Annotated in this window: 109 protein-coding genes, 5 tRNA genes and 3 pseudogenes (1 of these 117 only partly in view); 72 read left to right on the top strand and 45 right to left on the bottom strand. The window is 61.1% G+C overall.

The annotated features are described in order from the left end of the window. The first annotated feature begins 6 nt into the window (after positions 1-6). The 4 genes from ACPFMA_RS07480 (at position 7) to ACPFMA_RS07495 (ending at position 5,237) form a co-directional block, all read left to right on the top strand. Entirely contained in the window at positions 7-1,056 is a 1,050-nt protein-coding gene (locus ACPFMA_RS07480; RefSeq protein WP_064304947.1) for an NAD-dependent epimerase/dehydratase family protein, read from the top strand. 53 nt (positions 1,057-1,109) lie between these two features. Beyond that, positions 1,110-2,285, top strand: coding sequence for a hypothetical protein (locus ACPFMA_RS07485; RefSeq protein WP_064304946.1), 1,176 nt, complete (start codon positions 1,110-1,112; stop codon positions 2,283-2,285). 93 nt (positions 2,286-2,378) lie between these two features. Then, entirely contained in the window at positions 2,379-3,584 is a 1,206-nt protein-coding gene (locus ACPFMA_RS07490; RefSeq protein ID WP_425929916.1) for a hypothetical protein, read from the top strand. Positions 3,585-3,926: 342 nt separating this feature from the next. After that, complete coding sequence (locus ACPFMA_RS07495) at positions 3,927-5,237, top strand: Wzz/FepE/Etk N-terminal domain-containing protein (protein ID WP_425929917.1); 1,311 nt, start codon at positions 3,927-3,929, stop codon at positions 5,235-5,237. Positions 5,238-5,461: 224 nt separating this feature from the next. On the opposite strand, the gene ACPFMA_RS07500 is transcribed toward ACPFMA_RS07495, so the two are convergent. Then, on the bottom strand, positions 5,462-5,593 hold the full coding sequence (locus ACPFMA_RS07500; RefSeq protein ID WP_276204520.1) for a hypothetical protein: 132 nt from the start codon (positions 5,591-5,593) through the stop codon (positions 5,462-5,464). A gap of 487 nt (positions 5,594-6,080) precedes the next feature. On the opposite strand from ACPFMA_RS07500, the gene asnB reads away from it, so the two are divergent. From asnB to ACPFMA_RS07545, 9 genes are all read left to right on the top strand, one after another. After that, positions 6,081-8,051 carry an asparagine synthase (glutamine-hydrolyzing) gene (gene asnB / locus ACPFMA_RS07505; protein ID WP_064304943.1) on the top strand — a complete coding sequence of 657 codons (1,971 nt, stop codon included), beginning with the start codon at positions 6,081-6,083 and terminating at the stop codon, positions 8,049-8,051. After that, positions 8,048-9,175 carry a glycosyltransferase family 4 protein gene (locus tag ACPFMA_RS07510; protein ID WP_425929918.1) on the top strand — a complete coding sequence of 376 codons (1,128 nt, stop codon included), beginning with the start codon at positions 8,048-8,050 and terminating at the stop codon, positions 9,173-9,175. Before asnB ends, ACPFMA_RS07510 begins: the two co-directional genes overlap by 4 nt. Before the next feature lie 16 nt (positions 9,176-9,191). Continuing rightward, positions 9,192-10,418: a glycosyltransferase family 4 protein gene (locus ACPFMA_RS07515; protein WP_425929919.1), complete on the top strand. Its 1,227-nt coding sequence runs from the start codon at positions 9,192-9,194 to the stop codon at positions 10,416-10,418. Between the two features lie 2 nt (positions 10,419-10,420). Further along, positions 10,421-11,278: a dTDP-4-dehydrorhamnose reductase family protein gene (locus ACPFMA_RS07520; protein ID WP_064304941.1), complete on the top strand. Its 858-nt coding sequence runs from the start codon at positions 10,421-10,423 to the stop codon at positions 11,276-11,278. Positions 11,279-11,369: 91 nt separating this feature from the next. Beyond that, on the top strand, positions 11,370-12,380 hold the full coding sequence (locus ACPFMA_RS07525) for a polysaccharide biosynthesis protein (RefSeq protein ID WP_064304940.1): 1,011 nt from the start codon (positions 11,370-11,372) through the stop codon (positions 12,378-12,380). Then, a complete protein-coding gene (gene wecB / locus ACPFMA_RS07530; protein WP_064304939.1) occupies positions 12,373-13,500 on the top strand; it encodes a non-hydrolyzing UDP-N-acetylglucosamine 2-epimerase in 1,128 nt (375 codons plus the stop codon). The genes ACPFMA_RS07525 and wecB overlap by 8 nt, the downstream gene beginning before the upstream one ends. Positions 13,501-13,609: 109 nt before the next feature. Further along, complete coding sequence (locus ACPFMA_RS07535; RefSeq protein WP_064304938.1) at positions 13,610-14,623, top strand: MraY family glycosyltransferase; 1,014 nt, start codon at positions 13,610-13,612, stop codon at positions 14,621-14,623. 94 nt (positions 14,624-14,717) lie between these two features. Beyond that, entirely contained in the window at positions 14,718-16,691 is a 1,974-nt protein-coding gene (locus tag ACPFMA_RS07540; protein WP_064305036.1) for a polysaccharide biosynthesis protein, read from the top strand. Positions 16,692-16,770: 79 nt separating this feature from the next. Then, a complete protein-coding gene (locus tag ACPFMA_RS07545) occupies positions 16,771-17,727 on the top strand; it encodes an NAD-dependent epimerase/dehydratase family protein (protein WP_064304937.1) in 957 nt (318 codons plus the stop codon). A gap of 93 nt (positions 17,728-17,820) precedes the next feature. On the opposite strand, the gene rffA is transcribed toward ACPFMA_RS07545, so the two are convergent. The 7 genes from rffA to ACPFMA_RS07580 all read right to left on the bottom strand — a co-directional run bounded on the left by rffA (position 17,821) and on the right by ACPFMA_RS07580 (position 23,854). Further along, positions 17,821-18,957, bottom strand: coding sequence for a dTDP-4-amino-4,6-dideoxygalactose transaminase (gene rffA, locus ACPFMA_RS07550; protein WP_064304936.1), 1,137 nt, complete (start codon positions 18,955-18,957; stop codon positions 17,821-17,823). Positions 18,958-19,021: 64 nt separating this feature from the next. Continuing rightward, the gene (locus tag ACPFMA_RS07555; RefSeq protein WP_081263298.1) at positions 19,022-19,906 is read right to left on the bottom strand and encodes a class I SAM-dependent methyltransferase; all 885 of its coding nucleotides are present in this window, start codon (positions 19,904-19,906) and stop codon (positions 19,022-19,024) included. Then, entirely contained in the window at positions 19,899-20,267 is a 369-nt protein-coding gene (locus tag ACPFMA_RS07560; RefSeq protein WP_425929920.1) for a hypothetical protein, read from the bottom strand. Before ACPFMA_RS07560 ends, ACPFMA_RS07555 begins: the two co-directional genes overlap by 8 nt. A 25-nt stretch (positions 20,268-20,292) precedes the next feature. Continuing rightward, positions 20,293-20,979 (bottom strand): phosphoribosylglycinamide formyltransferase, encoded by a 687-nt coding sequence (gene purN, locus ACPFMA_RS07565; RefSeq protein ID WP_425929921.1) that lies wholly within the window; start codon positions 20,977-20,979, stop codon positions 20,293-20,295. Beyond that, on the bottom strand, positions 20,976-21,905 hold the full coding sequence (locus tag ACPFMA_RS07570; protein ID WP_064304933.1) for a glycosyltransferase family 2 protein: 930 nt from the start codon (positions 21,903-21,905) through the stop codon (positions 20,976-20,978). The genes purN and ACPFMA_RS07570 overlap by 4 nt, the downstream gene beginning before the upstream one ends. Further along, a complete protein-coding gene (locus tag ACPFMA_RS07575; protein ID WP_425929922.1) occupies positions 21,902-22,597 on the bottom strand; it encodes a WbqC family protein in 696 nt (231 codons plus the stop codon). Before ACPFMA_RS07575 ends, ACPFMA_RS07570 begins: the two co-directional genes overlap by 4 nt. A 3-nt stretch (positions 22,598-22,600) precedes the next feature. Next, positions 22,601-23,854: a hypothetical protein gene (locus ACPFMA_RS07580; protein WP_064304931.1), complete on the bottom strand. Its 1,254-nt coding sequence runs from the start codon at positions 23,852-23,854 to the stop codon at positions 22,601-22,603. Between the two features lie 322 nt (positions 23,855-24,176). On the opposite strand from ACPFMA_RS07580, the gene ACPFMA_RS07585 reads away from it, so the two are divergent. Continuing rightward, positions 24,177-24,494: a ComEA family DNA-binding protein gene (locus ACPFMA_RS07585; protein WP_064304930.1), complete on the top strand. Its 318-nt coding sequence runs from the start codon at positions 24,177-24,179 to the stop codon at positions 24,492-24,494. Between the two features lie 58 nt (positions 24,495-24,552). On the opposite strand, the gene ACPFMA_RS07590 is transcribed toward ACPFMA_RS07585, so the two are convergent. Further along, the gene (locus ACPFMA_RS07590) at positions 24,553-24,720 is read right to left on the bottom strand and encodes a DUF2897 family protein (RefSeq protein ID WP_064490544.1); all 168 of its coding nucleotides are present in this window, start codon (positions 24,718-24,720) and stop codon (positions 24,553-24,555) included. Positions 24,721-24,895: 175 nt separating this feature from the next. Here ACPFMA_RS07590 and pyrF point away from each other — a divergent pair, with 175 nt between their 5' ends. Further along, the gene (pyrF, locus tag ACPFMA_RS07595; protein ID WP_420057382.1) at positions 24,896-25,597 is read left to right on the top strand and encodes an orotidine-5'-phosphate decarboxylase; all 702 of its coding nucleotides are present in this window, start codon (positions 24,896-24,898) and stop codon (positions 25,595-25,597) included. A gap of 35 nt (positions 25,598-25,632) precedes the next feature. Here pyrF and ACPFMA_RS07600 read toward each other — a convergent pair whose 3' ends face one another. Further along, positions 25,633-26,637 (bottom strand): NADP-dependent oxidoreductase, encoded by a 1,005-nt coding sequence (locus ACPFMA_RS07600; RefSeq protein WP_425929923.1) that lies wholly within the window; start codon positions 26,635-26,637, stop codon positions 25,633-25,635. A 226-nt stretch (positions 26,638-26,863) separates the two neighbouring features. Here ACPFMA_RS07600 and ACPFMA_RS07605 point away from each other — a divergent pair, with 226 nt between their 5' ends. Continuing rightward, a complete protein-coding gene (locus ACPFMA_RS07605; protein WP_420057386.1) occupies positions 26,864-27,625 on the top strand; it encodes an SDR family oxidoreductase in 762 nt (253 codons plus the stop codon). Here the strand turns inward: ACPFMA_RS07605 and ACPFMA_RS07610 are convergent. Next, the gene (locus ACPFMA_RS07610; RefSeq protein WP_425929924.1) at positions 27,618-28,778 is read right to left on the bottom strand and encodes an MFS transporter; all 1,161 of its coding nucleotides are present in this window, start codon (positions 28,776-28,778) and stop codon (positions 27,618-27,620) included. The two genes, ACPFMA_RS07605 and ACPFMA_RS07610, sit on opposite strands and share 8 nt — an antisense overlap. A gap of 114 nt (positions 28,779-28,892) precedes the next feature. Between ACPFMA_RS07610 and ACPFMA_RS07615 the strand changes: the two genes are divergently transcribed. The 3 genes and pseudogenes from ACPFMA_RS07615 (at position 28,893) to ACPFMA_RS07625 (ending at position 32,383) form a co-directional block, all read left to right on the top strand. Next, a complete protein-coding gene (locus ACPFMA_RS07615) occupies positions 28,893-30,287 on the top strand; it encodes a PLP-dependent aminotransferase family protein (protein ID WP_425929925.1) in 1,395 nt (464 codons plus the stop codon). 1,010 nt (positions 30,288-31,297) lie between these two features. After that, positions 31,298-31,465: pseudogene (locus tag ACPFMA_RS07620) on the top strand (methyl-accepting chemotaxis protein); the annotation flags it as partial. 213 nt (positions 31,466-31,678) lie between these two features. After that, positions 31,679-32,383, top strand: coding sequence for a methyl-accepting chemotaxis protein (locus ACPFMA_RS07625; RefSeq protein WP_420057537.1), 705 nt, complete (start codon positions 31,679-31,681; stop codon positions 32,381-32,383). A 15-nt stretch (positions 32,384-32,398) separates the two neighbouring features. Here the strand turns inward: ACPFMA_RS07625 and ACPFMA_RS07630 are convergent, their stop codons facing one another. Continuing rightward, positions 32,399-33,592 carry a benzoate/H(+) symporter BenE family transporter gene (locus tag ACPFMA_RS07630; protein ID WP_009394133.1) on the bottom strand — a complete coding sequence of 398 codons (1,194 nt, stop codon included), beginning with the start codon at positions 33,590-33,592 and terminating at the stop codon, positions 32,399-32,401. Between the two features lie 133 nt (positions 33,593-33,725). Between ACPFMA_RS07630 and ACPFMA_RS07635 the strand changes: the two genes are divergently transcribed. Then, a complete protein-coding gene (locus ACPFMA_RS07635) occupies positions 33,726-34,328 on the top strand; it encodes a glutathione S-transferase family protein (RefSeq protein WP_279898046.1) in 603 nt (200 codons plus the stop codon). 94 nt (positions 34,329-34,422) lie between these two features. Here the strand turns inward: ACPFMA_RS07635 and ACPFMA_RS07640 are convergent, their stop codons facing one another. From ACPFMA_RS07640 to ACPFMA_RS07660, 5 genes are all read right to left on the bottom strand, one after another. After that, positions 34,423-34,794: a glutathione S-transferase N-terminal domain-containing protein gene (locus tag ACPFMA_RS07640; RefSeq protein WP_420057394.1), complete on the bottom strand. Its 372-nt coding sequence runs from the start codon at positions 34,792-34,794 to the stop codon at positions 34,423-34,425. Between the two features lie 58 nt (positions 34,795-34,852). Continuing rightward, entirely contained in the window at positions 34,853-35,398 is a 546-nt protein-coding gene (gene folE / locus ACPFMA_RS07645; RefSeq protein ID WP_009394136.1) for a GTP cyclohydrolase I FolE, read from the bottom strand. Positions 35,399-35,467: 69 nt separating this feature from the next. After that, on the bottom strand, positions 35,468-36,025 hold the full coding sequence (locus ACPFMA_RS07650; RefSeq protein WP_009394137.1) for a Smr/MutS family protein: 558 nt from the start codon (positions 36,023-36,025) through the stop codon (positions 35,468-35,470). A gap of 37 nt (positions 36,026-36,062) precedes the next feature. Then, positions 36,063-36,383 (bottom strand): hypothetical protein, encoded by a 321-nt coding sequence (locus ACPFMA_RS07655; RefSeq protein WP_009394138.1) that lies wholly within the window; start codon positions 36,381-36,383, stop codon positions 36,063-36,065. A 69-nt stretch (positions 36,384-36,452) separates the two neighbouring features. Next, positions 36,453-37,043, bottom strand: a complete 591-nt coding sequence (locus tag ACPFMA_RS07660) for a cysteine hydrolase family protein (protein ID WP_064304920.1) — start codon at positions 37,041-37,043, stop codon at positions 36,453-36,455. A gap of 187 nt (positions 37,044-37,230) precedes the next feature. Between ACPFMA_RS07660 and prmB the strand changes: the two genes are divergently transcribed. Next, positions 37,231-38,139 (top strand): 50S ribosomal protein L3 N(5)-glutamine methyltransferase, encoded by a 909-nt coding sequence (gene prmB / locus ACPFMA_RS07665; protein WP_009394145.1) that lies wholly within the window; start codon positions 37,231-37,233, stop codon positions 38,137-38,139. A gap of 114 nt (positions 38,140-38,253) precedes the next feature. Here prmB and ACPFMA_RS07670 read toward each other — a convergent pair whose 3' ends face one another. Both ACPFMA_RS07670 and ACPFMA_RS07675 read right to left on the bottom strand, forming a co-directional pair. Continuing rightward, positions 38,254-39,051, bottom strand: a complete 798-nt coding sequence (locus ACPFMA_RS07670; RefSeq protein ID WP_425929926.1) for a hypothetical protein — start codon at positions 39,049-39,051, stop codon at positions 38,254-38,256. Between the two features lie 97 nt (positions 39,052-39,148). After that, positions 39,149-40,108 carry an alpha/beta hydrolase gene (locus tag ACPFMA_RS07675; protein ID WP_425930580.1) on the bottom strand — a complete coding sequence of 320 codons (960 nt, stop codon included), beginning with the start codon at positions 40,106-40,108 and terminating at the stop codon, positions 39,149-39,151. A gap of 131 nt (positions 40,109-40,239) precedes the next feature. On the opposite strand from ACPFMA_RS07675, the gene aroC reads away from it, so the two are divergent. The 3 genes from aroC to ACPFMA_RS07690 are packed head-to-tail and all read left to right on the top strand — an operon-like array spanning position 40,240 to position 43,101. After that, complete coding sequence (aroC, locus tag ACPFMA_RS07680) at positions 40,240-41,331, top strand: chorismate synthase (RefSeq protein ID WP_420057464.1); 1,092 nt, start codon at positions 40,240-40,242, stop codon at positions 41,329-41,331. 37 nt (positions 41,332-41,368) lie between these two features. Then, a complete protein-coding gene (locus ACPFMA_RS07685) occupies positions 41,369-42,514 on the top strand; it encodes an MFS transporter (RefSeq protein ID WP_420057466.1) in 1,146 nt (381 codons plus the stop codon). Positions 42,515-42,552: 38 nt separating this feature from the next. Beyond that, entirely contained in the window at positions 42,553-43,101 is a 549-nt protein-coding gene (locus ACPFMA_RS07690; RefSeq protein ID WP_425929927.1) for an acireductone dioxygenase, read from the top strand. 111 nt (positions 43,102-43,212) lie between these two features. Here ACPFMA_RS07690 and ACPFMA_RS07695 read toward each other — a convergent pair whose 3' ends face one another. Then, complete coding sequence (locus tag ACPFMA_RS07695; RefSeq protein ID WP_009394156.1) at positions 43,213-43,485, bottom strand: DUF3509 domain-containing protein; 273 nt, start codon at positions 43,483-43,485, stop codon at positions 43,213-43,215. 260 nt (positions 43,486-43,745) lie between these two features. Between ACPFMA_RS07695 and ACPFMA_RS07700 the strand changes: the two genes are divergently transcribed. Together ACPFMA_RS07700 and ACPFMA_RS07705 are read left to right on the top strand one after the other, a co-directional pair. Then, positions 43,746-44,267, top strand: coding sequence for an ankyrin repeat domain-containing protein (locus tag ACPFMA_RS07700; protein WP_064304915.1), 522 nt, complete (start codon positions 43,746-43,748; stop codon positions 44,265-44,267). A 51-nt stretch (positions 44,268-44,318) separates the two neighbouring features. Beyond that, positions 44,319-44,849 (top strand): hypothetical protein, encoded by a 531-nt coding sequence (locus ACPFMA_RS07705; protein WP_425929928.1) that lies wholly within the window; start codon positions 44,319-44,321, stop codon positions 44,847-44,849. Positions 44,850-44,859: 10 nt separating this feature from the next. On the opposite strand, the gene ACPFMA_RS07710 is transcribed toward ACPFMA_RS07705, so the two are convergent. Further along, the gene (locus ACPFMA_RS07710; RefSeq protein ID WP_420057470.1) at positions 44,860-45,795 is read right to left on the bottom strand and encodes a ZIP family metal transporter; all 936 of its coding nucleotides are present in this window, start codon (positions 45,793-45,795) and stop codon (positions 44,860-44,862) included. 124 nt (positions 45,796-45,919) lie between these two features. Here ACPFMA_RS07710 and ACPFMA_RS07715 point away from each other — a divergent pair, with 124 nt between their 5' ends. The 7 genes from ACPFMA_RS07715 to ACPFMA_RS07745 all read left to right on the top strand — a co-directional run bounded on the left by ACPFMA_RS07715 (position 45,920) and on the right by ACPFMA_RS07745 (position 52,651). Beyond that, positions 45,920-46,111, top strand: coding sequence for a PLDc N-terminal domain-containing protein (locus ACPFMA_RS07715; RefSeq protein WP_009394166.1), 192 nt, complete (start codon positions 45,920-45,922; stop codon positions 46,109-46,111). Positions 46,112-46,355: 244 nt separating this feature from the next. Further along, on the top strand, positions 46,356-48,416 hold the full coding sequence (locus ACPFMA_RS07720; protein ID WP_064304912.1) for an LTA synthase family protein: 2,061 nt from the start codon (positions 46,356-46,358) through the stop codon (positions 48,414-48,416). 146 nt (positions 48,417-48,562) lie between these two features. After that, positions 48,563-48,799, top strand: a complete 237-nt coding sequence (locus ACPFMA_RS07725; RefSeq protein ID WP_009394169.1) for a hypothetical protein — start codon at positions 48,563-48,565, stop codon at positions 48,797-48,799. A 169-nt stretch (positions 48,800-48,968) separates the two neighbouring features. After that, positions 48,969-49,298 carry a ribonuclease E inhibitor RraB gene (locus ACPFMA_RS07730; protein WP_009394170.1) on the top strand — a complete coding sequence of 110 codons (330 nt, stop codon included), beginning with the start codon at positions 48,969-48,971 and terminating at the stop codon, positions 49,296-49,298. A 204-nt stretch (positions 49,299-49,502) separates the two neighbouring features. Continuing rightward, positions 49,503-50,912, top strand: coding sequence for a circularly permuted type 2 ATP-grasp protein (locus tag ACPFMA_RS07735; protein WP_064304911.1), 1,410 nt, complete (start codon positions 49,503-49,505; stop codon positions 50,910-50,912). 3 nt (positions 50,913-50,915) lie between these two features. Further along, positions 50,916-51,866, top strand: coding sequence for an alpha-E domain-containing protein (locus ACPFMA_RS07740; protein ID WP_009394173.1), 951 nt, complete (start codon positions 50,916-50,918; stop codon positions 51,864-51,866). After that, the gene (locus tag ACPFMA_RS07745; RefSeq protein ID WP_064304910.1) at positions 51,863-52,651 is read left to right on the top strand and encodes a transglutaminase family protein; all 789 of its coding nucleotides are present in this window, start codon (positions 51,863-51,865) and stop codon (positions 52,649-52,651) included. The genes ACPFMA_RS07740 and ACPFMA_RS07745 overlap by 4 nt, the downstream gene beginning before the upstream one ends. A gap of 3 nt (positions 52,652-52,654) precedes the next feature. Here the strand turns inward: ACPFMA_RS07745 and ACPFMA_RS07750 are convergent, their stop codons facing one another. Beyond that, the gene (locus ACPFMA_RS07750) at positions 52,655-53,449 is read right to left on the bottom strand and encodes a c-type cytochrome (RefSeq protein WP_420057478.1); all 795 of its coding nucleotides are present in this window, start codon (positions 53,447-53,449) and stop codon (positions 52,655-52,657) included. 520 nt (positions 53,450-53,969) lie between these two features. Here ACPFMA_RS07750 and ACPFMA_RS07755 point away from each other — a divergent pair. Next, on the top strand, positions 53,970-54,698 hold the full coding sequence (locus ACPFMA_RS07755) for an amidotransferase (protein ID WP_425929929.1): 729 nt from the start codon (positions 53,970-53,972) through the stop codon (positions 54,696-54,698). Here ACPFMA_RS07755 and ACPFMA_RS07760 read toward each other — a convergent pair. From ACPFMA_RS07760 to ACPFMA_RS07770, 3 genes are all read right to left on the bottom strand, one after another. After that, positions 54,676-55,647, bottom strand: coding sequence for a magnesium and cobalt transport protein CorA (locus ACPFMA_RS07760; RefSeq protein WP_064304908.1), 972 nt, complete (start codon positions 55,645-55,647; stop codon positions 54,676-54,678). The two genes, ACPFMA_RS07755 and ACPFMA_RS07760, sit on opposite strands and share 23 nt — an antisense overlap. A gap of 66 nt (positions 55,648-55,713) precedes the next feature. Beyond that, on the bottom strand, positions 55,714-56,433 hold the full coding sequence (locus ACPFMA_RS07765) for a lysophospholipid acyltransferase family protein (RefSeq protein WP_425929930.1): 720 nt from the start codon (positions 56,431-56,433) through the stop codon (positions 55,714-55,716). Positions 56,434-56,548: 115 nt separating this feature from the next. After that, on the bottom strand, positions 56,549-57,238 hold the full coding sequence (locus tag ACPFMA_RS07770; RefSeq protein WP_064304906.1) for a crotonase/enoyl-CoA hydratase family protein: 690 nt from the start codon (positions 57,236-57,238) through the stop codon (positions 56,549-56,551). A 300-nt stretch (positions 57,239-57,538) separates the two neighbouring features. Here ACPFMA_RS07770 and ACPFMA_RS07775 point away from each other — a divergent pair. Then, a tRNA-Ser gene (locus ACPFMA_RS07775) sits at positions 57,539-57,628 on the top strand. Positions 57,629-57,782: 154 nt separating this feature from the next. On the opposite strand, the gene ACPFMA_RS07780 is transcribed toward ACPFMA_RS07775, so the two are convergent. The 3 genes from ACPFMA_RS07780 to ACPFMA_RS07790 form a co-directional block, all read right to left on the bottom strand. Next, positions 57,783-59,936 carry a TonB-dependent siderophore receptor gene (locus tag ACPFMA_RS07780; protein ID WP_425929931.1) on the bottom strand — a complete coding sequence of 718 codons (2,154 nt, stop codon included), beginning with the start codon at positions 59,934-59,936 and terminating at the stop codon, positions 57,783-57,785. Positions 59,937-60,156: 220 nt separating this feature from the next. Then, positions 60,157-60,543, bottom strand: coding sequence for a hypothetical protein (locus ACPFMA_RS07785; RefSeq protein WP_420057482.1), 387 nt, complete (start codon positions 60,541-60,543; stop codon positions 60,157-60,159). A 98-nt stretch (positions 60,544-60,641) separates the two neighbouring features. Next, on the bottom strand, positions 60,642-61,829 hold the full coding sequence (locus tag ACPFMA_RS07790) for an MFS transporter (protein ID WP_425929932.1): 1,188 nt from the start codon (positions 61,827-61,829) through the stop codon (positions 60,642-60,644). Between the two features lie 96 nt (positions 61,830-61,925). Between ACPFMA_RS07790 and ACPFMA_RS07795 the strand changes: the two genes are divergently transcribed. Beyond that, entirely contained in the window at positions 61,926-62,804 is an 879-nt protein-coding gene (locus tag ACPFMA_RS07795; RefSeq protein WP_279898065.1) for a LysR family transcriptional regulator, read from the top strand. Between the two features lie 3 nt (positions 62,805-62,807). Here the strand turns inward: ACPFMA_RS07795 and ACPFMA_RS07800 are convergent, their stop codons facing one another. Next, positions 62,808-63,557 (bottom strand): 3-oxoacyl-ACP reductase family protein, encoded by a 750-nt coding sequence (locus ACPFMA_RS07800; RefSeq protein WP_009406587.1) that lies wholly within the window; start codon positions 63,555-63,557, stop codon positions 62,808-62,810. A 124-nt stretch (positions 63,558-63,681) separates the two neighbouring features. Here ACPFMA_RS07800 and ACPFMA_RS07805 point away from each other — a divergent pair, with 124 nt between their 5' ends. Next, the gene (locus ACPFMA_RS07805; RefSeq protein WP_064304901.1) at positions 63,682-64,608 is read left to right on the top strand and encodes a LysR family transcriptional regulator; all 927 of its coding nucleotides are present in this window, start codon (positions 63,682-63,684) and stop codon (positions 64,606-64,608) included. Positions 64,609-64,637: 29 nt separating this feature from the next. Here ACPFMA_RS07805 and ACPFMA_RS07810 read toward each other — a convergent pair whose 3' ends face one another. Next, complete coding sequence (locus tag ACPFMA_RS07810) at positions 64,638-65,144, bottom strand: GreA/GreB family elongation factor (RefSeq protein ID WP_064304900.1); 507 nt, start codon at positions 65,142-65,144, stop codon at positions 64,638-64,640. Then, entirely contained in the window at positions 65,122-65,556 is a 435-nt protein-coding gene (locus ACPFMA_RS07815) for a hypothetical protein (RefSeq protein WP_064305033.1), read from the bottom strand. The genes ACPFMA_RS07810 and ACPFMA_RS07815 overlap by 23 nt, the downstream gene beginning before the upstream one ends. A 112-nt stretch (positions 65,557-65,668) precedes the next feature. Between ACPFMA_RS07815 and earP the strand changes: the two genes are divergently transcribed. Together earP and efp are read left to right on the top strand one after the other, a co-directional pair. Next, positions 65,669-66,787 (top strand): elongation factor P maturation arginine rhamnosyltransferase EarP, encoded by a 1,119-nt coding sequence (gene earP, locus ACPFMA_RS07820; protein WP_064304899.1) that lies wholly within the window; start codon positions 65,669-65,671, stop codon positions 66,785-66,787. A gap of 48 nt (positions 66,788-66,835) precedes the next feature. After that, positions 66,836-67,405: an elongation factor P gene (efp, locus tag ACPFMA_RS07825; protein WP_009406582.1), complete on the top strand. Its 570-nt coding sequence runs from the start codon at positions 66,836-66,838 to the stop codon at positions 67,403-67,405. 59 nt (positions 67,406-67,464) lie between these two features. On the opposite strand, the gene ACPFMA_RS07830 is transcribed toward efp, so the two are convergent. The 3 genes from ACPFMA_RS07830 to ACPFMA_RS07840 form a co-directional block, all read right to left on the bottom strand. After that, entirely contained in the window at positions 67,465-67,884 is a 420-nt protein-coding gene (locus ACPFMA_RS07830) for an organic hydroperoxide resistance protein (RefSeq protein ID WP_009406581.1), read from the bottom strand. A gap of 168 nt (positions 67,885-68,052) precedes the next feature. Then, positions 68,053-68,514, bottom strand: coding sequence for a MarR family winged helix-turn-helix transcriptional regulator (locus ACPFMA_RS07835; RefSeq protein WP_037062174.1), 462 nt, complete (start codon positions 68,512-68,514; stop codon positions 68,053-68,055). 47 nt (positions 68,515-68,561) lie between these two features. Continuing rightward, a complete protein-coding gene (locus ACPFMA_RS07840; protein ID WP_064304898.1) occupies positions 68,562-69,524 on the bottom strand; it encodes a LysR family transcriptional regulator in 963 nt (320 codons plus the stop codon). 111 nt (positions 69,525-69,635) lie between these two features. Here ACPFMA_RS07840 and ACPFMA_RS07845 point away from each other — a divergent pair, with 111 nt between their 5' ends. Then, complete coding sequence (locus tag ACPFMA_RS07845) at positions 69,636-70,385, top strand: sulfite exporter TauE/SafE family protein (protein ID WP_425929933.1); 750 nt, start codon at positions 69,636-69,638, stop codon at positions 70,383-70,385. Between the two features lie 112 nt (positions 70,386-70,497). Here ACPFMA_RS07845 and ACPFMA_RS07850 read toward each other — a convergent pair whose 3' ends face one another. Then, positions 70,498-71,844 (bottom strand): class II 3-deoxy-7-phosphoheptulonate synthase, encoded by a 1,347-nt coding sequence (locus tag ACPFMA_RS07850; RefSeq protein WP_064304896.1) that lies wholly within the window; start codon positions 71,842-71,844, stop codon positions 70,498-70,500. A gap of 136 nt (positions 71,845-71,980) precedes the next feature. Here ACPFMA_RS07850 and ACPFMA_RS07855 point away from each other — a divergent pair, with 136 nt between their 5' ends. Both ACPFMA_RS07855 and ACPFMA_RS07860 read left to right on the top strand, forming a co-directional pair. Beyond that, entirely contained in the window at positions 71,981-72,733 is a 753-nt protein-coding gene (locus tag ACPFMA_RS07855) for a spermidine synthase (protein ID WP_425929934.1), read from the top strand. A 310-nt stretch (positions 72,734-73,043) separates the two neighbouring features. Beyond that, a pseudogene (locus tag ACPFMA_RS07860) lies at positions 73,044-74,745 on the top strand (DEAD/DEAH box helicase). 126 nt (positions 74,746-74,871) lie between these two features. Here the strand turns inward: ACPFMA_RS07860 and ACPFMA_RS07865 are convergent. Continuing rightward, a complete protein-coding gene (locus ACPFMA_RS07865) occupies positions 74,872-75,639 on the bottom strand; it encodes a DODA-type extradiol aromatic ring-opening family dioxygenase (protein ID WP_425929935.1) in 768 nt (255 codons plus the stop codon). Between the two features lie 103 nt (positions 75,640-75,742). Between ACPFMA_RS07865 and ACPFMA_RS07870 the strand changes: the two genes are divergently transcribed. Then, on the top strand, positions 75,743-76,396 hold the full coding sequence (locus ACPFMA_RS07870; RefSeq protein ID WP_425929936.1) for a thiopurine S-methyltransferase: 654 nt from the start codon (positions 75,743-75,745) through the stop codon (positions 76,394-76,396). A gap of 145 nt (positions 76,397-76,541) precedes the next feature. Here the strand turns inward: ACPFMA_RS07870 and htpX are convergent, their stop codons facing one another. Both htpX and ACPFMA_RS07880 read right to left on the bottom strand, forming a co-directional pair. Next, entirely contained in the window at positions 76,542-77,429 is an 888-nt protein-coding gene (htpX, locus tag ACPFMA_RS07875; RefSeq protein WP_009398340.1) for a protease HtpX, read from the bottom strand. A 213-nt stretch (positions 77,430-77,642) separates the two neighbouring features. Then, positions 77,643-78,854 (bottom strand): pyridoxal phosphate-dependent aminotransferase, encoded by a 1,212-nt coding sequence (locus tag ACPFMA_RS07880; RefSeq protein ID WP_009398342.1) that lies wholly within the window; start codon positions 78,852-78,854, stop codon positions 77,643-77,645. Between the two features lie 201 nt (positions 78,855-79,055). Between ACPFMA_RS07880 and msrB the strand changes: the two genes are divergently transcribed. Then, a complete protein-coding gene (msrB, locus tag ACPFMA_RS07885; RefSeq protein ID WP_064304892.1) occupies positions 79,056-79,448 on the top strand; it encodes a peptide-methionine (R)-S-oxide reductase MsrB in 393 nt (130 codons plus the stop codon). A 28-nt stretch (positions 79,449-79,476) separates the two neighbouring features. Beyond that, complete coding sequence (locus ACPFMA_RS07890; protein ID WP_009398344.1) at positions 79,477-79,956, top strand: glutathione peroxidase; 480 nt, start codon at positions 79,477-79,479, stop codon at positions 79,954-79,956. Here ACPFMA_RS07890 and ACPFMA_RS07895 read toward each other — a convergent pair. Further along, positions 79,949-82,267 carry a response regulator gene (locus ACPFMA_RS07895; RefSeq protein ID WP_425929937.1) on the bottom strand — a complete coding sequence of 773 codons (2,319 nt, stop codon included), beginning with the start codon at positions 82,265-82,267 and terminating at the stop codon, positions 79,949-79,951. The genes ACPFMA_RS07890 and ACPFMA_RS07895 overlap by 8 nt on opposite strands. Positions 82,268-82,390: 123 nt before the next feature. Here ACPFMA_RS07895 and ACPFMA_RS07900 point away from each other — a divergent pair, with 123 nt between their 5' ends. Together ACPFMA_RS07900 and ACPFMA_RS07905 are read left to right on the top strand one after the other, a co-directional pair. Continuing rightward, positions 82,391-83,281, top strand: coding sequence for an ATP-binding protein (locus ACPFMA_RS07900; protein WP_009398346.1), 891 nt, complete (start codon positions 82,391-82,393; stop codon positions 83,279-83,281). Further along, positions 83,278-83,760: a GAF domain-containing protein gene (locus tag ACPFMA_RS07905; RefSeq protein WP_420057492.1), complete on the top strand. Its 483-nt coding sequence runs from the start codon at positions 83,278-83,280 to the stop codon at positions 83,758-83,760. Before ACPFMA_RS07900 ends, ACPFMA_RS07905 begins: the two co-directional genes overlap by 4 nt. A gap of 163 nt (positions 83,761-83,923) precedes the next feature. On the opposite strand, the gene ACPFMA_RS07910 is transcribed toward ACPFMA_RS07905, so the two are convergent. After that, positions 83,924-84,691, bottom strand: a complete 768-nt coding sequence (locus ACPFMA_RS07910; protein WP_037059958.1) for a hypothetical protein — start codon at positions 84,689-84,691, stop codon at positions 83,924-83,926. Positions 84,692-85,022: 331 nt separating this feature from the next. On the opposite strand from ACPFMA_RS07910, the gene ACPFMA_RS07915 reads away from it, so the two are divergent. From ACPFMA_RS07915 to ACPFMA_RS07930, 4 genes are all read left to right on the top strand, one after another. Next, positions 85,023-85,098 (top strand) — tRNA-Glu (locus tag ACPFMA_RS07915). Between the two features lie 2 nt (positions 85,099-85,100). Continuing rightward, positions 85,101-85,176: transfer RNA gene (locus ACPFMA_RS07920), tRNA-Gly, on the top strand. A gap of 107 nt (positions 85,177-85,283) precedes the next feature. Further along, positions 85,284-85,359 (top strand) — tRNA-Glu (locus ACPFMA_RS07925). 4 nt (positions 85,360-85,363) lie between these two features. Then, positions 85,364-85,439, top strand: a tRNA-Gly gene (locus ACPFMA_RS07930). Between the two features lie 151 nt (positions 85,440-85,590). On the opposite strand, the gene ACPFMA_RS07935 is transcribed toward ACPFMA_RS07930, so the two are convergent. Beyond that, on the bottom strand, positions 85,591-86,001 hold the full coding sequence (locus ACPFMA_RS07935) for a PA2817 family protein (protein ID WP_009398349.1): 411 nt from the start codon (positions 85,999-86,001) through the stop codon (positions 85,591-85,593). Between the two features lie 76 nt (positions 86,002-86,077). Next, complete coding sequence (locus tag ACPFMA_RS07940) at positions 86,078-88,525, bottom strand: acyl-CoA dehydrogenase (RefSeq protein WP_425929938.1); 2,448 nt, start codon at positions 88,523-88,525, stop codon at positions 86,078-86,080. A gap of 176 nt (positions 88,526-88,701) precedes the next feature. Here ACPFMA_RS07940 and ACPFMA_RS07945 point away from each other — a divergent pair, with 176 nt between their 5' ends. The 3 genes from ACPFMA_RS07945 (at position 88,702) to ACPFMA_RS07955 (ending at position 91,178) form a co-directional block, all read left to right on the top strand. Continuing rightward, on the top strand, positions 88,702-89,325 hold the full coding sequence (locus ACPFMA_RS07945) for a glutathione S-transferase family protein (protein WP_064304888.1): 624 nt from the start codon (positions 88,702-88,704) through the stop codon (positions 89,323-89,325). 144 nt (positions 89,326-89,469) lie between these two features. Beyond that, a complete protein-coding gene (locus tag ACPFMA_RS07950) occupies positions 89,470-90,402 on the top strand; it encodes an ABC transporter ATP-binding protein (protein WP_009394829.1) in 933 nt (310 codons plus the stop codon). Further along, positions 90,399-91,178, top strand: a complete 780-nt coding sequence (locus ACPFMA_RS07955; protein WP_279900109.1) for an ABC transporter permease — start codon at positions 90,399-90,401, stop codon at positions 91,176-91,178. Before ACPFMA_RS07950 ends, ACPFMA_RS07955 begins: the two co-directional genes overlap by 4 nt. On the opposite strand, the gene ACPFMA_RS07960 is transcribed toward ACPFMA_RS07955, so the two are convergent. Continuing rightward, positions 91,146-91,685 (bottom strand): DUF2062 domain-containing protein, encoded by a 540-nt coding sequence (locus ACPFMA_RS07960; RefSeq protein WP_037062198.1) that lies wholly within the window; start codon positions 91,683-91,685, stop codon positions 91,146-91,148. The genes ACPFMA_RS07955 and ACPFMA_RS07960 overlap by 33 nt on opposite strands. Before the next feature lie 141 nt (positions 91,686-91,826). Between ACPFMA_RS07960 and ACPFMA_RS07965 the strand changes: the two are divergent. The 8 genes and pseudogenes from ACPFMA_RS07965 (at position 91,827) to murB (ending at position 98,642) form a co-directional block, all read left to right on the top strand. After that, positions 91,827-94,040 (top strand): annotated as a pseudogene (locus ACPFMA_RS07965) (DNA internalization-related competence protein ComEC/Rec2). Positions 94,041-94,104: 64 nt separating this feature from the next. Continuing rightward, positions 94,105-94,740 carry a MotA/TolQ/ExbB proton channel family protein gene (locus ACPFMA_RS07970; RefSeq protein ID WP_009406890.1) on the top strand — a complete coding sequence of 212 codons (636 nt, stop codon included), beginning with the start codon at positions 94,105-94,107 and terminating at the stop codon, positions 94,738-94,740. Next, positions 94,737-95,168: an ExbD/TolR family protein gene (locus ACPFMA_RS07975; RefSeq protein ID WP_009406888.1), complete on the top strand. Its 432-nt coding sequence runs from the start codon at positions 94,737-94,739 to the stop codon at positions 95,166-95,168. The genes ACPFMA_RS07970 and ACPFMA_RS07975 overlap by 4 nt, the downstream gene beginning before the upstream one ends. Further along, on the top strand, positions 95,168-96,178 hold the full coding sequence (gene lpxK, locus ACPFMA_RS07980) for a tetraacyldisaccharide 4'-kinase (protein WP_064304885.1): 1,011 nt from the start codon (positions 95,168-95,170) through the stop codon (positions 96,176-96,178). Before ACPFMA_RS07975 ends, lpxK begins: the two co-directional genes overlap by 1 nt. A 37-nt stretch (positions 96,179-96,215) precedes the next feature. After that, positions 96,216-96,401, top strand: coding sequence for a Trm112 family protein (locus ACPFMA_RS07985; protein ID WP_003247142.1), 186 nt, complete (start codon positions 96,216-96,218; stop codon positions 96,399-96,401). Next, a complete protein-coding gene (gene kdsB, locus ACPFMA_RS07990) occupies positions 96,398-97,162 on the top strand; it encodes a 3-deoxy-manno-octulosonate cytidylyltransferase (protein WP_064304884.1) in 765 nt (254 codons plus the stop codon). The genes ACPFMA_RS07985 and kdsB overlap by 4 nt, the downstream gene beginning before the upstream one ends. Continuing rightward, complete coding sequence (locus ACPFMA_RS07995) at positions 97,162-97,626, top strand: low molecular weight protein-tyrosine-phosphatase (RefSeq protein ID WP_064304883.1); 465 nt, start codon at positions 97,162-97,164, stop codon at positions 97,624-97,626. Before kdsB ends, ACPFMA_RS07995 begins: the two co-directional genes overlap by 1 nt. Continuing rightward, entirely contained in the window at positions 97,623-98,642 is a 1,020-nt protein-coding gene (gene murB, locus ACPFMA_RS08000) for a UDP-N-acetylmuramate dehydrogenase (RefSeq protein WP_425929939.1), read from the top strand. Before ACPFMA_RS07995 ends, murB begins: the two co-directional genes overlap by 4 nt. Before the next feature lie 169 nt (positions 98,643-98,811). Here the strand turns inward: murB and rne are convergent, their stop codons facing one another. Further along, on the bottom strand, positions 98,812-101,997 hold the full coding sequence (gene rne / locus ACPFMA_RS08005; RefSeq protein WP_425929940.1) for a ribonuclease E: 3,186 nt from the start codon (positions 101,995-101,997) through the stop codon (positions 98,812-98,814). 731 nt (positions 101,998-102,728) lie between these two features. Between rne and rluC the strand changes: the two genes are divergently transcribed. From rluC to ACPFMA_RS08020, 3 genes are read left to right on the top strand one after another with little or no spacing between them, the layout of a single operon-like run. Beyond that, complete coding sequence (gene rluC / locus ACPFMA_RS08010; RefSeq protein ID WP_420057501.1) at positions 102,729-103,685, top strand: 23S rRNA pseudouridine(955/2504/2580) synthase RluC; 957 nt, start codon at positions 102,729-102,731, stop codon at positions 103,683-103,685. After that, positions 103,675-104,352: an HAD family hydrolase gene (locus ACPFMA_RS08015; RefSeq protein WP_420057502.1), complete on the top strand. Its 678-nt coding sequence runs from the start codon at positions 103,675-103,677 to the stop codon at positions 104,350-104,352. The genes rluC and ACPFMA_RS08015 overlap by 11 nt, the downstream gene beginning before the upstream one ends. 7 nt (positions 104,353-104,359) lie before the next feature. Next, complete coding sequence (locus tag ACPFMA_RS08020) at positions 104,360-105,343, top strand: S49 family peptidase (RefSeq protein ID WP_420057504.1); 984 nt, start codon at positions 104,360-104,362, stop codon at positions 105,341-105,343. Between the two features lie 276 nt (positions 105,344-105,619). Here the strand turns inward: ACPFMA_RS08020 and ACPFMA_RS08025 are convergent, their stop codons facing one another. After that, positions 105,620-106,198, bottom strand: a complete 579-nt coding sequence (locus ACPFMA_RS08025) for a Maf family protein (protein ID WP_420057505.1) — start codon at positions 106,196-106,198, stop codon at positions 105,620-105,622. Between the two features lie 96 nt (positions 106,199-106,294). On the opposite strand from ACPFMA_RS08025, the gene ACPFMA_RS08030 reads away from it, so the two are divergent. From ACPFMA_RS08030 to fabF, 7 genes are all read left to right on the top strand, one after another. Continuing rightward, complete coding sequence (locus tag ACPFMA_RS08030; RefSeq protein ID WP_064304877.1) at positions 106,295-106,822, top strand: YceD family protein; 528 nt, start codon at positions 106,295-106,297, stop codon at positions 106,820-106,822. A gap of 13 nt (positions 106,823-106,835) precedes the next feature. After that, positions 106,836-107,018, top strand: coding sequence for a 50S ribosomal protein L32 (gene rpmF, locus ACPFMA_RS08035; RefSeq protein WP_009406838.1), 183 nt, complete (start codon positions 106,836-106,838; stop codon positions 107,016-107,018). Between the two features lie 3 nt (positions 107,019-107,021). Continuing rightward, positions 107,022-108,032 carry a phosphate acyltransferase PlsX gene (plsX, locus tag ACPFMA_RS08040; protein WP_081263296.1) on the top strand — a complete coding sequence of 337 codons (1,011 nt, stop codon included), beginning with the start codon at positions 107,022-107,024 and terminating at the stop codon, positions 108,030-108,032. Positions 108,033-108,159: 127 nt separating this feature from the next. Beyond that, positions 108,160-109,098, top strand: coding sequence for an ACP S-malonyltransferase (gene fabD, locus ACPFMA_RS08045; RefSeq protein ID WP_420057507.1), 939 nt, complete (start codon positions 108,160-108,162; stop codon positions 109,096-109,098). 14 nt (positions 109,099-109,112) lie between these two features. Beyond that, positions 109,113-109,853 (top strand): 3-oxoacyl-ACP reductase FabG, encoded by a 741-nt coding sequence (gene fabG / locus ACPFMA_RS08050; RefSeq protein ID WP_009406831.1) that lies wholly within the window; start codon positions 109,113-109,115, stop codon positions 109,851-109,853. Positions 109,854-110,048: 195 nt separating this feature from the next. Further along, complete coding sequence (gene acpP, locus ACPFMA_RS08055) at positions 110,049-110,285, top strand: acyl carrier protein (RefSeq protein ID WP_009406829.1); 237 nt, start codon at positions 110,049-110,051, stop codon at positions 110,283-110,285. A gap of 106 nt (positions 110,286-110,391) precedes the next feature. Further along, a protein-coding gene (fabF, locus tag ACPFMA_RS08060) for a beta-ketoacyl-ACP synthase II (protein ID WP_009406827.1) crosses the window boundary here: on the top strand, positions 110,392-110,438 show its 5' portion. 1,198 nt of this gene lie beyond the right edge of the window; 47 of the gene's 1,245 nt are visible here — the first part of the coding sequence; it begins with the start codon at positions 110,392-110,394; its stop codon lies beyond the right edge, outside the window.

The raw sequence follows: 110,438 nt of genomic DNA on the forward strand, positions 1-110,438 counted from the left end.
AACGCCATGAGTCGCTTCGAAGAAGTAAAAGCTGAAATGAAAAAAGATTCCAAGGTCTGGTTGATCACTGGTGTTGCCGGATTTATCGGGTCCAATCTGTTGGAGACTTTGCTCCAACTGGATCAGCGAGTGGTAGGTCTTGATAACTTTTCAACCGGCCACCATTACAATCTGGATGAGGTGCAGGCTGCCGTCACTCCAGAGCAATGGGCCCGTTTCGTACTGATTGAAGGCGATATTCGAAATATCGATGATTGCCGGAAGGCTATGAGTTTTTCCGCGCAAGAATCTGTTTCTGTCGATTATGTTCTGCATCAAGCGGCTCTGGGATCGGTCCCGCGTTCTATCAATGATCCGATTACTACGAACGGCACCAATATCGACGGCTTCCTGAATATGCTGGTCGCAGCGAAGGACGCCAAGGTCAAGAGTTTCACCTACGCCGCCTCCAGTTCCACCTATGGTGATCATCCCGCGCTGCCAAAGGTAGAGGGGGTCATAGGGAAGCCTCTTTCGCCCTATGCGGTCACCAAGTATGTTAACGAGCTATATGCTGAAGTGTTCTCCAGTACATATGGCCTGCATAGCATTGGGCTTCGCTACTTCAACGTATTTGGAAAGCGCCAGGATCCTAATGGTGCATATGCTGCTGTGATCCCAAAATGGACCGCCGCCATGATTAACGGCGAGGAAGTCTTTGTTAATGGAGACGGTGAGACGAGTCGGGATTTCTGTTTTGTAGAAAACGCTGTGCAGGCCAACATTCTCGCTGCATGTGCCAGTGCTGAGGCAAAGAATAATGTCTACAACGTAGCTGTTGGTGATCGTACCACGCTTAATCAGCTGTTCTCCGGCATCAACGATGCCTTGTCGAGTGCGGGCGTAAGCTCTGATTCAAGTATCGTTTACCGAGACTTCCGTGCAGGTGATGTAAGGCACTCGCAGGCCGATATTGGCAAAGCCAGAAGCCTGCTAGGTTATGATCCTGTATTTAATGTCGAAGCCGGACTGCTGAAGTCGGTAGATTGGTATATCTCTTTCTTTGCGAGAAGTTGATTCCTGTGGCTAGGGGTATCTGCGCAATTACAGTTCTTTTAAACAAGCTGTGCATGTTTTTGTTGCTTTTCAGTTTGGCTCATGTTTTGGGTATAGAGCTGTATGGCGAGTTTTCGTACAGCTACGCCATCATAACTGGTATAGCGACCGTAGTCGGTGAAGCCTTCAGTGTTGCTTTTAGTCGTTATGTGGTCTTCAGTGAGGGCAAGGCTGACTATAGGACTTTCCTAGGCTTGATGATATGGGGTGGAGCCGCGGTGGGAGCGCTTTGTGTCATCGTGCTCAGTCTATTCTCTGCTCCGGCTTCATCTTATGAGCGCAACGCTGACTACCTACTGTTTGCAGCTTTCATACTCGGTTTTGCCTGTGTATGTAATCTGACCATTACAGGGCTTATGTATACGGTCGAAGCGTCCGTGAAGTGGGCGCTGGTCTTGGCAGCTCATGGTCTGACGGGCCTGTTGGTAGTGATCGCCGTGGCAAGCTTTTCAAAGCGTGTGGAGTTTTCGCTCCTGGCGCTGGGCTTGTGCACGTTGATTGCCCCTGCTATCGGTTTCCAGATCATGAAGGCCAATGCTGCGGGTGGTGTCCGGGGCCTTCAGAGGGTCATCTTTTCTTTTCGGGAAATGAGCTCGACGTTGTCCCGCTCAGGGGTACCTGCTGTTGCAGGGAGCATGCTTCTCGGGGCCCCTGTCCATATCATCTGTCTGATGATTTTTGCCAACGCCAGCTCCAGCGCGTCTGAGGTTGGTTATTTCAACCTGTTTTTCCTGTTCTACATTCTGGTGACTGTGCTCCCAAGTGCTCTTGCCTCTTATGTCGTCGTCCGGCTCGCAGGGCTTGATGGGCGTGCGAGCAGGCTGTATTTGCTGTTGGGTGCTGCCGCCTCCATCTTGTTGCCCTTGCTGATGTTTTTTGCCCGCGATCTGTGGTTGTGTTATCTCGGCGACGGGCTCTGTGAGAAGAAAGAACTTCTCGGCTTCGCTCTGTCTGCGGGCGGGCTCGGTTTGATGACTACGATCATGACCCAGGTAATGCACAGCAAGCGTATGACATGGATCGTATTATCGGCCAGCGTTGTATATGCCGTCATTTATCTGCTGTCGACGATGTTCGCAAGTACTGGAGGGAGCATGTTGGCCGTCAGTCTTTTCAGGTGCTTTGTGTATGCTCTCATCGCTCAAATGCTGGTTCTCATTGTGTTGGGACTGCGTGGGTTGCTGCGGTGAGTGACTGGGAATCGGTGAACCGGATGCTTGGGGAGGGGGCGAATATCAAGCTCGCCTGCTGGTTGGGCTCCAAGACTTTGTTGGATTAGGCTTATGATCATATTGCTGGTTTTGATGTGTTTGTTGATTTTGGTCTCGCAGTGCATTATGTGCCTGCTGTCCAAAAAATATTTGATAGCACTGTATACCGTCTGTTATTCGGTGCCTTTTCTCGGTCTCATAAGCTGCTTGTGGAGTGATACGGTCACGTTGTGGCCAATAGGTGGATATGATTTCTCCGTAGATGATGCTTTTGTGCTGAGGCTTACGTTGGTATGGAGCCTCGGCGTTGCCGGTGGATTGTTGGCCTTCCTCCTTTCGCTACTGACACCCGTGAGGAGTCTGGGAGCACGGCGAAGCAGTTTTTTTTCACCTGCGGACTTCAAGGCGGCAGGCGTACTGTTCTTTGTGGCCTGTGTCGTGCTTATTGGCTATCGGTTCGTTAATATAGATTCGATGCTCGAGGCGTTTACAGGGACTGAGTCGGTGATGGTATTTTCCATCATTGCTGTGGTCGCCTTGGCCTTGGTCTATCCGTCCCGGCTAGTAACAGTGGCATCTGTGCTGCTGGTGCTGTCCTACTGCGTTGCAAATGCAATGACAGGCGATAGGGACTTTGTGGTGCTATTCGTCGCTTGCATGCTCGGGCTTATGTACCGCTATAGCAGTTTGATCAAGCTGAAAACGCTGTTCTTCGTCAGCCTTTTTATGCTGCTGCTGTTGTCGAGTGGTGTGGTGATTTCCATGGTCCGGATGGATGTTGTGCTGACATCAGACAATATCGCTCAGTTTTTCCTGTTCAACTCTTGGAATGCGGTGATTTTGCCTCTTGTTGAACAGTTGACGCATTTCTGGGATGGGGAGCATCTGCGATATGGCCAAACTTACATAGATATGTTCCTTTCGTTGGCTCCATCTCCGGTCTACTCGCTGTTCGGGATGATGAAGCCGATTTCGGTGGATAATCCTGCGCTCTGGTATATTATTACAGGCATGGGGGGGATTCACGTTGCAGGTGTTGCATTTGAGAATTTTGGACTGTTCGGTGTTTTCATAAATGGTTTTATTAGTGTATGTTTTTTGCGGCTGATTGACTCGGGCTTTCGCGAGAATGACTATCTGCGCACGCTTCTCTATATGCTTTGCGCTTCGTCCGTCATGCACTGGACTTGGTATGGTGAAATGTATCTTCTTAATGCGCTGGTTTTCTATTTGATGTCTCTGGCGCTGTTTTTGATCATCAGGCTTCTTCGCGTTTAAGTTAATGGATGAATGAGCGTTCTCGCTGTTACGGGGGAATGCTTGATTGAGCTATATTCAGGGGTGAGGGGCGCAATAGCCTGTCGCCTCTTCATGTCGGATGTTGCGCCAGGCCGACATTCTTTCAGCGCTGAGCTGTATGTTGCACGGGCGTCGAGTGAGCCTGATAGCCCTAAGTCCGGGGCGTGTGGTCCGCCGATTCTTGCCTGCTGCGTACGGGTCTTCTGCGACTTACGCCCTTGCTATTTTTCTGAAGATGCTACAGAATCGATCCTGTTACAAAATATTGACTATTTCCGGTGCATTCCATTATAAGTGGCAGTTAAGTCAGTTGCTTTCGGAGTGTCAATCGATGATTTTGAGCGTGCGATGAACATTCCAGTCAAGCCAACGAACTCCCCCCCGCAAGAAGCAGTTGATGTAAGAGAGCTGATAGGCAGTCTCTGGGATCAGAGGGCGATTGTTCTGCTGATTACTGCATTGACGGTTGCGGCGGCAATTGCATATGTTGTGTGGGCGACTCCGGAGTATGAGGTGGAAACCTTCATTCGGCCTGTCGCTCAAGCGGATCTGGATGAGTTGAACAGCTCCGGTGTGTACAAGCTTCAGCCAAGGGATGCGCTCATCCGCGTGGGCTCGTCCATGCAGTCGTATGATGTTCGCCTGAGCTTCTTCCGCGCGAATCCGCAATACCTTGCACCGCTTCAGGAGCCAGGCCAGACCATCGAAAAGACCTTCGAAAAATTCAATGAGAAGTCCTTTTCGCTGGAAAGCGTTGATCCGGGTAAAAGCAAAAATCTTACAGAGAGTCTTCTTTTTTCGGTTAGATACCCGCAAGGCATCGATGGTGTGGGGCTCGCTAGAGACTTCACTAGCTACGTAGTCAACGCTGAGAAAGAGAAGGTCGCTTCCGACTTCAAGGTGTTGGTTGCTAACCGGATCGCTCAGGTCGAAAGGACTCTGGAGTCGAAGAAGGCCGCCTACGAGGCAGAAAAAGATTCCAGGATTGCCGCTCTTCTGGAGAAAGATCAGCTCAAGAAGCAGATGTTGCAGGATGAGCTCAAGGCGCTACGCGAGCAGCTGCAAAGTCGTAGGCAGAATCGCATCAAGGAGCTTGATGAGGCGATTGCCATTGCAAAAAGACTTGGCATCGTCAAGCCTACCACCCCTTCGACATTCAGTGATGAGGATCAGGCGCGCCAAAGTAACAACATGGTGCGTACCGAAGTCAATAATCAGGCCATTCCGCTCTACTTTATGGGCCAGTCAGTATTGGAGGCAGAACGCAGCACGTTGCAGTCTCGTCGCTCCGATGACTTTACAGAGCCGCGTGTTGACGAGATTCAAAAGGAACTCAGCCTGCTCGCGACAAACCGTGAAGTGGCGCTTCTCAGAAGGCGCGACAATGCAGAGTTGTTTTTGAAGGAGATTGCGGATATTCGCAGTGAGTTGGTGAGTTTGAAGAGATTGAGTGTGGACTTCGAGCATCTTGACCTAGCTCGCGTAGACAAGCTCGCGATGGAGCCACAGTCTCCGATCAAGCCAAAGAAAGCCATTATTGTCGGCTTTAGCCTGATGTTTGGATTCTTGCTTGGCTTGGGCGTCGTAGTGATGCGGCGGGCAATACAGACACATCAAAAGCGCCATTATTAAGGCGCTGATAGCCAGCCCCTTCCCTTGCTATCCGTCTTCGAAGTGGAATCTCTTTGAGGGCGGATTCTCGTGATTCATAGTGGCCGTGATCCTGCAGCTTAAGCCCTGTGCGAAAGGTATCTTTTAGCTTTCGGTACACTTTTGTACAAGTCCTGGTGCTTGCGGTTGATCCTGTTGCTCGCCTCCGCCGGCGTTCTGGCAGCCCCGGTGGTTTGGCGGATCTGTCACTCTTGTACTCTTCTTCGAAAGACCGCTCGCTCGTCAGTCGCTGATGCGTCATTACCATCGTTGTCTTGCTGCCGCTTCTGATCGCCTGTATCGATCATGTTGTTCATCACGCCGTTGCTTGTGTGCATGATGAGCGCTCCTACCCTCGTAGCGCTGTACTCATCCTGGATGTGTTACCGGGCAGTTCATGACTGATAGTTCACTAATCAGCGGAGGAGCGTTCTTTCGGCGAGAGGTGCGAGTCAGGCTGCCCGCTGAGGAAGAGCATAGTCGCTCTCGGTTTTTACCAGACCCTTCTCGGCGCGTCGTCTGTAACCTACTCGAAAATGCGACTGCGTCGCGGGTGCTGCGATTTTTCTATTGCCATGGCATTTGCACGGCAGGTTTGTCAGACCTGCCTCATTGAGCCTTCCTAGCTGTCGGTTTCGGTTGGCTGTGGGGCTAAAAATTGGTAAAAGACTGCCTGCGTTCTCCATGTGTTTTCCGAAGAGCGCGATCATTCGCTAGGATGGCACTTTGCTCTCAGCGAGCTCTGATATTTTACCGGTTTTCTGTTTCGGGATGCTTGGTGTCTCCGGGCGCAATAGGCCATTTTACTAAGGATTGAGTGTATACATGTGTGGTTTCGCAGGGTTGATGGCGAATAACGTGGGGACGTTGGAAGGGCGTATCCAGTCTATGCTTGCACCGCTTTTTCATCGTGGGCCCGACGATAGCGGTGTCTGGCTCGACGAGCAGGCAGGCTTGGCCCTTGGCCACCGGCGGTTGGCTATTCTGGATCTGTCTGCCCACGGGCATCAGCCGATGCATTCGGTTTCCGATCGCTATGTAATCGTATTCAACGGTGAAATCTATAACTTTGCGATTCTGCGCAAGGAACTCGACTCAGCAGGCGCGACTTTAAGCTGGCGCGGTCATTCCGATACCGAGGTGTTGCTGGCAGCATTCGAGCATTGGGGGATTGAACAGACACTGCCTCGCCTCGTCGGCATGTTTGCAATCGCTGTTTGGGACAAGCAGGCACGGATGCTTACGTTGGCCCGCGACCGCCTGGGAGAAAAGCCTCTGTATTTTGGTCGGGTCAAGCAGGGTTTCTATTTTGCTTCGGAGCTCAAGGCGATCAGGGCTCAATGCGGGAAAGACCTTGTAGTTGACCGGAATGTTTTGGCTGATTATATGCGGTTTGGCTATATTCCTGCGCCGCACTCGATATACGAGAATATTTTCAAGTTGCAATCCGGTCACTTCTTGCAGGTGTCTGCGGAAGGCGTCGCGGGCGAGTCTCGGCCGTTTTGGAGTCTGGACAATGAGCGCGTTGCCAGCGCGAGAAGTCAATTCAGTCAAGCCAGTGACTCAGAGGTGCTGGACACCCTGCATCAACACCTTTCAACCGCAGTCGGTCTTCAGTCGTTTTCCGATGTTCCAGTGGGTGCATTTCTCTCGGGGGGCGTCGACTCCAGTCTGATCGTTTCGTTGATGCAGGCGCAGAGCTCGAGCCGAATTCGAACGTTCACCATTGGTTTTGAGGAAGAGGCATTCAACGAGGCACCTTATGCCCGTGAAGTTGCTCGGCACCTGGGAACTGACCATGCTGAAATGTATGTCAAGGCAATAGATGCAGCTGAATTAATTCCTTTATTGCCTCGTATATATGATGAGCCTTTCGCCGATTCTTCCCAGATTCCGACGGCCTTGGTTTCAAAGCTGACGCGTGAACATGTCACGGTTGCCTTGACTGGTGATGGTGGGGACGAGTTGTTCGCCGGGTATCCGCGCTATCCGATTACAGCCAATCTCTGGCGCAAGGTCAGCAAGGTGCCAATGTCTCTGAGAGCTGCGGTGTCTTCCGTTCTGACGGGGCCCTCTGCGGCCGGCTGGGACAGGTTGACCGGATTGCTCCCCAAGCGATACCACCGGTCGATCAATGGGCGCCGAGTCAATCGTCTAGGGCAATTGATCGAGTCGCGGAGCCTTGGTGAAATGTATATCCGCCTCATGTCCCACTGGCAACCAGAAGAAAACATCGTCATTGGCGGGCAGTGCAGTGGGTTCGATGGGTTCCCGGGGCTGGAGGAAGGCGACATTTCGGCAATGAGGCGTTGGGATGTCAAACAATACCTGGCGGACGATCTCTTGGTGAAGGTCGACAGGGCAACCATGCGCTCAAGTCTTGAGTCGCGAGCGCCGTTGCTGGATCATCGCGTTGCCGAGTTCGCATTCTCTCTGCCCGAGCGCTTTCTTGTGCGAGACGGTGTAGGAAAATGGGCATTGCGTCGCCTCCTCGATCGTTACGTGCCTTCAGAACTGATCGATCGTCCCAAGGCCGGCTTTTCTATTCCGTTGGGGGACTGGTTGCGTGGCCCGCTGCGAGAATGGGCTGAGGATTTGCTGTGCCCCAAACGCCTTGCCGAAGAGGGGTATCTGGATGCGGACAAGGTAGGGCGCGTCTGGCACGAGCATTTGCTTGGCAAGTTTGACCGCAGCGTACATATCTGGAACGTCTTGATGTTCCAGGCCTGGCTAAGGGAAACGCAGGTTTCGGACGGCTATAGTGAGGCCTGCAAGAAAAAGGAAATTTTCAATTGAATATCGTTATCAACGCCTTTTCTGCCAGGCTGGGCGGCGGGCAAACTTATCTTATTAATTTGCTGAGGCATATTCCGGATCGTGCTGGCTTAAAGATCATAATCCTGGCGCCAGAGGGACTTAAACTTCCCGAGCACCCTGCGATCACTCGCCATTATCCTGAGTGGCCTGTTGAGAATCCCCTCACCAGAACCCTCTGGGAGAAGTTGCTGTTGCCGGCCTATCTGCGGAAGGTCAAGGCGGACATATTATTTTGCCCTGGTGGAGTGGTCGCCGGTTCGGTCCCGCAGGGGTGCAAGGTCGTCACCATGTTCCGCAACATGATACCTTTCGACAAGCGAGTATTGGGCTATATTCCCTTTGGCCTGCAGCGGGTCAGGAACTGGCTGTTGTACCGTGCCATGTTGCGCAGCATGTCAGAAGCAGATCTCACTATCTTCATCTCCGATTATGCACGAAGCGTTATTGAGGGGCTGACGAAAATCCCCAACCCGGTAACGATCCCGCATGGCATCGGAAAAGAGTTCAGGGAGGTGGATGCGAACGTTGCACGTCCTCAGCGTCTGACCAAAGAAAGCTATATCCTCTACGTATCTCGTTTTGACGTTTATAAACATCACCATGAGGTTGTCAGTGCGTATGCGAGTTTGCCAGATAACTACCAGAAGCAGTTTCGTCTGGTGCTGATAGGCGAGTCTGATCTGCCTGGCGCTGAGCGGGTGCATGAGCTGATCAGGAATCGTGGTCTCGTTGATCGAGTGAGTATTCTGGGGGCGGTCCCGTATTTGGAGCTTCCAGCATACTATCGACATGCGGAGCTGGTAGTGTTCGCCTCTTCTTGTGAAAACTGCCCGAATATCCTGCTTGAGTCCTTGGGCGCGGGGCGACCGGTGCTCTCGTCCAACGTCATGCCGATGCCCGAGTTTGCGGCAGAGGCAGCCGAATACTTCTCTCCATTCGACCCCGACGATATCGCCAGGGCAATGGTAAGGGTGCTTTCAGACGAGGAACACTCTCGTCGTCTTGCCGAGGCTGCTGTAGTGCAGGCAAATAAATTTGATTGGGCGAATACCGCTAAATCTACCTGGTTAACCATATTCAAGTCAGTCGATAATGCACAGTAATTCGGGGTCGAATAAGTTGAAGATCTTGGTGGTGACTCAGTACTTCTGGCCTGAGTCATTCATTATCAATGATATTGTTCGACATCTTCATGAGCAGGGCCATGAGGTCGTTGTGGCTACCGGAAAGCCGAACTATCCAGAAGGCAAATATTTTGCCGGTTATGGGTTTTCCGGCACGCAGCGAGATCGTTATCTCGATAAGATCGAGGTGTTACGTGTACCGATGTGCGCTCGTGGTGCGGGTGGTGCAAAGAACCTGATTCTAAACTATTTGTCGTTCGTCTTCTTTGGTTCGCTTGCGTTTCCCTTCATGCTTCGTAAGCGAAAGTTTGATGCCATTTTTGTATTTGCCATGTCTCCTTTGACCCAGGCAATTCCGGCCATTCCCCTGAAATATATAAAACGGGCGCCGCTGACGGTTTGGGTCCAGGACCTCTGGCCAGAAAGTCTGGCTGCTACCGGCTATATCAAAAACAAGCTGGCGTTGAAGATAGCCGGCTATGTGGTGAAAGGAATATATGCCTTTTGCGATTCGCTTTTCGTTCAGTCAAAAGCGTTTTTCGAGCCTGTTGCGCGTTATGCCAGTCGCGACAAGATAGTTTACTACCCGAATAGTATCGACGCCGTTCCGGTTACGCCGTCCGGTGTAATCCCTGACGACCTGATTCAATTGCTTGATCGGCATTTCTGTGTTGTTTTCGCCGGCAACCTGGGAACCGCTCAAGCATTGGAAACCATTGTCCAGGCTTCGCTCAGTCTCCGTGATGACCCGGAGATTCGTGTGGTTCTGGTGGGTAGTGGTAGTCGTTTCAACTGGTTGAAAGAGCAAAAGGACCTGCACGGACTGGACAATCTCATTTTGCCCGGTCGCTTTCCGATGGACATGATGCCGCAGGTTTTCGAGCGCGCCGGAGCATTGCTTGTTACCCTGAACGCCGACGAGATCTTCACTCAGACAATTCCCAGCAAGGTGCAGGCGTATCTTGCCGCGGGAAGACCGATCATCGCGTGCTTGAATGGTGAAGGAGCCAGGGTTGTGGTGGAAGCGCAGGCAGGTATGGCGACGCCAGCCGAGAAGGCGGGACCGCTTGTCGAGACAATTCAGCGGATGAAGGCGTCTGGAAAGGAAGAGCGTGACAGAATGGGCAGGAACGGCAGGGCTTACTTTGACGCGTATTTTGATATGCGGCATCAGGTTGAGTCTCTGGTGGAAATGCTTGGAAAAGCCGGTGGAAAGGAGTAGTTATGCGGGTTTTGGTGCTGGGTGTGACCGGAATGCTGGGCAACGCGGTGTTCAAGGTCTTCGATAATGACGATAGTCATGAAGTGTGGGGGACATTGCGTGGCGTCTCGGGGTTGCGGAACTTTCCGCAATCGAGCCATTCCCGGTTGGTCCCGGGTGTTGATGTGCTGGACCAGCAGGCTCTCGTTGATGTACTCAACAAGGTTCGTCCTGAGGTGGTCATAAACTGTGTCGGTCTGATCAAGCAATTGGCAGATGCGAAAGACCCTCTCACGGCATTGCCCATCAACTCCATGTTGCCGCACCGGTTGGCAGCCCTGTGCTCGCTTGCGCAGGCACGATTGATACATGTCAGTACCGACTGCGTGTTTTCAGGTCGCCAGGGAAACTATCATGAGAATGATACTTCTGACGCTGAGGATCTTTATGGAAAGTCCAAGTATATCGGCGAGCTGCATGATCTGTCGGGTGCTATCACTTTGCGCACGTCAATCATCGGGCATGAATTGAACTCATCTCAATCTTTGGTTGACTGGTTCCTTTCCCAGGAGGACACGGTCAAAGGATTTTCCAAGGCTGTTTTCTCAGGCCTTCCAACCGTTGAACTGGCGCGCGTCATGAAAGATTATGTCTTGCCTCGACCGGAGCTGTGCGGCCTGTATCACGTTGCGGCACAGCCCGTGTCCAAGCTTGAGCTTTTGCGCCTTCTGGCAAAGCAATATGCCAAGGATATTAAAATAACGCCTGATGACAATCTGGTTATTGACCGCTCGCTTGATGGCGGGCGTTTCAGTGAAGCCACCGGTTATGTGGCCCCTTCCTGGCCTGAACTGGTTCGGATCATGTGGGAAGGGCGTTGATTTCTTGTCTCAGGTGAGCCATGAGGCACCTCTGCGGGTTACATGTGTCCTGTGTGCACTGTAACGGCTTGAGCTAAATTGGAAGATTTCTATGTTTGATAATAAAGTTTTGATGATTACTGGTGGTACTGGTTCTTTTGGTAATGCGGTGCTGAAGCGTTTTCTGAATACCAATGTCAGAGAAATCAGGATCTTCAGCAGGGATGAAAAAAAGCAGGAAGATATGCGCATCGCCTTGGCTAATGATAAAGTCAAGTTCTACATCGGCGATGTTCGTGACTATGACAGCCTGAAGCAGGCGATGGTCGGTGTGGATTATATATTCCACGCGGCGGCCCTCAAGCAGGTGCCTTCTTGCGAGTTCTATCCCATGGAAGCGGTACGCACCAATGTCCAGGGAACGGAGAATGTGCTTAATGCCGCGATTGCCCGAGACGTCAAGCGCGTCGTTGTGCTGAGTACTGACAAAGCGGTCTATCCCATCAACGCGATGGGCATCTCGAAGGCAATGGCCGAGAAGCTGATGGTTGCCAAGTCACGCACCATTCCGGCCGGCGGAACCGTCATCTGCGCGACTCGCTATGGTAATGTCATGGCCTCCCGTGGCTCAGTCATTCCACTCTTCGTGGAGCAACTCAGGACGGGTGAGGATCTGACTGTCACCGATCCTGCCATGACCCGTTTCCTGATGTCGCTGGAAGACTCCGTCGATCTGGTACTCCACGCCTTCGAGCACGGCCAGCAAGGTGATCTCTTCATTCAGAAGGCACCAGCCTCCACGGTAGGAGAGCTTGCCGAGGCGATCAAGGAAATCTTTGGTAAAGATAACGTTGTCCGCGTTATCGGTACACGTCATGGTGAAAAACTTTATGAGTCGCTGGTGTCTCGTGAGGAGATGGCCAAAGCCGAAGACATGGGGCGCTATTACCGCATTCCGGCTGACAACCGTGACTTGAACTACAAAAAGTACTTTGTAGAGGGTGAGCAAAAGATCTCCGAGCTCGACGACTACACGTCGCATAACACCGAGCGTCTTGATGTGCCGGGAATCAAGGAGTTGCTCCTTAACCTCGATTATATTCAGGAGCAACTTGATGCTTAAGGTCATGACGCTGGTAGGGACTCGTCCAGAACTGATCAAGATGAGTCGTGTCATAGCCGAGCTTGATCGGCAGGTAAATCATGTCCTAGTGCACTCTGGGCAAAACTACGATTATGAACTGAATCAGGTTTTTTTTGACGATCTCGAGATTCGCAGGCCCGATCATTTTCTAGGGGCCGCGGGTGAAACTGCCGCGCAGACGATCGCTGAAGTCATTACCAAGGCGGATGAGATCTTCGATCTCGAGAAGCCCGATGCGTTGCTGCTTTACGGTGATACGAACACCTGCCTGGCTGTTATTGCTGCCAAGCGTCGCAAGATTCCAGTATTCCATATGGAGGCGGGAAATCGGTGCTTCGACCAACGGGTGCCCGAGGAACTGAACCGGAAGGTGCTGGATCATTTGAGTGACATCAACATGGTCCTTACCGAGCATGCTCGGCGTTATCTGATTGCCGAGGGTATTCGTCCGGAAACCATCATCAAAACCGGCTCGCACATGCACGAAGTGCTGGATTACTACAGGCCGAAGATTGAGTGCTCGGATGTCCTGGAGCGCAGCGGTCTTGAGCTGGGCAAGTTTTTTGTCGTCAGTACGCACCGCGAAGAGAACGTCGATACTCCGGAAAATCTCCAGGACTTGCTGGTCACGCTGAAAGCCCTGGCTGACGTCTACGGATATCCCGTAATTGTTTCTACTCACCCCAGGACTCGCAAGCGTCTGGAGGCGTTGGGTGAATCGCTGGATCATCCGTTGATTCGCTTCGTCAAACCATTCGGTCTTCTTGACTACATCAAGCTGCAGATGTCTGCTTTCTGTGTGCTTTCTGACAGCGGCACCATCACTGAAGAGGCGTCCCTGCTCAACCTGCCAGCTGTGACGTTGCGTAACGCCCACGAGCGTCCGGAAGGTATGGATCAGGGAACGCTGATCATGAGTGGCTTGAAGAAGGACCCTGTTCTGGCGGCAGTCAAGGTAGTCACTTCCCAACACACGGCAAATGGCCGCGCCATCCCGGTAGTGCCGGACTACGAAGGTGGCCCTGTGTCACTGCAGGTAGTTCGCGTAGTGCTGAGTTATACGGACTACATCAATCGCACGGTTTGGCGCAAGGATTGAGTCCGACGCACGGTCGCTGTATCAGCTGGAGTCGGTGGCGTTACACGACTTCCGATTCCAGCCATGCAGACGCAGTCACCGTAAAGTACTACCCAGGAAAAATCTAAAAATGACTCAATGGTGGCTGACTCCACTGGTGTTCCTTGTTTCCCTGCTGCTGACTGCAGTTTTGCGTCGGTATGCGTTGGCGAAGAGCATCATTGATATTCCCAATGATCGTAGTTCGCACGTGGTGCCTACTCCGCGCGGCGGTGGGGTGGCGATTGTCATTTCGTTTCTCGCGTCCTTGGCGTTGCTGGCAGGCAAACAGGATTTCAACGATGTATTGATCGCATTATCGGGCTCCGGGGCTTTGATAGCGATTATCGGCTTCATGGATGACCATGGGCATATCGCTGCGCGTTGGCGCTTGTTGGGGCATTTCATTGCCGCTGGCTGGGCTCTGTTCTGGTTGGGGGGGCTGCCGCCTCTAGAGGTTTTTGGCTGGACACTGGACCTCGCCTGGTTTGGTAGCGTGATTGCCGCAATCTATCTGGTGTGGTTGTTGAACCTCTACAACTTCATGGATGGCATCGACGGCATTGCCAGTGTCGAGGCGATCTGCGCCTGTGCAGGCATCAGTCTGCTGTGTGTCGTCGGCGGATTTGCGCAATTGGCAATCCTGCCGCTGCTGCTGGCAGGGGCGGTGGCCGGCTTTCTATATTGGAATTTTCCTCCCGCACGAATTTTCATGGGGGATGCCGGTAGCGGTTTCCTCGGTATTATCCTCGGCGTTCTATCGATTCAGGCGGCATGGGCGTCGTCGCAGTTGTTTTGGTGCTGGCTCATATTGCTAGGCGTTTTCATAGTCGACGCGACCTTTACGCTGGTTCGACGCCTGGCGCGTGGAGACAAGGTCTATGAGGCTCATCGCAGCCACGCATACCAGTTCGCTTCCCGGAAGTATGGCAAGCATCTACCCGTTACTCTCGCTGTTGCGGCCTTGAATCTTCTGTGGTTGTTGCCGATAGCGATGTGCGTCATGCTGCTCGGTCTGGATGGCGTACTGGGCGTTCTACTGGCTTACACACCGTTGGTAGCATTGGTTGTCGGATTCAGGGCTGGGTCGCTTGAGAAGGGTTGACCGCTCGGCGTAGGTTATTGCAGGCGTTGCAACAAGATTCATTAGAGGAGCTGTAGTAGTGTTCGAAGGGGTTTTCGATAAATTGCGAGTTACGATGCTGGGGCTTCCGCGTCGGCAGAAGCGTCTTCTTCAGGTCTTAACTGATGTCATTCTTGTGTGGGCGGCCCTTTGGCTCGCATTCGTGGTTCGCCTGGGTATTGAGGACATGGCCGACCCCCTTGCTGATCATCTATGGCTTTTTCTCTGTGCGCCGGTCGTTGCTATCCCGTTATTCATCAGGTTTGGTATGTACCGTGCAGTCATGCGCTATTTCGGCAATGACGCACTTATTGCGATCATCAAGGCAGTCAGTCTTTCTGCGCTCATTCTCGGGTTCGTAGTTTATTGGTACAGCAATCACCAGAACGTCGTTCCCCGGTCCATCATCTTCAATTACTGGTGGTTGAGCATGGTGATGGTCGGCGGTCTCCGCCTGGCGATGCGCCAGTACTTTATGGGCGACTGGTTTGCAGCGACGCAACATGTACCTTTCACCAGCCGTGATAACGGATTGCCGAAAGTTGCTGTTTACGGCGCGGGAGCAGCCGGTAACCAATTGGTTGCCGCTTTGCGTATGGGCAAAGTCATGCGTCCGGTGGCCTTCATCGACGATGATGCAAGCATCGCGGATCGGGTTATTTCCGGTTTGCAGGTTTACAAGTCCCGTCATATCCAGCGGATGATTGATGCTACTGGGGCCCAGGAAGTCCTGCTGGCCATTCCATCGGCGACTCGAGGGCGCCGTCGCGAGATTTTGGGCTACCTCGAAGGTTTTCCGCTGCATGTGCGTAGTATCCCAGGGTTCATGGACCTGGCCAGTGGGCGTGTCAAGGTCGACGACATTCAAGAGGTCGATATCGCCGACCTGCTGGGGAGAGATGCCGTACCGGCACAGGAAGCACTGCTTGAACGCTGTATTCTTGGTCAGTCAGTCCTGGTTACGGGGGCCGGTGGCTCCATTGGCTCTGAGCTTTGCAGGCAGATCGTTGGCTTGGCACCCAGGACCCTGATTCTGCTGGATCACAGTGAGTTCAACCTGTATAGCATTCTTTCCGAGCTTGAACAGCGGGTTTCCCGAGAGTCCTTGTCTGTCCGATTGTTGCCTATCCTTGGCTCTGTGCGGAATCAAGCGCAGTTGTTCGAAATCATGAAGGCGTGGCGAGTCGATACGGTTTACCACGCGGCGGCCTATAAGCACGTTCCGATGGTTGAGCACAACATTGCCGAGGGCGTACTCAACAATGTGATTGGTACCTTGAACACTGCCCAGGCTGCACTACGTGCTGGTGTGGCCAACTTTGTACTGATTTCCACTGACAAGGCTGTTCGGCCGACCAACGTGATGGGCAGTACCAAGCGCTTGGCCGAAATGACGTTGCAAGCGTTGAGCCGTGAAGTCGCTCCGGTGCTTTTCGGGGATGGCAGCAATGTTTCGCAGGTCAACAAGACTCGCTTTACCATGGTGCGATTCGGCAATGTGCTCGGTTCCTCCGGGTCTGTCATTCCGCTGTTTCACAAGCAGATCAAGTCTGGTGGCCCGATCACGGTGACTCATCCGAATATCACCCGCTATTTCATGACCATTCCGGAAGCCGCGCAGTTGGTTATCCAAGCGGGCTCCATGGGGCAGGGGGGCGATGTCTTCGTGCTGGACATGGGCGAGCCGGTGAAGATTGTGGAACTGGCGGAAAAAATGATTCACCTGTCCGGGCTGAGTATTCGCTCCGAGCGCAATCCTCATGGTGATATCTTCATAGAGTTCAGCGGATTGCGTCCGGGGGAAAAACTCTACGAAGAGCTGTTGATCGGTGACAATGTGGTGGCTACCCAGCATCCAATGATCATGAGCGCCAACGAAGACTTTGTTGCATGGGATGAGCTCAAGGAAAAACTGACTGAGCTGCTGGCAGCCGTTTCCTGCGACGACTACGATCGCGTGCGACAGCTACTGCGGGAGACCGTTAGTGGCTATGCGCCTGAGGGGGAGATCGTCGACTGGATTCACTTGCAGCGCCGTCTTGATCCGTAGTCAGAGAGCATGCAGCGAGAATAACGTTTCTCTTGGCTGCGTGACGTCGGTTTGGTTAGGTACAACTGCTGGAGTGAAGATGCACATATTGGTGACTGGTGCAAATGGATTTGTTGGCAGCGCTGTTCTTTCGCGTTTGCAGCAGGATACGCAGTACGTGGTTTCGGGTACCGTTCGGCGGCCTGTGACGGGCCAGACCTCTGCCAGGCTTTACGCTGTCGGTGATATCGGTAGCTCTACGGATTGGTCGGAGGCTCTCAACGGGGTGGACGTAGTGGTCCACCTCGCTGCTCGAGCGCACGTGTTGAAGGACTCGGTGACAGATCCCCTGGCAGAGTTCCGGCGGGTGAATGTCGACGGTGCAGTTGCACTTGCATCGCAAGCGATCAGCAGCGGGGTCAAGCGTTTTGTATTTATCAGTTCAATTGGGGTCAACGGGAACCTGACCCACGAAGCGCCTTTTTCCGAAAGTTCCCTCCCCGCACCCCATGCCGATTACGCCACTTCCAAGCTAGAGGCGGAGAATGCGCTCAAGTCCTTGGTCGAAGGCACTGGAATGGAGCTGGTAATCATTCGTCCGCCTTTGGTCTACGCGGAGAATGCACCTGGTAACTTCCGTCGTTTGTTGAAGTTGGTAAGTCTTGGCATACCCCTCCCTTTCGGGAGGGTGCGAAACCTGAGAAGCATGGTTGCGCTGGAGAACCTGGTCGATTTTATTGTGACCTGTGCGAGTCATCCCGGTGCGGCGAATCAGACGTTCTTGATCAGTGATGCCGAAGATCTGTCGATCGGCGAAACCATTCGACTCCTGGGCAAGGGGATGGACAAAAAATCCATCATGCTTCCTGTCCCGGTAGAATTGCTCGGGTTCACAATGGGCCTGGTGGGCAAGAAGAGCATGTACACCCAATTGTGCGGCTCGCTGCAGATCGATACCTCAAAGGCCGGGAAGTTGCTGGGCTGGTCCGCTCCTGTAACGGCGCAGCAAGCTTTGATCGACGTGGGACGCAGGTTCAAGTCTTCCAGCAGCCGATAGCCTGCAGGCGTCGGGTTGGCAGTCATGGAGACCATGTCTGCCAACGCTGGTGTATAGCGCCCCGAAGCTGGGCGCCCCCTGATTCCAGGGCGGTCAGCGCACCGCTTGTTCCAGTGCATCGATAACCCTTGCTTGCTGTTCCAAAGTGATCCCGACCCATAATGGCAAGCGGATCAGGCGGGCAGACTGCTGTGACGTTATCTCCAGGTCTCCCTGGACACGACCGAACCTGCGCCCTGCCGGCGAATCGTGCAGTGGAACATAGTGAAATACTGCCTGGACTCCCTGTCGCTTGAGGCTTTCGAGGACTGCCTGACGATTCAGTTCTGGAGAGAGTAGTACGTAATACATGTGCGCGTTGTGCTGGCAATCGACCGGAATGACCGGCCGTCGAATTGCACCTGACGCTTCCAGTCGATCAAGTCCGCAATGATAGCGATGCCAGATGGCCAGGCGCTCCTGGGTAATCCATTGCGCCTCCTGTAACTGTGCCCAGAGAAAAGCCGCCGTTATTTCTCCTGGCAAAAATGAGGAACCGACCTCCTGCCAAGTATATTTATCGACTTCTCCGCGGAAGAAGCGGCTGCGGTCGGTACCTTTTTCGCGGATGATTTCTGCTTGAAGCGCGTTGGTGGGTGAGTTCACCAGCAGAGCGCCCCCTTCGCCGCAAATCACGTTCTTGGTTTCGTGAAAGCTGAAGGCGCCGTAGTCACCTATGGCGCCCAGCGCCTGGCCTTTATAACTGGCCATTACTCCCTGTGCGGCATCCTCAATTACCTTCAGGCCATGTCGTGTCCCAATCTCCATAATGCGGTCCATCTCGCATGCCACGCCGGCATAGTGCACCGGAACGATGGCGCGAGTTCGGGAGGTAATGGCGTCTTCCAGCAACGACTCGTCGAGATTGAGCGTGTCTTCCCGTATGTCGACAAACACCGGGACGGCGCCGCGGAGCACGAAGGCGTTGGCAGTTGAGACGAATGTGAACGAGGGAAGGATAACCTCATCCCCAGGTTGCATTTCCAGCAGGAGGGCGGCCATTTCCAGAGCGGCGGTGCAAGAGTGGGTCAAGAGCGCCTTGCTGCTGCCTGTCTGTTCTTGCAGCCATTGGTGGCAGCGCTTGGTAAAGCTGCCGTCGCCGGCCAACCTGTTCTGGAACTTCGCCTCTGCAATGTGGAACAACTCCTTGCCTGTCATGTATGGCGAATTGAAGGGAATCGGATCAGCCATATTTACCAGCCTCAATGGGTAATGAAGATGCGGGTTGTTTCAGTCCTCACGTTCCAGGCCAGCGTCATGTTGGCTTCCGTGGATGTGGCTTGCTGATCCGGCAATCGATGATAGGTTGCAGGCTTGCAGGGATGAAGCTCAAGAGTTTGTGCAAGCGCATCTTCACCATGCCGGTGATCAGAGCACACATCAGTGGTGAGCGGCGACTGGCGAACAAGGGGTCGCTCAATATGCGCTCGAAAGCGTAGACCAGCATATGACGGTCGAACACTGCCTGCATGCTGTTGGAACGACGGACGATGCCAGCAACCTGTGGCACCGTAATCCAGTTCAGTGACTGCCATGTTCCGGAGGGATCACTTACCCTGCGGCTGTTGAAGATCCGCCGTCCCAGGATCTTTTCCGTCAGTTTCTTGGAAAACAGTGTAGGCAGATTGAAGTGGGGCTCGTAGGGGAACAGGTAGTTGGCACAAGTGAAGCGATACGTCGCTCCAGGTCTGAGGCTCTCCGCAACACGTTCCAGCGTGGCGCCGACATCATCGACATGTTCCATGACATTGACGGAGAAGCCATAGGCAAATGTGTCTGGTTGGCGCAGTTGCTCTGCACGAATGGCACATAGCGTGGGTGCGAAACCGCCCTCGCTGGCGCTCTCGAGCACAACCTCCCGCATTCGTTCAAAGTGCGAGAATCCGCTTCCGGTAGGCTCCAGTGCTGTGACCTTGAAGCCTTCTCGGGTCAGTTGGCTGCTTAGCAGCATTGCTCCGGCACCGACCTCGAGGATGGAGCTGCCGGCCGGCAGTCGCTGAAGGTCGGATGCAATCAGGCGTCGGCCAAACAGCGCCTCTTCGGCGTAGGTATCGAACAGGGTCTGTGCTTCCCTGTCAGGCATGCGCGTACGCAGTTGTGCGAACCATGCGCGCATTTCATCGGCGGATGACTCAGGCATCGGATGTTACTCCAAGCAGAATGCCACCCAGAACCAGCGAGGCGGCCATGATCTTGGTCCAGCTCAGCGCCTCACCGAGGATCAGATGGCTGCCCAGCAGCACCAGCAGGAAGGTGGTACCGATGTAGACTGGGAAGGCGACCGCCAGTGGCATGCGCGCCACGACGAACAGCCAGACGAATGATGCCAACAGGGCTGCGCCATAAGCCGACATCAGTACGGGGTCTTTCAGGAACGCCAGCAAACGGTCGATTATGCCATCGGATGCCGGTCCGGGGCTGGCCTGGGCGCGCCATTTAACGATCAGTTGGCTATAGCTGACCAGCAACGCGACCGGCAGGATGAGCAAGTAGTGTTTCATGGGCAGCTTTCCCTGGGCTCGGCCCTCAATGTGCATGGCCGGAATAATCGGCAATGCGTTGCCACATGGCTTCATCGAAAAGCCCGTGATTCAGGGCCATGTCTGGATTGACAAAGACGTTACGGTCCCCGAGACGATGGGTGCCGCAGTATAGGGCCGGAGTTCCCGCATGCAATAGAATCGCATTGAGGAGGCTCAGGCATCCGGCGCGGAAAACAGTGTCCATCAAGGTGGGTACGGTGTCGCCCGGTTTTACCGGGATAACGGACTGCACCAGGGGAGGGCCGGCATCCACAACGGTATCCACCAGATGCGCCGTCACCCCTGTGAACGGGCTGCCGGCGTTCAGGGCGGCCTCCACCGGCCTGGTCCCGATCATCCCGCCATAGGCGGGCAGCAGGGAGTAATGCAGATTCAACAGACGGCCTGCGAAGACATCAACCACTTCGGGCACGATGACGCGATGGACGTTGGTGATGACAACATCGGCCTTCGTATCGTGCAGCGTTCGCCCCAATGTTGCCTGCTCAGGCTCGCTGAAATCGATGACCTCGCTGGGGATATGGTGTTCTCGGGCAAATTGATTGGCCAGGCATTCGCGGTCGGTGATCACCGAGACCAACTGAGCCGGCAGCACGCCGAGTCGTATGGCTTCAGCGACGAAACGCAGGTTGCCACCGCCGCCGGAACAGAGAAAGACTATCCGGATCATTTCCTCTGGCCTTGATAAATCTGGCGGATGATGGAGTAGGGGCGCTGTTTCACTTCGGAAAAGATTTTCGAAAGATAGATGCCAATGATGCCCATTGAGGAGATCAGCATTCCGCCAATGAGCCAGATGGACGCCATCAGGGATGTCCAGCCGCTGAGTGTGCGACTGAAGAACAGCCAGTTCAGTACCAGGTAGATATTGGCCAGCAGCGCCAATACTGAAATAAGCGCGCCGATGTAGAAGATCGCGGTCAGGGGCTTGTTGGAAAACGAGGTGATGGAGTTGACCAGCAGCGCTACCTTGTGCCGAAGTGTGTAGGTGGAGGTTCCACGGCTGAGCTTCCTGACTACGAAAGGTAATTGCACGAAGCCGGTAATGTGCCAGAGGCCGGCCATGAACACTTCACGCTCTTCATGGCGCAATAGCGCCTCGACGTAACGGCGCGTCATGAGCCGCGAGGTGACGATGTTGGGCGTCAATGACATATCGGTGAGAGCATTGAACAGGCTCCAGAACCAGCTCCCGCTCCAGCGTTCGAACAGACCACCCTTGCGGGCCTCCTGCACACCGTAGACCACGTCGGCCTGACCCTGCATCAATGCGTCGGCGAAGGGCGCAAGCCACTCGGGGTCCTCTTCCAGATCGCTGTCGATGAGGTAGACCAGGTCGGCATTGCTCTGTGCAAGCCCGGTCATCATCGCCTTGTGATGTCCAAAGTTGCGCGACAGGTCTACCACTACCAGATGGTGATCTTTATCCGCCAGTGCCATCGCCATGGCCAGGGAGTCATCGGGCGATCCATCGTTGACCAAAATGATTTCATAATCATCGCCTGCAAATTCGGCTGCCGCGGTGCTGGCCCGACGATGGAATTCGGCGATGAAGGAAGCGGATTTGTACAGGGTGGCTACGATGGCGAGCTTCATCTTTTCACGTACTTCATGTAGGTGGCGGCATTTGGGCCGCAGTTGAATAATAGATCGAGGACACTGACCTCATGGACGAAGTCGCCCCAAAGCTGGGAATAGCCGGGGTAACCGCCGTAATCAAAATAGGTCAACCTGATCCCTTCCCTGGCGAACAGTTCTTCTTCGATATAGACACGTGCCGCCGCGCCTGTAACGTATTCAGTGGCCCCGGCCTGCTTGCACAAATTGACCAGCTTTCCTGTCTGGGTGCCTTCAAGCACATAGTCGGTAGATCGACTCAGTTGGGTGGTAATTTCCAAGTACTGGCAGATGCCATGCAAAAAGGATTGATTGATCTCGGACAAATGGTCGAGGCCAGACATATAGAGCGGTTTCAACCACGCTGTGATTTCTTCGAAGAAGGCGCTGCGGCGATAGTTGGCCTCCAGCGTGTTCCAGTGTCGTACCGCCCAGCGTGGGTCGCTGACCGTAACGTCGCAGATGCGCCGATGGATGGCTGAGCCCACGGGAATACTTAACCAGTGCAATCCTTGCGGGGTCTTTATCTTGTTGCGATTGCGCCAGTCATTCTTGGTGTACTGCACTTCGTCGTAGTAGATGAACTCATCTACGCACGCCATCATGTCGACATAGCCTTTCCAGGGAATGTAGTTCGACTGCAGAATCGCGATTGACTTTTTCTTGTCCATTTTCTATCCGGCCCGTTCGCCCAACATGCCCCATGCGGGGAAGAAACACTCTGTGCAGTGACCAGCCTGGGAAATCCTAGTCAGGTTGAACTGGATCAGAAAGGCCAGGAGAAGCAACCATATGAGCACGTGTCTGCCAAATACCTGGCGGGTCGCAAAGTTGATGACTGTCCACGCCACTATCGGTCCGACCAGCAGCGAGTCATACAAGTACGGGTGGATCGAAACCGCCTGAGGCCAGAACAGCAGCATCAGCAGATAGACCGAGAACACTTGCAGCATCCCCTGCGGGTTGGCGGCCCGAGCCGTTGCGGGTACGTCAATACCCGACTGCCAGCGGCAATAGGCGAGTTGGGCGACGAGCAGGAGTGCGGGAATTGCGATCATGTACCAAGGGCGGTTGAACTGAGGCGCTATCACCGAATCGATGAAGTTTCCATAGAAACGCATATCGCCATCCAGCCCGGAACGAAACAGCCATGTACTGTTTTCACTGGAAAACCCGAGCATTTTGGCAACGATCACTGGCTGCAGATAAAGCATGATGGAAACCGCCATGAGCACGACGGAGGCCACTATCCTGCGCCTCTCTGCACCGTGGACCAGCAGTGCCATGCCCAGCATGAAAAAGCCGAATAGCGCAGAGGCCATCGGCATGACCACGCATAGTGCCAGGCCGCTGATCCAGAACGGCTTGCCCCTGGCGCCGTCGCGTTCCAGCAGGATGCTGGTGAGCAGCACCAGGGGAAAGACAAAGACAAAGCCATTGTCGACATTGAACTTGCCCAGTGAAATCCAGAAACCTGGCAAGGTCAGGAAATACAGGAATGCCGCCAGCACCAGCAGGCCACGCCGCCAGTCACAGTTGTCAACAAGCTGGCGGCGGACGGCAAACCAGATGACGATCAGCGAAGCAAGCATGGCCAGAGTCGCGCCGGTCATGCGCAGGGTGAGCATCGGTATCCACTGTTGTAACTGGAACAGACCCCTCATGAACATCAGGTACAGGGTCGAATGGTTGGCATACGCCTCGTGCTTGGAGTAAGCATCGGCAGTCAGGTAGGTCAGGAAACCGTGCTGGGACCAGGGCATGCTTTGCCAGACGGGAAATGTGAAGTCTCTCAGTCTCTCCGGCGCGGCATCCGCACGCAGCGTCATGGCGCGAAAGCCCAAGTGATAGACCAGTACAAAACCGAGTACTACCGTCAAGCAAAGCGCAAAGTTGAAGACAGTACGCTTGCACAGGGAAAGTGGCATGGCATGTTTCATGAGTTATGAGGGCGAGATTAATAAAATTTCCCGATCATACACAGTTATTTTTGCATCGTGTAAGCGTTCGCCGGTCACGTCGCTCGCGTACTGGTAACGCAGTGATGACGGTATCGTGCTGGGCGTAAGATGTTACATATTGCCAATGGCCTGGAGGTCCTGCGCTCCAGATGGTGATGGCGAGTTGCAGCAGGGCAGGCATTCAGATTTTGTAAAAAACGCACGTTTGACTCTTTTTTCTCACGATCTAAGTTTTGAGTGCAGCCAAGGAAACGCTGCCTTTGTCATTCAGATCCAAGGAGTTTCACTCATGCGCAATGCTTATCTCGCCTCGCTTCTGATCGCCTTGTCTGGCGTTTTTGCCGTTCCTCTGAGCGCTGCGCCTGCCAGTCCGATCCCCGTGGCCGAGGCTGCAACCGCAGTCCAGGCACAGCGACTCAACTTGAACCAGGCAGACGCAGCCACCTTGCAAAGCCAACTGAGCGGTATCGGCAAGAACAAGGCGGAAGCCATCGTGGCCTATCGTGATGAACACGGCGACTTTGCCTCGGTAGATGAACTGCTGGAGATCAAGGGAATTGGCAAGGCGCTGCTGGATCGCAACCGGGACAAACTGACCGTGAACTGAAGTCAGTACTCATGGAAGGCCGATCAGGGTGATCGGCCTTTTTCAGGATGCTCCGACGCTAACGATCCCGCGCCTCCTTGGCATCCATCTTCGCATTCCTCTCATGGATCTTCCTCAACTGCTCGTCCGTCAACGGCAGCTTTTTCGCGGTGTCCCTGAGCATCATCAAGCCACCCACGATCGAGCCGATCGCCACCAATAGAATCAACCAGGCATACCAGGGCATGACGTTCTCCTTCATACGGTAATGAGTCCGTATCTGTAATATCGAGTAAAACTTGGCGCAGATGGTTCAATTATAGGCCGGCGCATTCAAGCCTGATTCACGATCACCGGCCCCCGCTGCGCCCTCGCATCGTTTACAATGCGCGCCGTTTTCGACTTGCCAAGAGACCCTGCCCATGTCCGCCTGCCAGACGCCCCTGATTGTCGCCCTGGATTTTCCCACCCGTGACGCCGCCCTGAAGCTGGCCGATCAGCTGGACCCTGCGCTGTGCCGGGTAAAGGTCGGCAAGGAGCTGTTCACCAGCAGTGCTTCCGGCATCGTCGAGACCCTGTGCAGCAAGGGTTTCGAAGTTTTTCTCGACCTGAAATTCCACGATATCCCCAACACCACGGCGATGGCAGTCAAGGCGGCTGCCGAGATGGGCGTGTGGATGGTCAACGTGCATTGCTCGGGTGGCCTGCGCATGATGTCCGCCTGCCGCGAAGAACTGGCCAAGCGCAGCGGCCCGCAGCCGCTGTTGATTGGCGTGACCGTGCTGACCAGCATGGAGCGAGAGGACCTGGCCGGCATCGGCCTGGATATCGAGCCGCAGGATCAGGTGCTGCGTCTGGCCGCTTTGGCCGAGAAGGCGGGAATGGACGGTCTGGTTTGCTCGGCCCTTGAAGCCCCGGCGTTGAAGGCCGCTCATCCTTCGTTGCAACTGGTGACCCCGGGCATTCGTCCGGCGGGCAGCGCCCAGGACGACCAGCGCCGCATCCTCACTCCGCGCCAGGCGTTGGACGCTGGCTCCGACTACCTGGTGATCGGCCGTCCGATCAGCCAGGCTGCCGATCCGGCCAAGGCGCTGGCGGCGGTGGTCGCGGAAATCCGCGGGTAAGAAAAAAGGGGCTCTGGATAGAGCCCCTTTTTCATTCACACCTTCAGCACCAGCTTGCCAAAGTTCTCCCCACTGAACAGCTTCAACAGCGTTTCCGGGAACGTCTCCAGCCCCTCGACCACATCCTCCTTGCTCTTCAGCTTGCCACTGGCCAGCCATCCAGCGATCTCCTGACCCGCCGCGCCATACTGCGCGACATGGTCCATCACCACGAAACCTTCCATGCGCGCGCGGTTGACCAACAGTGCCAGATAGTTGGCCGGGCCTTTCACTGCCTGCTTATTGTTGTATTGGCTGATCGCGCCGCAGATCACCACCCGGGCCTTGAAATTCAGGCGGCTGAGCACGGCATCGAGGATGTCGCCGCCGACGTTGTCGAAGTACACATCCACACCTTTCGGGCATTCCCGTTTCAGCCCCTCCAGTACGTCCTCGGCCTTGTAGTCGATGACCCCGTCAAAGCCCAGTTCGTCTTTGAGGTACTGGCATTTCTGTGCACCGCCGGCGATCCCGACCACGCGGCAGCCTTTGATTTTTGCAATCTGTCCGGCAATGCTGCCCACCGCTCCGGCGGCGCCGGAGATCACCACGGTCTCGCCGGCCTTCGGCGCGCCGACTTCGAGCAGGGCGAAATAGGCAGTCATGCCGGTCATTCCCAAGGCGGAGAGGTAGCGCGGCAGCGGCACAAGCTTCGGATCGATCTTGTAGAAGCCCTGGGGCTCGCCAAGGAAGTAATCCTGCACGCCCAGCGCGCCATTGACGTGGTCGCCCACGGCGAACTTCGGATTGCGCGAAGCGATCACCTCGCCGACGCCCAGTGCGCGCATCACCTGGCCAAGGCCGACCGGCGGGATATAGGACTTGCCTTCGTTCATCCAGCCGCGCATGGCCGGGTCGAGGGACAGGTACAGGTTCTTCACAAGCACCTGGCCGTCGGCGGGTTCGCCCACGGGTACCTGTTCGAAGCTGAAATCGTCCCGGGTCACGGCGCCCACCGGGCGTTTGGCGAGCAGGAAGCGGCGATTGGTCAGGGCAGTCATGGAAGCCTCGCGAAGGTTGGACAAAAGTCTTGTGATAGACCTTCGACGCCCGCTCGGCAAGTTCGTGCGCTGCGACGAATAGCTGCCCATCCAGCAGGATGATGAAGTTGGGTGGGGATAATCATCGATTCGCATGGTGCCTCAACCGGCGTCCTGATGATGCTGCCCAGGTTGCTGCGGTGCCGACTAGACTCGCGGCCACTGTCCCCTGTTGCAGGAGCTATCGATGAGTATGACGTTTAGCGGCCAGGTCGCCCTGGTCACCGGTGCCGCCGCCGGTATTGGTCGCGCCACCGCCCTGGCTTTCGCTCGGGAAGGGTTGAAGGTCGTGGTTGCGGATCTCGATGTGGCCGGAGGTGAGGCCACGGTGCAAGAGATTCGCGCAGCCGGCGGCGAGGCGATCTTCGTGCCGTGCAATGTGACCCGTGACGACGAGGTGCAGCAGTTGATGGCGCGCACGCTCGAGGCTTACGGTCGCCTCGACTATGCCTTCAACAACGCTGGCATCGAGATCGAGAAGGGGCGGCTGGCCGAGGGCAGCGAGGCGGAGTTCGACGCCATCATGGGCGTCAACGTCAAGGGCGTTTGGTTGTGCATGAAGTACCAGTTGCCGCTGTTGCTAGCCCAGGGCGGCGGGGCGATCGTCAACACCGCCTCGGTCGCCGGTCTCGGCGCGGCGCCGAAGATGAGCATTTACGCGGCGTCCAAGCATGCGGTGATCGGGCTGACCAAGTCTGCCGCGATCGAGTATGCGAAGAAGCAAATCCGGGTCAACGCGGTATGTCCGGCGGTGATCGATACCGATATGTTCCGCCGCGCCTACGAGGCCGACCCGCGCAAGGCCGAGTTCGCCGCGGCGATGCACCCGGTCGGGCGCATCGGCAAGGTCGAGGAGATAGCTGCCGCGGTGCTTTACCTGTGCAGCGACGGTGCTGCGTTCACCACCGGCCAGGCCTTGGCGGTGGATGGTGGGGCCACGGCTATCTGATCGCCTCGAATGCGCTGTGTCTGCTGGTGCGCAGCAGTGCGCCAGCAACCGCGAAGCAGCCGGTCAGCAGCAGGGCTCCGAACAGTACCAGGGCGGTGCCCGCGCCGAAGTGGTCGGCCAGCATGCCGGTAAAGATCACCGGCAGGCTAAAGCCGAGATAGGCGAGCAGGAAAAAGCCGGCACTGGCGCGGGTTTTCTCTGTTCCGGCCAGGGTGTTCACCGCAGACAGTCCACCCAGGTAGATAAAGCCATAGCAGGCACTGCTGGCACCGATCGCGCCCAACAGCACCGCCGCGAGTACGCCGGCATGTGCTCCCCAGGCCAGCAGCGCGTAGCTGCACGGCAAAATCAGCAAGCCCAGCAAAGTCGAGCGTGCCGAGGCCATGCGCCGTGCCAGTGGCTGGAACAGCAGGCCACAACTGATCACGCAGAACGTCGACAATCCCGACCAGTTGCCCAGGTGATGCCTGGCGAGAATCGATGGCATCAACGCGATCACCAGGCCAACGCAGGCCCAGGCCAGCAGGATCGCCAGGCCGTAGGCCAGGCTGCCCTGTGGATAAAACGGCAATCGCAGCAGGGCGCTTTGGCGCCGCTGGACCGGATCGGGCAGCCCCAGTACCGCCACGAATGCCACTGCAGCCAGCGCCAGGTGCAAGGGGAAACTGCCTGGTGCCAGCGTCGATCCCGATAATAGAAACAGGCTGGTGACCGCTGCCCCCAGGCCGAAGCCCAATGATGTGCTGGCAGTGACCCGGTTGGCCGCAGCGCGGGCGTCGCCGTCTTGCATCAGCTCGCACATGTAGGCAGTGCCGGTGGCCGAGGCCAGCGCGGTGCCGACACCGAGCAAGGTCCGGGCCATGGCCAACTGGGCCAGGCCGGGCGCCAGCAGCATAAGCACGGTCGCCAGCATCGACAGCGCCAGCGCCGCGAGGATCAGCCGCTTGTGGCCAACCCGGTCAGCCAGTCCGCCCAATAGCAGGAGCACCGGTAAAACGCCGATCACATAGCCGGAGAAGGCCACCGCCGTCGCCGCTGCACCCTGGCCGGACAGGGCCGCATAGGCGGTATAGAGAGGGGCCTGGAGGTTGACGGCGAACGTCACCAGGCACAGGGCGAAGGCCAGGATGGTTGAGGCGTTGCGGCTGGACATGGCGGGTTCCTTGAATGGGCAGCCCATTCTGCGAACCCTGCCATGGAGGGAAAAGGCACAGCCCAGCTGCTTTTGTGATTAACTGTTTGGCTAAAACGACCGAACACCTCAAGTATGAACGTCACCCTCGATCGAAACCTGCCCACCCCCTTGGTGCAGCAGCTCGCTGATGGCCTGCTGCGCTGGATCGCCGAGCAGCGCCTGCGCCCTGGCACGCGTTTGCCGTCGATCCGCCAGTTGGTCAAGACGCAGGGGGTCAGCCAGTCCTGCGCCATCGAGGCCTATGACCGTTTGGTTTCGCAAGGGTGGCTTGAGGCCCGGCATGGTGTCGGCTTTTTCGTTGCCGAACGCAGGGGCATGGCGCCGTTCGCCGAAGAACCGGCCTGGGGCGAGGGGGCAGAGGGACGCTGGCGCTTGTTCAGCGACGAGCAGGAAAACCTGCTGCGCCTCGGCTGCGGCTGGCTGCCAGGCAACTGGCGCCAGAGCGAGGAGATCGCCCTGGCGATCCGCCAGGTCAGCCGCGGCGGCGGGCAGGACCTCTTCGGCTATGGGCCGCCGCTGGGCCTGACCGCGTTGCGCCAGCAAATTCGCAAGCGTCTGGCGCTTATCGGTGTCCAGGTCCGGCCTGAGCAGATCCTCACCACCCAGGGCGCCAGCCAGGCCCTCGACCTGCTGGTGCGTACCTTGCTGTCGCCTGGCGACACCGTACTGGTGGAGCGTCCCGGCTACTACAACCTCTTCAACCTGCTGCGCCTGCATGGCGTGCGCATGCTGGAAGTGCCACGCACCGCCGAAGGGCCGGACCTGGACGTGCTGTCGGCGCTGCTGCGGGAGCACCGCCCGCGCTTGCTGTTCACCAACAGCCTGTACCAGAACCCGACCGGCACCAGCCTTGCCCCGCGCACTGCCCAGCGCCTGCTGGAACTGGCCGGCGAGCATGACCTGCGCATCATCGAGGACGATATCTACGCTGATTTCCAGGAAGGTCCGGCCACTCGCCTGAGTACCCTCGACAGCCAGCAGCGGGTGATCTACCTGGCGAGTTTTTCCAAGACGCTCAGCAGTTCGCTGCGGGTCGGTTACCTGGTCGCCGATCCGGAACTGACCGCACGGCTGGCCGAGGTAAAGATGGTCACCGGGATTGGCTGTTCGAGGTTCGCTGAACAGGTACTGGCGCAATTGCTTGGCAGCGGGGTCTATCGCAAGAGCGTGCAACGCCTGCGCCTGCGCCTGGCCGAACACATGGCAAGCACCTTGCGCCTGTTGGAGGCCACTGGCTGGGAGGTGTTCGCCGAACCCTGTGGGGGCATGTTCATCTGGACCCGTTACCCTGGTGTGCCGTTCGCCCGACTGCAGCAGAGCGCCCAGGAGCACGGCGTACTGCTCTCGCCGGGCTCGGCCTTCGACCCGCAGGGACGCGACAGCGACTGGTTGCGCATCAACGTGGCCTACGCCCGCGACCACCGGGCCCAGGGGTTTTTCCAGGCGGTCGCGCAAGCATCGTCGTGACGACCTCCAACATTCTGAAAACGACGGCTCCGTAGCTTTTTGCCATTATTGCGACCAGGGTGGCTTGTGCAGTCCCCGGCGCCGTTGCCACTCTGCGCTCTTGGATATCCGGCGAGTTTTCCAAGGGCAGCACGAGGGGGCAGCGAGCAATGAAGTCGGGCACAAATGGCGGTTTTGCCAACCTGGGCATGGCCCGCAAGCTGGGGCTGGGATTCACGCTGGTGCTGGCCTTGACGGCGGTGGTCGCGGCGATCGGGATCGCTGCGCTGTATGGCCTCGGCCAACGCTTCGATGGCCTCAAGCAGGCCACGGCGTTCAACGAAGATGTCCTCGGCCTGCGCCTGTATGAGCAACGTTATGCCCAGCGTTCCGATCCCAAGGACGCCGAGGCCCTGCGTAAGGGCGTCGAAGAACTGCAAAGCCGCATCACACAATTGCCGGAGTTGGCCGGCAGCGACGTGGGCAGCGCACTGGCCGCATACCGCAAGGCATTCGATGAGTTCGTCGAGTTGACCCAGTCCAAGGAGCTGGCGCTGGATATGGCCAGTTGGTCGGTGTCGAGCGTCGCCAACAACCTGGACGTCCTGCAGTCCGGGCTGGCCGATGACGGTACCTGGACCCTGAAGGACTCCCAAGGCCAGAAGGGCGCTGAATTCGTCGAGCAAGCGGGCCAGGTCGCACAGGTGGCGCGCCTGATGTTGCAGGCCATGGACGAAGCGCGCATCCGCCTGGACCAGAACCGCAAGGGCGCCGAAGACGTCCGCCAGGGCCGTATCGAACAGGCCGAGCAGGCTGCGCAATTGGCCGAGCAGCTCAAGTCCGCGATACAGGACCCCGGCTACCAGAGCGTGCTTGGCGAAGTCACCACCCATATCGCCAGTTTTGGCGAGAAGCTGGGTGAATACACGGATCTGCTGGCCCGCGAAGCGCAATTGCGCAAACAGTTGCAGGAGCGTGCCGAGCAGGTCATCTCGCGGGTCGAGCAGATCAACGGGGCCATCGATGCCAGCATGCAGCACGAGCTCAAGCGCAATGCCCTGCTGATCCTGGTTTCGTCGCTGGCAGCCCTGCTGGTCGGCGTGGTGGCGGCAATCCTGATTACCCGCGCCATCGTGCTGCCGCTGCGCCGGGTCATCGCCCGCGCCCAGGAAATTGCCGCCGGTGATCTGCGGGGTGAAATCATTGTCGACCGCCGTGATGAAGTGGGTCAGTTGCTATTGGCGATGCAGCAGATGGGCAGTGGCCTGGCGGTTATTGTCAGCGGCCTGCAGACCGGCATCGACAAACTGGCCAGCAGTGCCCATACCTTGTCGGCGGTGACCGAGCAGACCAACCGCGAAGTCGGCAGCCAGAAGGAAGAGACCGACCAGGTCGCCACCGCCATGCAGCAGATGACCGCCACGGTGCACAGCGTCGCCCGCGATGCCGAAGAGGCGGCCCAGGCCGCGCAGGCGGCGGACGGCAAGGTGGAAAGCGGACAGCAGGTGGTGCGCCAGAGCATGCAGCGCATCGAGCGCCTGGCCAGCGCAGCGGATTCAGCAAGCCACAGCATCGAAAACCTCAGCGCCGAGATCCAGCACATCGGTTCGGTGCTGGAGGTGATCAAGAGCGTCGCCGAGCAGACCAACCTGCTGGCGCTCAACGCTGCCATCGAAGCGGCGCGTGCCGGCGAGCAGGGTCGCGGCTTCGCCGTGGTGGCGGACGAAGTGCGGGCGCTGGCCCAGCGCACCCAGCAATCCACCGGCGAGATCGAGCGCCTGGTCAGCAGCCTGCGCAGCAATGCCCAGGCTTCGGTCGCGCAGATCCAGGACAGCGGCGAGCTGGTCAAGCTGGCGGTGGCCGATGCGTTGCAGACCGAAAGCGCCCTGGGCAGCATCGCCGGAGCGGTGTCGCTGATCCAGCAGATGAACCAGCAGATCGCTGCCGCGGCAGAGCAGCAAAGTTCGGTAGCCGAGGAAATCAGCCGTAGCGTCACCCAGATCCGCAGCAGTGCCGACCAGTCGGCGATGGCCATGCGCGACAACGCCAGCTCAAGTATCGAGCTGGCGCAGTTGGGAGCGGAGTTGAAGGGGATGGTAGGGCATTTCCGGATCTGAGCCCGGAAATGCCTGTCAGGCGTTTTTGCGCCAGTTCAGGATCAGCAGGGTAAGCACCCCGGCGACGATACCCCAGAAGGCCGAACCGATCGAAAACAGGGTGAAGCCCGAGGCGGTCACCATGAAGGTGATCAGCGCCGCCTCGCGTTCCTTCGGTTCATTCATCGCCACGCTCAGGCCGTTCATGATCGAGCCGAACAGCGCCAGGGCGGCGATCGACAGCACCAGTTCCTTGGGCAGTGCGGCGAACAGGGCGGCGAGGGTGGCGCCGAAGGTGCCGGCGATGGCGTAGAAGATCCCGCACCAGACAGCTGCGGTGTAGCGTTTGCTCGGATCTTCATGAGCGTGGGGGCCGGTGCAGATGGCTGCGCTGATGGCCGCCAGGTTGACCCCGTGGGCACCGAACGGCGCCAGCAGCAGCGAGGCGATGCCGGTCACCGAGATCAGGGGCGAGGCGGGTACCTGATAGCCGTCCGCACGCAGCACGGCGACGCCGGGCATGTTCTGCGAGGTCATCGCCACCACGAACAGCGGGATGCCGATGCTGATGGTCGCGGCCAGGGAGAAACTCGGCGTGGTCCACACCGGCACCGCCACTTCCAGGGCGAAGCCGCTGAAATCCAGGAGTCCGAGCACGGCGGACAGGCCCGTGCCCACCAGCAGTGCCGCCAGCACCGAATAGCGCGGCGACAGGCGCTTTACCAGCAAGTAGCTGAAGAACATGCCCAGCACCAGGGTGGTACGGTGCTGCGCGGCTACGAAGATCTCGCTGCCGATCTTGAACAGGATGCCCGCCAGCAGGGCCGAGGCCAGGGACGCCGGAATACGCCGGACCAGACGCTCGAAGCTGCCCGTCAGGCCGCAGATCACCACCAGTACCGCGCAGGTGATATAAGCACCGATGGCTTCGCCATAGCTCACGCCGCCCAGGCTGGTGATCAGCAATGCCGCGCCCGGGGTCGACCAGGCCACCGTCACCGGTGTGCGGTAGCGCAACGACAGGCCGATGCTGCACACTGCCATGCCGATGGACAGGGCCCAGATCCACGAGGAAATCTGCGCACTGGTAAGTCCCGCAGCCTGGCCGGCCTGGAACATCAGGACCAGCGAACTGGTATAGCCGGTGAGCATGGCGATAAAACCGGCGACTATCGCCGAGGGAGACGAGTCGGCCAGCGGCCGCAGTTGCGCGGAAGTGGCGTTGGGCATGGGAAATTCCTTGTTCTTCGATGTAAGCAGATTTTTCAGACTACCGTGGGCACGGCATGTGCTTGCGGTACAGCGAGCGTTGCATTTAGCCGTACAGTCAGCGATCGCGTTTTGGGTAAAAGAGGGGAGCACGATGTACAAGGTCTATGGGGATTACCAATCGGGCAACTGCTACAAGATCAAGCTGATGCTGCACCTGCTCGATCTGCCCTACACCTGGCAGCCTGTGGATATTCTCAAGGGAGATACGCAGACGCCGGAGTTCCTGGCAATGAATCCCAACGGCAAGGTGCCTGTGCTGCAACTGGAGGACGGTACCTGCCTGTGGGAGTCCAACGCGATTCTCAACTTCCTCGCCGACGGCAGCGAGTTCCTGCCAAGCGAGCCGCGCCTGCGTACCCAGGTGCTGCAATGGCAGTTTTTCGAGCAGTACAGCCATGAGCCGTACATTGCCGTGGCGCGTTTCATCCAGTTCTACCTGGGGCTGCCGGACGAGCGCCTGGAGGAGTACCGCAAGCTGCACAAGGGCGGGCACAAGGCGTTGAAGGTGATGGAACGGCAGCTGGAAGTGACGCCGTACCTGGTGGGGGACCAGTACTCGATCGCCGATGTGGCGCTGTACGCCTACACCCACGTAGCCCACGAGGGCGGCTTCGACCTGGCGGCGTATCCCAGGGTCAGGGAGTGGCTGGCGCGGGTGGCGGCGCATCCGCGGCATGTGCCGATGGTGGGGTGAACACCTAACCCTGTGGGAGCGGGTTCACCCGCGATTGCTATGGTGAATTCACTATCGCTATCGCGGGTGAACCCGCTCCCACATTGGTCCGCAATCAGGCTGCCGAAAACCGCTTGTTCAGATAGTCGATGATCACCTTGGACTCATACATCCAGGTGGTATTGCCATCTTCTTCGATCCGCAGGCACGGCACCTTGACCTTGCCGCCACCGTCGAGCAGTGCCTGGCGATCCTGCTCGTTGTTCTTCGCATCGCGCAATGCCACCGGTACATTCAGGCGGTGCAGGGTGCGGCGGGTCTTCACGCAGAACGGGCAGGCATGGAACTGGTACAGGCTCAGGCCACGGGCCTGCTCCTCGACCCTGGCCTGGGCCGCCGGATCCCGCTTGAGCCTGGCCGGGCGGCTGATCCAGTCGAAAAAGACGATCATTTGGCCGAGGCCGACTCGCAGGGCTTTGACGATCATGATGATTCCTCGCAATAAAAAGCCGACCTGAAAAGGTCGGCCCGGATAACGCTCCCGATCACTTGATCAGGCTGAGAAACTCGCTGCGGGTCGCCGCGTTTTCGCGGAATTCGCCGAGCATCACCGAAGTGATCATGGACGAGTTCTGCTTCTCCACACCGCGCATCATCATGCACATGTGCTTGGCTTCGATGACCACCGCCACGCCCATGGCGCCGGTGACCTTCTGGATCGCCTCGGCGATTTCGCGGCTGAGGTTTTCCTGGATCTGCAGGCGACGGGCATACATGTCGACGATCCTTGCCACCTTGGACAGGCCCAGCACCTTGCCACTCGGGATATAGGCGACGTGCGCCTTGCCGATGAACGGCAGCAGGTGGTGTTCGCACAGCGAGTACAGCTCGATGTCCTTGACCAGGACCATCTCGCTGTTGTCGGAGCTGAACAGTGCGCCGTTGGTGACTTCTTCCAGCGTTTGGTTGTAACCGCGGCAAAGGTACTGCATGGCCTTCGCGGCCCGTTTCGGCGTGTCGAGCAGGCCTTCGCGGGAGACATCCTCGCCGAGTTGGCCAAGGATCGCGGTGTAATGCTGTTCCAGGGACATGGATCTACCTGTGGTGTATTTCGCAAACGCGAAGGGTACGGCGGCTGTGGCGCCGCCGCAAGTGCGGCGTTACTCGTCGCGTCCTTCGAGCATGGTCCGGCGCAGCATCACGTACACCGCGCCGGTGCCACCATGACGGGCCTGGCACGAGGTGAAGCCGAGCACCTGGGGGTGCTGGCGCAGCCAGGTATTGACGTGACTCTTGATCATCGGCCGCTTGCCGTCCAGGCGCACGGCCTTGCCGTGGGTGACCCGCACGCAGCGGATTTCGAAGCGGGTGGCCTCGGCAAGAAAGTCCCAGAGGATCTCCCGCGCCTTTTCCACGCTCATGCCGTGCAGGTCGAGGCTGCCTTCGAAGGGAATCTGGCCGATCTTGAGCTTGCGCATCTGGCTTTCCTGGACGCCGTCGCGGCTCCAGTGCAGGTCGTCTTCCGGGCCGACATCGATGACGAACTGGTCCGACAGGCCGTCGACCACGGGCTGGTCGCTGCGCACCGTGGCGTTCTGCCTCAGGCTGGCGAGCTGCTTGCGATCGGCCTTGGGCTTGCCGATATCGGCGCGGTCATGCTTGATCGGCTTGACGCCGCGCATCTCGCTTGTGAACAGGGAAAAATCATCGTCTTGCATGTAAAGCCTCCGCCGGAACCGCGCAGAGTCTACGCAGTCAGTCGTGTTTTTTCATCAAATGCGGGGACAGGCCGAGTTCCCGGCCACGACGCAGGCGCAGGCGGCGACGGCGCCAGACCCAGACGCCGAGGTACAGCACCAGCAGGCCACCAAGCAGGATCAGGCTGGCGGCGGCGGGATTGTCGTTGAGTTCACCCAGGGCTGCGGGGCGCCCCAGCAGGCTGGCGGCACCGGCCATGGCCAATAGCACGCCGCAGGTGGTCAGGAGCATGGCGAACATCGCGGCCAGGCGCGAACCCCAGGCGCCCGGCTGGCGCGGGCGCAGGCGTTTGGCGTCGAAACCGTCGGATATTTTCATGCCGATCTCCTCAGTGGATATCCGGGTTTCGACCGGTAATCGTCGAGGTGGTTCCGTACGCCCGCCGGATCAGATCAGGCTGTCGACGGGCGCTACGCAGGCGAAGTTGTCGGCCATGATCGCCATTTCGCTCTGCTGGATCTGTGCGGCAGGTATGACGCCGCCCTTGAACGGCAGGTCGCGGGTGGCACAGCCATCCTCGACCAGGGTGCAGCGGTAGCCATAGTCCTTGGCCCGGCGCACGGTGGTGCTGACGCTGGAATGGCTCATGAAACCGCAGACGATGATGTCCAGGTGGCCGAGCTCCTGCAGGGTTTCGTGCAGCCGGGTGTTCTTGAACGCATTGGGCATGCGTTTTTCGATGATGATTTCGTCGCCGCGGGGTTCCAGGCCCGGAATGAACTCGCCACGCGGACCTTGCGGATCGAACAGGCCGCCGACGGTACCCAGGTGCCGCACATGGATGATCGGCCGGCCAGCCTTGCGCGCCGCTTCGAGCAACTTGCCGATGTTCGCCACGGCTTCGTCCATGCCCGACAGCGCCAGGGGGCCGCTCAGGTATTCCTTCTGGGCATCGATGATCACCAGGCTGGCGTTGCTCAGCTTCGCTGGCGGATAGCCGCGTCCACTGAGGTGGAACATGGTCGTTGGAACAGACATCAAGGGCTCCTTTGGCTAGGGCTTTTTGGCTATTCTCCCCTGCTTGGCCGCCGATGTGAATCGCTTAGCGTACAAGTGGCGTAGTTACTGGCTCTCAGCCATGTCAGCGATTGGCTCATTTTTGTGGTGACGGCCCATCACGGCGCCGGGCTGGTAGAATCGTCGGTCGTCTTTCAAGGAGTCTGCCGTGATCACTTCCCGCCTGCGCACGTTGCGCGATCATATTCGCTGGGCTGTCAGCCGTTTCCATGAACACGAACTGTTCTTCGGGCATGGCGCCGACAACGCCTGGGACGAGGCCCGCCTGCTGGTGCTGGGCGCGGTGCACCTGCCTTGGGAAGTGGCCGACAGCTACCTCGATTGCCGCCTGGAGGACGACGAACTGGTCAAGCTGCAGCGCCTGCTCAAGCGCCGCATCGAAGACCGTGTGCCCACCGCCTACCTGCTGGGCGAAGCGTGGTTCTGCGGGATGTCGTTCATTGTCGATGAGCGTGTGCTGGTGCCGCGTTCGCCGATTGGCGAACTGATCGAAAAGCGCTTCGAACCCTGGCTGGCCGCCGAACCTGCGCGGATTCTCGATCTGTGCACCGGTTCCGGTTGCATCGGCATCGTCAGCGCCGACGTGTTCCCCGACGCCGAAGTGGTGCTGGCCGATCTCTCCTTCGACGCGCTTGAAGTGGCCAACCAGAACATCGAGCGCCATGGCCTGGAGCAGCGTGTCTATACCGTCCAGGGTGATGGCTTCTCCGGCCTGCCGGGCCAGCGTTTCGACCTGATCCTGTCCAACCCGCCCTATGTCGATGCCGAGGACTTCGCCGACATGCCGGCGGAATATCACCACGAACCCGAGCTGGGCCTGGCCTGTGGCAACGATGGCCTGGATCTGGTCCGGCGCATGCTGGCCGAAGCGGCCGATCACCTGACCGAGAAGGGCCTGTTGATCGTCGAGGTGGGCAACAGCCAGGTGCATGTCGAGCAACTGTATCCGGAAGTGGATTTCGCCTGGCTGGAGTTCGAGCGTGGCGGCCACGGCGTGTTCATGCTGACTGCCGAGCAATGCCGCAAGCACCAGGCGCTGTTCGCCTCGCGGGTCTAAAGAACTACGCGTACCCTGTGGGAGCGGGTTTACCCGCGATTGCGGTAGTGAATTCACCGACGCAATCGCGGCGGTTCGGCGTTCCGATGAACCCACAGGGTACGCGGTGTATTTTCAGCGGTGTGTCGCGATCCAGATCAGCAACCCGGCCTGGAACACGGCAAACGCTACCAGGCAGGTGATGGTAAAGCGCAGCCCGCTGTCCTCGCGCTTGAACTTGGCGACCCGTTCGTCCCGCTCGCGCAGTTGCGCTTCCTTCTCATGCAGCTTCTGCTCGGCCTGCTGGAGCATGTTGGCGGCATCGATGATATCGACCCGCTGCAATTTGTCGGTGTTCCAGCCGCCCTTGAGCTGGCCGACCTGGGTTTCCACGTAGCGCCCTTTCAGGTGCTGGGCGTCGGCGTACTCCACTTCGATACCGCTGGCATGCAGCACGTGGTCGCGGCGCAGCCGGGTGTCTTCGTTAAGGGCGTCCTTGTTCGCCAGCAACCCGCCTTCCAGGCGATAGCCCGACCAGCGCCGCTGGGCCCATTGCACGCCCTGGGCGACAAGGAAGCGGCCGATGCCGCGGTTCAGCGGTTCGACCTGCAGCCCGCTGTCGGGGCCCACGGTTACCAGGCGCTCGGCGTGATCGACGCGGACGTCGAGGACATTCTGTTCCTTGCGCGTTTTCTGCCCGGGCAGGCGAATCTCCATGCGCAGCAGGCTGTGCTCCTTGCTGTGCCGTTCGGCATAACCGTACTGGACGAAGCGCAGCGGGCGCGGGCCGCTGTTGCGGTCGGTGGGCAGCGGCGCCAGGCGCAGCAACTGGAAGTGCTCCGGGGCAAGGTCCGCCCAGGGCAACGGAGCGGGTTCCGGCGCAACCGGTTCGTCGGTCGCTTCGGCAGCGTCCTGGGTGGGTGCATCTGTCATCAAGGCGGTCCTCTTTTATGCGCGCCAGGCAGCCTGCAATGGCGTTGCCTGCATCGGTTTATCGGCCACGGCGGCGAGGACTGGAGGGCAAATTTGCTTAACGGGTTGCCAACTGCTGCACAAACGCGACGATCCGCTCGCCCAGGGCGCTGGCCAGGGGCAACTCGGGATTGGTGTAGGCATCGCGCTGTTGGCCTATGCCAGGCGGGCTGATGCGCAGCATGTGGTTCATGCCGTCGATCAGCGCCAGCTGCGCATCGGGCTTGGCCGCATGCAGGGCACGGGCATCGGCAGGACTGACCTGGAGGTCGTTGCGCCCTTGGAGGATCAAGGCCGGCACCTTCACGCTGGCGAACGCGGCAGCCGGGTCCTGGCGAAACAGGGAGATCAGGTAGGGCTGCACGCTGGGACGAAAGACGTCCTTCAATACCGCAGGCAACCGCTCGCTTTGCCGGCCGGCCTTGAGCTGGTCGATCACCGCCTCGGCGCGCTTGAGTTCGGCGGGCGGCAGTTGCTCGGCCAGTTGTTCGCGCAGTACCTGGTCGATTGGCCGGCCGCTGCCGGCCAGGGTGATCACGCCGTCGGCAGCAGCGGGTGTGGCCGCCAGGCTGGCGATCAGCGCGCCTTCGCTGTGACCCAGGAGGATCAGCGGACCGAAGCGTGGATCGGCCTTGATCTTGCGACTCCAGGCGACGGCGTCGGCTACATAGCGCTCGACGCTGAGGTTGCGCTCGTCCGGTGTCGCCGCCAGGCTCTCGGCAACCCCGCGCTTGTCGTAGCGCACGCTGGCGATGCCATTGCGCGCCAATTGCAGGGCGAGGCGCTTGAGAATATCGATGCGTCCCACGGCCGGGTTGTTGCCATCGCGGTCCGTGGGGCCGGAGCCAGCGATGATCAGCACCACCGGCGGAGGCGTGTCGCTGCGCGGCAGCAGCAGGCTGCCCTGCAGGATGCCCTGGCCGGTATCGAGGCTGACCGGACGCTGGAACACCGCCGGAGCGGCCTGGGCTGTACAGCAGAGGAATATCAGGAGGAGGGCGGCAAGGCGCGGCATTATCGGACACACGTGGAGGGATGCCCGTAAGACCGAAGCGGCCGGGGAAGGTTCGCTATCAGGGATGAACTGATTGGTTAGCCTGCGTATACTGGCGGCCTTGTTCAAATCAGGCTGATTCGCGGAGCGTCTGCATGTCCGGCAATACCTACGGCAAGCTGTTCACTGTCACCACCGCTGGCGAAAGCCATGGTCCGGCGTTGGTCGCCATTGTCGATGGCTGCCCGCCGGGCCTGGAGATTTCCCTGGAGGACCTGCAGCGCGACCTCGACCGGCGCAAGCCCGGCACCAGCCGCCATACCACCCAGCGCCAGGAAGCCGACGAGGTGGAAATCCTGTCCGGGGTGTTCGAAGGTCGCACAACCGGCTGCGCCATCGGCCTGCTGATCCGCAATACCGACCAGAAGTCCAAGGATTACTCGGCGATCAAGGACCTGTTCCGCCCGGCCCATGCCGACTACACCTACCACCACAAGTACGGTGAGCGCGACTACCGCGGCGGTGGTCGCAGTTCCGCACGGGAAACCGCCATGCGCGTGGCCGCTGGCGCCATCGCCAAGAAATACCTGGCCAGCCAGGGCATCCGCATTCGCGGCTACATGAGCCAGTTGGGTCCGATCGAAATCCCGTTCAAGACCTGGGACTCGGTGGAAGAAAACGCCTTCTTCAGCCCCGACCCGGACAAGGTGCCGGAACTGGAGGCCTACATGGACCAGTTGCGCCGTGACCAGGACTCGGTCGGCGCCAGGATCACCGTGGTGGCCGAAGGCGTGATGCCGGGCCTGGGCGAACCGATCTTCGACCGTCTCGACGCCGAGCTGGCCCATGCGCTGATGAGCATCAACGCGGTCAAGGGCGTGGAAATCGGCGCCGGTTTCGCCTGTGTTTCCCAGCGCGGTACCGAGCATCGCGACGAACTGACCCCGGAAGGCTTCCTCAGCAACAACGCCGGCGGCATCCTCGGCGGGATTTCCTCGGGCCAGCCGATTGTCGCCCACCTGGCGCTGAAGCCGACTTCGAGCATCACCACCCCGGGTCGCTCCATCGACAAGGACGGCAATCCGGTCGACGTTATTACCAAGGGCCGTCACGATCCTTGCGTGGGCATCCGCGCCACGCCGATCGCCGAGGCCATGATGGCGATCGTGCTGATGGACCACCTGCTGCGCCATCGCGGGCAGAACGCCGATGTACGGGTGAGCACGCCGGTACTGGGCCAGCTTTGATGCACTGCTTCATCCCTTGCGCCACGGCTCGCTAGCCGTGGCGCTTCCTTACTGGCGGCTGTCCAGTTTCTATCTGTTCTATTTCGCCCTGCTCGGCGCCACCGCGCCGTTCCTGGCGTTGTATTTCGACCATCTCGGTTTCTCCAGTGCACGGATCGGCGAGTTGGTCGCGATCCCCATGCTGATGCGCTGCGTGGCCCCCAACCTGTGGGGCTGGCTGGGAGATCGCAGCGGCCAGCGCCTGCTGATCGTGCGCTTGGGGGCGTTATGCACCCTGGGCAGTTTCGCCCTGATCTTCGTCGACAAGAGCTACGCCTGGCTGGCGCTGGTGATGGCGCTGCATGCGTTCTTCTGGCATGCCGTGCTGCCGCAGTTCGAAGTCATCACCCTGGCGCACCTGCAGGGCCAGACCGGGCGCTACAGCCAGGTCCGCCTGTGGGGCTCGATCGGCTTCATCCTCACCGTGGTCGGCCTCGGCCGGCTGTTCGAGTGGCTGAGCCTGGACGTCTACCCGGTGGCGCTGGTGTGCATCATGGCCGGTATCGTCTGCGCCAGCCTGTGGGTGCCCAATGCACAGCCCGCGGAGCACGCCGAACGGCCATCCAGCGGCGGCTTTCTCCAGCAACTGGGCCGTCCCGGCGTGCTGGCCTTCTATGCCTGCGTCGCCTTGATGCAGCTCAGCCATGGTCCGTACTACACCTTCCTGACCCTGCATCTCGAGAGCCTCGGCTACAGTCGCGGCATCATCGGCATGCTGTGGGCCCTGGGCGTGCTGGCGGAGGTGCTGTTGTTCGTGGTGATGAGCCGGATCCTTGCGCGGTTTTCCCTGCGTCGGGTGTTGCTCGCCAGCTTCCTGCTGGCGGCACTGCGCTGGTGGCTGCTGGGCGCGTTCGCCGAGCATCTGCTGGTGCTGTTGCTGGCGCAGCTGATGCACGCCGCGACTTTCGGCGCGTTCCATGCGTCCTGCATCGCCTTCGTCCAGCGCAGCTTCGGCGCACGCCAGCAAGGGCAGGGCCAGGCGTTCTACGCGGCGCTCTCCGGCACCGGCGGCGCGCTTGGTGCGTTATACGCGGGCTACAGCTGGAAGGCCCTGGGGCCGACCATCACCTTTAGTATTGCCAGCGTCGCGGCGCTGGCCGCAGCCGTTATCATTGCGGCCCGGTTGAAAGAGGACGCGGTGTAGCGTTCTTCCCCGGCTTTCGAAAGATCAGGAGTTGCCCCTTGAGCATCCTCAGCGTTTACCACCAGTCCACCCCCGATACGCCGAACAAGGTCCTCACCCATGCCGACGATATCGCCACGACCCTGGCCGAGCAGGGCGTGCGTTTCGAGCAGCGCGAGGTGACGCAGCGCATTCGCCCCGGGACGATCGAGGCCGAGGTGACCGCCAGCCTGGGCGAGCAAATACAGGCCTTGCGTAGCGAGTTTTGCGCAACCGTGCTGGAAGTGCTCAGTGTCAATCCGGAGTATCCGCAAAAGGAAGAACTGCGTGCCGGCCTGATCGATGAGCGCACGCATGCGGGCGACGATGTGCGTTTTTTCGTCAGCGGGCGTGGGCTGATGAACATTCGCATCGGCGAGTATGTCTACGGATTGATCGGCGAACGCGGTGATCTGCTGGTTGTGCCGGCGGGCGTGGCACAGTGGTTCGACATCGGTGAGCTGCCGAACCTGGTGCTGGTGCGGTTCTTGAGCAAGGAAGGGGAGAGGGCTCGGATGACCGGAGACAAGGGTTCCCTCGACTATCCAGGCTTGGATGACACGTTCTAAAGCATTTGGCAGGGACTTTGTGGGAGCGGGTTCACCCGCGATCGCGTTAGTGGCTTCACCGACGCAATCGCGGGTGAACCCGCTCCCACAAGTTTCCGTGTTGCTTGTTCTTTAGCGGTAGGTCGGCAAGGCAAAGCGTTGCTGGCTTTGCAGCATCGAAATCACTGGCAGTTCACTGGCCTGTTCGGCCAGGTCACGGCGAATCGCGCTGATCGCCCATGACAGTTGCTCGGCGTTGTGCAGTTGGGCGTAGGACAGGCAACGCTTGGTCTGCTTGCCGTCCGCAGCGCGCAAGGTCAGCAGGATGCCGCCGTCAGGGCGGGCCTGGGTGGTGACTTGGTAGGCGGAGAATACCGAGGCGAATTTTTCCTGAATGAGGTCCATATCAGCTCCTGGCTGTGGGTGGCAGACATGGAGTGATAGGTGCAGCCTGCGTGCCAGCTTTGATTCAATAAAAAATTCTTTTAAATCAATGTGTTGTGAATGATGGCGATAAACTGCCTCGTGCATCGTGCAAGGTCGTGCAATTTGCACAGTGCAATTTGCAAGATCGGCTTTCCCACTGACTGGATGGAATTATTCCCGGGCTTTACGGATCAATCCCTGACAAACAATTTGGCTTTTTACTGTCCAGGAGGTTCCTAATGTCCGACCAGCAACCCGTCAGCATGAGTGCCGATGAGCAGCAGGCTTTTGCCGAAGAGGTTTTCGAGCGTGCTCGCCAGGGTGATGCCGGCATGCTTCGGCGCTTGCTGGAAAAAGGCCTGCCGCCCAATCTGCGCAACCACAAGGGCGATACCCTGCTGATGCTCGCCAGTTACCACGGCCATCTCGATGCTGTTCGGGTGCTGCTGGAGCATGGCGCCGATCCGTTGCTGGCTAACGACAACGGCCAGCTGCCGGTCGCGGGGGCGGCGTTCAAGGGCAATCTGGAGATGGTTCGTCTGCTGGTGGAACATGGCGGCGACGCCGATGCTGCCGCAGGCGACGGGCGTACCGCATTGATGATGGCCGCGATGTTCAATCGGCTTGCCATCGTCGATTACCTGCTCGAACAGGGCGCCGACCCCACCCGTCGCGATGCCCGTGGCGCCGATGCCCTGGCCTCGGCGCTGACCATGGGCGCCACGGAAACCGCCGCGCGGCTGCGAGCGCTGGCCGACTGACCCGGTGGCGGCTATCCTTGCCGCCTTTTTTCCAGCATCCGGGAACGTCCCATGAAAAACCAACTGGCCGAACTGATCGGCAAGATCAGCTCCGGCTGCATGTCCGAACAGGATATCCAGCGCATCGCCGAAGAAGCGGCCCAGGCCTATGCCGATCCGGAAGGTTTCCTCGCTGCCAACCCGGATATCAACTACGACGACACCTTCCCCATTCCCCTGGGCGAATGGGTAGTGGTCGGCAGCCTGCCCGATACCGTGCTGTTCCAGGCCGACACCTACGAAGACCTGTTCGCCGCCATCGTCGCGTCCTTCGACAAGAGCGTGCCGTTCAATTTCAAGCCCAGGCAACTGGCCAAGGTCGAGGCGCTGACTGCCCTCAATCGCATCCAGGTGCAGATGGGCAGCATGAACAAGGAAGCCGGTGGCTACGTGCTGGTCAACTTCAGCCAGTTGCTCGACGATGAACTGCAGATGGTCCTGGTCTGCGGCGATGACCTGCCGCGGGTGCTGGAGCTCTGCGCCGAGCTGAACATTGCCGCCGCGCCGGCCCTGGAAGCGCTGAGGGTCGCGGTGCACGTCTGATGGCAGCCCGCTAGCCGAGAGCCGTATCGAGGAACATCATCACCGCGAAGCCACCCATCAGGCCGAGGGTTGCCGAGGTCTGGTGGCCATTGCGGTGGGTTTCCGGGATCACTTCGTGGGACACCACGAAAATCATCGCACCCGCCGCCAGGCCCATGCTGACCGGATAGGCGAGGGCGAAGCCGCTGGAAATGCCCAGGCCGATCACTGCGCCAATGGGCTCCATCACCCCGGAACCGATCGCCACCAGGGCGGCTTTCAGGCTCGACAGGCCGGTGGCGCGCAAGGCCAGGGCCACCGCCAGGCCTTCGGGAATGTCCTGTATGGCGATGGCGCTGGTCAGCGGCAGGCCGACATTGAGATCGCCATTGGTGAAGCTCACGCCAATGGCCATGCCTTCCGGCAGGTTGTGCAGGGTGATCGCCAGGACAAACAGCCAGACCCGGTTGATGCGTTCCGATTGCGGCCCGCAGGGGCCGGTGCTCTCGTGTTCATGGGGCGTGAAGCGGTCGAGGCCAAGCATCAGCAGCACGCCCAGGCCCATGCCCAGCACGACCGTCAGCGCTGCGAGCGGGCCGTTTCCGGTGATCTCGCGGGCGGCATCGAGCCCCGGCAGAATCAGCGAGAAGGAACTGGCGGCGAGCATCATCCCGGCGGCAAAGCCGAGCATCACATCCTGGGTACGCGAGCTGACCTCACGCAGGATCACCGCCAGCACTGCGCCCAGGGCGGTGGCGGAAAAACCGGCGAGGCCGCCGAGCATCGCCATGTGCAGGTTTTCCTGATGATCGCCGTGGATGGCGTTCCACGCACTGGCCCCCATCAGCCACAACACCGCCAGCAGGCTCAGGCCCAGGCCGGCGCTGAGCCACGGCGATGCCTGTGCCTGCTGCAGCCAGGCACCAGGGAGCGAAGCGGGGGTGGATGAGGCATGGGAAGGGGGCATGCAGGAATCTCCAAAACAATTGCAAGCGAGTGTAACCAAGGCCTCGGAACGCCGACGAAACAAGCGCGTCTATAAGGCCGATAGCCAGCTATTCTTTGCTACAGCTTGAATTGGGAGTTTCAACATGGGTTCGACGTTCAATGGCCTTGCCGGCCTGGTCATTCTCGCCCTCGACATCTGGGCGATCCTTAATGTGGTCAAGAGCAGCGCCGGTGGCGGAGCCAAGGTCCTGTGGATCCTGCTGATCATCCTCCTGCCCGTGCTCGGCCTGATCATCTGGGCCATCGCCGGGCCGCGCGGCGACGTTCGCATCTAGCGTGAAAACATCACGCTAGCGCAACGTCCAGGTTTTGCACGCGGATTTGTGTTGGCCGGGCAACCCGGCTAGCCTGATCCGCGCTTCGCGTTGCCTCAACGAAATTTTCACAATCGATTGCGGACAATCGCGCGCGCCTTTTACCCATCCGTCCAGTGGCTGGCCATCCGGAAATCCTCTCGGAGCGGCGCCGCCTGGCGTCGATGTGCTTTCTATAACCAGAATTCCAGGGACCTTCCATTTCATGGCTAAAACGGACGCCTCGCGCCTGCAACCGACGGTCAAATCACACCTGCTCTATACCTTCCTGTGCGGCCTGGTGATCATGCTGATGCTCAGCGCCGTGCGCTTCGCGCTGCTGGTCTATAACCGCGACATGATCGGCGACACACCCTATTCGACGATTGCCGAAGGCTTCTTCAACGGCCTGCGCTTCGACCTGCGGGTGGTGGTGTACCTGAGCATTCCGTTGCTGCTGGCAATCCTCAGCGCCCGGGCCATGGCGGCTCGCGGGCTGTTCCGCCTGTGGCTGACCATCGCCGGCAGCGCCACGCTGTTCCTTGGCCTGGTGGAGATGGACTTCTATCGCGAGTTCCACCAGCGCCTGAACGGCCTGGTATTCCAGTACATCAAGGAAGACCCGAAGACCGTTTCCAGCATGATCTGGTACGGGTTCCCGGTGGTTCGCTACCTGTTGGCCTGGGTCGCCGGCACGCTGGTCATGAGCCTGGCGTTCAAGGCCATCGACCGCCTGACCCGGCCTCGCGGCCAGTACCAGAGCAACCTTGCCGGCGTGCGCAGCGTTGCGCCGTGGTATGTGCGCGGCGTGGTGTTCTTCATGATCCTGCTGGTGGCCGTGGTTGCCGCTCGTGGCACCCTGCGCCAGGGGCCGCCGATGCGCTGGGGCGATGCCTTCACTACCGATTCCAACTTCGTCAACCAACTGGGCCTTAACGGCACGCTGACCCTGATCGATGCGGCCAAGAGCCGTTTCTCCGAAGACCGCGACAACATCTGGAAAGCCACCCTCGATCCGCAGGTTGCCCAGCAGACCGTGCGCGAGATGCTGCTGACCCCGAACGACAAGCTGGTCGATGCCGACAGCGCGGCAATCCGCCGTGACTTCACCCCGCCGGTCGAGAACACCCTGCCGATCAAGAATGTGGTGGTGATCCTGATGGAAAGTTTCGCCGGTCACTCCGTCGGTGCCCTGGGTGCACAAGGCAACATCACCCCGTACTTCGACAAGCTGGCCGAGGAAGGCCTGCTGTTCGACCGCTTCTTCTCCAACGGTACCCATACCCACCAGGGCATGTTCGCGACCATGGCCTGCTTCCCCAACCTGCCGGGCTTCGAATACCTGATGCAGACCCCGGAAGGCGGCCACAAGCTCTCCGGCCTGCCGGCGCTGCTCAGCGCCCGCGACTACGACGACGTGTACGTGTACAACGGTGATTTCGCCTGGGACAACCAGTCCGGTTTCTTCGGCAACCAGGGCATGACCACCTTCATCGGCCGCAACGACTTCGTCAATCCGGTCTTCTCCGACCCGACGTGGGGTGTGTCCGACCAGGACATGTTCGACCGCGGCGCCCAGGAGCTGGCGCACAACTACGGCAAGAAACCGTTCTATGCGCTGCTGCAGACGCTCTCCAACCACACGCCATATGCGCTGCCGAAGAACCTGCCGGTCGAACCCGTGACCGACCAGGGGCGCCTGAACGAGCATCTGACCGCCATGCGTTATTCCGACTGGGCCTTGGGCCAGTTCTTCGAGAAGGCGCGCAAGGAACCGTACTTCAAGGAGACACTGTTCGTCATCGTCGGCGATCATGGCTTCGGCAACAGCCAGCAGGTCACCGAAATGGACCTGGGCCGCTTCAACGTGCCGATGCTGATGATCGCGCCGGGCATCCAGGAGAAGTTCGGAAAGCGCAACCACACCGTAGGTACCCAGATCGATATCGTGCCGACCATCATGGGGCGCCTCGGCGGCGAGACCCGCCATCAATGCTGGGGCCGCGACCTGCTCAACCTGCCGGAGGGTGACCAGGGCATCGGCATGGTCAAGCCGTCCGGTAGCGAACAGAACGTGTTCCTGATCCAGGGGGACCGCATCCTGATGGAGTCCAAGGATTCAGCGCCGATGATGTGGCGCTACAAGCTCGGTCGCGAGTTCAGCGCCGAGCGGATCGACGATGCCGACAAGGCGGTGATGGCGCAGAAGCTCGAAGCCTTCATCCAGATCGCGACCAAGAGCCTGCTGGATAACACGGCCGGTGTGGTTCACGGCATTCCGGATTGATTCGGCGCAGTCGTCGCTGAGATCCCAGGACCCCGGCATTGCCGGGGTCTTTTTTTAGCTGCCGGCTGGATGAAAAAACCGGAACAACACCCCCTGGCCAAGGTCAACGGAAGGTAGGCCGTACTTCCATTCGAGGACAACGCCAGATGAAAGAGTGGGAAATCACTTTCGTGGACCAGAAGGGCGAGCGCACCGCGTTGCTGTTCGCTTGCGAAAACCGCCCGAGCATCGAAGACGCTGCGCGGCAGGTAAGGGGCCACCTGTTCCCGATCATGGACGAGCTCGACCTCAACGATTTCCAGGACCGCGCTGAAAGCCCCACCGCCAAGTGGCTGAAGGAGCAGAGCGGAGTGGTCATCACCGGCATCACTGAAATGCCCTGAGCGTCAGGCTGGCGATGTGCCCAGCCTGACGCTACGCTGAACACATGGCCGTCGTTTTCCGCGCCGGCCATTGCCGTCGTTACATCCGCTCGAGACCCCGGCCGCAAGGTAAACGGGGTGGCGTGAACGCGCCGAAAGTCTATCCATCGTGATTGAGGAGGACGATTCAATGAGCAACCTGTACGAAGACATCAGCAGCATCGTGCTGCGCCGCATGAAAGAAGGCGGCTTCGATTTCACTCAAATCCATCCCATCGAGTTTTACGCGGTATTCCCGGACGAGGAACGGGCGCGCAGGGCTGCAGGCAAGTTTCGTGGCGAGTCGCTGTGTGCCTCGGTGCACGAGAGCGACGAAGGTTGGCAACTGGAATTGCAAAAGATCATGTACGCCACCCATGGCGGGATCGGCGAATTCGAGCATGATTTCGAAGCAGTGATCCGGCCCTTGGGTGGTGAGGCCCAAGGCTGGGGCGTCAAGCAGGAGCGTGTGCTGACCTGAAACCCGTTCCGGGGCGGCGCCTGGCGCGGCCCCGGATTCACCCGCGCTTCGCAATGAAGCGTGCGCCCCATAGGCGTAGCGATAGCTGCACAAGTCTGGTGCGGCTTCTTTTCTGAATCTTTGCAACTGTTTGATTCACAAGCCTTATTGTTGCTGGCACGGGCTTTGCGATATTCCTTGGGCACGGGTGACAAGGAGTTCGGCATGATTCGCAGTTTCTATGATGAGATGTACGCCGCCGACGGTCAGCTCCGTCCGCATTATCGGGAATTCGCCCGCTGGCTGGGGGAGACTCCCCCGGAACTGCTGGCACAACGGCGCCGCGAGGCTGACCTGCTGTTCCACCGCGCCGGTATCACCTTCACGCTTTACGGCGACGAGCAGGGCACCGAGCGCCTGATCCCCTTCGACACCATTCCCCGGGCCATTCCCGCCAGCGAATGGCGAGTGGTGGAGCGCGGCTGTATCCAGCGGGTCAAGGCGCTGAACATGTTCCTCGCCGACCTGTACCACGAGCAGCGCATCCTGCGTGCCGGGATCATCCCCGCCGAGCAGGTCCTGGCCAACGACCAGTACCAACTGGCGATGCAGGGCCTGAGCCTGCACCGCGACCTCTACGCGCATATTTCCGGGGTCGACCTGGTGCGCGATGGCGACGGCACCTATTACGTCCTCGAAGACAACCTGCGTACCCCCAGCGGGGTGAGCTACATGCTCGAGGACCGCAAGATGATGATGCGGTTGTTCCCCGAACTGTTCGCCGTCCAGCGCATCGCGCCCATCGATCATTACCCCAACCTGCTGCTGGAAACCCTGAAGAGTTCCAGCCCGCTGGATAACCCCAGCGTCGTGGTGCTGACGCCGGGGCGCTTCAACAGTGCCTTCTTCGAGCATGCATTCCTGGCACGGGAAATGGGCGTGGAACTGGTGGAAGGGGCCGACCTGTTCGTCCGTGACGAGCGGGTATTCATGCGCACCACGGGTGGTCCGAAGCCGGTGGACGTGATCTACCGACGCCTCGACGACGCCTATCTTGACCCCCTGGCCTTCAACCCCGAGTCCATGCTCGGCGTGCCCGGCCTGCTGTCGGCCTATCGCTGCGGCAACGTGGTGCTGGCCAATGCCATCGGCACCGGGGTAGCCGATGACAAGTCGGTCTATCCCTATGTCACCGAGATGATCCGTTTCTACCTCGACGAGGAGCCGATCCTGAAGAACGTCCCCACCTGGCAATGCCGCAACCCCGCCGAACTGTCCCATGTGCTGGCCAACCTGCCGGAGCTGGTGGTCAAGGAAACCCAGGGATCCGGCGGCTACGGCATGCTGGTCGGGCCGGCTTCGACCCAGGCCGAGATCGCCGCCTTCGCCGAGCGCATCAAGGCCCGCCCGGCGGCCTACATCGCCCAGCCGACCCTGTCGCTGTCGACCTGTCCCACCTTCGTCGAGAACGGCATCGCGCCGCGGCATATCGACCTGCGGCCGTTCGTCCTGTCCGGCCGCGAGACCCGCGTGGTCCCGGGCGGCCTGACCCGCGTCGCCCTGCGCGAAGGCTCGCTGGTGGTGAACTCGTCCCAGGGCGGCGGTACCAAGGACACCTGGGTGGTGGAGGACTGAACCATGCTCAGCAGAACCGCTTCCGACCTGTACTGGATGTCGCGCTACCTGGAGCGCGCGGAAAACCTCGCGCGCATGCTCGATGTCAGTTATTCGCTGTCGCTGATGCCCCAGGACGGGCGCGGCGACGGCCTCGATGAAATGACCCTGGCCCTGCGCATCACCGGCACCCTGGACGATTACCTGGAGCGCCACGGCCAGCTCCACGCCGAGCGCCTGTTGCATTTCTTCGCCCTCGACCCGGAAAACCCGGCGAGCATCTATAGCTGCCTTGGCGCCGCGCGGGCCTGCGCCCATGCGGTACGCGGCAAGATCACCGCCGACATGTGGGAGAACATCAACGCCACCTGGCTGGAGATCCGTGGTATCGCCGAGCAGGGCCTGGGGCGCTACGGTATGAGCCGCTTCTGCGAATGGATCAAGGAGCGCTCGCACCTGTTCCGGGGTGCCACCTACGGCACCATCATGCGCAACGATGCCTTCCGCTTCATCCGCCTCGGGACCTTCATCGAGCGTGCCGACAACACCCTGCGCCTGCTCGATGCCCGCTACGAGATGTTTGGCGAGGCGGCCGAGGCCGTCAGCGACAGCTCCGCCCGTGGTTATTACCAGTGGAGCGCCTTGCTCCGCGCGCTGTCCTCGTTCGAGGCCTATACCGAGATCTACCGCGATGCGCCCACGGCACGCCATGTGGCCGAACTCCTGCTGCTGCGCGCCGATGTGCCGCGTTCGCTGCGGGCCTGTACCGAAGAAATCGACCAGATCCTCGCCAGCCTGCACGGTACCAACGGCCGCCCGGCCCAGCGCCTTGCAGCGGAGGTGGATGCCCGGCTGCGCTATACCGGGATCGATGAAGTCCTTTCCCAGGGCCTGCATCCCTGGTTGAACCATTACATCCCGCTGGTGCGCGAATTGGGCAACGCCATTCACAGCGCCTACCTGGAGGTCGTATGAAACTGACAATCAGCCACGAAACCGCGTATCACTATGAAGACCAGGTGCGTACGAGTATCCAGTACCTGCGCCTGACCCCGTCGGACAACCAGCGCCAGCGCGTGCTGCAATGGCAGCTGGACCTGCCGCGCCCCGTGCAGGCACGACGCGATCCGTTCGGCAATATCCTGCACGTGCTCAGCCTGGAAGAACCCCATGCCGACCTGCTGATCGCGGCGCGGGGCGAGGTCGAGATCGACCCCGACCTGGAAGCCGAGCAGGACAGCCATTCACCCCTGCCATTCCTGCGCTCGACGCGCCTGACCGAGGCCGACGAAGCCTTGCGCGCCTTCGCTGTCCGGCATTGTGGCGAATACCGGGATCGCGGTGCCTTGATCGGCCTGATGGGGGCATTGCACGACCATATCGCCTACCGGCCCGGTGCCACCGCCGTGGACACCAGCGCCGCCCAGGCCTTCGCCGGCGCAGCCGGAGTCTGCCAGGACCACGCCCACACCTTCATCGCCTGTGCCCGCAGCCTGCAGGTGCCGGCGCGCTACGTCTCGGGTTATCTGTTCGACAATGACAACCAGCACATGGCCAGCCACGCCTGGGCCGAGGCCTGGCTGGACGACGCCTGGTACAGCTTCGATGTCACCAACCAGCTCGCCGTGCCGGAGCGGCACCTGAAGCTGGCGGTAGGCCTGGATTACCTGGATGCCTGTCCGGTGCGCGGCATGCGTCGGGGTGGCGGTTATGAGCAGATGCACGCCAATGTGCTGGTGACCTCGGGGTTCAACCAGTAGGGGTCAGGATTTGCGCTTGGCCATGTGCGAAAGATAAGCGAGCAGGGCGTCGAGATCGGCGTCGGGCAGGGCTTCGACGGTGAACTCCGGCATGCGCGCCTGCGGCCATTGGCGCAAGCTTTGCGGATTGCGGATATAACGCCGGAGGAATTCGGGGCGGAAATATTCGGTGGGGTTGTAGGGGCGGTTCAGGTCAGGGCCGAACTGGGCGTCACCGGCGCCGTTGAGGCGATGACAGGCCAGACAGTTCTTCTGGAACAGGGCAAAGCCCCGGTTCACCGTGGCGCTGGCGTCGCTGGCCGGAAGCATGGCGGGAAAGCGCACGGCGACCGGCTCGAGGCGGCGGATAGTGGCGATCTGATAAGGCCATTGTTCAGGGCTGATATTGCCGGCCTTGGGATTAGTCCAGACCAGGTAGAAAGGGCCGGCGCCCGGCTTGTCCTGGCCCAGCGCTGGCCATGGTCTTGCAGGGTCTTCCACCGCGATCCAGGCTTGTGCCGGGCCGTTTTCGAGCAATGGCGCTGCGGGCATTTCCGCTGCGAAACCGTCGAGGGCCACGGCCTGCAGGTGGTCATCGGGCTTGATGCCCTCCAGCAGCGCGGCGAGGGGCACGGCGCGGTAGTTCATGGCCTTCTTGTAGGAAACATCCTCATCGATGCGAATATCCCGAGCCTGCGGATGCTTGAGCAGGGCGTCGCTGTCCCACTGCTTGCTGGTGGTGCCCAGTTCCAGCTTCAGTTGCGCGGCATGCAGTGGCAGGCTCGCCAGGGCAAGCAGGAAGATGAGGCAAAGACGCATGGACCAATCTCCGACCAGTGAGGCCGGCAGCATACACCAGAGCCTGGATGACACCGAATGACGATCGCTCAACCGAACAGGCGTGTCAGGTTGGGCAGGATCAGCAGCAGTGTGGTGGCGAACAGAATGAGTCCTGCCTGACGTACCTTGTGTTGTTTGAACATGGCTGTCTGCCTTTTTGTTGTTATTCCTGCAAGCCGGATGGCGTCCCTGTCTCCGGTCCGGTGGAAGCCTCTGCGGGCTCTCGTTTCGGACCTGCTATCAATGGGTATACAACCTGGGATGCTGCAACGTTACCGCCGATTTAGAACGCTTTCGTCTGTACTTTGGTAGCGAAAGACCGTTCGCTTATGAGGCCTTTTGCCATCTGCGTACGATGCGCCTGACTAGACACATGCGCCGCTTACACGTACGACTCGCAAGGAAATGACCGTTCGTCCGAGGGAATACTTGCTTGATACCAATAATCGCGGCAGGCTGCATCCGTGTTTTTTCACCACTGTCGTTCAGGGCCAAGTCTATGTCGCTACGCATCTGCATCCTGGAAACCGACGTCCTGCGACCCGAGCTGGTCGAGCAATACCAGGGCTACGGACGGATGTTCGAGCAACTGTTTACCCGCCAGCCGATCGCCGCCGAGTTCAGCGTCTATAACGTGATGAACGGCCATTATCCCCCGGAGGATGAAGTCTTCGATGCCTATCTGGTGACGGGCAGCAAGGCCGATTCGTTCGGCGACGATCCGTGGATTGGCAAGCTCAAGGAATTCCTGCTGGATCGCTACAAGCATGGTGACAAGCTGCTCGGCGTTTGCTTTGGCCATCAATTGCTGGCGCTGCTGCTCGGCGGCAAGACCGAACGCGCCACCCAGGGCTGGGGCGTCGGCACCCACCGCTACGTGATGGCGGCGCGTGCGCCATGGATGAGCCCGCAGGTGGAAGAACTGACCCTGCTCATCAGCCACCAGGACCAGGTCACCGCGCTACCGGAGAACGCCACGGTGATCGCCTCCAGCGATTTCTGCCCCTATGCCGCGTATCACATCGGCGACCAGGTGCTGTGCTTCCAGGGCCATCCGGAATTCATCCACGACTATTCCCGGGCATTGCTCGACCTGCGCCAGGAGCACCTGGGCGCCGAGGTCTACCGCAAAGGCATCGACAGCCTGGGTATCGAGCACCAGGGCCAGACCGTCGCCGAGTGGATGATGCGCTTCGTCGCCCAGCCTAAAGCCAGCCAGAACGCTTGAAGCTGCTGTACAGCGCGGTGCAGCCCAGCGCGATTCCTCCCAGGACGGCGAAATAGCCGTAGTGCCAGCTCAACTCCGGCATGTTCTGGAAGTTCATGCCGTAGATCCCCGCGATGGCCGTGGGGAACGCGAGGATCGCCGCCCAGGCGGCGAACTTGCGCTGCACGATGCTCTGGCGTGACGACTCCAGCAACATGCCGATCTCGATGGTCTGGCTGGCCAGGTCACGAATGCCTGCCAGGTCCTCCATCTGCCGGGTGACGTGAATCTGCACATCGCGAAAATACGGGCGCATGTTCTTGTCGATGAAGGGGAAGGCCAGGCGCTGCAGTTCCTCGCTGATTTCCACCATGGGCGCCACGTAGCGGCGCAGACGCAGGATGTCGCGGCGCAGGCCGTGGAGGCGGCGAATGTCCTCTTCCACCAATGAAGCGCAAAGCACGTTGCGCTCCAGTTCCTCGATCTCGCCATGGATGGCTTCGCTGACAGGTTGGTAGTTCTCGGTGACGAAGTCCAGCAGCGCATAGAGCACAAAGTCCTCGCCATGTTCCAGCAGCAGCGGTCGCGCTTCGCAGCGCTGGCGCACCAGGGCGTAGGACTTCGAATGGCCGTTGCGGCAGGTGATGATGTAGCCGTTGCCGGCGAAGATGTGGGTTTCGATGAACTCCAGCTTGCCGTCCTGGCGCACTGGCGAATAGGTGACGATGAACAGCGCGTCGCCGAAGGTTTCCAGTTTCGGCCGGCTATGTTTTTCCAGGGCGTCCTCGATTGCGAGCTCGTGCAGGTTGAACTGGCATTGCAGGTTGGCCAGTTCCTGGGCGTTGGGCTCCTCCAGGCCGATCCACACGAAGTGCCCCGGCTTGCGCGCCCATTCGGCACCTTCGTCGATGCTGATATTGGTGACCTTGCGCCCGGCACTGTAAACCGCTGCTGCTACGACTCGACCCATGGTTGTGCGAATCCTTCGTTTAACGTGTCAGACAGCTTGGTCTGACCGCGACGAAACGGCAACTGCTCAGCCGTGCCGATGCTCGTGCTCCATCAGGTCGATGCACGCCTGCATCTGGGCCCGGCATTGCTCCATCAGTGCCGGGATGTCCTGCTGGGTCATGCCGGTGGTCGAAATCGGCGGCAGCGAGCGGATTTCCACCCGGGTCTTGCGCCAGCCGTTGAGGTTCAGGCGTCGTGCATAGCGGCTGGCGCACACCGGTACGATCGGCACCCCGGCATCGATGGCCATATGGAACGCGCCTTTCTTGAACGGCTTCAACACCTCGCCGGGATTGCGCGTGCCTTCGGGGAAGATCCAGATCGACGTATCTTTTTGCAGGGTGCGGCTGGTGGTTTGCAGGGCACGGCGCGCCTGGTAGGCATTGCTGCGGTCAACCAGCACGTTGCCGCCCAGCCAGAACAACTGGCCGAACAGCGGAATCCAGCCGAGGCTCTTCTTGCCGATGCAGACGGTGCGCGGCGGCACCACATGGCCGAGAACGAACAGGTCGAAATTGGACTGGTGGTTGGCAACGATCACGCACCCGGGGGGCTGGTCGAACAGCGGTCCCACCTCGGCCTTGATCTCCAGGCGCAGCAGCCAGCTCGCCGGCCAGGCGTACAGGCGCGCATAGAGACGGCTATTGTCCGGGTTGAATGGGCGGCACAGGCCAATGACCAGGCCGATCAGGCCCACCAGGATGAAATGGATACCCAGCAGGAGCATGCGAGGAAGAAAGAACATCGTACGACTCACTCGACAAAACGCGAGGCAGTGTACGGGTGTACTCCGGTGGCGGCAAACGGACTGTTCGGCAGCGTGGCGGGAAAGGCCGGACAGGAGGTGTCCGGCCTTGAATTCAGGCGAAGTGTTCCTGGTCGCGAATGATTGCGTCGTCGAGGATTTCCAGCAGGGCCTTGCGCACTTTCAGCTTGGTGTTCTTGTGCGCGTTCATGTTGATCTTCTTCAACTGGCGGGCGGCGGCCAAGGCGGTTTCGGCCAGTTGCTCGGCGGGCACCACCTTGTCGAGGAAGCCCGCCTCGACGGCGCCGGCCGGGTCGAACATCTCGCCGTTGATCACCGAGCGATGGAAAGCCGCCTTGCCCAGGCGGTCACGGGCCAGCTCGATGCCTGCGTGGTGCATGGTCATGCCGATCTGCACTTCATTCAGGCCGATGCTGAACGGGCCCTCGACGCCGATGCGGTAGTCGGCCGAAAGCAGCAGGAAGGCACCCTTGGCCACGGCATGCCCGGGGCAGGCGACGATGATCGGGTAGGGGTGGGACAGCAGGCGCCGGGCCAAGGTCGACCCGGCGGTGACCAGTGCCATCGCCGCTTGCGGGCTGGAGGTCATCACTTTCAGGTCGTAGCCCCCGGACAGGATCCCGGGCTGGCCGGTGACGATGACCACGGCGCGGTCTTCCTTGGCGCGGTCCAGCGCGCTATTGAAGGCGGCGATCACGTCGGGCGAGATGGCATTGACCTTGCCGTTGTTCAAGGTGAGGGTCGCGATGCCATCGTCGAGGTGGTAGTTGATCAGCTCACTCATGACGGAATTCCTTGCAAGGAGAAGTGGCGGGAAAGTGGCAAGACGTTACCCAGCCACTGCGGTCAGGTAAAGCACGATGACTGACCATGCGGTCACCGTTCGCGCTCCCGGGCCCGTCCGGCGGGAAATCGCCTGAAAGGCCGGACAAAGCAGGGCAGGGATTGGCCAAATTGCCATTTCACCTACCGTTTTCCAGGCTCTGGCATAAATATCTGAAAATTCTGAAAAAAACCTTTGCCAAGTGAAAAGGTTTCGACTAAATTAGCGCGCCTCGACAGGCTGAACTGCTTGAAGAGATCCGGTGAAGTGTCCGAGCGGTTGAAGGAGCACGCCTGGAAAGTGTGTATACAGGAAACTGTATCAAGGGTTCGAATCCCTTCTTCACCGCCACTTTCGATGTACCGAAAAGCCCCTGGAAACGTGAGTTTCCGGGGGCTTTTTGCATTCCGGGGGTTTATGTTGTTCTCCCCCAGCTCCCACAGGTTATGCGAAACCTGGGGGAGCTGGCTTGCCAGCGATAGGGCCCGAAAGAGCCCCGCAGGTCTCAGAAACTGACCGAAGCCGAAACCCGCGCCGTCCGCGGCGCCCCCTGGAACAGATAGTTGTCCCCCAGGTAATCCCCCACATCCCGCCAGTAGCGCTTGTCGAACACGTTATCCACAGTCAGGCGCAGCGCCGTGTCATACCCGGCGATCTTCGTGCTGTAGCGGCTGCCCAGGTCGAATACGGTATAGCCACCGGCTTCCACGGTTCCCTCGTGGTTGGCGTACTTGCTGGCGCTGTAGCGCATGCCGCCGAGCAGGGCCAGGCCGGGTACGCCGGGAATGCTGTAGTCGGCCTGCAAGGCCGCGCGCAGGCGCGGTACGTTCAGGGCCTGGTGATCGTCGTAGGCGTCGGTGCCGCTGTCTTCGACCCGCGCGCGGGTGGCAGCGATACTGGCATTGATCTGCAGGTCCGAGGTCGCCCAGCCGCTGGCGCCCAGTTCCAGGCCGATATTCTTCTGCTGACCCTGTTGCACGTAGGTGAAATTCCCGGCGCCGTCGGGCCGGGCATACTGGTAGGCCTGGCGCAACTGGAAGAGCGCCGCGCTGAAGCTCATGCGCTGCCAGTCACGCTTGATTCCCAGCTCGATCTGGTGGGAGGTGGTCGGGGCGAGGATGTCCCCGCCATTGGAGGCGAACCACGGTGAGGTGCCGCCGGACGACAGGCCCTTGCTGTAGCTGGTGTAGAGGGACAGGTCCGGACGCGGCTTGTAGATCAGCGCTGCGTTGGGCAACAACTCATACTGGCGCGTGTGCCGGTTCGAGACACCGTCTTCAGCGAAGGCTTCTTCGTCCAGGCGAACTTCGCGGGCGCCGATCACTGTCTGCCATTGTTCGTTGAAACTGATGTGATCACTGAAAAACACACCGTACTGGCGGCTGTCCAGGCGTCGTTCGGTATGGCCTGGGCTGCCTGGTGCCGGATCGAAGGCCGGGGTTGCCTGATAGATGTTGGCTGTGCCCACCCACTCGTTGAAGGTCGGACGCTGATCGACGGTGCGCCGTTGTGCACTGGTGCCCAATGTCAGTTCATGATTCACGCTGAGGGCATCGAAGCGGCCGACAAGGGTGGCCTGGGCTTCGTCGGTGCGGCGGGTGTCGTCCGGGCTGCGGTAGTCGTAGATGTCGTAGTCGCCGTCGGGACTGAAGGTGTTGCCCAGGCCGGGACAACTGGCCGCACCGTAGCAACCCCAGGCAAACGAGCTGTAGTCATCGATTACCACCCGGCTGCGCGATGCACTCAATGTCCCGGTCCAGGCATCATTGAAGCGGTATTCGAAACGTCCGCCGAGGTTCAGCGAATCGCTCTTCACCTGGTGCGCCCAGTCCTGCCAGGCCAGGCGGTCCTTCGGGTCGATACCATGCGGCAGGCTGGTGCCGCCCAGCAACTGATAGCCCGGCACCGAATATTGCTCGCGGGTCTGGTACTCGACGTCCAGTTGCAGCAGCGCGTTCGGACTCATCTGCCAGTCGAACGCCAGGGAGGCGAAGTCCCGCTGGCCGTCGGCATGGTCCACATAGCTGCGGATATCCTCGTGCGCCAGGTTGGCGCGCAGGCCGAACTGGCGTTCGCTGCCGAACCAGCCGCCGAGGTCGGTGGCGATATAGCGCTCGCCCTGCTCGTTGCTGGACAAGGTCAGCGAACGCACGTCTTCCGGGCGCTTGGTCACGTAGTTGATGAGCCCGCCAGGTTCCGACACGCCGCTTTGCAGCCCGGACAGGCCCTTGAGCAATTCCACCTGCTGCTTGTTCTCCAGCGCCACGTTCTGTTCGCCGGTGATGGTCTGGCCGTTGATCTTGTAGCTGTGCGCGGCGTCGAGGCTGAAGCCGCGCACATTGAAGTTTTCGTAGTAGCCGATCGGCGCGTAGGACTCGCCCACCGAGGCATCGCTTTGCAGCACCTCGCTGAGCAGGCGCACCTGGCGGTCCTGCAGCATTTGTTCGGTGAACACCGAGACCGAGGCCGGAGTGTCCAGCAGCGGTGCGGAAGAGAATCCAGCCACCTGGGCCTGACGCGGCTGATAGCCCTCATCCCTGGTGTCGGATACGTTCAGCGGATCGAGGACGACACTGTCTTCGGCAAAGGCGTACGGGTTGCTCAGGGCCAGGCCGGCGGTGAGCAGGCTGAGCGGCAGGCACGGGCGGTGCAAGGACATGCGGCAAAACTCCTTGGGGGCCGACAGCGGGCACACCGTTGTCGTTCGGAGTTGCCGGTGGCTGAAGACCCGGTACGGCGAGAGGAAGGCACGGGCGAGGGGGATGGCACTGCGCCAGGGCGTGCTGGCGCGGGCGCAATCTTAGCAGGGGCAACCGCGTTGCGGTGCCCCGATTTGCCATGTCATTGCAGAGGATGAGCGGTGTGGCAGGATGCCGGGCTCAGGAGTTCGATAGCTGCCGCGGCTGCGTGCGGCGGCGCCAGTTGCCGTCCAGCTTCGACCAGGTCTTCCCATCGGTCACCGCCAGTAGCTTGCGGCCATCCTTGAAGGTGGCAAGGAAGGTGATTTCCTCGTCCTTGCTGCCCAGCCAGAGCCCGGCGAGCAGGCCCAGCGGGCCGGCCATCAGGCAACCGGCGAAGCCCCAGCCAAGGGCGCTGCCCAGGTTGCGGCTGGTTTCCTGATTGGCGACCTTCATTTCCTTGATGCGTGAGAGCGCGATTTTTTCGCCCGGTGAAGGGCTCGCGGCGGTCTTGAGTGTGAGCGATCCATTGCGGTACTCGCCTTCACCTTGCAAGAAATCGCCGGATTGAACCGTGAGTCTTGTCATGCGGGTAATCCAGGTTGAGAGGGCTTGTTGACCAGCGCTTACTCAGCCCCCCGGACACCCCCAAGTCAATCGCCAGGCGACGGAGGGTAGGACATCCGTCAGACGGTTCTGACCTGCATCACTTTGTTGCCCCCCAGCCACCACACCAGCAGGCCGACGACGCCGATCCCCAGCCCGGCGATAACGGTGCCGTTCCAGCCCCAGGCCTGGAACAACTGGGTACCCAGCAGCGAACCGCTGGCGCCACCGATGAAATAGCAGGTGATGTAGCCGGCATTGAGACGGTTGCGCGCTTCAGGGCGCAGGGCGATTACCGCGTTCTGGTTGCTGACGTGGACCAATTGCACGGCCAGGTCGAGCAACAGCACACCGGCCAGCAATGCCGCCAGCGAGGTCGGGGCGAAAGCCAGGGGTATCCAGGACAGCAACTGCACCAGCAGACCGACGGTCGTGCCTTGCGCACCCTTGCCTTTATCGGCCAGGCGTCCGCCCCAGTTGGCGGCCAGGGCGCCGGCGGCACCGGCCAGGCCGAACAGTCCGATTACGCCATCGGAATACTGGTAAGGCTCGGCCTTCAGCAGGAACGCCAGGGGCGTCCAGAACAGGGCGAACAGGCAGAAGGAAATTGCCCCGAGCAATGAGCGAAGCCGCAGCACCGGCTCTTCGGCGAACAGCCGGAACACCGAGCCGATCAGCGCCGGATAGGCCAGGCCGGCATGCTGCTGACGTTGCGGCAGTGCGCGATACAGGGCAATGGCGCTGAGGGCCATGAGTGCGGCGGCGAGCATGTAGATGCTGCGCCAGTCACCGAGGGTGGCCATGAAGCCGGCGGCAGTGCGGGCCAGAAGAATGCCCAGCAGCAGCCCGCCCATCAGGGTGCCGACGACCCGGCCGCGTTCGCTCGGCTCGCTGAGTCCGGCGGCCATCGGCACCAGCACCTGGGCCACCACCGAGAACAGGCCGGTGAGCGTGGTGCCCAGCAGCAGCCACGGCAGGCTTGGGGAAAAGGCGCTGATCAACAGGCCGATGGTGGCAATGCTGATCATGCTGACGATCAGGCGGCGCTGCTCGAACAAATCACCCAGCGGCGCCAGGAGGAACAGGCCGGCGCCATAGCTGAGCTGGGCGGCGATGACGATGCAGCCGGCGCTGGCGGTGCTCAGGCCAAAGTGTTCGGCAATGCTGTGCAGCAAGGGCTGGGCGTAATAGTTGCTGGCCACCGCCAGGCCGGTGGCGGTGGCCATCAGCAGGATCAGGGCGCGACTCAGGACGGGTGTGGAACTCATGGGTGCCTCCTTTCAAGAGCCGTCAGTATGGGAAATGCACTAGCATGACGCCAATGCATAGTTGTCATCGGATCAATCTCGAAAGCAGATGGATAAATGAATCTGAAGCAGATCGAATATGCCCTGGCCGTTGCCGAAACCGGCAGCTTCACCGGCGCCGCCGAGCGTTGTCACGTGGTGCAATCGGCGCTTAGCCATCAGATCGCCAAACTGGAGGAACAGCTCGGCACCCGGTTGTTCGAGCGCAGTTCGCGCCGGGTTCGGCTGACCCCGGCCGGCGAGGCCTTCGTGCCTAATGCCCGCATCGCCCTGGATGCGGCGCGGCGGATTGCCGACGAGGTGGCCGCCGCTACCGGAGAAGTGCGCGGGCGCTTGTCCATCGGCGAGATCAGTTCGCTGACCGAACTGGACCTGGTCGATCTGCTGGCCGGCTTTCACCGTGAGTACCCGAAGGTGGATATCCGCTGGCTGATGGGCAAGAGCGAGCTGATGATCGGCGATGTCCGCGAGCGGCGCCTGGACGTGGCTTTCATCGGTGTCTGGCCGGGGGAATCGCTGGACGGGGTCGAGCATCGCCTGCTGGCCAGGGAGGAACTGGTGGCAGTGCTGCCGCTGGAGCATCGCTTGGTTATCCACAGTTGCTTGTCACTGGCGCAACTGGAGGATCAACCGCTGGTGGACTTCCAGGCCGGCACCGGTGCACGGCGCCAGACCGACGAAGCCTTTACCGCCGCCGGCCTGCGTCACCGGGTGCAGTTCGAGGTGGGAACCACCAACCTGATCGAGAAATTTGTCCAGCGCGGCCTCGCCCTGGGGCTGGTGGCAGAGCGGGTGGCCGCCGGGTTCCAGCGCGTGAAGGTACTGCCGGTCAGCGATGCGCCGGTGCGTCATGTGTATGCCATCTGGTCGAAGACCCCGACCCCGGCCGCCAGTGCCTTTATCCGCTTGCTGGAACGGCATCTGGCGGCGCGGTGACTGTCAGGCGGCGAAACCGCCGTCGATGGTCAGGCTGGCGCCGGTGATATAGGCCGCTTCCGGGCCCGCCAGGTAGGCGACGAAACCGGCGATTTCCTCGACATGACCGTAGCGCCCGATCGCCATCAGCCCTATCAGGGTGTCGGCGAACTCGCTGTCGGCCGGGTTCATGTCGGTGTCTACCGGGCCGGGCTGCACGTTGTTGATGGTGATGCCACGCGGGCCAAGGTCGCGTGCCAGGCCGCGGGTCAGCCCGACCAGTGCCGATTTGCTCATCGCGTAGGTTGCGCCGCCGGAAAACGGCATGCGCTCGGCATTGGTGCTGCCGATATTGATGATCCGCCCGCCCTGGCCCATATGCCGAAGCGCGGCCTGGGTAGCGACGAAGACGCTGCGCACGTTGACCGCGAGCGTGCGATCGAAATCCTCCAGGCTGAACTCGGCGACATCGCCAAGCGCCAGGACTCCGGCATTGTTGACCAGGATATCGAGTCGACCGAAGTGCCCGGCGGCCAGGTCCACCGCTTGCTGCACGGCGGCGGCGTCAGCGCTGTCGGCTTTCAGTGCCAGGGCCTTGCCGCCACCCTGGCGGATCTCGTTCTGCAGCTGTTCGGCGACGTCCTGTGAACTGACGTAGGTGAAGGCCACTGCGGCACCCTGTTCGGCCAGGCGTTTGACGATGGCCGCGCCGATGCCGCGCGAGCCGCCCTGGACCAATGCCACTTTGCCGCTGAGGTTGTGTTGGGTCGACATGCTTGATGCTCCGAAGGAACAAGGCCGGATGCCTTGTGAATGGAACCGAGTATCTGCCTGTGATTACCACTCGATAAGCCGGTAATCGCTATAGTCTGAATAAACCCTTGGTATGGAATGTCCGATGGAAACCTTCACCAGCATCGAGTGTTTTATCCGCAGTGCCGAAGTCGGCAGCTTTGCCGAAGCCGCGCGACGCCTGAGCCTGACGCCTGCGGCCGTGGGCAAGAACGTCGCCGGGCTGGAAGCGCGCCTGGGTGTGCGGTTGTTCCAGCGTAGTACCCGAAGCCTGGCCCTGACCGAGGCCGGCCAGCGTTTTCTTGCCGAGGTGCGTGACAGCTTCCAGACCATCCAGCACGCCGTAACCAACCTGGCAAGCGCTGAAGGGCAACCGGCGGGGACCTTGAAGGTGAGCATGGGCACGGTGTTCGGGCGCCTGTATATCCTGCCGATGCTGGGCGATTTCCTGCGGCGCTATCCGGCGATCACGCCGGACTGGCACTTCGATAATCGTCAGGTGGATCTGATTGCGCAGGGTTTCGATGCGGCCATCGGCGGCGGTTTCGAACTGCCGCCCGGGGTAGTGGCGAGAAAGCTGGCGCCGGCACACCGGATCCTGGTGGCGTCGGCGGATTACCTGGAGGGCTGCGGCGAAATACGCACGCCGGAGGATCTGGCCAGGGCCGACGGTATCCTGATCCGCTCGCCGCAGACCGGACGGGTACGCTCATGGCCGCTGACCAGTCGCTGGCAGGAGCAGAGTCCGTTGAACCTGCGCCAGCGCATGACCATGAGCGATTCCGAAGCGGCCTGCGCGGCGGCGGAGCAGGGCTTGGGTGTGGCACTGGTGAGCATGCCGTTTGCCGTGCCATATCTGCAGCGCGGCAGCCTGCGGCGGGTGCTGCCGGACTGGTACGTGGATGACGGCAATATTTCGTTGTACTACGCCCAGCACAGGTTGCTGCCGGGGAAGACCCGGGTGTTCGTGGATTTCCTGATGGAGCAGTTTGTGGTGCAGGGCTTGGCGGGGCGGTTCGATGCGTTGGGCTGATGGCGAATTCAAGGTGCTCTTCCGGGCCTCTATTTCACGGAAATAACGACCAATGCCTGCCGCCCATTCCCCACCACCAGATTCAGTTCATCCTCTTCGAACTTGCCCAGCAACTGCTGCCCCAACGGCGACCGCGGGGTGATCACCGTCACCAGCCCATCGCCTTCGCCAATCTTCAGTCCCGCTGCCTCGGGCCCGAGAAACAGCCACTGCCGGCGCCCGTCCTGATCCTCCAGCAATACCAGGTTGCTCACCTGGATGCCGCGTTGCGCGTCGTAATCGCGCAAGCTCAGCTGTTGGTAGGCCGAGCGCGCCTGACGGATCTCTTCCATGCGCCGGGCTTGTCCGGTCGCCAGGTAGGAGGCTTCCAGGCTAAGGGTGTCGTATTTGTTCTCGGCGATGTTCTCTTCCGCAGTAGCGGCTTCGTAGGCGGTCTGGGCGGCGCGCCGGATCATGTCCAGGTCGACGGCCAGACGCTCGACGATGGCGTGCAACAGCGCTCGCTTGTCGGGTTCAGCGGCAGAATTCAAGAACATTGGCCCGGCTTTTCTCGGTAGGTGCAGTGCGGTTCTGTTGCAGCCAGAACTGGCATCTGGGATTGGAAAGGTTGCGTGGATTTTTCTCGGCGCTGTCGAAGGCGTCCTCGACCTGCCGGGTCTGCAAGGCCTGTTGGTACTGCTCGAACATCCGGTTCTGTTCCGGCGATTGCTCCTGGATGCCCGGATAGCGAGCGGCCGGTGGCTGTGCCGGGGCCGGGGCCGGGGCAGTGAGCGGCTGGCTGATCACCGAGGCCACCGGTTCGCGCACTTGCGGCACGAACTGCCAGACACCCCAGAGGGTCAGGCCGATAGCGATGAAGCCCAGCCACAGGCCAAGGGCGACACCCAGCGCCAGCGGCAGGATTTTGGCTGAAACCTTGAATGAACGCGGACGGGTTCGGTAGGACATGAAAGCCTCCTGGCCAGGAAAGGGACGGGATTGTCGCACGATGGATCTTTTGTCTGGAGCCGATAATCCGGACAATCGACGATTATTCGTTCGCGGTGCAAGAGGACCTGCCATGAAACCGACCTGGGACATCTTCTGCTGCGTCGTCGACAACTACGGTGATATCGGTGTGACCTGGCGCCTAGCCCGGCAATTGGTTGCCGAACATGGACTGGCGGTGCGGCTTTGGGTGGATGAGCCCAAGGCCTTCGTGCGCCTGTATCCGGAGGCGGATGTCGAGGCTCTGTGCCAGGTCTGCGAAGGGGTCGAGGTACGCCACTGGGAGGCGCAGTGGCACGTGGAGGAGGTGGCCGATGTGGTGATCGGCGCTTTCGCCTGCCAGTTGCCGACGGCCTATATCGAGGCCATGACACAGCGCGCCAGTCCGGTGCTATGGCTGAACCTGGACTACCTCAGCGCCGAAGACTGGGTGGAAGGTTGTCACGGCCTGCCATCGCCGCAGCCGAACGGTTTGCGCAAGGTGTTCTTTTTCCCCGGGTTTACCGAGCGCACCGGTGGCTTGCTGCGCGAGGGCGATCTACTGGAAAGGCGCGAAGCGTTCGACCGAGAGGTGTTTCTGCGCGACATGGGCATTACCCTTCAGCCCGATGCCCGGTTGATTTCGCTGTTTGCCTACGAAAATGGCGGATTGGCCAGCTGGTTCGATGCCCTCGCCGAGGACGCCCGGCCCAACCACGTGCTGGTACCGGAAGGGCGAATCCTGGGTGACGTGAAAACCTGGCTGGCTGTGGATAACCTTGCTGTCGGAGATATCCACAGGCGCGGCGCCCTGACCGTGCAGATCCTGCCTTTCGTCCGCCAGGACGACTACGACCGGCTGCTGTGGAGCTGCGATTTCAACGCAGTACGTGGCGAAGACTCCTTCGTCCGCGCGCAATGGGCCGGCCAGCCGCTGCTCTGGCACATCTATGTGCAGGAAGAGTATGCCCACTGGGAAAAACTCGAAGCCTTTCTCGATCGCTACACCCAGGGCCTTGAGCCCAGCGCTGCGGCGGCACTGGTGGAGCTGTGGCGGGCCTGGAACATGGACCGGGACATGGGCCTGGCATGGAAGCAGCTGTTGCCGCACTGGGATGAACTGGCGTTGCACGCCCGTCGTTGGTGCGCGGAACAGGCCGCCCGGCCGGACCTTGCCAAGGCGCTGGTGCAGTTTTACCGAAATTGGATATGATACGCGGCCTCGATTTTTATAAATCCATCCAGATTCGGATACTTTGTAATGAAAACTGGTAAAGAGCTGAAACCCGGTACCGTACTGCGTATCGATAACGACCCGTGGCTGGTCCAGAAAGCCGAGTTCACCAAGTCGGGCCGTAACAGCGCGATCATGAAGACCAAGCTGAAGAACCTGCTGACCGGCTACAAGACCGAAACCGTCTACGGTGCGGACGACAAGCTGGACGACGTGATCCTGGATCGCAAAGAAGCGACCCTGTCGTTCATCAGCGGTGACACCTACACCTTCATGGACACCACCGACTACACCATGTACGAGCTGAACGCCGAAGACATCGACGCCGTTCTGCCGTACATCGAAGAAGGCATGGAAGACATCTGCGAAGCCGTCTTCTTCGAAGGCCGCCTGGTTTCCGTAGAGCTGCCGACCACCATCAGCCGTCAGGTTGTCTACACCGAAAACGCTGCCCGTGGCGACACCTCCGGCAAGGTCATGAAGCCTGCCAAACTGAAGAACGGTACCGAGATCCAGGTTGCCGACTTCATCCAGATCGACGAGTGGATCGATATCGACACTCGCGACAACAGCTTCAAAGGCCGCTCCAAGAAGTAATCTTCCTGGCGTCCACGAAAAACCCGGCCTTGGCCGGGTTTTTTTGTGCCTGGTGAAAATCAGACGCTCACATGCAGGCGCACATCGACGTTGCCGCGGGTGGCGTTGGAGTAGGGGCAGACCTTGTGCGCTGCGTCTACCAGGGCCTGGGCGTCGGCTTGCTCGAGGCCCGGCAGGCTGATGCGCAGGTCGATATCAAGGCCGAAGCCGCCTTCGATCTGACCGATGCCGACCTGCGCGGTGATCGCGGTTTCGCCGGGCAACTGGCGCTTGCCCTGGGCAGCAACGAATTTCAGCGCACCGATGAAGCACGCCGAGTAGCCGGCAGCGAACAGCTGCTCCGGGTTGGTTGCTGCACCGCCGGCACCCCCGAGCTCCTTCGGCGTGGCCAGTTTCACGTCAAGGATGCCGTCGCTGGAGAGGGCACGGCCGTCGCGGCCACCGGTGGAGGTTACGGTTGCGGTGTAGAGCGCTTTCATGGGGAGATCCTCGAACCTTGGTAAGTGTTTGGCGTTTGGGGCGCCGGCTGGGTACGGGGATAAAGTTAGTTCACAAATATTTAGTGCGCAAGATAAATTTTCAAATTTTTCTCTGCAGCCCCTGCAGCGAGGGCTGACAGCGAAGTCGAAAGCCCCGGGGCAGAGCCGTTAAAGGTTCTTTTGCAATTGCTCGCGCAGCTCCAGCAGTTGCGCTTGCAGTTGTTGCAATTGCTCCATCGACTGGCCGCTGGCACCGAGGATGCAATGCGGGACCCGGCGTGCCTGCTGTTGTAGCTCACGTCCGGCGTCGGTCAGTTCGACGATCACTACCCGTTCGTCTTCACGGCTGCGGGTGCGCTTGAGCAGGCCTTCGGCCTCGAGGCGCTTTAGCAGGGGGGTAAGGGAGCCGGGATCGGTCAGCAGGCGATGGCTGATCTCGCCTACGGTCAAGGCATCCTGCTCCCACAGCACTAGCATCGCCAGGTACTGCGGATAGGTCAGGCCGAGTGCCTGGAGCAAGGGTTTGTACACCTTGGTCATCAGCAGTGATGTGGAATGCAGGGCGAAGCACACCTGGTTGTCGAGGAGCAGTTCGTCACAGCGTTCGGGAGCTGGAGTATCGGCGTTCATGCAGATCCTTTTATTCGTCAGGCTCTTGAATATTAGCACGCAAGTTTTTAGCGCGATTGCCAGCTCAGTTCGCTCTGTAGCGCAAGATCCCAGGGCGGCACCGGGCTAAAACGGCTCTTGAGGAATTGGAGAAGCAAACGGCTGCGAGAGTTCGTTTCATGTTCAAGGCGCAGCGCGTAGACGCCGCTGGTTTCGGCGGCAGGCAGGCCGTTTTCGCAAAACAGCGGCAACAGTTCGCCACGCAGCAGGTATTCGCTGATCAGCCAAGTCGGCAGATGGGCGATGCCCAGGCCGGCCAGGGCGCCGAACAGAAGGGTTTCGGCATTGTTGGCGGTCATGCGCATGCGTGATGGGCGCAGCAGGCGCATCTGTCCGTCCACTTCGAAGCGCCAGGCGAAGGGCGGAGCAAGGCCGTCCCAGTCCAGGCCATCATGTTCGGGCAGCTCGGCGGGGCTGGCCGGCACACCGCGCTGGCGCAGGTAGGCCGGGCTGGCGCAGGCGATGCGCACCATGTAGGCCAGTGGCGTCGCCACCAGGCGGGTGTCGGCCAAGGGGCCGGCGCGCAATACCAGGTCTACCTCGCCGAGATGAGCACCCTGCATATCGACGAAGCTGTCGATCAGGCGCAATTGCACATCGAGCCCCGGATAGGCGACCAGGAAATCGGCGATGGCCGGCGCCAGGTGGCGGCGCCCGAAGGCCGCCGGCGCGTCGATACGGATCAGGCCTTCGGGGGCATTGCTCAGGGAGACGGCCTCGGCCCGGGCCAGGCGCAATTCCTCGACGATACGCCGGGCCCGCTCGGCAAAGGCATTGCCCGCCGGGGTCGGGCGCACTGCATGGGTGCTGCGTACGAACAGGCGGCTGCCCACGGCACTTTCCAGATTGTCGATACGCCGCGCTACCGCCGAGGGGGTCAGAGGATGGCGTCGGGAGGCGGCGGAAAAACTGCCGGTTTCAAGAACGTCGAGGAACAGCTTGAACTGTTCGGTGAGGGCGTCGGGGTTCATGGTGATGGGGGGCTTATGCGAAAGTGGCAAAGCCATTGTGCGCTGCTGTGCGTTTCCCCGCTAGCCGCAGATCGGTAGCATGCTTGCCATTAAATAGTGGGTGAGGCCGGCATGATCGAGTGGTTGATGTACATCGTCCTGGGTGCGGTCCTGGGCACCGTGGGTGGTCTGTTCGGTATCGGTGGTGGCTTGATCGCCATCCCGGCGCTGGGGGTGCTGTTTGGCCTGGACCAGCAGTTGGCCCAGGGCACGGCGTTGGTGATGGTTGTGCCCAATGTGATGCTGGCGCTGTGGCGTTATCACCAGCGCAACCGCATCGAGGCGCGGCATGCGGTACCGCTGGCGGCGGCCGGTTTCGTGTTTGCCTGGCTGGGTTCCCTGTGGGCGGTAGGCGTGGATGCGCGGGCAATGCGTATTGGCTTCGTCGCGTTTCTTGTCGCCCTGGCGGCGTGGAATGTGGTGCGGATGTTCATGAAGACGGCGCAGCCTTCCAGCGAGTTGCGCCATCCCTGGCCGTGGCTGGGCGTGCTCGGCAGTTTCTCCGGGGTAATGGGCGGTTTGTTCGGCGTAGGCGGCGCGGTTGTGGCAACGCCTGTGCTGACCAGTGTGTTCGGCACTACCCAGGTCGTGGCCCAGGGCTTGTCGCTGGCCCTGGCCCTGCCGAGTACAGCGGTAACCCTGGCGACCTATGGTTTCCACCAGCATGTGGAATGGTCCATGGGTATTCCGTTGGCAGTGGGCGGCCTGCTCAGCATCAGTTGGGGCGTGAAGCTGGCCCATGCCATGCCGGAGAAGATGTTGCGCTCGCTGTTCTGCGGGTTCCTGGTGATCTGCGCGCTGATGCTTGGTTTCAAGATCTAAAGAGCTACGCGGACGTTGTGGGAGCGGGTTTACCCGCGATTGCGATGGTGGGTTCACTAACGTAATCGCGGGTGAACCCGCTCCCACAGGGGCCGTGTCGCTCCTCAGGTGATCAGCGGCGAACCTGTTTCAGTGTTTCTGCAATCAGGAACGCCAGCTCCAGCGACTGATCGGCATTCATCCGCGGGTCACAGTGCGTGTGATACCGGTCCGACAGCGCATCCTCGGTGATCGGCCGTGCCCCGCCGATGCACTCGGTGACATTCTGCCCGGTCATTTCGATATGGATCCCGCCCGCATGGGTCCCCTCGGCCTGGTGCACTTGGAAGAACTGCTTCACCTCGCTGAGGATCTGCGCGAAATCCCGGGTCTTGTAGCCGCTGCTGGCCTTGATGGTGTTGCCGTGCATCGGGTCCGAGCTCCACAGCACCTGGCGGCCTTCGCGCTCGACGCTGCGAATCAGCCCCGGCAGGTGATCACCGACCTTCTCCGCACCCATGCGCACGATCAGGTTGAGGCGCCCCGGGTCGTTGGCCGGGTTGAGGATATCGATCAGGCGGATCAGTTCCTCGGTGTTCATGCTCGGGCCGACCTTGACCCCGATCGGGTTGTTCACCCCGCGCAGGAACTCGACATGGGCGCCGTCCAGCTGGCGGGTGCGGTCGCCGATCCAGAGCATGTGTGCCGAGCAGTCGAACCAGTCGCCGGTCAGGCTGTCCTGGCGCACGAAGGCTTGTTCGTAGTTGAGCAGCAGCGCCTCGTGGGCTGTGAAGAAACTGGTCTCGCGCAGTTGTGGTGCGCTGTCCAGGCCGCAGGCGCGCATGAAGGCCAGGGTCTCGTCGATGCGGTCGGCCAACTGGCTGTATTTCTCGGCCAGGGCCGAATTGGCGATGAAGTCCAGGTTCCACTTGTGCACCTGGTGCAGGTCGGCGAAACCGCCCTGGGCGAACGCGCGCAGCAGGTTCAGGGTGGCAGTCGCCTGGTGATAGGACTGCAACAGGCGCTCCGGGTCGGGCACGCGGCTTTTCTCGTCGAAACCGATGCCGTTGACGATGTCGCCGCGGTAGGCGGGCAGGGTGACGCCATTGATGGTTTCATCGCCGGCAGAGCGCGGCTTGGCGAACTGCCCGGCCATGCGCCCGACCTTCACCACCGGGCAGCCGGCGGCGAAGGTCATGACGATCGCCATCTGCAGCAGGACCTTGAAGGTGTCGCGGATCTTCGCCGCCGAGAACTCGGCGAAGCTTTCCGCGCAATCACCGCCCTGGAGCAGGAAGGCGCGGCCCTGGGTCACCTCGGCGAACTGGCGACGCAGTTCGCGGGCTTCGCCGGCGAAGACCAGCGGCGGATAGCTGGCCAGGGTCTGCTCGACCTTCAGCAGGTGGGCGGCATCGGGGTAGACGGGTTGCTGCTGGATCGGCAGGGCGCGCCAGCTTTCGGGACTCCAGGGTTGGCTCATCACAGGCTCTGTTGGTTATTGGCTGAGGCGAAGACGCATGCCCGCCATGCTATCACCCGGCACACGCCTTGTTGCACTGCACGCATTGACGGACAATGCCGGCTTTTCGAGGCACCCAGGGTTGCCGGGAGACAGCATGACAGAGCGCGAAGAGCGTCTGCTGGCGCAGGTGCACGATCAGTTTGGCACCATCAGCGTGTACGAGGTCGAGGACTACCGTTTTCTCGAGTTCGGCGAGGCCATCGAGCAGAGCTGCGTATTCACCGCCGATCCCAGCTGGCTGGAGTATGACTACACCCGCGCCATGCTGGTCGGGGCGCTATGCCATGAGCTGCCTGAAAGTGCGCTGTTCCTCGGCCTTGGCGCCGGGACCCTGACCCAGGCCTGCCTGAAGTTCCTGCCGCTGGATGACGTCGAAGCCATCGAGCTGCGCCCGGACGTACCGCGCCTGGCTATCGAATACCTCGGGCTGGACGATGATCCGCGCCTGTATATCCGGGTCGGTGATGCACTCGAGCTGCTGCCCAGCGCCGAGCCGGCCGACCTGATCTTCGTCGACCTGTATACCGATCACGGCCCGGGCGTAGGCCATCTCGCCTGGGGCTTCCTCGAAGAATGCCAGAAACGCCTGAATCCCGGCGGCTGGCTGGTGATCAACCAGTGGGCCGGCGATGATGGCCGGCCATTGGGCGCGGCGTTGCTGCGCGGTCTGTATTCGAGGCATTACTGGGAACTGCCGGTGAAGGAGGGCAACGTGATCCTGCTGGTGCCGGCCGACCTCGACCAGACCCTTGACACCATCGGGCTGCGCGCGCGTGCCGAGGCCCTGGCGCCGCGCCTGGGGTACTCGTTGCACTACCTGATCGAGGCGATCAGGCCGGCGACCTGAGTAAAACGTTTCAGCGGAAAATCCAGGCAAGGCAGGCCGAAGTACCTCAAGCGCGTCGTTTCAAGGTTCGCGCCTGTCGTTTTCCGAAAAAAACCTCTCACCGAACGAACGAATTCAGGTATAGTGCGCGCCGGTCTTTCAACGGACCTCGTTCAAGGCAGTGCTCTGCGAAGTCAACTTCGCTGCATGTCCGCATCGCGGACGCTTCCTGGACGTTCTTTTCTTTATCTTCAATCGTTTTCGCAAATCCCCGCCGACAAAGCTGCCAGGGTGACCCTCGGGTCTTACAAGGCATGCGCAGCTTTGGAGCATGGGTCTTTGCGGATGCACTTAGAGGCAGACCCATGACCCAGGAAACCGGCGGCTTCGCCGCTCTCGATCTTAATCCGAATATTGTTGCTGCCGTTCTGGCTACCGGCTACGAAGAGCCGTCCGCCATTCAGCAACAATCGATCCCGATCATTCTCGCCGGTCATGACATGATCGGTCAGGCGCAGACCGGTACCGGTAAAACCGCCGCCTTTGCCCTGCCCATCCTGAACCGCATCGACCCGAGCAAGCGCGAGCCGCAAGCCCTGATCCTGGCGCCAACCCGTGAGTTGGCGCTGCAAGTCGCTACCGCATTCGAAACCTACGCCAAGCAGATGCCGGGCGTGACCGTGGTAGCCGTATACGGTGGTGCCCCGATGGGCCCACAACTGAAAGCCATCCGCAACGGCGCGCAGATCGTCGTGGCGACTCCTGGCCGTCTGTGCGACCACCTGCGTCGTGACGAGAAGGTCCTGGCCACCGTGAACCACCTGGTTCTCGACGAAGCCGATGAAATGCTCAAGCTGGGCTTCATGGACGACCTCGAAGTGATCTTCAAGGCCATGCCGGAAAGCCGCCAGACCGTTCTGTTCTCGGCTACCCTGCCAGCCTCGATCCGTGCCATCGCCGAGCGCCACCTGCGCGAGCCGAAGCACGTCAAGATCCAGAGCAAGACCCAGACCGTGACCGCCATCGAGCAGGCACACCTGATGGTCCACGCCGACCAGAAGGTTTCCGCTGTCCTGCGTCTGCTGGAAGTGGAAGAGTTCGACGCGCTGATCGCCTTCGTGCGTACCAAGCAGGCCACCCTGGACCTGGCCAGCGCCCTGGAAGCCAAGGGCTACAAGGCTGCCGCGCTGAACGGCGACATCGCCCAGAACCAGCGTGAGCGCGTGATCGACTCGCTCAAGGACGGTCGCCTGGACATCGTCGTCGCTACCGACGTCGCTGCCCGTGGCCTGGACGTACCGCGCATCACCCACGTCTTCAACGTCGACATGCCGTACGACCCCGAGTCCTACGTGCACCGTATCGGCCGTACCGGCCGTGCCGGTCGTGAAGGCCGCGCGCTGCTGCTGGTTACCCCGCGCGAGCGCCGCATGCTGCAGGTGATCGAGCGTGTGACCGGTCAGAAGGTTGCCGAGGTTCGCCTGCCGAACGCCCAAGCCGTCCTTGATGCGCGCATCAAGAAACTGACCAACAGCCTGGCGCCGCTGGTTGCCGATGCCGAAGCGACCCATGGCGACCTGCTGGACCGCCTGACCGCCGATATCGGTTGCAGCCCGCGTGCCCTGGCCGCTGCGCTGCTGCGCAAGGCCACCAACGGTCAGGCCCTGACCCTGGAAGCCGTCGAGAAGGAACAACCGCTGGTTCCGAGCTACACCCCGCGTGAGCGTACCGGTGGCGAGCGTTCCGAGCGTAGCGGTGAGCGCGAGCGTCGTGCGCCGATGCCGCTGGGCGAAGGCCGTGCCCGTTGCCGTACCGCGCTGGGCGCGCGTGACGGTATCGCCGCGAAGAACCTGCTGGGTGCCATCCTCAACGAAGGCGGCCTGGCCCGCGAAGCCATCGGCCGCATCCAGGTGCGCGACAGCTTCAGCCTGGTCGAGCTGCCGGAAGAAGGCCTGGATCGCCTGCTGGCCAAGCTCAAGGACACCCGCGTTGCCGGCAAGCAGCTGAAACTGCGCCGTTATCGCGAGGATTGATCCTCGGCTGAATGAAAAAATCCCCGACTGGTTCGGGGATTTTTTTTGCCTGTCAGTAGCGGTGCACACGGATCCCTGTGGGAGCTGGCTTGCCAGCGATGAGGCCATCAGAAACACAGAAAAGCTTCAGTCGAACCTGTAGATATCCATCCCCAGCGCCCCAAGGGTAAACCCCTGGTGCTCGATCCCGAACCGCTCTCCGGCGCCCCGGGCGAAGTACAGCGGCAACAGATGCTCATCGCTCGGATGATTGCGTGCCGCAAACGGCGCCTGCCTGCGGTAATCCAGCAACGCATCGCCATCATCGGCCGCGAGTTTCTCCACCATCCAGTCACGAAACGCCAGTGCCCAGGGTGTCGAACCATTATCGGTTGCGCGCCAGTCCAGTTCGCCCAGGTTGTGGGTGATGCTGCCGGAGCCGATCAGCAGGATACCTTCAGCCCGCAGCGAGGCGAGGGCGCGCCCGACCTCTTCCTGGAAGGCCGGACCGCGCAGGCTCGGCAATGACACCTGCACGACCGGGATATCGGCCTGCGGATACATCAGGGACAGCGGCACCCAGGCGCCATGATCGAAAGGTCGTTTGCCATCGAGCCCGGCCGGCATGCCTGCGTCCTTCAGCAGGCCGGCGACCCGCTCGGCCAGCAGCGGCTCGCCGGGCGCCGGGTATTGCACAGCGAACAGTGCGGGCGGGAAGCCACCGAAGTCATGCCAGGTGGCTGGCCGCGCAGCGCTGGCAACCCACAGGTCGTGGCTTTCCCAGTGCGCCGAAACCACGATTATGGCTTTCGGCCGTGGCAGGCTGGCCGCCAGGCGCGCCAGGGCCGGGCCGCTTTCGCCGGGTTCCAGGGCGAGCATGGGGGATCCATGGGAAATGAACAGGCTTGGGAGCATCGCAAACGTCCTGAAGGGTATGATGGCTACCATCTTCAGCTAGATCATTGATCTAATTCCAATATAAGTTTTCGCATTATTTGATCGAAATCCTGGAGTCATCATGCAAGCGGATTTTTGGCACAAGCGCTGGGAGCGCAATCAGATCGGATTCCATCAGGACCAGGTCAACCCCTACCTGGCGCAATATTGGCCAACGCTGGCGATCGACGCGGGCAGCCGGGTGCTGGTGCCCCTGTGCGGCAAGAGCCTGGACCTGGCCTGGCTGGCGGGGCAGGGGCTGCGGGTGCTGGGGGTGGAGTTGTCGCAGCGCGCGGTGGAGGACTTCTTTGTCGAACAGCAGTTGCAACCTGAGCGGTACCAGCACGGGGCCTTCAGTTGCTATCGCAGTGAAGGCGTGGAGATCTGGTGCGGGGATTTCTTCGAACTGACGGCCGAGGATGTGGCTGGTTGCGTGGGGCTGTATGACCGTGCGGCGCTGATTGCCTTGCCGCCGGAGATGCGCCAGCGCTATGTGGCGCACTTGAATGCGATCCTGCCCAAGGGCTGTCGGGGTGTGCTGGTGACGATGGAATATGACCAGTCGAAGCTGGACGGCCCGCCGTTCTCGGTGGCCGATGATGAGGTCCGGGCATTGTTTGCCGGGCGCTGGCTGGTCAGCGAGGAGGCGGTGCAGGACATCCTTGGTGAGAGCTGGAAGTTCGTGCAGGCGGGCGTCGGTAGCCTGCTGGAGCGGGCCTACACCTTGAGGAGCTGAGTAAGCGGACCCTGTGGGAGCGGGTTCACCCGCGATTGCAATAGTGAATTCGCCACCGCAATCGCTGGCAAGCCAGCTCCCACAGGGGGGCGCGATGTTCCACAAAAAAGCCCGCCTAAGCGGGCTTTCCTGTTACTGGCGTCGATCAACCGCGGCGACGCAGTGCTTCGATGCGGTCTTCCAGCGGTGGGTGGCTCATCAGCAGGCCTGCCAGGCCCTGCTTCAGGCCGCCGTTGATGCCGAACGCATTCAGGGTGCTCGGCATCTGTACCGGTACGCCTTGCTCCGAGCGCAGGCGCTGCAGGGCGCTGATCATCGCTCCGGTACCGGCCAGGCGGGCGCCGGCGTCGTCGGCGCGGTATTCGCGTTTGCGCGAGAACCACATGACGATGATGCTGGCGAGGATGCCCAGGACCAGCTCGGCGATGATGGTCGCGATGTAGTAGGCGATACCCTGGCCCTCTTCGTTCTTGAAGATCACCTTGTCGACGAAGTTGCCGAAGATCCGCGCGAAGAACATCACGAAGGTGTTCACCACGCCCTGGATCAGCGCCAGGGTAACCATGTCGCCGTTGGCGACGTGGCCGATCTCGTGGGCCAGTACGGCACGCACCTCATCGGGCGAGAAACGCTCCAGCAGGCCCTGGCTGACCGCGACCAGGGCATCGTTGCGGTTCCAGCCGGTGGCGAAGGCGTTGGCCTCGTAGGCCGGGAAGATACCCACTTCCGGCATCTTGATGCCGGCATTGCGGGACAGCTCCTCGACGGTTTGCAGCAGCCATTGCTCGTGGCGGGTACGCGGCTGGCTGATGATCTGCGTACCGGTGCTCATCTTCGCCATCCACTTGGAGATGAACAGCGAGATCAGCGAGCCGGCAAAGCCGAACACGGCACAGAACACCAGCAACGAGTCGAGCTTCAGGTCGACGCCGTTGGCCGCCATGATCCCGTTGAAGCCGAACAGGCTCAGGGTGATGCTGGCAACCAGCACGACCGCGAGGTTGGTGGCTACGAACAGCAAAATGCGCATCATGGTTGTTACGTTCTCCAGACGGATAGATATGTAGCGTATGCGGCTATATAAGGTGCGCTTGGTGGCGATTCAACTGGGGGACTATTTCAAACTGTGTACGTGTCTGACAGCCAGGTACACCGACCCAACCCGCGGCTCAGAGCCGCGGGGCGAAAATTCTGACGTGGGGAGGGTCGATACCTGCGTCTTTTCCCACACAGGTATGACTGTAGGTTACTGCCGGTAGGACTTCAGGAAATTTCCGATACGCCCGATGGCCTGCTCGAGATCATCAACCCGTGGCAGGGTCACCACGCGGAAGTGATCCGGGCTCGGCCAGTTGAAGGCGGTACCCTGGACGACCAGCAGTTTTTCCGAGAGCAGCAGGTCGAGCACGAATTTCTCGTCGTTGAAGATCGGGCAGACCTTCGGATCGATCCGCGGGAAGGCGTAGAGCGCACCCATGGGCTTGACGCAGCTGACGCCGGGAATGTCGTTGAGCAATTCCCAGGTGCGGTTGCGCTGCTCCAGCAGGCGGCCCGGCGGCAGGACCAGGTCGTTGATGCTTTGGTAGCCGCCAAGCGCGGTCTGGATCGCATGCTGGGAGGGCACGTTGGCGCACAGGCGCATGTTGGCGAGGATGTCCAGGCCTTCGATATAGCTCTGGGCGTGTTGCTTGGGCCCGGAAATGATCAGCCAGCCCGAGCGGAAGCCGGCGACCCGGTAGGACTTGGACAGGCCGTTGAACGTCAGGCACAGCAGGTCCGGAGCGAGGGACGCAGTGCTTACATGGACCGCTTCGTCGTAGAGGATCTTGTCGTAGATCTCGTCGGAGAACACCACCAGGTTGTGCTGGCGGGCCAGTTCGAGCATGCCCAGCAGGACTTCGCGCGAATACACGGCGCCGGTCGGGTTGTTCGGGTTGATGATCACCAGGGCCTTGGTGTTCGGGGTGATCTTCGCCTTGATGTCTTCCAGGTCAGGGAACCAGTCGGCGCCCTCGTCGCACAGGTAATGCACCGGGCGACCGCCGGCCAGGCTCACCGCAGCAGTCCACAGCGGGTAGTCCGGGGCCGGGATCAGCACTTCGTCACCGTTGTTGAGCAGGGCCTGCATCGACATCACGATCAGTTCGGACACGCCGTTGCCGAGGTAGATGTCCTCGATGCCGACGCCTTCGATCTGTTTCTGCTGGCAGTACTGCATCACGGCCTTGCGCGCGCTGAACAGGCCCTTGGAGTCGCTGTAGCCCTGGGCGGTCGGCAGGTTGCGGATCACGTCCTGGAGAATTTCTTCCGGCGCTTCGAAACCAAAGGGTGCCGGGTTGCCGATGTTCAGCTTGAGGATGCGATGGCCTTCCTCCTCCAGGCGCTTGGCGTGCTTGAGCACCGGGCCGCGAATGTCATAGCAGACATTGGCGAGCTTGTTCGATTTGCTGACCTGCATGATGTGATCCCGATAAGAAAAGATCGCCGCCTGGCCCTTGTACGAAAACAGCGTTCGTACAAACCCTGCCGCGCCATGAAAAGGTTTGAAATGCGGGTAATCCGGGTGCCAGACTGTTGCCTGAATTGAGGCGCAATGATACGTCTCGCCCGTGCCGGCGAAAAGAAGCAGCACGGGCTTTTTATTTGACGAGGCCTGCCCATGGAAAAGATCGAGAAAACCCTTGAAGAATGGCGCGCGATGCTCGACCCCGCGCAGTACCAGGTGTGCCGCCTGAAGGGCACCGAACGCCCGTTCAGCGGAAAGTACAACTCGACGAAGACCGATGGCATCTACCATTGCATCTGCTGCAACGCGCCGCTGTTCGACTCGCGCGCCAAGTTCGACTCCGGCTGCGGCTGGCCGAGCTTCTACGAGCCGATCCAGGACAGCGCGATGATCGAAATCCGCGACACCTCCCACGGCATGATCCGTACCGAAGTCACCTGTTCGCGCTGCGACGCGCACCTGGGGCATGTATTCCCGGACGGCCCGCCGCCGACCGGACTGCGTTACTGCATCAATTCCGTGTGCCTGGAGCTGGAACCGCGCTGAACGGCGCCTTGCATGAAAGGAGCGTCATATGGCTTTGCTGGACATCCCCTGCACCACCATCAAGGGCGAACAGAAGACCCTGGCGGACTTTCCGGCCAAGGCCGTGCTGATCGTCAATACCGCCAGCCAGTGCGGTTTCACCCCGCAGTACAAGGGGCTGGAAAAGCTCTGGCAAGACTACCGCGAGCGCGGCCTGGTGGTGCTCGGGTTCCCCTGCAACCAGTTCGGCAAGCAGGAGCCGGGGGATGAGCGGGCGATCTCACAGTTCTGCGAGCTGAACTTCGGCGTCAGCTTCCCGCTGTTTCGCAAGGTCGATGTCAACGGCCCGGGCGCCCACCCGCTGTTCGTCGAATTGAAGAAGCGCGCGCCCGGCCTGCTGGGCTCCCAGGGCATCAAGTGGAACTTCACCAAGTTCCTCCTCGACCCGAAGACCGGCACCGTCAGCCGTTATGCCCCTACTACCAAGCCCGAAGCCTTGAACGCCAGCATCGAGGCGCTGCTCAAGTGATCTGTGGCGGGGCCCAGTGGTCGATCATGGCCTCCAGCTCCTCGCGCCGGAACGGCTTGGCCAGATAATCGTTCATGCCCGCAGCGCGGCACCGCTCGCGCTCCTCGGGCATGGCGTTGGCCGTCAGGGCGACGATCGGCAGGTTCGGCCAGCGCCCGCTCTGGCGAATACGGCGGCTGGCCTCGTAGCCGTCCATTACTGGCATGTTGCAGTCCATCAGGACCAGGTCGAACTGCTCGTTCTCCAGTTGCTCCAGGGCTTCGGCACCGTGGGCGGCGACGCTCGTTTCGCAGCCCAGCTTGGCCAGCATGCCCTTGGCTACCAGTTGGTTGACCGGGTTGTCCTCCACCAGCAGGATCCGCCCCCGCGACACATTTTTCGGTTGGTCGGGTTGCTTGACCTGGACGCCTTCGTCCGCCCGCGTCAGTACCCGGCGCAAGGCCTGGTACAGCGCGCTGCGAGCCAGTGGCCTGGCCTGTTGTTGCAGCGGAGCCAGGCTCGCGGCCTGCTCGCCGGGAAGAAAGTTGCCATAGGCGGTAACCAGCAGGATCGGGGCCTTGCTCGCCGGACGCAGGGTCAGAACGCAGTCCAGATCATCGGTAATCAGCAGGTCGGGGGTTTCGCCGCCAAGATCGTCCAGCGAATCCAGGCGCCGATAGTGCAGGCCCCAGTGCGGCAGCAAGGTTTGCAGCAGCTCGGCCAGGCCGCTTTTGGCGTTGCTGATGGCGACCACCTGGCCGTGCAGCGGCTCCGGCACGACCGCTGCGGTATGGCCGGGCAATGGCAGCTCGGCACTGAACTGGCTGCCGAAGCCTGATTCGGAACTGATGCTCAAGCGCCCTTGCATGGCTTCGCAGAGGTTGTTGGTCAGGGTCAGGCCGAGGCCGGTGCCACCGTACTGCCGAGTGATACCGGCGCCGGCCTGGGTGAAAGGCTGGAAGATACGGCTCTGGGCTTCCGGGGCGATGCCGATGCCGGTATCGCAGACATCGATGCGCACGCCGCCGCTTTGCGTGCTCAGGCGCACGTCGACCCGACCGAAGCGGGTGAACTTGAGGGCATTGGAAAGCAGGTTGCTGACGATCTGCCTGACCCGGGTCGGGTCGCCCAGCACCATCGAGGGGAATCCAGGGTCGATCAGGCAGGTCAGCTCGACGTTCGGCGCGGTGTTCTGTGACAGCAGGTTGGCGGTGTCTTCCACCAGCGTGCCAAGGTCGAAGGGAATCCGCTCCAATTCCAGCTGGCCAGCATCGAACTTGGACAGGTCGAGGATATCGTTGAGCAACTCCACCAGCACCTTGCCCGAGTCGTGGGCAATCGACAGTTGCTGGCGCTGCTCGGTGGTCAGCGGGCTGTCCAGCGACAGCGCGATCATGCCCAGCAGGCCGTTGAGCGGCGTGCGGATCTCGTGGCTCATGTTGGCCAGGAAGGCGGCGCGGGCCTGGGCCATGTCGAGGGCGCGGCGGCGGGCGTCTTCCAGTTCCAGGTTGGACTGGCTCAGGCGGTTGTTGCTGGCCTTGAGTTCGTTGGTGCGCGCCGAAACGATGTTCTCCAGCTGGTTGAGGTAATCGGTCAGGCGGTTTTCCGCGTTGCGCCGCTGCTGGATCTCGGTGGCCATGGTGACGAACTGCTGGTTGGCAACCTTGACCAGCACGCCGATTTCGTCGTCTTCGTGGCCCACCGGAAAGGGCAGCTTGCCTTGCGCGCCGTTGCGCGGGTCACTGTTGCTCAGGGCGCTGATCACCCGCACCAGCGGCTTGGTCAGCATCATGTAGAACAGCGCCAGGAGAATCCCGGTCAATACCAGGCTGCGCACGAAGCCGTTGAGCAGGGTGACTTCCGCCCGTTTGAGAAAGCGGCTGCCGAAGGCGAAGGTATCGACATCGATATAAAGGGTGCCCAGGTACTCGTCGGGCATATGGCTGAGATACAGGCGGTTGCGAAATTCGCGGTTGTTGCCGAACAGGAAGTCGCTGATGGCCCGGTAGGTGCTTTCCTCGCGGGGGCGCTGCATATCGGCGAGCACGGTATCGTTGTTGTCGACCAGCCGGGCACGGACGATGGCCGGGGATTGCAGCAGGCCGAGGGTCAATTCCTGGGCCAGTTCGGCATCGATGTTGTAGGCGATGCGCGAGGCGGTGTTGTGGCTGATATCCAGCAGCGCTTGCATCTCACGGTTGATGGAAGCGTCTTCGCTGGCATAATCGATGCCTATCTGGATGAGACTGAGCAAGGTTCCCAGGATGAAGCCGACGAGGACGGTCAGCCGGGCTTGCTTGTACGACAGGCGATTGGTGAACTTGATATCCATGGTCCCGAGCCAGTTCCACATTCCATGCGCTGCGCAAGCATAGCCGATCAACCCCGGCTGCTGGCATGTACTGTCACACATTCAGCTCGCTCGTTAATGCCTGAATCTGACCGAGGAATTCCCGTGGACTCCCGATTGAATGCGTTTCTCGAACGTGCCGAAACCGTATTGGCGCGTCTCGAACCCTTGTTGCCGATGCCGCGCCCGGACATCGACTGGAACCTGTGCCTGGCGGCGCGCTGGCAGCGCGATGGACGCAGCGGTTTTCTCCTGCCGCTGGAAGTGAGCCTGGACATCCGCCTGTCCGACCTGATCGGTGTCGATCAGCAACGTGAACAGCTTGGGCGCAACACCCGGCAGTTCCTCGATGGCATGCCGGCCAACCATGCACTGCTGTGGGGTTCGCGCGGTACCGGCAAGTCGTCGCTGGTGCGTGCCTTGCTGGCAGAACATGCCGGCGCCGGTCTGCGCCTGATCGAGATCGAGCGCGATCATCTCGCCGACCTGCCGCGGGTGGTCGAACAGTTGCAAAGGCTGCCGCAGCGCTTCGTGCTGTTCTGCGACGACCTGTCGTTCGAAGCCGGGGAGGGCGACTACCGGGTGCTCAAGAGCGTACTTGACGGCTCCCTGGAACAGGCGCCGGACAACGTGCTGTTGTATGCCACGTCCAATCGCCGCCACCTGGTGCCGGAGAAGCAGAGCGACAACGAGAACTGGAAGATGATCGACGGCGAGCTGCATCCCAGCGAGGCGGTGGAAGACAAGATCGCCTTGTCCGATCGTTTCGGCCTGTGGCTGTCGTTCTATCCGTTCAGCCAGGAGCATTTCCTGAATGTCGTCGAGCACTGGATAGGCCAGTTGGCCAAGGGCCCCGGCCTGGTCTGGCAGCGCGACGAAGAACTGGACAAGGCCGCGATCCGCTGGGCAACCGGCCGCGGCAACCGTAATGGCCGTTGTGCCTATCAGTTCGCCCGCTATTGGGTCGGACTCAAACTGCTGGAGCAACACAAATGATCGATTTGAATGCGGCAGGCGCCGGACTGGGTGGTTACGCCCTGCTGGCGGCGCAGCTGGAAGCCTTGCTTTCCGGCGAGCGCGACTTCATTGCCAATGCCGCGCAGTTTTCCGCGTTCCTGTACAACCAGGTCGATGACCTGAACTGGGCAGGGTTTTACCTGAACCGGGATGGTGAACTGGTGCTCGGCCCGTTCCAGGGCCAGGTGGCCTGCGTGCGCATTGCCTTCGGGCGTGGCGTGTGCGGCGCTGCCGCTGCAAGCCTGGAGACCCAGCGGGTCGAGGACGTGCACGCCTTTCCCGGGCATATCGCCTGCGACAGTGCGTCCAACAGCGAACTGGTGATTCCGCTGGTCAAGGACGGTCGGCTGATTGGTGTGCTGGACCTGGACAGTCCGAAGCTGGCTCGATTTGGCGCGGAGGATCAGGCGGGGCTGGAGCGGTTGGTGGAGATTTTCCTGCAGGCGACGGATTGCTGATTCTCGAGATTTGATTCCGGGCTGATGGCCTCATCGCTGGCAAGTCGGACCGCCGCACCGCAGCTCCCACAGTGTCCTGCGGTGCCTGTGGGAGCTGCGGTGCGGCGGTCCGACTTGCCAGCGATGAGGCCATCAACAACAGCGGAAATCTACAGCTACGATATCAGTCGTAGATGACTTTCTTCTTCCAGTTCTCTTCTTCGTCGGTCTTCAAGCCCTCGGTGAGGGCGTTGGTGTCGTCGGCGGTCGGTTCGATGGTATCCAGGACCATGGAATTGGCCCGGTTCAGCATCTTTTCCATGTATTCCAGCTGCTCCCGGTATTGCGCGGGCTCCGGTTGCTTGCGCAGGTACTGCACGCCGCGCTCGAAGGCCAGGCGGGCATGCCCGGGCTGGTTCTGCTGCAGTGCGGCCTGGCCGAGGTTATTGAAGAACTCGATATGCAGCACCACCAGGATGTGGCGGATTTCCTTGACCCAGTACTTGGCTTCGTTGGTAGCCAGGAAGCCTTCCTGGCAGGCGCGCACTACCTGGCTGTGCAGCGCCTCCAGCAGGAAGCGGATGTCCTTGGCCTTGGCTTCGGTCTGGATCGGCGAAGGCGGGTTGGTTACCGGGAGCGATTCGCCCTGGGCGATTAGGGTATCCAGTTCGCCGATACGCGTGCGAATGGCGTCGTTGTTCTTGTCCAGGGCCAACTGGCGCTGGTTGAGGTTGAGTTCGAGGCGGGTCAGCAGCAGCTTGAGGGCTGGGGTCATCAGCTGGCCGGGAAAGGTTTCGGTGATCTCGCCCACGCGCCGCAAGCGGTCGGCCAGCTCGACCTTGAGTCGCGCGCGTTCCAGCTTGTTGTTCTCGACCACATTGTTGAGATAGCCGATCACGATCAGTAAGGCGATACCCGCCACTATAAGCAGGGTAATCATTAGTGGTGTCACCGTTCACGCCTCGTCAGTCAGGTATACCGATTGAGTGTAGTGGCTTCCCATTTGCCCGGATAGAGCAGTTTGGCAGAAGCCGGCCGGGGATTGATGGCAATTTGCCGTGAGTCACAGTTGGACAACTCATTCCCTGCTTTTTCTTTGTCGGCAGCGTCGGACAATTCAACAGGGCGCGGGCCTTGCGGAGGTCTGAAAACTGCCCGAAGTCATTGATTTAAATAAATTTCTAATTTGGGGTTGACGACCCTGAAAAGCCCCCCTAGAATGCGCGCCACTTGCAGCGTAAAGCACACAGCGAAACGCGGCAGGGAGTGAAAAGTTGTAGCGTGTCCCCTTCGTCTAGTGGCCTAGGACACCGCCCTTTCACGGCGGTAACAGGGGTTCGAGTCCCCTAGGGGACGCCAATGCGGGAATAGCTCAGTTGGTAGAGCACGACCTTGCCAAGGTCGGGGTCGCGAGTTCGAGTCTCGTTTCCCGCTCCAATTTACAAAGGTTTCGCCTTCATGGCGGGGCTTGTAAAAAATCCAGTTTTGAAGCCCATGCTTTCGATGCTGGTCACTGAATCAAGCGACTGCTCGTTTCAGGAAGAGTCCCCTTCGTCTAGTGGCCTAGGACACCGCCCTTTCACGGCGGTAACAGGGGTTCGAGTCCCCTAGGGGACGCCAATATGCGGGAATAGCTCAGTTGGTAGAGCACGACCTTGCCAAGGTCGGGGTCGCGAGTTCGAGTCTCGTTTCCCGCTCCAAATATGGCGCTACTGGATCTTCGGGTCGGGTAGCAAGAAAAAAAGGACCTTCGGGTCCTTTTTTCGTTTTTGTCGGAAAAATCCCAGGCATTACGCGGACCTTGTGGGAGCGGGTAAACCCGCTCCCACAAGGTCCGCGTCATGCTTTCGCTCAGTGCTTGCTGTCCTGCTCGGACATGCTCAGCAACTGCTTTTCCTGGTTCCAGTCGAACGGCTCGTCGTTCTGCTCCGCAGCGTAACGGCGTTCTTCCAGCTCCTGGTACAGGTCCAGTTCTTCATCCGGCATGAAGTGCAGGCAATCACCACCGAAGAACCACAACAGGTCCCGCGGTACCAGGTGGGCGATCTGTGGATAACGCTGGATGACCTGGCACATCAGGTCCTGGCCCAGGTACTGGCTTTCCAGCGGGTCCTGCGGCAGTTGTTCCAGCAGTTCGTCGAAGCGTTCGAGGAACAGGGCGTGGCTCTCTTCCGGTACCTGCTCGGCTTCGCCCAGGGCGGCGAGGATGCTGCGCAGGTGTTTGAGCAGGACAAGGTGGTAGTCCAGGTGTGCATTGGCCATGCGGGCGATCCTCCAAAGCAAAAACGGGCGCGGGAGTATAAGGCCCCCCGCGCCCGATGTCCCGGTCGGATGACGATCAGCGCACCTTGCCGGTGCTCGGTAGCAGTTCCTCCTTGGTGAAGGCATCGACATCGATGACCTTGCGCCGCGCCGCTTCGGCCTCACGCAGTTTTTCCGCTTGTGCCGTGTCCAGCGCACCGCTGCGCAGCGCCGCGTCGATCAGCGACTCGCCGGCATCGACTGTGAATTCTCCGTTTTTCAGGGCATGGCGCAGGTTCTTGTGGGCGTCGGCACTGTCGCCCAGCAACTGGCTGGCGTGCTGCAGCGCGCCTACCGGATCTTCTGGATCGGTCGGGCGGTAGCAGCCGTCGAGCAGCGCTTCCAGCGCGGGGTCCCCGGCACTGCGACCAATCAGTTCGGCGATTTCCGCGTCCAGTTCGTCGCTTGGCCCTGTATGCCGGCGGCCAAACGGGAACACCACCAGGCGCAACGCGCAGCCGAGCAGGCGGTTGGGGAAGTTGTCGAGCAGCCGGTCCAGCGCCTGTTCCGCCTGGCCGAGGCTTTCTTCCATAGCCCAGCGCAGCAGGGGCTGCAGGTGCGAAGGGGAATTCAGGTCGTGGTAGCGCTTGAGCGCTGCCGAACCCAAGTACAGGTAGCTGAGAACATCACCCAGGCGCGCCGACAGGCGCTCCCGGCGTTTAAGTTCGCCACCGAGCAGCATCATGCACAGGTCGGCAAGCAGGGCAAAGGCTGCGGCCTGTCGGTTCAACGCGCGGAAGTAGCCCTGGCTCAGCGGGTCGCCGGGGACTTTCTCGAAATGCCCGAGGCCCAGCCCCAGCACCAGGGTGCTGGCCGCATTGCCGACGGCGAAACCGATATGCTGCATCAGCAACCGGTCGAATTCATGCACCGCCTGGTCACGGTCCTCGCGCCCGGCGAGGGCCATCTCCTTGAGTACGAACGGATGGCAGCGGATCGCGCCCTGGCCGAAGATCATCAGGTTGCGCGAAAGAATGTTGGCGCCCTCCACGGTAATGAAGATCGGCGCCCCCTGCCAGTTGCGGCCCAGGTAGTTGTTCGGGCCCATGATGATGCCCTTGCCGCCGTGGATATCCATGGCGTGCTGGATGCACTCGCGGCCGCGCTCGGTGAGGTGGTACTTGAGGATGGCCGACAGCACCGAGGGCTTTTCGCCCAGGTCCACTGCCTTGGCGGTGAGCAGGCGGGCGCTGTCCATCAGCCAGGCGTTGCCGCCGATGCGCGCCAGGGATTCCTGGATGCCTTCGAAGGCCGCCAGGGGCACGTTGAACTGTTCGCGGATCCGGGTGTACTGGCCACTGACCAGGCTGGTGAACTTGGCCGCGCCGGTACCCACGGCCGGCAGCGAGATCGACCGGCCTACCGACAGGCAGTTCATCAGCATCATCCAGCCCTTGCCGAGCATGGCCTGGCCGCCGATGAGAAAGTCCAGCGGGATGAACACGTCCTTGCCTTCGTTGGGGCCGTTCATGAACGCCGCGCCGAGGGGCAGATGGCGCTTGCCGATCTCGACGCCGGGCGTGTCGGTGGGGATCAGCGCCAGGCTGATGCCCAGTTCGTCTTCATCGCCCAGCAGGTGCTCGGGGTCGTACGCCTTGAAGGCCAGGCCGAGCAGGGTTGCGACAGGTCCGAGGGTGATGTAGCGCTTTTCCCAGTTCAGGCGCAGGCCGATGACTTCTTCGCCTTTCCACTGGCCTTTGCAGATGATCCCGGTGTCCGGCATCGCACCGGCATCAGAGCCGGCGAGTGGGCCCGTCAGGGCGAAACAGGGAATTTCTTCGCCACGGGCCAGGCGCGGCAGGTAGTGGTTGCGCTGCTCATCAGTACCGTAATGCAGCAGCAATTCTGCCGGGCCGAGGGAGTTGGGAACCATCACGGTCGAGGCCAGGTCACCGCTGCGGGTTGCCAGCTTCATCGCCACCTGGGAATGGGCGTAGGCGGAAAAACCTTTGCCGCCGTACTCCTTGGGAATGATCAGGGCGAAGAATCCGTGGGTCTTGATGTGCTCCCAGGCCTGTGCTGGCAGGTCCATGTCCTGACCGATCTGCCAGTCGCTGACCATGGCGCAGAGTTCTTCCGTGGGACCGTCGATGAACGCCTGTTCTTCCGCGGTGAGTTCAGGCTTCGAGTAGCCCAGCAGGGTGTCCCAGTTCGGTCGGCCGCTGAACAGTTCCCCGTCCCACCACACGGTGCCGGCGTCTATGGCTTCGCGCTCGGTGACCGACATCGGCGGGAGGGTGCGCTGGAACCAGGCGAACAGTGGTGCGGTGAGCAGCTTGCGGCGCAGGTCTGGAAGCAACAGGGGCGCGGCGATGGCGGCGACCACCAGCAACAGCACGAAGATCAGCCAGCCCGGTGCCCGAGAAAAGATGCCCATGGCAACCACATAGGCCGCCACCAGTGCCAGGGCGGGCAGGGCGGGGGTACGGCGATGCGCGAGCCAGGCGGCCCCGAGTACGAGCACAAGCAACCACAACAGCAACATAGTCTTTCCTCCTGGAAACCTTTCACGTGTCAGGACATCCGTCAGAGCGTAGTCGGTCTCTGCGCAACGGCCTCGTCTGAACAGTGACAGGTCCTTTCCAAAGGAGTTCGGCAGCGGTTGCCTGGGCAGCGCGCTGGGGTAGACTGGGCCTCCCTCGCAGGTAACAGGATGTAAAAATGCTCAAGATCTGGGGTCGGAAAAATTCCAGCAACGTGCGCAAGGTGCTGTGGTGCGCGCAGGAGCTGGGGTTGCAGTACGAGGCGGTGGATGCCGGTGGAGCGTTCGGCGTGGTCAACGAGCCGCACTACCGCGCACTCAATCCCAATGGCGTGGTGCCAACGATAGAAGACGACGGGCTGGTGCTCTGGGAGTCCAACACCATCGTGCGCTACCTGGGTGCCAGGTACGCTCCCGGTACCTCCTGGTATCCCGAGGATCCGGTGGTGCGGGCCAAGGCGGAGAAATGGATGGACTGGACCACCTCGTCCCTGGCCACGCCGTTCCGCCCCCTGTTCTGGGGCATCCTGCGCACGCCACCGGACCAGCAGGACTGGGTGGCGATCAACGCGGCGCAAAAGGCCTGTGCACAATTGCTGTCGATCGCCGACGAGGCCCTGGCCTCTCAGCCGTTCCTGTCCGGCCAGGAAGCGGGCATGGGCGACATCCCCTTGGGCTGCTTCGTCTACGCCTGGTTCGAGATGCCCATCGAGCGTCCGCAGATGCGTCATCTGCGCGCCTGGTACGACCGTCTGCGTGAGCGTCCGGCCTACCAGGCGGCGGTGATGACCGCGTTGACCTGATCGTTTCGCTCGATGTGATAGTTAATATCGATAGAGTTGACTGTACTTGTGCGGCCAAGGTGAGCACCATGGCCGCATTTATCCTGGCCGGTATGCCGGCACAGGCAGATTTCCCGAACAATTCCAAAGGTACGCGGACCCGCCATGAGTTCAGCCCTGTCCATTCGGCAGCTAACCAAGACCTACGGCAACGGCTTCCAGGCCCTCAAGGGCATCGACCTGGATGTCGCCGAGGGCGACTTCTTTGCCTTGCTGGGCCCCAACGGTGCCGGCAAATCCACCACCATCGGCATTCTTTCGACCCTGGTGAACAAGACCAGCGGCAGCGTCAGTGTCTTCGGACATGATCTCGATCGCCAGCCTGCCGCGCTCAAGCGCAGCATCGGCGTGGTGCCCCAGGAGTTCAACTTCAACCAGTTCGAAAAGACCTTCGACATCGTCGTGACCCAGGCGGGTTATTACGGCATTCCGGCGAAGGTCGCCAAGGAGCGCGCCGAGCAGTACCTGACCCAACTGGGCCTGTGGGAAAAGCGCGACGTGCCTTCCCGCTCGCTGTCAGGCGGCATGAAGCGCCGCCTGATGATCGCCCGGGCGCTGATCCATCAGCCGCGCCTGCTGATCCTCGACGAGCCCACGGCCGGTGTCGACATCGAGCTGCGCCGGTCGATGTGGAGCTTCCTTACCGAACTGAACCAGCAGGGCATTACCATCATCCTCACTACCCATTACCTGGAGGAGGCCGAGCAGCTGTGCCGCAACATCGGCATCATCGACCACGGCACCATCGTCGAGAACACCAGCATGCGCCAGTTGCTGGGCAAGCTGCATGTCGAAACCTTCGTCCTCGACCTGCGCCATGACCTGGCCCAGGCTCCGCAACTGGCCGGCTACCCGTGTCGCCTTATCAACGCCCATACCCTGGAAGTCCAGGTGGACAAGGATGCAGGCATTACCGCGCTGTTCACCCAGCTGGCCCTGCAGAACATCGAAGTGACCAGCCTGCGCAACAAGACCAACCGTCTCGAGGAGCTGTTCGTGTCCCTGGTTGAAAAGAATCTGTCCAAGGTGGCGATATGAGTTCGGAACTGCGCGCCAACCTGGTCGCCCTCAACACCATCGTCTACCGCGAAGTACGCCGTTTCACCCGGATCTGGCCGCAGACCCTGCTGCCGCCGGCGATCACCATGGTCCTGTACTTCGTGATCTTCGGTAACCTGATCGGCCGCCAGATCGGCGACATGGGCGGCTTCAGCTACATGGAGTACATCGTGCCGGGCCTGATCATGATGTCGGTGATCACCAACTCCTACGGCAACGTGGTTTCCAGCTTCTTCGGCAGCAAGTTCCAGCGCTCGATCGAGGAACTGATGGTCTCGCCGGTGTCGCCGCACACCATCCTGATCGGCTACACCCTGGGCGGTGTCCTGCGCGGGCTGGCGGTCGGGGTGATCGTGACGCTGCTGTCGCTGTTCTTCACCCATCTGCAGGTGCATCACCTGGGTATCACCGTGCTGGTGGTGCTGCTCACCGCGACCATCTTCTCGCTGCTCGGCTTCATCAATGCGGTGTTCGCGCGCAATTTCGACGATATCTCGATCATCCCGACCTTCGTCCTGACGCCGCTGACCTACCTGGGCGGGGTGTTCTACTCGATCAACCTGCTGCCGCCGTTCTGGCAGACCGTGTCGCTGGCCAACCCGGTGCTGCACATGGTCAATTCTTTCCGCTACGGCATCCTCGGCGTGTCCGATATCCGCATCGGCGTTGCCATCACCTTCATGTTGATCGCCACTGCCGTGCTGTATTTCGGCTGCGTCCGGCTACTGGTCAGTGGGCGCGGAATGCGCAGCTGATCTTGCCTTGCGCCGGCGCCACTGCCTGCCCACCCACCAGCGCCAATAGAGCATGGTCAGGCAGTAGGCGAGGGCGCCGAGCAGCAGCCCGCAGACCACCGAGCCGAGCAGGAAGGGTTGCCACAGGGTCGACAACTGCTCGGTGATCCAGTCGAAGGTGATTTCCTCGGGCAGGGTGCGCGGGGGGATGCCCATGAGCCAGGCGCCCATCTGGTAGGTGCAGTAGAACACCGGGGGCATGGTGATGGGATTGGTCAGCCAGACCAGGCTGACGGCGATGGGCATGTTGCCGCGCACCAGGATCGCCAGGCTGGCCGCCAGCAGCATCTGCATCGGGATCGGAATGAACGCGGCGAACAGGCCTACCGCCATGGCCCGGGCCACCGAATGGCGGTTCAGGTGCCAGAGGTTGGCGTCATGCAGCAGCCGACCGAGAAAACGTAAGGATTTATGTTCCCGGATGCTCGTCGGATCGGGCATGTAGCGTTTGAAAAGTCGACGCGGCATGTGGGGTCTCGGCGTTCGGAAGGGGCAAGTATGCACGTATTACAAACTGTGCCCATTCAGACTTTGTGACAATTAATAAGTGAGCCCCGCTTCGCCTTGGGCTAAGCCTGCGAGGTCATGGTTTTATCCGGGGTTCAACCGATGCGCACAGGGATGTTGGCGCTCTCGCTCGGGCTTTTGTGTCCGATCTTTCTGACCGCGTTGCCGTCCGTCGGAGCGCTTTCGGTCCTCGCCGTGCTGTGCCTGGTTTGCCTGTGGCGGCGCTTGTTCCCTCTGGCGTTTTTCCTCTTCGGGGTGTGCTGGTCCAGCCTCTGCGCACAAAGCGCGCTGGATGATCGCCTGGCGCGTCAGCTCGATGGCCGGACCTTGTGGATCGAGGGGCGGGTGGTCGGTTTGCCGGAGCAGGGTGGACAGCGGGTGCGCTTCGAGTTGCAGGACGCGCAATCACGCCGTGCCGAATTGCCGCGCCGCCTGCGCCTGACCTGGCAGGACGGCCCGGCGCTCAACAGCGGCGAGCGCTGGCGCCTGGCGGTCAATCTGAAACAGCCACAAGGCCTGCTCAATCCTCATGCCGCGGATGCCGAGGCGATGCTGCTGGCCCGGGGCATCGGCGGGCTGGGCTCGGTCAAGGATGGTGTACGCATGGCGCCGGCCAGTGGTGCCTGGCGCGATGGTATTCGCCAGCGGTTGCTGGCGACACCGGCCAATGGCCGGGAGGCGGCGCTGGCGGCCCTGGTGCTGGGCGATGGCGCCGGCCTGGCGCGGTAAGACTGGAACGTCCTGCAAGCTACCGGCACCGTGCACCTGCTGGTGATTTCCGGCCAGCATATCGGCTTGCTGGCCGGGTTGGTCTATGCCCTGGTGGTCGGCCTGTTCCGCCTCGGCTGGTGGCCGCAGCGCCAGCCCTGGTTGCCCTGGGCCTGCGGGCTGGCGTTCGCCGCTGCGTTGGGCTACGGCGTGCTGGCCGGGTTCCAGGTCCCGGTGCAGCGTGCCTGCATCATGCTGGCGGTCGTGCTGCTCTGGCGTTTGCGCTTTCGCCATCTCGGGGTCGCCTGGCCGTTGCTGATCGCGCTGAACGGCGTGCTGCTGTTCGAGCCGCTGGCAGCGCTGTTGCCGGGCTTCTGGCTATCGTTCGGGGCCGTTGCGGTACTGGTCATGGTGCTCGGCGGTCGATTGGGACGCTGGCCGATCTGGACGGCCTGGGGGCGGGTGCAATGGTTCATCGCCATCGGTCTGCTGCCGCTGCTGCTGGCGCTGGGTTTGCCGGTCAGTCTCAGCGCGCCGCTGGCCAACCTGGTGGCGGTGCCCTGGCTGAGCATCCTGGTGCTGCCGCTGGCCCTGGCGGGAACCTTGCTGTTGCCGCTGCCCTTGGTCGGCGAAGGGCTGCTCTGGCTGGCGGGCGGTTTGCTCGGATGGTTGTTCGACCTGCTCGGCTGGATGGCGGCCTGGCGTCCGGCCTGGATTCCACCGGCATTGCCGCTGTGGAGCTGGCTGCTGGTCTGCCTGGGCGCGTTTCTGTTGTTGCTGCCGGCAGGGTTGCCGATGCGCCAGCTGGGTTGGCCCCTGTTGCTGCTGGCCGGCTTCACCCCGCGAGCTGCCGTTCCGCCGGGGCAGGTGGATGTCTGGCAACTGGATGTCGGCCAGGGGCAGGCGTTCGTTCTGCGCACCCGGGACCACGCCTTGCTTTACGACGCCGGTCCCGCGCGAGGCGATGTGGATCTTGGCGAGCGGGTGGTGGTGCCGACCCTGCTCAAGCTTGGCATTCGCCGACTGGACCTGATGTTGATCAGCCATGCCCACGCCGACCATGCCGGCGGTGCCCTCGCAGTGCAGCGTGGCTTGCCGGTGGATCGGGTGGTGGCCGGCGAGCCGGATCCGTCCTGGCCGGCCGATGCCTGTACCAGTGGCGAGGCCTGGGTGTGGAACGAGGTGCGCTTTTCACTCTGGCAATGGCAGGGCGCGGACGACAGCAACCAGCACTCCTGCGTCCTGAAGGTGGAGGCGTCCGGTGAAACCCTGCTGTTGGCCGGCGATATCGACCGCTTCGCCGAGCAGGCCTGGCTGCAAGGCTTCCAGGCCGGGCCGGTGGATTGGCTGCAGGCGCCGCATCATGGCAGCCGGACCTCGTCCAGTGCCCCTTTCCTGGATGTGCTGCGGCCTCGCGGGGTGCTGGTTTCCCGTGGTCGGCACAATGGCTTCGGCCATCCGTCGCCGCTGGTAACGGCCCGCTACGCCGCGCGGCATATCGCTGTCTACGACAGCGCCGTGCTCGGTGCGGTGCATCTGCGTCTGGGCAGCTTCGGCAGCGCGCGTGGCGAGCGCGAGCGGGGCAAATTCTGGCGCGATCCGACATGACAGCCTTCGGCAGCCATGGCCCCCTATGGTAGAGTGCAGAACTTTTTCCGAGGGGGTCCTTACAGTGTGGGAATTGGTCAAGTCCGGTGGTTGGATGATGCTGCCGATCATTCTGAGTTCCATCGCCGCCATGGCTATCGTTGCCGAACGCCTGTGGACCCTGCGTGCCGCCCGCGTGACCCCGCCGCACCTGCTTGGGCAGGTCTGGCGCTGGATCAAGGACAAGCAACTGAGCACCGAGAAGCTCAAGGAGCTGCGGGCCGATTCGCCGCTGGGCGAGATCCTTGCCGCCGGCTTGGCCAATTCCCGTCATGGTCGTGAAATCATGAAGGAATGCATCGAGGAAGCCGCCGCCCGGGTCATCCATGAGCTGGAGCGCTATATCAACGCCCTCGGCACCATCGCCGCCATGGCACCGTTGCTCGGCCTGCTCGGCACCGTGCTGGGGATGATCGACATCTTCAGCTCGTTCATGGGCTCGGGCATGACGGCCAACGCAGCCGTGCTCGCCGGCGGCATTTCCAAGGCGCTGATCACCACCGCCGCAGGCCTGATGGTCGGCATCCCGGCGGTGTTCTTCCACCGATTCCTGCAGCGCCGCATCGATGAGCTGGTGGTAGGAATGGAGCAGGAGGCGATCAAGCTGGTCGAAGTGCTGCAGGGCGACCGCGATGTCGACCTGGCCGGGGGCAAAGCGTGAAATTCCGGCGCAAGCAACGCGAGAACGTGGATATCAACCTGGCGTCGTTGATCGACGTGGTGTTCATCCTCTTGCTGTTCTTCGTGGTCACCACCACCTTCACCCGCGAGACGCAATTGCGCGTCGAACTGCCGGAAGCCTCCAGCGGCGCGCCGATGCCGGAATCCGAGCAGAAACTGGTGGAAATCACCATCAGCGCCGAAGGTGTCTATTCGGTGAACAATCACCTGCTGCCCAAGAGCGACCTGGCGACCCTGACCGAGGCCCTGCAGAAGGAGTCTGGCGGTGATACCAAGCTGCCGCTGGCGATCAGCGCCGATGGCAAGACTCCGCACCAGGCGGTGGTGACGGCAATGGACGCGGCCGGCAAGCTCGGCTTCAGCCATTTGCGCATGACCACGGTCGAGGCCGCACCGGGGACGCCCTGATGGCTTTCTCGGATCGCCTGCTGGAGGCCTGGTACAAGGGCCACCCGCTGCTCGCCCTGCTGTCTCCTCTCGAAGCCCTCTACCGCAGGATCGTGCGCGGCAAGCGCCAGCGCTTCCTGGCAGGCGAGGGCCGCATCTACCGCGCGCCGGTGCCGGTGCTGGTGGTGGGCAACATTACCGTGGGCGGCACCGGCAAGACACCGCTGATCCTGTTTCTCGTCGAGCATTTTCGTCAGCGCGGGCTGAAGGTCGGCGTGGTCAGCCGTGGCTATGGCGCCAGACCGCCGCAATTGCCCTGGCGGGTGCGCGCCGACCAGCCAGCCGCCCACGCCGGCGACGAACCCCTGCTGATCGTGCAGCGCAGCGGTGTGCCGCTGATGATCGACCCCGACCGCTCCCAGGCCGTGCGCGCCTTGCTCGAGGCCGAGCCGCTGGACCTGATCCTGTGTGACGACGGTCTGCAACATTACCGCCTGGCCCGCGATCTGGAGCTGGTGCTGATCGACGCCGCCCGCGGTCTCGGCAATCGCCGCTGCCTGCCCGCCGGTCCGCTGCGCGAACCGGTGGAGCGCCTGGGCGAGGTCGATGCCCTGCTGTACAACGGTGCGCTGGCCGATCGCGACGACGGTTACGCCTTTACCTTGCAACCCACGGCGCTGGTCAACCTGCGCAGTGGCGAGCGCCGGCCGCTGGATCATTTTCCCGCTGGGCAGGCGCTGCATGCGGTGGCCGGTATCGGCAATCCGCAGCGCTTCTTCGATACCTTGCGCACGCTGGGCTGGGCTCCCGTCGAGCATCCTTTCGCCGATCATGCCGTGTTCAGCAGCGAAGCCCTGGCGTTCGTGCCGTCGCTGCCGCTGGTGATGACCGAGAAGGATGCCGTGAAATGTCGCAGTTTCGCCGGGGATGACTGGTGGTATCTTGCCGTCGATGCGCAGCCGTCGCCGGCCTTCGTGAGCTGGCTCGACGAGCGACTGGCGCGACTGCTGCCGGATAGCCGGCAACCCTGATCTATTTCGTTTCGGCCACAGGCCTGAGGAACACACCATGGACACCAAACTGCTCGATATCCTCGCTTGCCCGATCACCAAGGGCCCGCTCAAGCTCAGCGCCGACAAGACCGAGCTGATCAGCAAGGGTGCCGGCCTGGCCTATCCAATCCGCGACGGTATCCCGGTGATGCTGGAAAGCGAAGCCCGTACCCTGACCGACGATGAGCGCCTGGACAAATGAGCCTGGCCTTCACCGTAGTGATCCCGGCGCGCCTGCGTTCGACGCGCCTGCCGAACAAACCGCTGCTGGCGATCGCCGGCAAGCCGATGATCCAGCATGTCTGGGAACAGGCGCGCAAGAGCAGCGCTGCCCGCGTGGTCATCGCCACCGACGATGCCAGCATCGTCGAGGCCTGCAAGGCCTTCGGTGCCGAGGTCCTGCTGACCCGCGCGGACCACGAATCCGGTACCGACCGCCTGGCCGAAGTGGCGGCCGCGCTGGACTTGCCTGCCGATGCCATCGTGGTCAACGTGCAGGGCGACGAGCCGCTGATCCCGCCGTCGATCATCGACCAGGTGGCCGCCAACCTGGCTGCCCATCCGGAAGCGGGCATCGCTACGCTTGGCGAGCCCCTCGAATCGGTCGAGGCATTGTTCAATCCGAACGTGGTCAAGGTGGTCGCCGATTGCAACGGGCTGGCCCTGACCTTCAGCCGTGCGCCGCTGCCTTGGGCACGTGACGCGCTGGCCCGGGATCGCCAGCAACTGCCGGCTGGGGTGCCCTACCGTCGGCATATCGGCATGTATGCCTACCGTGCCGGCTTCCTCCAGGACTTCGTTGGCTGGGGCCCGTGCTGGCTGGAACAGACTGAAGCACTGGAGCAGTTGCGCGCGCTCTGGCATGGCGTGCGTATCCATGTCGCCGATGCCCTGGAAGCACCGCCCGTGGGTGTCGACACGGCTGAAGACCTCGAGCGCGTGCGGCGCTTGCTGGAGGCCTGATGCGCGTCCTCTTCGTTTGCCTGGGCAATATCTGCCGCTCGCCGACCGCTGAAGGCGTATTGCGTCATCAATTGGCCGAAGCCGGGCTGGCCGAGGTGATCCATGTGGCGTCGGCGGGCACCGGCGACTGGCATGTCGGCAACCCGCCGGACAGCCGCACCCGTCGCGCCGCCCAGTTGCGTGGCTACGATCTGTCGGCCCAGCGGGCGCAGCAGGTCAGCGTGGAGGACTTCACCCGTTATGACCTGATCCTGGCCATGGACAAGAGCAATCTGGCCAATCTCCAGGCGATGCGCCCGGGTCACGCCAGCGCCGAGCTGGACCTGTTCCTGCGCCGCTACGAAGGCGCCCTGGACGAGGTCCCGGATCCTTACTACGGCGGCGAGCAGGGCTTCGAGCATGTGCTTGACCTGATCGAAGCGGCCTGTCGCGGGCTGGTCAGCGAATTGAAGGGGCGGCTATGAGCGCCAAGGTTGAATCGCAGGTTTCCCTCAAGCCGTACAACAGCTTCGGTATCGATGCCGAGGCACGTCATTTCGCCCAGGCGCGCAATGATGACGAGGTGCGTCAGTTGCTGGCCTATGCCGCAACCGAGGACCTGCCGGTCCTGGTAATTGGCGGTGGCAGCAACCTGTTGCTGACCCGGGACGTCACCGCGCTGGTCCTGCGCATGAACAGCAGCGGCATCCGCATGCTCTCGGATGATGGCGAGCGAGTGGTGGTCGAAGCCGAGGCGGGGGAACCCTGGCATCCGTTCGTGCAGTGGACCCTGGCGCAGGGCCTGGCCGGGCTGGAAAACCTCAGCCTGATTCCCGGTACCGTCGGTGCCGCCCCGATGCAGAACATCGGCGCCTATGGTGTCGAGATCAAGGATGTCTTTGCCGGGTTGACCGCGCTGGATCGCCAGACTGGCGATCTGCATGAGTTCAGCCTGGAGGAGTGCGAGTTCGCCTACCGTGACAGCCATTTCAAGCGAAATCCGGGACGCTGGATCATTCTGCGGGTGCGTTTTGCGCTCAGCCGTGTTGCGTCGCTGCATCTGGATTACGGCCCGGTGCGTCAGCGCCTGGCAGACCAGGGCATCACGCAGCCGACGGCCAGGGATGTCAGCGAGGCGATCTGCAGCATTCGCGCAGAGAAACTGCCGGACCCGGCCACGCTGGGCAATGCTGGAAGTTTCTTCAAGAATCCGGTGGTCAGTGCCGAACTGGCCCAGTGCATTCGTGACCAGCATCCGGGTGTCGTGGCTTATCCACAGGCCGACGGTCGGGTGAAGCTGGCGGCGGGCTGGTTGATCGAGCAGGCGGGCTGGAAAGGTTATCGCGACGGCGATGCCGGTGTGCACAGGATGCAGGCGCTGGTACTGGTGAACTATGGCCAGGCGACTGGCGAGCAGGTGCATGAGCTGGCGCAGAAGATCCAGGGCGACGTTCTCGAGCGGTTTGGTGTCGAACTCGAGATGGAGCCGAATCTGTATTAAAAGCCCTGCATGAACCTTGTGGGAGCGGGTTCACCCGCCATAGCTTCGGTGAATTCACTACCGTAATCGCGGGTAAACCCGCTCCCACAGGGGGCGCGTTCAGCTTTTGACAGGTAATAAAAAGCCCCGCCAGTTTTCACTGGCGGGGCTTTTTTTCAGCCTTTGGAAATCAGAAGTGCGGTTTGTGCTCTTCGGTGGTTTCCAGGGCTTTCGGGGCTTCCTCGGTGACCTGGGCTTGGGCCTCAGCCGCTGCGGCGGCCGCGGCAGCAGCTGCTGCTTCGGCTTCACGCTTGCGACGGCGGACTTCACGCGGGTCATTCGGGGCGCGGCCGTTCGAGGTAGTCACGACAGGCGCTTCGACGGGGGCCGGCTCGGCGACTGGAGCCTCGACCACTGCTGCCGGGGTTTCCTCGGCAACGGCTGGCGCTGGCGTTTCAACCACTGGCTGAACCTCGACGACCGGTTCCTGGGCTTGTGGCTGCTCCTGGGCAACGACTGGCTCAGGCGCGGCTTCCACGACCGGAGCGGCTTCGACCACAGGCGCGGCCACTTCGGCAGGCTGCTCGACAGGCTGTGGAGTCACTTCGACCACTGGCTCGACGCTCGGCTCGACGGCTTCGACGACGGCAGCCGGTTGCTCGACCGCAGGGGCAATGCTCGTTTCAGCCACTGCTTCGGACGGTTTCACGGCCTCGGCCACTTCGGCGATCTCGGCGGCCTGGGATTGCACTGGCGCAGGTTCGACCTGTGGAGCGCTTTCCTCGACCTTGGCGGTAGCGCGTTCGGCCTGGGCGTGAGCCTCGGCTTCGGCGTTGGCGCTGATGGCAGTGGTGGCGACCGCAGCGGTCACTGCCAGGCCGGCAGCCAGTTTGGCAGTGCTTGGCTCCTGGCCTTCTTCAGAGGCTTCTTCGCCGCCTTCGATCAGTTCGCCATTGGCATCACGCTGACGCTCACGGCGGTTGCTGCGACGACGCTGGCCACGGGAGCGACGGCGTGGACGTTCGCCTTCGGCGCCTTCCTGGTTGTCGTCCTGCAGCAGTTCTTCGTTCGGCAGTTGCTCCTCGGCAGCTTCGGCAGCCTGCTCGGCAGGGCGTGGCTGGCGCTCTTCGCGCGGTGGGCGCGGTTGGCGCTCTTCACGAGGTGCGCGTTCTTCACGCGGAGCACGCTCCTCACGAGGCTGACGCTCTTCCCGCGGGGCGCGTTCTTCACGAGGTTGACGCTCTTCACGCGGTGCGCGTTCTTCGCGAGGTGCACGCTCTTCACGTGGAGCACGTTCAGGACGCTCTTCACGAACGGCTGGTGCGGCCGGAGCAGCATCCAGTGGTTCACGCAGTTCGCGGACCGGGCGATCTTCACGAGGACGACGCTCTTCACGCGGAGCACGTTGCTGACGCTCTTCACGTGGTGCGCGCTCTTCACGCGGCTGACGCTCCTCCCGTGGTGCGCGTTCCTCGCGAGGCTGGCGCTCTTCACGCGGTGCACGCTCGGCACGCTCTTCGCGCGGCTTGCGATCTTCATCGCGACGGCCGTTGCGGTTGCGGCTCTGCTGGCGACCGTTGCGGCGCTCTTCGTTGCGTTGCGGACGCTCGGTGGCGGCTGGCTTCGCGGCAGCAGCAGGCGCAACTGGCTCTTCCTTGCTGCCGGCGAACAGGCTGACCAGCGACTTGACCAGGCCCTTGAACAGGCTTGGTTCCGGCGCGACGTGGGCAGGCGCTGCAGGAGCGGTTGCTTCCGGCTGCTCGGCGGCGACCGGGGCGTTGCCGCGGGCCGGTGCGGTCTTCACCGCGGCTTCCTGGCGAACCAGGGTGCGGGTGGCGGCGGCTTGCGGCGCTTCCTCGACTTCGGCAGCAGCGATCTCGTAGCTGGACTGGGCGCTCAGGGCTTCCGGGTTGTCATCACGCAGGCGCTGGACTTCGAAGTGCGGCGTCTCCAGGTGATCGTTCGGCAGGATGATGATGCGCGCGCGGGTGCGCAGTTCGATCTTGGTGATCGAGTTGCGCTTCTCGTTGAGCAGGAATGCGGCGACCGGGATCGGCACCTGGGCACGAACCTCGGCGGTGCGGTCCTTCAGGGCTTCTTCTTCGATCAGGCGCAGGATCGCCAGGGACAGCGACTCGACGTCACGGATAATGCCGGTGCCGCTGCAGCGCGGGCAGACGATGCCGCTGCTTTCGCCCAGGGACGGGCGCAGGCGCTGGCGGGACATCTCCAGCAGGCCGAAGCGCGAGATGCGGCCGACCTGGACGCGGGCGCGGTCGGCTTCCAGGCACTCGCGGACTTTTTCTTCCACTGCGCGCTGGTTCTTGGCCGGGGTCATGTCGATGAAATCGATGACGATCAGGCCGCCGATGTCGCGCAGACGCAGTTGGCGGGCGATTTCCTCGGCCGCCTCCAGGTTGGTCTGCAGGGCGGTTTCCTCGATATCGCTACCTTTGGTGGCGCGCGCCGAGTTGATGTCGATCGACACCAGGGCTTCGGTCGGATCGATCACGATCGAGCCGCCGGACGGCAGGTCGACCACGCGCTGGAAGGCGGTTTCGATCTGGCTTTCGATCTGGAAACGGTTGAACAGCGGGACGCTGTCTTCGTACAGCTTGATCTTGCTGGCGTACTGCGGCATCACCTGGCGGATGAAGGTCAGGGCTTCTTCCTGGGCATCGATGCTGTCGATCAGCACTTCGCCGATGTCCTGGCGCAGGTAGTCGCGGATGGCGCGGATGATGACGTTGCTTTCCTGGTAGATCAGGAAGGGCGCGGCGCGGTCCTGGGAGGCTTCCTTGATCGCGGTCCAGAGTTGCAGCAGGTAGTCGAGGTCCCACTGCATTTCTTCGCTGCTGCGGCCGAGGCCGGCAGTGCGCACGATCAGGCCCATGTCGGCCGGAGCGACCAGGCCGTTCAGGGCCTCGCGCAGTTCATTGCGTTCTTCGCCTTCGATGCGACGGGAAATCCCGCCGGCACGCGGGTTGTTCGGCATCAGTACCAGGTAGCGGCCGGCAAGGCTGATGAAGGTGGTCAGGGCTGCGCCCTTGTTGCCACGCTCCTCTTTTTCGACCTGGACGATGACTTCCTGGCCTTCGCTCAGTACTTCCTTGATGTTGACCCGGCCTTCCGGGTTCTTCTTGAAGTATTCGCGGGAGATTTCCTTGAGTGGCAGGAAGCCATGGCGTTCGGAGCCGAAGTCGACGAAAGCGGCTTCGAGGCTGGGTTCGATACGGGTGATCCGGCCTTTGTAGATATTGGCCTTCTTCTGCTCGCGCGCACCGGACTCGATGTCCAGGTCGTAGAGGCGCTGGCCGTCTACCAGAGCAACACGCAACTCTTCGGGTTGAGTCGCGTTAATCAGCATTCTTTTCATGTAATACCGTCGGTTTCCGGGCTGCCGGAAACGGCGTTCGGCACACACGACTTCTCACGGTCGGTGTCAGGTGCGTCAGGGGTGGCGGGCCATCCCGTGTCCAGCGACTTCCGGCTGACTGGTGACCAGTGTTGCCGAGGCCGCGACGACGCGTCCTGCTTGCTGTTGTGTCATATGCACGTCAGTCAGGAGGAGGAATCAGCCTTCGTCCGTGGACGCCCGGTGGGCATCCTGTTTCGAGACCAGGTCCGGCGCTGAGGCCGGGACGCGGTACTACACGGTCCGACGGTTGTGCATCTCCACCCTACACGTATCCCTGATAATCGGGTGCTGCCGCGCGCTGAATCCGCAACGGGTTGCATTTATCGCCGGCTCCATACGGGAGCCCGCGCAGTTTATGGCTAAGGCAGGTATTTCCGAAGCATCCGCCATGACTGCGTGAAAGCGTTGGCACTGAGAAGAGTGGCATCGAAAAAAAACGGAAAGGGAGGGTCAAAAGCCGCTCTTGTTGTTTTTTATCGGTCTTCTCTCATCGGCGCTGGTGGCGATTCCAGGCATTTCTGTAAACTGGCGAAAGCCCCGTCGGACGGCCTCGCGTCCTCGAGAATTGCGTCGGTCAGGGCCGGCTTGAAGCCATTGGTCCGCTGGCCAGCCGCTTTTGGCGGCGTTCGCGACTATAGCAGCAATCATTAAGTGCTTCAAATCCATAAAAAATTGTTATGATCCGCCAAATGACGACCTCTACCCCCCAGACTTCCAGCGTCCAGCTGATCGAAGTCCCGCCGGAACTTGCCGGCCAGCGTATCGATAACTTCCTTGTCAATGTTCTCAAGGGCGTACCCAAGACCTTGATTTATCGCATTTTGCGCAAAGGCGAAGTGCGGGTGAACAAGGGGCGCATCAAGCCCGAATACAAGATCCAGTCCGGCGATATCGTGCGTGTGCCGCCGGTGCGCCTGCCCGAGCGCGACGAGCCGGTGCCGGTGGCCCAGGGGCTGCTGCAGCGGCTCGAGGCGGCGATCGTCTATGAAGACAAGGCGCTGATCGTGTTGAACAAGCCGGCCGGCATCGCCGTGCATGGCGGTAGCGGCCTGAGCTTCGGGGTGATCGAAGCCTTCCGTCAGTTGCGCCCGGATGCCAAGGAGCTGGAACTGGTCCATCGTCTCGACCGCGACACCTCCGGCCTGCTGATGATCGCCAAGAAGCGCAGCATGCTGCGCCACCTGCACACCGCCTTGCGTGGCGATGGCGTGGACAAGCGCTACATGGCGCTGGTCCGTGGTCATTGGGCGACCGGCAAGAAGCAGGTCAATGCGCCATTGCTCAAGAGCAATCTGCGCTCCGGCGAGCGAATGGTCGAAGTGAATGAAGAGGGCAAGGAGGCACTGACGGTCTTCCGCGTGCTGCGCCGCTTCGGTGACTTCGCCACCATGGTCGAGGCCCGCCCGATCACCGGTCGCACCCACCAGATTCGGGTCCATGCCCTGCACGCCGGGCATGCCATCGCCGGTGACAGCAAGTACGGCGACGAGGACTTTACCCGGGAGATCCGCGAGCTGGGCGGCAAGCGCCTGTTCCTGCATGCCTATGCCCTGACCGTGCCCTTGCCCGATGGCGGCGAGCTCAAGCTCGAGGCGCCGGTGGACGAGATGTGGGCCCAGACCGTGGAGCGCCTGAGTGCAACGTGACTACGACCTGCTGATCTTCGATTGGGACGGTACGCTGGCCGACTCCATCGGTCGTATCGTCGAGGCCATGCATGCCTCCGCCGAGCGTGCCGGCTATCCGCTGTGCAGCGACGAGGCAGTCAAGGGCATCATCGGCCTGGCCCTGCCCGAAGCCATCAGCACCTTGTATCCGCAACTGGTCGAGGCCGAGGTCATGGCTTTCCGTCAGCACTACGCGGACATCTACATGGCTCTCGATGACCAGCCTTCACCCTTGTTCCCAGGCGTGGTCGAAGCGCTGGACGCCTTTCGCGCCGAGGGCTACCGCCTGGCCGTCGCCACCGGCAAGGCCCGGCGCGGGCTGGATCGGGTGCTCAAGGCCAATGGTTGGGAGGATTTCTTCGATATCACCCGCGCTGCCGACGAAACCCGTGGCAAGCCGCATCCGCTGATGCTGGAAGAGATCATGGCGCACTGCCGGGTCCCGGCGTCGCGGTCGCTGATGATCGGTGACTCGTCCTTCGACCTGCTCATGGCGCAGAACGCCGGGATGCATTCGGTCGCGGTGGGGTATGGTGCCATGTCGCTGGAGACGTTGAGCGTTCACCGGCCGCAGTTGTCTATCGAACACTTCTCACAGTTGCCGGCCTGGCTTGCCCGGGCGGCTACACCGGTATTTCCAGGGTAGGTAAAGCATGGTCGACGAGTGGAAAGCGCCTCGCGAAGAAAACGACGAAGAGCAGAAAAGCTGGAAGTTGCTGGAAAAGACCTTGCTGGCCAGCGTCCAGGAACAGCGCAGGGCGCGGCGCTGGGGGATCTTCTTCAAGTTGCTGACGTTCCTTTATCTGTTCGGCATCCTCTTCCTGTTCTCGCCGCTGGCGAAGATGGAGAAGGGTGCTGTCGGAGGTACCGGGCACACGGCGTTGGTCGAGGTGCGCGGGGTCATTGCCGACAAGGAAGAGGCCAGTGCCGACAACATCATCGGCAGCCTGCGTGCGGCGTTCAAGGATCCCAAGACCAAGGCCGTGGTGCTGCGCATCAATAGCCCGGGCGGCAGCCCTGTGCAGGCGGGCTACGTGTATGACGAAATCCGCCGCCTGCGTGGCGAATATCCGCAGATCAAGCTGTATGCGGTGATCACCGATCTCGGTGCGTCGGGTGCCTACTACATTGCCAGCGCGGCAGACCAGATCTATGCCGACAAGGCAAGCCTGGTCGGTTCCATCGGCGTTACCGCGGCCGGATACGGGTTTGTCGGCGCCATGGAGAAGCTTGGGGTCGAGCGCCGTACCTACACTGCCGGCGAGCACAAGGCGTTCCTTGATCCATTCCAGCCGCAGAAGCCCGAGGAGACTGCGTTCTGGCAGGGTGTGCTGGATACCACGCACAAGCAGTTCATCGCCAGCGTCAAGCAGGGCCGAGGGGAGCGCTTGAAGGACAAGGAGCATCCCGAGCTGTTCAGTGGGTTGATATGGTCTGGCGAGCAGGCTGTGGATCTGGGGCTGGTGGATGCCCTGGGCAGCGCTGGCTATGTGGCCAGGGAAGTGGTGGGTGAAAAGGATCTTGTGGACTTCACCATCGAGGAATCTCCGTTCGATCGCTTCTCCAAGCGCCTCGGGGCCAGCGTCGCCGAGCACCTGGCGATGTGGATGGGGTTCCAGGGGCCGAGTCTGCGCTGATTCTTTCCTGTTGATAAAAAGCCGACCTCGATGGTCGGCTTTTTGTTGGGCATCAAGCCAGCTCTCATAGAGCAAAACATAACTCTTTGATTTGCAGGGACCTTGTGGGAGCGGGTTCACCCGCGATTGCGGTAGTGAGTTCACAATAGCAATCGCGGGTGAACCCGCTCCCACAGGGTACGCGTCGTGTTTTGAAGCTGTTCTCTGGGCGACAGCGCAGCCTGAAAGGCTGGGCGGACTCCCACAGGGTTTTGTGGTGTTCTCGGGAATGGTGCTTCAGGGTACGCTGACGCCTTCCTTTATCAGCATATCCACCAGGCGAATCAGTGGAAGTCCGATCAGGCTGGTCGCATCGCTGCCGTGGGTGCCCTGGAACAGGCTGACACCCAGCCCTTCGCATTTGAAGCTGCCAGCGCAATCGTAGGGTTGCTCGATGCGCAGATAGCGCTCGATGCGCGGCAGGTCCAGGTTGCGCATGTGCACGCTGAACGGAACGCAGTCCACCTGGCATTCACCGGTTGCACTGTTGAGCAGGGCGACACCGGTCAGGAAGGTGACATGGTTTCCGCTTGCTGCCAGCAACTGCTCGCAGGCCTTGTCGAACGTGTGCGGTTTGCCGAGGATCTGCTCGCCGAGTACTGCCACCTGGTCGGAGCCGATGATCAGGTGCGCCGGATGCCGGTCGGCCAGGGCCAGGGCCTTTTCCCGGGCGAGGCGCTTGACCAGGTCGACGGCGGGCTCGTCGTCGATGCGCCGTTCGTCGATATCCGGCGAGGCCCAATCGAATGGCAGATGCAGGCGCGCCAGCAATTCGCGCCGGTAGGGTGAGCTGGAAGCCAGTATCAGCGGTAGCATGAAATACTCCAGTGCAGGTTCGCCGATTCTAACATGTTGGGCCGGGACGGAATTTCCTTTGACAGGGGCGGGGGGCATCCCTAGAATGCTGCGCCTATGTTGAATGACCCGATTCCACCTCACGTTGACCCGCGCAAATTGGCCGATCGTGGCGTTTCCATCGAAGGAAGCGTACCGCTCGCCGATTTGGAGAGACTCTGCGACCCGCTTTCCGACAATGTCGGTACGGTGCAGGCCAAATTCGATTTTGAGCGAGACGAGCAGGGCGCGGTGGTTTTCCACACCGACCTGAACGTCGAGGTCAAGATGGTTTGCCAGCGTTGTCTTGAGCTGGTCACCCTGCCGATCCACAGCGAGTGTACTTACGCCGTGGTGAAGGAGGGTGCGAATACCCAGTCGTTGCCGAAAGGTTATGACGTGCTGGAACTGGGCGAGGATCCTTTGGATCTGCGGGCGCTGGTCGAGGAAGAGCTGTTGCTCGCCTTGCCCATCGTGCCTGCTCATCATCCGGAAGAATGCCAGCAGCCGGCGGGCGCCGATGAGCCCGAACCGAGCGAGGACGAGGTAAAGCGGTCCAACCCGTTCAGTGTATTGGCGCAGTTAAAGCGTGACCCAAACGTTTAGGAGTTAATCAATTATGGCTGTTCAGCAGAACAAAAAATCCCGCTCTGCCCGTGACATGCGCCGTTCGCACGATGCCCTCGAAGCCAACGCCCTGTCCGTAGAGAAAACCACCGGTGAAGTTCACCTGCGTCACCACGTTTCGCCAGAAGGCGTATACCGTGGCCGTAAAGTGATCGACAAGGGCGCTGACGAGTAATCCTTGTCCGCTCAGATCATTGCGATCGACGCAATGGGCGGGGACTTCGGTCCCCGCAGCATTGTCCAGGCAAGTCTCGCTTGTCTCTCGGCTACCCCCTCGCTTCACCTGACCCTCGTCGGTCAACCCTCCCTCCTTGAAGATCTGATCGCTGGCCAGTCGGCAGCGGATCGCGCGCGGCTGCAGATTGTTGCGGCGAGCGAAGTGATCGGCATGGATGAGCGGCCCTCCCAGGCGTTGCGTGGCAAGCCCGATTCGTCGATGCGCGTCGCTCTCGAATTGTTGCGCGATGGCAAGGTCCAGGCCTGCGTCAGTGCCGGCAATACCGGCGCCTTGATGGCGCTTTCACGCTATGTGCTGAAGACCCTGCCCGGCATCGATCGTCCGGCCATGGTCGCGGCGATCCCGACCCGCACCGGCTACTGCCAGTTGCTCGACCTTGGCGCCAATGTCGATTGCAGTGCCGAGCATCTCTACCAGTTCGCCGTGATGGGCTCGGTGGCAGCCCAGGCCCTGGGGATCTCCCGCCCGCGGGTGGCGCTGCTGAATGTCGGTACCGAGGACATCAAGGGCAACCAGCAGGTCAAGCTGGCGGCCAATCTGCTGCAGCAGGCCCGCGGCCTGAACTACATCGGTTTCATCGAGGGCGACGGGTTGTATCGCGGCGAAGCCGACGTGGTGGTGTGCGACGGCTTCGTCGGCAATATCCTGCTCAAATCCAGCGAGGGCCTGGCGACCATGATCGGCGCCCGTATCGAAGCGCTGTTCCGTAGCAGCATGGCATCGCGCCTGGTCGGGGCCATGGCGATGCCGCTGCTCAAGCGCCTGCAGGCCGACCTGGCGCCGGCGCGACACAATGGCGCAAGTTTTCTCGGGCTTCAGGGCATCGTCATCAAGAGCCATGGCTCCGCCGGCGTGCAGGGTTTCCAGAGTGCCATCCAGCGGGCCCTGATCGAAATCCAGGAAAACCTGCCCGAGCGTTTGCACGGCCGACTCGAGGATCTGTTGCTTTAGGCATAATCGGCGGGAAGTGGTTAAATGTGACCGCTTGGTTCTCGTTACCATCCAACTTTCGATTTTCTTGTGTCCAGCTACGGCTGGACACTCATTTTCGACGACAAGATCACTAGGGGCTTGTTCAATGTCTGCATCCCTCGCATTCGTCTTTCCCGGTCAAGGTTCGCAGTCCCTCGGCATGCTCGCCGAGCTGGGCGCCCAGTATCCACTGGTCATCGAGACCTTCCGTGAGGCCTCCGAGGCTCTGGGCTACGATCTCTGGGCACTGGTCCAGCAGGGTCCGGAAGAGCAACTCAACCAAACCGATAAAACCCAGCCTGCCATCCTGGCCGCTTCGGTTGCCCTGTGGCGCCTGTGGCTGGCGGAGGGTGGTGCGCGTCCGGCATTCGTTTCCGGTCACAGTCTGGGTGAATACAGTGCATTGGTCGCCGCCGGCAGCCTGAGCCTGGCCGATGCGGTCAGGCTGGTCGAGCGTCGCGGTCAACTGATGCAGGAAGCCGTTCCGGCCGGGCAGGGTGCCATGGCTGCCATCCTCGGCCTGGACGACGCCGATGTCGTGGCCATCTGTGCCGAAGCGGCCCAAGGCGAAGTAGTCAGCGCCGTCAATTTCAACTCGCCGGGGCAGGTGGTCATCGCCGGTGCCAAGGCTGCGGTCGATCGTGCCATGGAGGGCTGCAAGGCCCGTGGCGCCAAGCGTGCCCTGCCACTGGCGGTCAGCGTGCCATCGCACTGCGAACTGATGCGTCCGGCCGCCGAGCGCTTCGCCGAGTCGGTGAACGCCATCGAGTGGAAGGCCCCGGCCATTCCCGTGGTGCAGAACGTCAGCGCGGCGGTGCCGGCTGACCTGGATGCCCTCAAGCGCGACCTGCTGGAGCAGCTGTACAAGCCGGTCCGTTGGGTCGAGTGCGTGCAGACCCTGGCTGCCCAGGGCGCGGTGCAACTGGTCGAGTGCGGTCCTGGCAAGGTGCTTGCCGGTCTCAACAAGCGGTGCGCCGACGGCGTGACCACCCACAACCTCAATACCCCGGATGCCTTCGCCGCCACTCGCGCGGCGCTGGCCTGATTAGGAGAGCCTGCATGAGTCTGCAAGGTAAAGTTGCACTGGTCACTGGCGCAAGCCGTGGCATCGGCCAGGCCATCGCCCTGGAGCTGGGTCGCCTGGGCGCTACCGTGATCGGTACCGCTACCTCTGCGTCCGGCGCCGAGCGTATCGCCGCTACCCTCAAGGAGCATGGCATCACCGGTACCGGCCTGGAACTGAACGTCACCAGCGATGAATCCGTCAGCGCGGTCCTGGCGACCATCCAGGAGCAGTTCGGTGCGCCGGCTATCCTGGTCAACAACGCCGGCATCACTCGCGACAACCTGATGATGCGCATGAAGGATGACGAGTGGTTCGATGTCATCGATACCAACCTGAACAGCCTCTACCGTCTGTCCAAGGGGGTCCTGCGCGGCATGACCAAGGCGCGCTGGGGCCGTATCATCAGCATCGGTTCGGTGGTGGGTGCCATGGGCAACGCTGGTCAGGCCAACTACGCTGCCGCCAAGGCTGGACTGGAGGGCTTCAGCCGCGCGCTGGCCCGCGAAGTGGGTTCCCGCGCCATTACCGTGAACTCGGTGACTCCGGGCTTTATCGACACCGATATGACCCGCGAGCTGCCTGAAGCGCAGCGTGAAGCGCTGCAGACGCAAATTCCGCTGGGCCGTCTGGGCCAGGCCGATGAGATCGCCAAGGTGGTCGCATTCCTGGCTTCCGACGGTGCGGCTTATGTGACCGGCGCAACCATTCCGGTCAACGGCGGGATGTACATGTAGTTAAATGTGACGGATTGTTTTAAAAAAATGTCATACGTGCTGACTAAAATCCGTTATAAAGCTGCAACCAAATTCCAGGGGTAGCGGCAGGTGCGATGCAGGAGGGCGCGTTTAGCTTGAAAAGCAGGCGCCTTTCTATAAACTTACACACCGGCCAGCTGCCTGACATATGTCCATTAGGAGTGAAAACAAGGTATGAGCACCATCGAAGAACGCGTCAAGAAAATCGTTGCCGAGCAACTGGGCGTCAAGGAAGAAGAAGTGAAGCCAGAGTCTTCCTTCGTTGAGGACCTGGGCGCCGATTCGCTTGACACCGTTGAGCTGGTGATGGCTCTGGAAGAGGAATTCGAGACCGAGATTCCTGACGAAGAAGCCGAGAAGATCACTACTGTTCAAGCTGCTATCGACTACGTCAACAGCCACCAGGGCTAAGACTGCTTTAGTCGTTACTTCTTGTCAGGGAAAAACCGCACTGCCTTTGCTGGCGTGCGGTTTTTTCTTTGCAAGAGATGTAGACATATAGAAAAAGGAGAGCGCTGTGTCGCGTAGACGCGTCGTGGTCACCGGTATGGGCATGCTGTCGCC

This window comes from Pseudomonas sp. NyZ201, assembly GCF_049860765.1.
In the GTDB taxonomy this organism is placed as follows: Bacteria; Pseudomonadota; Gammaproteobacteria; order Pseudomonadales; family Pseudomonadaceae; genus Aquipseudomonas; species Aquipseudomonas bharatica.

Excerpts from the sequence above, each read along its gene's own strand:
- ACPFMA_RS07480 (WP_064304947.1), top strand. The coding sequence starts at position 7 with ATGAGTCGCTTCGAAGAAGTAAAAGCTGAAATGAAAAAAGATTCCAAG.
- ACPFMA_RS07485 (WP_064304946.1), top strand. The coding sequence starts at position 1,110 with ATGTTTTTGTTGCTTTTCAGTTTGGCTCATGTTTTGGGTATAGAGCTG.
- ACPFMA_RS07490 (WP_425929916.1), top strand. The coding sequence starts at position 2,379 with ATGATCATATTGCTGGTTTTGATGTGTTTGTTGATTTTGGTCTCGCAG.
- ACPFMA_RS07500 (WP_276204520.1), bottom strand. The coding sequence starts at position 5,593 with ATGCACACAAGCAACGGCGTGATGAACAACATGATCGATACAGGCGAT.
- asnB (WP_064304943.1), top strand. The coding sequence starts at position 6,081 with ATGTGTGGTTTCGCAGGGTTGATGGCGAATAACGTGGGGACGTTGGAA.
- ACPFMA_RS07520 (WP_064304941.1), top strand. The coding sequence starts at position 10,421 with ATGCGGGTTTTGGTGCTGGGTGTGACCGGAATGCTGGGCAACGCGGTG.
- ACPFMA_RS07525 (WP_064304940.1), top strand. The coding sequence starts at position 11,370 with ATGTTTGATAATAAAGTTTTGATGATTACTGGTGGTACTGGTTCTTTT.
- wecB (WP_064304939.1), top strand. The coding sequence starts at position 12,373 with ATGCTTAAGGTCATGACGCTGGTAGGGACTCGTCCAGAACTGATCAAG.
- ACPFMA_RS07535 (WP_064304938.1), top strand. The coding sequence starts at position 13,610 with ATGACTCAATGGTGGCTGACTCCACTGGTGTTCCTTGTTTCCCTGCTG.
- ACPFMA_RS07540 (WP_064305036.1), top strand. The coding sequence starts at position 14,718 with ATGCTGGGGCTTCCGCGTCGGCAGAAGCGTCTTCTTCAGGTCTTAACT.
- ACPFMA_RS07545 (WP_064304937.1), top strand. The coding sequence starts at position 16,771 with ATGCACATATTGGTGACTGGTGCAAATGGATTTGTTGGCAGCGCTGTT.
- rffA (WP_064304936.1), bottom strand. The coding sequence starts at position 18,957 with ATGGCTGATCCGATTCCCTTCAATTCGCCATACATGACAGGCAAGGAG.
- ACPFMA_RS07555 (WP_081263298.1), bottom strand. The coding sequence starts at position 19,906 with ATGCCTGAGTCATCCGCCGATGAAATGCGCGCATGGTTCGCACAACTG.
- ACPFMA_RS07560 (WP_425929920.1), bottom strand. The coding sequence starts at position 20,267 with ATGAAACACTACTTGCTCATCCTGCCGGTCGCGTTGCTGGTCAGCTAT.
- purN (WP_425929921.1), bottom strand. The coding sequence starts at position 20,979 with ATGATCCGGATAGTCTTTCTCTGTTCCGGCGGCGGTGGCAACCTGCGT.
- ACPFMA_RS07570 (WP_064304933.1), bottom strand. The coding sequence starts at position 21,905 with ATGAAGCTCGCCATCGTAGCCACCCTGTACAAATCCGCTTCCTTCATC.
- ACPFMA_RS07575 (WP_425929922.1), bottom strand. The coding sequence starts at position 22,597 with ATGGACAAGAAAAAGTCAATCGCGATTCTGCAGTCGAACTACATTCCC.
- ACPFMA_RS07580 (WP_064304931.1), bottom strand. The coding sequence starts at position 23,854 with ATGCCACTTTCCCTGTGCAAGCGTACTGTCTTCAACTTTGCGCTTTGC.
- ACPFMA_RS07585 (WP_064304930.1), top strand. The coding sequence starts at position 24,177 with ATGCGCAATGCTTATCTCGCCTCGCTTCTGATCGCCTTGTCTGGCGTT.
- ACPFMA_RS07590 (WP_064490544.1), bottom strand. The coding sequence starts at position 24,720 with ATGCCCTGGTATGCCTGGTTGATTCTATTGGTGGCGATCGGCTCGATC.
- pyrF (WP_420057382.1), top strand. The coding sequence starts at position 24,896 with ATGTCCGCCTGCCAGACGCCCCTGATTGTCGCCCTGGATTTTCCCACC.
- ACPFMA_RS07600 (WP_425929923.1), bottom strand. The coding sequence starts at position 26,637 with ATGACTGCCCTGACCAATCGCCGCTTCCTGCTCGCCAAACGCCCGGTG.
- ACPFMA_RS07605 (WP_420057386.1), top strand. The coding sequence starts at position 26,864 with ATGAGTATGACGTTTAGCGGCCAGGTCGCCCTGGTCACCGGTGCCGCC.
- ACPFMA_RS07610 (WP_425929924.1), bottom strand. The coding sequence starts at position 28,778 with ATGTCCAGCCGCAACGCCTCAACCATCCTGGCCTTCGCCCTGTGCCTG.
- ACPFMA_RS07615 (WP_425929925.1), top strand. The coding sequence starts at position 28,893 with ATGAACGTCACCCTCGATCGAAACCTGCCCACCCCCTTGGTGCAGCAG.
- ACPFMA_RS07625 (WP_420057537.1), top strand. The coding sequence starts at position 31,679 with ATGACCGCCACGGTGCACAGCGTCGCCCGCGATGCCGAAGAGGCGGCC.
- ACPFMA_RS07630 (WP_009394133.1), bottom strand. The coding sequence starts at position 33,592 with ATGCCCAACGCCACTTCCGCGCAACTGCGGCCGCTGGCCGACTCGTCT.
- ACPFMA_RS07635 (WP_279898046.1), top strand. The coding sequence starts at position 33,726 with ATGTACAAGGTCTATGGGGATTACCAATCGGGCAACTGCTACAAGATC.
- ACPFMA_RS07640 (WP_420057394.1), bottom strand. The coding sequence starts at position 34,794 with ATGATCGTCAAAGCCCTGCGAGTCGGCCTCGGCCAAATGATCGTCTTT.
- folE (WP_009394136.1), bottom strand. The coding sequence starts at position 35,398 with ATGTCCCTGGAACAGCATTACACCGCGATCCTTGGCCAACTCGGCGAG.
- ACPFMA_RS07650 (WP_009394137.1), bottom strand. The coding sequence starts at position 36,025 with ATGCAAGACGATGATTTTTCCCTGTTCACAAGCGAGATGCGCGGCGTC.
- ACPFMA_RS07655 (WP_009394138.1), bottom strand. The coding sequence starts at position 36,383 with ATGAAAATATCCGACGGTTTCGACGCCAAACGCCTGCGCCCGCGCCAG.
- ACPFMA_RS07660 (WP_064304920.1), bottom strand. The coding sequence starts at position 37,043 with ATGTCTGTTCCAACGACCATGTTCCACCTCAGTGGACGCGGCTATCCG.
- ACPFMA_RS07670 (WP_425929926.1), bottom strand. The coding sequence starts at position 39,051 with ATGACAGATGCACCCACCCAGGACGCTGCCGAAGCGACCGACGAACCG.
- aroC (WP_420057464.1), top strand. The coding sequence starts at position 40,240 with ATGTCCGGCAATACCTACGGCAAGCTGTTCACTGTCACCACCGCTGGC.
- ACPFMA_RS07695 (WP_009394156.1), bottom strand. The coding sequence starts at position 43,485 with ATGGACCTCATTCAGGAAAAATTCGCCTCGGTATTCTCCGCCTACCAA.
- ACPFMA_RS07700 (WP_064304915.1), top strand. The coding sequence starts at position 43,746 with ATGTCCGACCAGCAACCCGTCAGCATGAGTGCCGATGAGCAGCAGGCT.
- ACPFMA_RS07705 (WP_425929928.1), top strand. The coding sequence starts at position 44,319 with ATGAAAAACCAACTGGCCGAACTGATCGGCAAGATCAGCTCCGGCTGC.
- ACPFMA_RS07710 (WP_420057470.1), bottom strand. The coding sequence starts at position 45,795 with ATGCCCCCTTCCCATGCCTCATCCACCCCCGCTTCGCTCCCTGGTGCC.
- ACPFMA_RS07715 (WP_009394166.1), top strand. The coding sequence starts at position 45,920 with ATGGGTTCGACGTTCAATGGCCTTGCCGGCCTGGTCATTCTCGCCCTC.
- ACPFMA_RS07720 (WP_064304912.1), top strand. The coding sequence starts at position 46,356 with ATGGCTAAAACGGACGCCTCGCGCCTGCAACCGACGGTCAAATCACAC.
- ACPFMA_RS07725 (WP_009394169.1), top strand. The coding sequence starts at position 48,563 with ATGAAAGAGTGGGAAATCACTTTCGTGGACCAGAAGGGCGAGCGCACC.
- ACPFMA_RS07730 (WP_009394170.1), top strand. The coding sequence starts at position 48,969 with ATGAGCAACCTGTACGAAGACATCAGCAGCATCGTGCTGCGCCGCATG.
- ACPFMA_RS07735 (WP_064304911.1), top strand. The coding sequence starts at position 49,503 with ATGATTCGCAGTTTCTATGATGAGATGTACGCCGCCGACGGTCAGCTC.
- ACPFMA_RS07740 (WP_009394173.1), top strand. The coding sequence starts at position 50,916 with ATGCTCAGCAGAACCGCTTCCGACCTGTACTGGATGTCGCGCTACCTG.
- ACPFMA_RS07745 (WP_064304910.1), top strand. The coding sequence starts at position 51,863 with ATGAAACTGACAATCAGCCACGAAACCGCGTATCACTATGAAGACCAG.
- ACPFMA_RS07750 (WP_420057478.1), bottom strand. The coding sequence starts at position 53,449 with ATGCGTCTTTGCCTCATCTTCCTGCTTGCCCTGGCGAGCCTGCCACTG.
- ACPFMA_RS07755 (WP_425929929.1), top strand. The coding sequence starts at position 53,970 with ATGTCGCTACGCATCTGCATCCTGGAAACCGACGTCCTGCGACCCGAG.
- ACPFMA_RS07760 (WP_064304908.1), bottom strand. The coding sequence starts at position 55,647 with ATGGGTCGAGTCGTAGCAGCAGCGGTTTACAGTGCCGGGCGCAAGGTC.
- ACPFMA_RS07765 (WP_425929930.1), bottom strand. The coding sequence starts at position 56,433 with ATGTTCTTTCTTCCTCGCATGCTCCTGCTGGGTATCCATTTCATCCTG.
- ACPFMA_RS07770 (WP_064304906.1), bottom strand. The coding sequence starts at position 57,238 with ATGAGTGAGCTGATCAACTACCACCTCGACGATGGCATCGCGACCCTC.
- ACPFMA_RS07780 (WP_425929931.1), bottom strand. The coding sequence starts at position 59,936 with ATGTCCTTGCACCGCCCGTGCCTGCCGCTCAGCCTGCTCACCGCCGGC.
- ACPFMA_RS07785 (WP_420057482.1), bottom strand. The coding sequence starts at position 60,543 with ATGACAAGACTCACGGTTCAATCCGGCGATTTCTTGCAAGGTGAAGGC.
- ACPFMA_RS07790 (WP_425929932.1), bottom strand. The coding sequence starts at position 61,829 with ATGAGTTCCACACCCGTCCTGAGTCGCGCCCTGATCCTGCTGATGGCC.
- ACPFMA_RS07795 (WP_279898065.1), top strand. The coding sequence starts at position 61,926 with ATGAATCTGAAGCAGATCGAATATGCCCTGGCCGTTGCCGAAACCGGC.
- ACPFMA_RS07800 (WP_009406587.1), bottom strand. The coding sequence starts at position 63,557 with ATGTCGACCCAACACAACCTCAGCGGCAAAGTGGCATTGGTCCAGGGC.
- ACPFMA_RS07805 (WP_064304901.1), top strand. The coding sequence starts at position 63,682 with ATGGAAACCTTCACCAGCATCGAGTGTTTTATCCGCAGTGCCGAAGTC.
- ACPFMA_RS07810 (WP_064304900.1), bottom strand. The coding sequence starts at position 65,144 with ATGTTCTTGAATTCTGCCGCTGAACCCGACAAGCGAGCGCTGTTGCAC.
- ACPFMA_RS07815 (WP_064305033.1), bottom strand. The coding sequence starts at position 65,556 with ATGTCCTACCGAACCCGTCCGCGTTCATTCAAGGTTTCAGCCAAAATC.
- earP (WP_064304899.1), top strand. The coding sequence starts at position 65,669 with ATGAAACCGACCTGGGACATCTTCTGCTGCGTCGTCGACAACTACGGT.
- efp (WP_009406582.1), top strand. The coding sequence starts at position 66,836 with ATGAAAACTGGTAAAGAGCTGAAACCCGGTACCGTACTGCGTATCGAT.
- ACPFMA_RS07830 (WP_009406581.1), bottom strand. The coding sequence starts at position 67,884 with ATGAAAGCGCTCTACACCGCAACCGTAACCTCCACCGGTGGCCGCGAC.
- ACPFMA_RS07835 (WP_037062174.1), bottom strand. The coding sequence starts at position 68,514 with ATGAACGCCGATACTCCAGCTCCCGAACGCTGTGACGAACTGCTCCTC.
- ACPFMA_RS07840 (WP_064304898.1), bottom strand. The coding sequence starts at position 69,524 with ATGAACCCCGACGCCCTCACCGAACAGTTCAAGCTGTTCCTCGACGTT.
- ACPFMA_RS07845 (WP_425929933.1), top strand. The coding sequence starts at position 69,636 with ATGATCGAGTGGTTGATGTACATCGTCCTGGGTGCGGTCCTGGGCACC.
- ACPFMA_RS07850 (WP_064304896.1), bottom strand. The coding sequence starts at position 71,844 with ATGAGCCAACCCTGGAGTCCCGAAAGCTGGCGCGCCCTGCCGATCCAG.
- ACPFMA_RS07855 (WP_425929934.1), top strand. The coding sequence starts at position 71,981 with ATGACAGAGCGCGAAGAGCGTCTGCTGGCGCAGGTGCACGATCAGTTT.
- ACPFMA_RS07865 (WP_425929935.1), bottom strand. The coding sequence starts at position 75,639 with ATGCTCCCAAGCCTGTTCATTTCCCATGGATCCCCCATGCTCGCCCTG.
- ACPFMA_RS07870 (WP_425929936.1), top strand. The coding sequence starts at position 75,743 with ATGCAAGCGGATTTTTGGCACAAGCGCTGGGAGCGCAATCAGATCGGA.
- htpX (WP_009398340.1), bottom strand. The coding sequence starts at position 77,429 with ATGATGCGCATTTTGCTGTTCGTAGCCACCAACCTCGCGGTCGTGCTG.
- ACPFMA_RS07880 (WP_009398342.1), bottom strand. The coding sequence starts at position 78,854 with ATGCAGGTCAGCAAATCGAACAAGCTCGCCAATGTCTGCTATGACATT.
- msrB (WP_064304892.1), top strand. The coding sequence starts at position 79,056 with ATGGAAAAGATCGAGAAAACCCTTGAAGAATGGCGCGCGATGCTCGAC.
- ACPFMA_RS07890 (WP_009398344.1), top strand. The coding sequence starts at position 79,477 with ATGGCTTTGCTGGACATCCCCTGCACCACCATCAAGGGCGAACAGAAG.
- ACPFMA_RS07895 (WP_425929937.1), bottom strand. The coding sequence starts at position 82,267 with ATGGATATCAAGTTCACCAATCGCCTGTCGTACAAGCAAGCCCGGCTG.
- ACPFMA_RS07905 (WP_420057492.1), top strand. The coding sequence starts at position 83,278 with ATGATCGATTTGAATGCGGCAGGCGCCGGACTGGGTGGTTACGCCCTG.
- ACPFMA_RS07935 (WP_009398349.1), bottom strand. The coding sequence starts at position 86,001 with ATGGCCAATGCACACCTGGACTACCACCTTGTCCTGCTCAAACACCTG.
- ACPFMA_RS07940 (WP_425929938.1), bottom strand. The coding sequence starts at position 88,525 with ATGTTGCTGTTGTGGTTGCTTGTGCTCGTACTCGGGGCCGCCTGGCTC.
- ACPFMA_RS07945 (WP_064304888.1), top strand. The coding sequence starts at position 88,702 with ATGCTCAAGATCTGGGGTCGGAAAAATTCCAGCAACGTGCGCAAGGTG.
- ACPFMA_RS07950 (WP_009394829.1), top strand. The coding sequence starts at position 89,470 with ATGAGTTCAGCCCTGTCCATTCGGCAGCTAACCAAGACCTACGGCAAC.
- ACPFMA_RS07955 (WP_279900109.1), top strand. The coding sequence starts at position 90,399 with ATGAGTTCGGAACTGCGCGCCAACCTGGTCGCCCTCAACACCATCGTC.
- ACPFMA_RS07960 (WP_037062198.1), bottom strand. The coding sequence starts at position 91,685 with ATGCCGCGTCGACTTTTCAAACGCTACATGCCCGATCCGACGAGCATC.
- lpxK (WP_064304885.1), top strand. The coding sequence starts at position 95,168 with ATGGCTTTCTCGGATCGCCTGCTGGAGGCCTGGTACAAGGGCCACCCG.
- ACPFMA_RS07985 (WP_003247142.1), top strand. The coding sequence starts at position 96,216 with ATGGACACCAAACTGCTCGATATCCTCGCTTGCCCGATCACCAAGGGC.
- kdsB (WP_064304884.1), top strand. The coding sequence starts at position 96,398 with ATGAGCCTGGCCTTCACCGTAGTGATCCCGGCGCGCCTGCGTTCGACG.
- ACPFMA_RS07995 (WP_064304883.1), top strand. The coding sequence starts at position 97,162 with ATGCGCGTCCTCTTCGTTTGCCTGGGCAATATCTGCCGCTCGCCGACC.
- murB (WP_425929939.1), top strand. The coding sequence starts at position 97,623 with ATGAGCGCCAAGGTTGAATCGCAGGTTTCCCTCAAGCCGTACAACAGC.
- rne (WP_425929940.1), bottom strand. The coding sequence starts at position 101,997 with ATGAAAAGAATGCTGATTAACGCGACTCAACCCGAAGAGTTGCGTGTT.
- rluC (WP_420057501.1), top strand. The coding sequence starts at position 102,729 with ATGACGACCTCTACCCCCCAGACTTCCAGCGTCCAGCTGATCGAAGTC.
- ACPFMA_RS08020 (WP_420057504.1), top strand. The coding sequence starts at position 104,360 with ATGGTCGACGAGTGGAAAGCGCCTCGCGAAGAAAACGACGAAGAGCAG.
- ACPFMA_RS08025 (WP_420057505.1), bottom strand. The coding sequence starts at position 106,198 with ATGCTACCGCTGATACTGGCTTCCAGCTCACCCTACCGGCGCGAATTG.
- ACPFMA_RS08030 (WP_064304877.1), top strand. The coding sequence starts at position 106,295 with ATGTTGAATGACCCGATTCCACCTCACGTTGACCCGCGCAAATTGGCC.
- rpmF (WP_009406838.1), top strand. The coding sequence starts at position 106,836 with ATGGCTGTTCAGCAGAACAAAAAATCCCGCTCTGCCCGTGACATGCGC.
- fabD (WP_420057507.1), top strand. The coding sequence starts at position 108,160 with ATGTCTGCATCCCTCGCATTCGTCTTTCCCGGTCAAGGTTCGCAGTCC.
- fabG (WP_009406831.1), top strand. The coding sequence starts at position 109,113 with ATGAGTCTGCAAGGTAAAGTTGCACTGGTCACTGGCGCAAGCCGTGGC.
- acpP (WP_009406829.1), top strand. The coding sequence starts at position 110,049 with ATGAGCACCATCGAAGAACGCGTCAAGAAAATCGTTGCCGAGCAACTG.